General features: G+C 73.3%; 72 protein-coding genes, 1 tRNA gene and 4 pseudogenes (1 of these 77 only partly in view). 28 read left to right on the top strand and 49 right to left on the bottom strand.

Annotation, left to right across the window (positions count from 1 at the left end):
- From IH54_RS45270 to IH54_RS0103725, 9 genes and pseudogenes are all read right to left on the bottom strand, one after another.
- Positions 1-1,144 (bottom strand): annotated as a pseudogene (locus tag IH54_RS45270) (hypothetical protein); the annotation flags it as partial.
- Positions 1,145-3,041: 1,897 nt separating this feature from the next.
- Complete coding sequence (locus IH54_RS46045; protein WP_199923323.1) at positions 3,042-3,200, bottom strand: DUF6760 family protein; 159 nt, start codon at positions 3,198-3,200, stop codon at positions 3,042-3,044.
- Positions 3,197-3,718, bottom strand: a complete 522-nt coding sequence (locus IH54_RS0103755) for a zinc-ribbon domain-containing protein (RefSeq protein ID WP_031512818.1) — start codon at positions 3,716-3,718, stop codon at positions 3,197-3,199. The genes IH54_RS46045 and IH54_RS0103755 overlap by 4 nt, the downstream gene beginning before the upstream one ends.
- Complete coding sequence (locus tag IH54_RS0103750; protein ID WP_031512817.1) at positions 3,715-4,155, bottom strand: phage tail protein; 441 nt, start codon at positions 4,153-4,155, stop codon at positions 3,715-3,717. Before IH54_RS0103750 ends, IH54_RS0103755 begins: the two co-directional genes overlap by 4 nt.
- 41 nt (positions 4,156-4,196) lie before the next feature.
- Positions 4,197-5,741 (bottom strand): phage tail sheath family protein, encoded by a 1,545-nt coding sequence (locus IH54_RS0103745; protein WP_031512816.1) that lies wholly within the window; start codon positions 5,739-5,741, stop codon positions 4,197-4,199.
- A gap of 290 nt (positions 5,742-6,031) precedes the next feature.
- Entirely contained in the window at positions 6,032-8,224 is a 2,193-nt protein-coding gene (locus tag IH54_RS0103740; RefSeq protein ID WP_031512815.1) for an AAA family ATPase, read from the bottom strand.
- A 395-nt stretch (positions 8,225-8,619) separates the two neighbouring features.
- Positions 8,620-9,327 carry a DUF4255 domain-containing protein gene (locus IH54_RS0103735; protein WP_031512814.1) on the bottom strand — a complete coding sequence of 236 codons (708 nt, stop codon included), beginning with the start codon at positions 9,325-9,327 and terminating at the stop codon, positions 8,620-8,622.
- Positions 9,324-12,590 (bottom strand): DUF11 domain-containing protein, encoded by a 3,267-nt coding sequence (locus IH54_RS0103730; RefSeq protein WP_043179626.1) that lies wholly within the window; start codon positions 12,588-12,590, stop codon positions 9,324-9,326. The genes IH54_RS0103735 and IH54_RS0103730 overlap by 4 nt, the downstream gene beginning before the upstream one ends.
- 286 nt (positions 12,591-12,876) lie before the next feature.
- The gene (locus IH54_RS0103725; RefSeq protein ID WP_078861903.1) at positions 12,877-13,578 is read right to left on the bottom strand and encodes a LuxR C-terminal-related transcriptional regulator; all 702 of its coding nucleotides are present in this window, start codon (positions 13,576-13,578) and stop codon (positions 12,877-12,879) included.
- 295 nt (positions 13,579-13,873) lie between these two features.
- Between IH54_RS0103725 and IH54_RS0103720 the strand changes: the two genes are divergently transcribed.
- Positions 13,874-15,217, top strand: coding sequence for a hydrolytic protein (locus IH54_RS0103720; RefSeq protein WP_234343332.1), 1,344 nt, complete (start codon positions 13,874-13,876; stop codon positions 15,215-15,217).
- Positions 15,218-15,316: 99 nt separating this feature from the next.
- Positions 15,317-15,913 carry a hypothetical protein gene (locus IH54_RS0103715; RefSeq protein ID WP_031512810.1) on the top strand — a complete coding sequence of 199 codons (597 nt, stop codon included), beginning with the start codon at positions 15,317-15,319 and terminating at the stop codon, positions 15,911-15,913.
- Positions 15,914-16,686: 773 nt separating this feature from the next.
- Here the strand turns inward: IH54_RS0103715 and IH54_RS45265 are convergent.
- Positions 16,687-17,154 (bottom strand): hypothetical protein, encoded by a 468-nt coding sequence (locus IH54_RS45265; protein WP_031512809.1) that lies wholly within the window; start codon positions 17,152-17,154, stop codon positions 16,687-16,689.
- Positions 17,155-17,416: 262 nt separating this feature from the next.
- Here IH54_RS45265 and IH54_RS41350 point away from each other — a divergent pair.
- The 3 genes and pseudogenes from IH54_RS41350 (at position 17,417) to IH54_RS41345 (ending at position 19,670) form a co-directional block, all read left to right on the top strand.
- A pseudogene (locus IH54_RS41350) lies at positions 17,417-17,880 on the top strand (DUF5753 domain-containing protein).
- Between the two features lie 102 nt (positions 17,881-17,982).
- The gene (locus IH54_RS0103690; protein ID WP_078861902.1) at positions 17,983-19,110 is read left to right on the top strand and encodes a helix-turn-helix domain-containing protein; all 1,128 of its coding nucleotides are present in this window, start codon (positions 17,983-17,985) and stop codon (positions 19,108-19,110) included.
- Complete coding sequence (locus IH54_RS41345; RefSeq protein WP_052397020.1) at positions 19,107-19,670, top strand: hypothetical protein; 564 nt, start codon at positions 19,107-19,109, stop codon at positions 19,668-19,670. Before IH54_RS0103690 ends, IH54_RS41345 begins: the two co-directional genes overlap by 4 nt.
- Positions 19,671-19,815: 145 nt before the next feature.
- On the opposite strand, the gene IH54_RS0103680 is transcribed toward IH54_RS41345, so the two are convergent.
- Both IH54_RS0103680 and IH54_RS0103675 read right to left on the bottom strand, forming a co-directional pair.
- On the bottom strand, positions 19,816-20,796 hold the full coding sequence (locus IH54_RS0103680) for a pirin family protein (protein ID WP_031512806.1): 981 nt from the start codon (positions 20,794-20,796) through the stop codon (positions 19,816-19,818).
- A 226-nt stretch (positions 20,797-21,022) separates the two neighbouring features.
- Complete coding sequence (locus tag IH54_RS0103675) at positions 21,023-21,535, bottom strand: SseB family protein (protein WP_031512805.1); 513 nt, start codon at positions 21,533-21,535, stop codon at positions 21,023-21,025.
- Between the two features lie 202 nt (positions 21,536-21,737).
- Between IH54_RS0103675 and IH54_RS0103670 the strand changes: the two genes are divergently transcribed.
- The 3 genes from IH54_RS0103670 (at position 21,738) to IH54_RS0103660 (ending at position 25,685) form a co-directional block, all read left to right on the top strand.
- Positions 21,738-23,564 carry an acyl-CoA dehydrogenase gene (locus IH54_RS0103670; protein WP_031512804.1) on the top strand — a complete coding sequence of 609 codons (1,827 nt, stop codon included), beginning with the start codon at positions 21,738-21,740 and terminating at the stop codon, positions 23,562-23,564.
- Positions 23,565-23,687: 123 nt separating this feature from the next.
- The gene (locus IH54_RS0103665) at positions 23,688-24,332 is read left to right on the top strand and encodes a Uma2 family endonuclease (protein ID WP_031512803.1); all 645 of its coding nucleotides are present in this window, start codon (positions 23,688-23,690) and stop codon (positions 24,330-24,332) included.
- A gap of 57 nt (positions 24,333-24,389) precedes the next feature.
- A complete protein-coding gene (locus IH54_RS0103660; RefSeq protein ID WP_031512802.1) occupies positions 24,390-25,685 on the top strand; it encodes a M18 family aminopeptidase in 1,296 nt (431 codons plus the stop codon).
- A 78-nt stretch (positions 25,686-25,763) separates the two neighbouring features.
- Here IH54_RS0103660 and IH54_RS0103655 read toward each other — a convergent pair whose 3' ends face one another.
- The gene (locus IH54_RS0103655) at positions 25,764-26,987 is read right to left on the bottom strand and encodes a hypothetical protein (RefSeq protein WP_159011627.1); all 1,224 of its coding nucleotides are present in this window, start codon (positions 26,985-26,987) and stop codon (positions 25,764-25,766) included.
- A 216-nt stretch (positions 26,988-27,203) separates the two neighbouring features.
- Between IH54_RS0103655 and IH54_RS0103650 the strand changes: the two genes are divergently transcribed.
- A complete protein-coding gene (locus IH54_RS0103650) occupies positions 27,204-27,455 on the top strand; it encodes a hypothetical protein (RefSeq protein ID WP_031512800.1) in 252 nt (83 codons plus the stop codon).
- Positions 27,456-27,465: 10 nt separating this feature from the next.
- Here the strand turns inward: IH54_RS0103650 and IH54_RS0103645 are convergent, their stop codons facing one another.
- Both IH54_RS0103645 and IH54_RS0103640 read right to left on the bottom strand, forming a co-directional pair.
- Complete coding sequence (locus IH54_RS0103645) at positions 27,466-29,331, bottom strand: NHL domain-containing thioredoxin family protein (RefSeq protein WP_031512799.1); 1,866 nt, start codon at positions 29,329-29,331, stop codon at positions 27,466-27,468.
- 139 nt (positions 29,332-29,470) lie between these two features.
- Positions 29,471-30,271, bottom strand: a complete 801-nt coding sequence (locus IH54_RS0103640) for a carbon-nitrogen family hydrolase (protein WP_031512798.1) — start codon at positions 30,269-30,271, stop codon at positions 29,471-29,473.
- A 134-nt stretch (positions 30,272-30,405) separates the two neighbouring features.
- On the opposite strand from IH54_RS0103640, the gene IH54_RS0103635 reads away from it, so the two are divergent.
- On the top strand, positions 30,406-31,230 hold the full coding sequence (locus tag IH54_RS0103635; RefSeq protein WP_031512797.1) for a maleylpyruvate isomerase family mycothiol-dependent enzyme: 825 nt from the start codon (positions 30,406-30,408) through the stop codon (positions 31,228-31,230).
- A gap of 95 nt (positions 31,231-31,325) precedes the next feature.
- Here IH54_RS0103635 and IH54_RS0103630 read toward each other — a convergent pair whose 3' ends face one another.
- The 8 genes from IH54_RS0103630 to pdhA (IH54_RS0103595) all read right to left on the bottom strand — a co-directional run bounded on the left by IH54_RS0103630 (position 31,326) and on the right by pdhA (IH54_RS0103595) (position 38,640).
- Entirely contained in the window at positions 31,326-32,666 is a 1,341-nt protein-coding gene (locus IH54_RS0103630; RefSeq protein WP_234343331.1) for an MFS transporter, read from the bottom strand.
- Positions 32,663-33,337: a GntR family transcriptional regulator gene (locus IH54_RS0103625; RefSeq protein ID WP_031512795.1), complete on the bottom strand. Its 675-nt coding sequence runs from the start codon at positions 33,335-33,337 to the stop codon at positions 32,663-32,665. The genes IH54_RS0103630 and IH54_RS0103625 overlap by 4 nt, the downstream gene beginning before the upstream one ends.
- Positions 33,338-33,418: 81 nt before the next feature.
- Positions 33,419-33,955 (bottom strand): hypothetical protein, encoded by a 537-nt coding sequence (locus IH54_RS0103620; protein ID WP_031512794.1) that lies wholly within the window; start codon positions 33,953-33,955, stop codon positions 33,419-33,421.
- Positions 33,956-34,074: 119 nt separating this feature from the next.
- Positions 34,075-34,620 carry a GNAT family N-acetyltransferase gene (locus IH54_RS0103615; protein ID WP_052397019.1) on the bottom strand — a complete coding sequence of 182 codons (546 nt, stop codon included), beginning with the start codon at positions 34,618-34,620 and terminating at the stop codon, positions 34,075-34,077.
- 77 nt (positions 34,621-34,697) lie between these two features.
- A complete protein-coding gene (locus tag IH54_RS0103610; protein ID WP_031512792.1) occupies positions 34,698-34,892 on the bottom strand; it encodes a hypothetical protein in 195 nt (64 codons plus the stop codon).
- A 153-nt stretch (positions 34,893-35,045) separates the two neighbouring features.
- On the bottom strand, positions 35,046-36,476 hold the full coding sequence (locus IH54_RS0103605; RefSeq protein ID WP_031512791.1) for a dihydrolipoamide acetyltransferase family protein: 1,431 nt from the start codon (positions 36,474-36,476) through the stop codon (positions 35,046-35,048).
- 11 nt (positions 36,477-36,487) lie between these two features.
- A complete protein-coding gene (locus IH54_RS0103600) occupies positions 36,488-37,465 on the bottom strand; it encodes an alpha-ketoacid dehydrogenase subunit beta (protein ID WP_031512790.1) in 978 nt (325 codons plus the stop codon).
- 2 nt (positions 37,466-37,467) lie between these two features.
- Entirely contained in the window at positions 37,468-38,640 is a 1,173-nt protein-coding gene (pdhA, locus tag IH54_RS0103595) for a pyruvate dehydrogenase (acetyl-transferring) E1 component subunit alpha (RefSeq protein ID WP_031512789.1), read from the bottom strand.
- Between the two features lie 432 nt (positions 38,641-39,072).
- Between pdhA (IH54_RS0103595) and IH54_RS0103590 the strand changes: the two genes are divergently transcribed.
- Complete coding sequence (locus IH54_RS0103590) at positions 39,073-39,684, top strand: response regulator transcription factor (RefSeq protein ID WP_420711704.1); 612 nt, start codon at positions 39,073-39,075, stop codon at positions 39,682-39,684.
- A 263-nt stretch (positions 39,685-39,947) separates the two neighbouring features.
- Positions 39,948-40,991, top strand: coding sequence for a phosphotransferase (locus IH54_RS0103585; RefSeq protein WP_031512787.1), 1,044 nt, complete (start codon positions 39,948-39,950; stop codon positions 40,989-40,991).
- Positions 40,992-40,997: 6 nt separating this feature from the next.
- Here IH54_RS0103585 and IH54_RS0103580 read toward each other — a convergent pair whose 3' ends face one another.
- A complete protein-coding gene (locus IH54_RS0103580) occupies positions 40,998-42,551 on the bottom strand; it encodes a protein kinase domain-containing protein (RefSeq protein ID WP_031512786.1) in 1,554 nt (517 codons plus the stop codon).
- Between the two features lie 321 nt (positions 42,552-42,872).
- Here IH54_RS0103580 and IH54_RS0103575 point away from each other — a divergent pair, with 321 nt between their 5' ends.
- The gene (locus IH54_RS0103575; RefSeq protein WP_052397018.1) at positions 42,873-44,453 is read left to right on the top strand and encodes a protein kinase domain-containing protein; all 1,581 of its coding nucleotides are present in this window, start codon (positions 42,873-42,875) and stop codon (positions 44,451-44,453) included.
- Between the two features lie 331 nt (positions 44,454-44,784).
- On the opposite strand, the gene IH54_RS0103570 is transcribed toward IH54_RS0103575, so the two are convergent.
- The 10 genes and pseudogenes from IH54_RS0103570 to pdhA (IH54_RS0103525) form a co-directional block, all read right to left on the bottom strand.
- Positions 44,785-45,348 carry a bacterial proteasome activator family protein gene (locus IH54_RS0103570; RefSeq protein ID WP_031512784.1) on the bottom strand — a complete coding sequence of 188 codons (564 nt, stop codon included), beginning with the start codon at positions 45,346-45,348 and terminating at the stop codon, positions 44,785-44,787.
- Between the two features lie 485 nt (positions 45,349-45,833).
- Positions 45,834-46,025, bottom strand: coding sequence for a hypothetical protein (locus IH54_RS45255; RefSeq protein ID WP_031512783.1), 192 nt, complete (start codon positions 46,023-46,025; stop codon positions 45,834-45,836).
- Between the two features lie 814 nt (positions 46,026-46,839).
- Complete coding sequence (locus tag IH54_RS0103560; RefSeq protein ID WP_031512782.1) at positions 46,840-47,805, bottom strand: NAD(P)H-quinone oxidoreductase; 966 nt, start codon at positions 47,803-47,805, stop codon at positions 46,840-46,842.
- Between the two features lie 66 nt (positions 47,806-47,871).
- Positions 47,872-48,966, bottom strand: a complete 1,095-nt coding sequence (locus tag IH54_RS0103555; protein WP_052397017.1) for a potassium channel family protein — start codon at positions 48,964-48,966, stop codon at positions 47,872-47,874.
- Positions 48,963-50,366 (bottom strand): molybdopterin molybdotransferase MoeA, encoded by a 1,404-nt coding sequence (locus IH54_RS0103550; protein ID WP_031512780.1) that lies wholly within the window; start codon positions 50,364-50,366, stop codon positions 48,963-48,965. The genes IH54_RS0103555 and IH54_RS0103550 overlap by 4 nt, the downstream gene beginning before the upstream one ends.
- A gap of 5 nt (positions 50,367-50,371) precedes the next feature.
- Positions 50,372-50,635 (bottom strand): annotated as a pseudogene (locus tag IH54_RS48045) (DUF6457 domain-containing protein); the annotation flags it as partial.
- A gap of 138 nt (positions 50,636-50,773) precedes the next feature.
- Positions 50,774-51,358: pseudogene (mobA, locus tag IH54_RS48040) on the bottom strand (molybdenum cofactor guanylyltransferase); the annotation flags it as partial.
- Between the two features lie 57 nt (positions 51,359-51,415).
- Complete coding sequence (locus tag IH54_RS0103535; protein ID WP_031512777.1) at positions 51,416-52,810, bottom strand: dihydrolipoamide acetyltransferase family protein; 1,395 nt, start codon at positions 52,808-52,810, stop codon at positions 51,416-51,418.
- Positions 52,810-53,841, bottom strand: coding sequence for an alpha-ketoacid dehydrogenase subunit beta (locus IH54_RS0103530; protein WP_031512776.1), 1,032 nt, complete (start codon positions 53,839-53,841; stop codon positions 52,810-52,812). The genes IH54_RS0103535 and IH54_RS0103530 overlap by 1 nt, the downstream gene beginning before the upstream one ends.
- Entirely contained in the window at positions 53,838-54,986 is a 1,149-nt protein-coding gene (gene pdhA, locus IH54_RS0103525; protein WP_052397016.1) for a pyruvate dehydrogenase (acetyl-transferring) E1 component subunit alpha, read from the bottom strand. Before pdhA (IH54_RS0103525) ends, IH54_RS0103530 begins: the two co-directional genes overlap by 4 nt.
- A gap of 182 nt (positions 54,987-55,168) precedes the next feature.
- Here pdhA (IH54_RS0103525) and IH54_RS0103520 point away from each other — a divergent pair, with 182 nt between their 5' ends.
- A complete protein-coding gene (locus IH54_RS0103520) occupies positions 55,169-55,651 on the top strand; it encodes an Lrp/AsnC family transcriptional regulator (RefSeq protein WP_078861900.1) in 483 nt (160 codons plus the stop codon).
- 113 nt (positions 55,652-55,764) lie between these two features.
- On the opposite strand, the gene IH54_RS0103515 is transcribed toward IH54_RS0103520, so the two are convergent.
- Both IH54_RS0103515 and IH54_RS0103510 read right to left on the bottom strand, forming a co-directional pair.
- Complete coding sequence (locus tag IH54_RS0103515) at positions 55,765-56,352, bottom strand: TetR/AcrR family transcriptional regulator (protein ID WP_031512773.1); 588 nt, start codon at positions 56,350-56,352, stop codon at positions 55,765-55,767.
- The gene (locus IH54_RS0103510; protein WP_052397015.1) at positions 56,349-57,911 is read right to left on the bottom strand and encodes a 3-hydroxyacyl-CoA dehydrogenase; all 1,563 of its coding nucleotides are present in this window, start codon (positions 57,909-57,911) and stop codon (positions 56,349-56,351) included. Before IH54_RS0103510 ends, IH54_RS0103515 begins: the two co-directional genes overlap by 4 nt.
- 200 nt (positions 57,912-58,111) lie before the next feature.
- On the opposite strand from IH54_RS0103510, the gene paaN reads away from it, so the two are divergent.
- On the top strand, positions 58,112-59,794 hold the full coding sequence (gene paaN, locus IH54_RS0103505) for a phenylacetic acid degradation protein PaaN (protein WP_031512771.1): 1,683 nt from the start codon (positions 58,112-58,114) through the stop codon (positions 59,792-59,794).
- A gap of 25 nt (positions 59,795-59,819) precedes the next feature.
- Here the strand turns inward: paaN and IH54_RS0103500 are convergent, their stop codons facing one another.
- The 3 genes from IH54_RS0103500 to IH54_RS0103490 form a co-directional block, all read right to left on the bottom strand.
- Positions 59,820-60,620, bottom strand: coding sequence for a TrmH family RNA methyltransferase (locus IH54_RS0103500; protein ID WP_031512770.1), 801 nt, complete (start codon positions 60,618-60,620; stop codon positions 59,820-59,822).
- A 125-nt stretch (positions 60,621-60,745) separates the two neighbouring features.
- Positions 60,746-62,158: an HTTM domain-containing protein gene (locus IH54_RS0103495; protein ID WP_420711703.1), complete on the bottom strand. Its 1,413-nt coding sequence runs from the start codon at positions 62,156-62,158 to the stop codon at positions 60,746-60,748.
- Positions 62,155-62,820: a DUF5819 family protein gene (locus IH54_RS0103490; RefSeq protein WP_031512768.1), complete on the bottom strand. Its 666-nt coding sequence runs from the start codon at positions 62,818-62,820 to the stop codon at positions 62,155-62,157. Before IH54_RS0103490 ends, IH54_RS0103495 begins: the two co-directional genes overlap by 4 nt.
- 215 nt (positions 62,821-63,035) lie before the next feature.
- On the opposite strand from IH54_RS0103490, the gene paaA reads away from it, so the two are divergent.
- Genes paaA through IH54_RS0103465 form a run of 5 tightly spaced genes read left to right on the top strand, consistent with a single transcriptional unit; the run spans position 63,036 to position 66,674 of the window.
- A complete protein-coding gene (gene paaA / locus IH54_RS0103485; RefSeq protein ID WP_031512767.1) occupies positions 63,036-64,082 on the top strand; it encodes a 1,2-phenylacetyl-CoA epoxidase subunit PaaA in 1,047 nt (348 codons plus the stop codon).
- Positions 64,079-64,381, top strand: coding sequence for a 1,2-phenylacetyl-CoA epoxidase subunit PaaB (gene paaB, locus IH54_RS0103480; RefSeq protein ID WP_031512766.1), 303 nt, complete (start codon positions 64,079-64,081; stop codon positions 64,379-64,381). The genes paaA and paaB overlap by 4 nt, the downstream gene beginning before the upstream one ends.
- Positions 64,378-65,100: a 1,2-phenylacetyl-CoA epoxidase subunit PaaC gene (gene paaC / locus IH54_RS0103475; protein ID WP_031512765.1), complete on the top strand. Its 723-nt coding sequence runs from the start codon at positions 64,378-64,380 to the stop codon at positions 65,098-65,100. The genes paaB and paaC overlap by 4 nt, the downstream gene beginning before the upstream one ends.
- Positions 65,094-65,612 carry a 1,2-phenylacetyl-CoA epoxidase subunit PaaD gene (gene paaD, locus IH54_RS0103470; RefSeq protein ID WP_031512764.1) on the top strand — a complete coding sequence of 173 codons (519 nt, stop codon included), beginning with the start codon at positions 65,094-65,096 and terminating at the stop codon, positions 65,610-65,612. The genes paaC and paaD overlap by 7 nt, the downstream gene beginning before the upstream one ends.
- Positions 65,613-66,674: a 2Fe-2S iron-sulfur cluster-binding protein gene (locus tag IH54_RS0103465; protein ID WP_031512763.1), complete on the top strand. Its 1,062-nt coding sequence runs from the start codon at positions 65,613-65,615 to the stop codon at positions 66,672-66,674.
- A 62-nt stretch (positions 66,675-66,736) separates the two neighbouring features.
- Here IH54_RS0103465 and IH54_RS0103460 read toward each other — a convergent pair whose 3' ends face one another.
- The 3 genes from IH54_RS0103460 to IH54_RS0103450 form a co-directional block, all read right to left on the bottom strand.
- Positions 66,737-67,069, bottom strand: coding sequence for a rhodanese-like domain-containing protein (locus IH54_RS0103460; protein WP_031512762.1), 333 nt, complete (start codon positions 67,067-67,069; stop codon positions 66,737-66,739).
- Between the two features lie 67 nt (positions 67,070-67,136).
- Positions 67,137-67,979 (bottom strand): hypothetical protein, encoded by an 843-nt coding sequence (locus tag IH54_RS0103455; protein ID WP_031512761.1) that lies wholly within the window; start codon positions 67,977-67,979, stop codon positions 67,137-67,139.
- 130 nt (positions 67,980-68,109) lie between these two features.
- The gene (locus IH54_RS0103450) at positions 68,110-69,588 is read right to left on the bottom strand and encodes a DUF2252 domain-containing protein (RefSeq protein WP_031512760.1); all 1,479 of its coding nucleotides are present in this window, start codon (positions 69,586-69,588) and stop codon (positions 68,110-68,112) included.
- Positions 69,589-69,970: 382 nt separating this feature from the next.
- On the opposite strand from IH54_RS0103450, the gene IH54_RS0103445 reads away from it, so the two are divergent.
- Positions 69,971-72,649, top strand: a complete 2,679-nt coding sequence (locus IH54_RS0103445; protein WP_052397014.1) for a SpoIIE family protein phosphatase — start codon at positions 69,971-69,973, stop codon at positions 72,647-72,649.
- Between the two features lie 93 nt (positions 72,650-72,742).
- Entirely contained in the window at positions 72,743-73,186 is a 444-nt protein-coding gene (locus IH54_RS0103440; RefSeq protein WP_031512757.1) for a MarR family winged helix-turn-helix transcriptional regulator, read from the top strand.
- Between the two features lie 119 nt (positions 73,187-73,305).
- Here IH54_RS0103440 and IH54_RS0103435 read toward each other — a convergent pair whose 3' ends face one another.
- Together IH54_RS0103435 and IH54_RS0103430 are read right to left on the bottom strand one after the other, a co-directional pair.
- Complete coding sequence (locus tag IH54_RS0103435; protein WP_031512755.1) at positions 73,306-73,881, bottom strand: TerD family protein; 576 nt, start codon at positions 73,879-73,881, stop codon at positions 73,306-73,308.
- A 298-nt stretch (positions 73,882-74,179) separates the two neighbouring features.
- A tRNA-Leu gene (locus IH54_RS0103430) sits at positions 74,180-74,263 on the bottom strand.
- Positions 74,264-74,732: 469 nt separating this feature from the next.
- Here IH54_RS0103430 and IH54_RS0103425 point away from each other — a divergent pair.
- The 6 genes from IH54_RS0103425 (at position 74,733) to pknB (ending at position 82,909) form a co-directional block, all read left to right on the top strand.
- Complete coding sequence (locus tag IH54_RS0103425) at positions 74,733-75,659, top strand: FhaA domain-containing protein (protein WP_031512754.1); 927 nt, start codon at positions 74,733-74,735, stop codon at positions 75,657-75,659.
- 10 nt (positions 75,660-75,669) lie between these two features.
- Positions 75,670-76,182 carry an FHA domain-containing protein FhaB/FipA gene (locus IH54_RS0103420; protein ID WP_031512753.1) on the top strand — a complete coding sequence of 171 codons (513 nt, stop codon included), beginning with the start codon at positions 75,670-75,672 and terminating at the stop codon, positions 76,180-76,182.
- 87 nt (positions 76,183-76,269) lie between these two features.
- Positions 76,270-77,895, top strand: coding sequence for a Stp1/IreP family PP2C-type Ser/Thr phosphatase (locus tag IH54_RS39270; protein WP_234343330.1), 1,626 nt, complete (start codon positions 76,270-76,272; stop codon positions 77,893-77,895).
- 22 nt (positions 77,896-77,917) lie between these two features.
- Positions 77,918-79,303, top strand: coding sequence for an FtsW/RodA/SpoVE family cell cycle protein (locus tag IH54_RS0103410; RefSeq protein ID WP_031512749.1), 1,386 nt, complete (start codon positions 77,918-77,920; stop codon positions 79,301-79,303).
- Positions 79,300-80,754: a peptidoglycan D,D-transpeptidase FtsI family protein gene (locus IH54_RS0103405; RefSeq protein WP_031512748.1), complete on the top strand. Its 1,455-nt coding sequence runs from the start codon at positions 79,300-79,302 to the stop codon at positions 80,752-80,754. The genes IH54_RS0103410 and IH54_RS0103405 overlap by 4 nt, the downstream gene beginning before the upstream one ends.
- Before the next feature lie 175 nt (positions 80,755-80,929).
- Positions 80,930-82,909, top strand: a complete 1,980-nt coding sequence (gene pknB / locus IH54_RS0103400; protein WP_031512747.1) for a Stk1 family PASTA domain-containing Ser/Thr kinase — start codon at positions 80,930-80,932, stop codon at positions 82,907-82,909.
- 60 nt (positions 82,910-82,969) lie between these two features.
- Here the strand turns inward: pknB and IH54_RS0103395 are convergent, their stop codons facing one another.
- The 5 genes from IH54_RS0103395 to IH54_RS0103375 form a co-directional block, all read right to left on the bottom strand.
- On the bottom strand, positions 82,970-83,731 hold the full coding sequence (locus IH54_RS0103395; protein WP_107060082.1) for a class E sortase: 762 nt from the start codon (positions 83,729-83,731) through the stop codon (positions 82,970-82,972).
- Between the two features lie 81 nt (positions 83,732-83,812).
- Positions 83,813-85,303 (bottom strand): class E sortase, encoded by a 1,491-nt coding sequence (locus IH54_RS0103390; RefSeq protein WP_031512743.1) that lies wholly within the window; start codon positions 85,301-85,303, stop codon positions 83,813-83,815.
- Positions 85,300-85,938, bottom strand: a complete 639-nt coding sequence (locus tag IH54_RS0103385; RefSeq protein ID WP_031512742.1) for an aminodeoxychorismate/anthranilate synthase component II — start codon at positions 85,936-85,938, stop codon at positions 85,300-85,302. Before IH54_RS0103385 ends, IH54_RS0103390 begins: the two co-directional genes overlap by 4 nt.
- The gene (locus IH54_RS46040) at positions 85,935-86,111 is read right to left on the bottom strand and encodes a hypothetical protein (RefSeq protein WP_031512741.1); all 177 of its coding nucleotides are present in this window, start codon (positions 86,109-86,111) and stop codon (positions 85,935-85,937) included. Before IH54_RS46040 ends, IH54_RS0103385 begins: the two co-directional genes overlap by 4 nt.
- Positions 86,112-86,243: 132 nt before the next feature.
- Positions 86,244-86,946, bottom strand: partial view of a DUF881 domain-containing protein gene (locus tag IH54_RS0103375; RefSeq protein WP_031512740.1) — the 3' portion only. Its footprint extends 83 nt past the window's final position; the window shows 703 of its 786 coding nt (coding positions 84-786); its start codon lies beyond the right edge, outside the window; its stop codon occupies positions 86,244-86,246.

The raw sequence follows: 86,946 nt of genomic DNA, 5'->3' as shown, positions 1-86,946 counted from the left end.
CGTAAGGGGTCGTCGGCAGCGTCAGATGTGTATAAGAGACAGGCCGCAGGTCGTTCGGGCCGAGCACGGGGGTGGCCGGGGCCCGCTGGACGGTACGGGGCGCGCCGGGGACCTCCGCGCTCGCGGGCATGGCGGGGAGGGGGGCGCCCAGACCACTGCGGTTGCGCGGCGCGGCGGGGGCCGCCGGGGTGGCCTCGGACGTGCCGTCCGCCCGCTGGACGACGGGCATCCCGCCGCCCGGGGTGGAGGTCACCGACCTTGCACTGTCCGGGAGTTGGGTCATGGGAGCGCCGAGCGGGCTGCGCCCGCCGAGCGGCGGCACCGCCCGCTGCACCGCGCCGTCACCGGGCGCGGCCTGGCCACGGCCACCGCTCGCGTCACCGCCGCGCGGCCCCGTCCCGGACGCGCCGGACCCGCCGCCTGCCGGGGCCGTGCCGTCCGCGGCGCCCTCCGCACGCTGCACGACCGGCAGTCCCCCGGGCGCTCCGGCAGAACCCACCGGCCCCGCGCTGTCCGGAAGTTGCGTCATCGGCGCCCCGAGCGGACTCCGCCCGCCGAGCGGCGGCACCGCCCGCTGCACCGCGCCGTCACCGGGCGCGCTCCCTGCCGGACCCCGGCCACCGGGCGAGGCCGTCCCCGGCTGCGCCCCCGAACCGCTCCCGGCCGCCGCCTGGCCACGGCCGCCGGTCGCGTCACCGCTGCGCGGGCCCGTGCCGTCCGCGGCGCCCTCCGCACGCTGCACGACCGGCAGTCCCCCGGCGGTCGCGGGCGCGCCCCCTGACGCGGGCGCCACCGGCGCCCCCACGTCGGGCAGTTCACCCAGCGGGATCCGGCTGCCGAGTGGCGGCACCGCCCGCTGCACAGGCCCGCCGTGGACCGCGTCCGCGCCTGCCGAGGAGGCGGACCGGCCACCCGGGGCGCCCGGGCTGCCCGCACCCGGCGCCTTGCCGGACGCGCCGCCGGCGGGGGACTCGGTACCGGGCCGGCCGCCCGGCGTGCCGCCGCCCGCGGAACCGGACGCCCGGCCGTCCCGCGCGTCACCGCCGGATGCCGTACCGGACCCGCCACCCGCCGGACGCCCGCCGGGCGGCACCGCCGCACTCCCGTCGCCGGGAGCTGCCTCCGCCCGCTGGACGACGGGCATCCCACCGCCGGAGGCGGAGGCCGCCGGCCGTGCCGTGTCGGGGAGTTGGGCCATGGGAGGCCCGAGCGGGGCGCGTCCGCCCAGCGGCGGCACGGCCCGCTGCCCGGCGCCGCCCGACGTCGTACCCCCGGAGGACGCGGCGCCGTACGCGCCACCGCCCGCACCCGGTACCGGACCGGATGCTCCACCGGCCTGCGACCCCGCCCCCGGGGCTCCTTGCCGCCCGCCACCGCTCCCGGCGTGCGGCCCGGAGCCGCCACCCGCGGCGTGCGGGACCGCGCCGGAGGCACCGCCGCCCTGCGCGCCCGCGGCCGTACCGGACCGACCCTCCGCGCGTGAAACTCCGCCGTCCGACGCGCCTTCCGCACGCTGGACGACGGGCAGTCCCCCGGCGGTCGCAAGCCCGGCCCCGGACGCGGGCGCCACCGGCGCCGCCGTGTCCGGCGACCCGGTCAGCGGGTCACGTCCCCCGAGCGGCGGCACCGCCCGCTGCACGGACGCGGCACCGCCCGCACCACCGCCACCGGCGCCGGAGGCGGAACCGGACGAACCGCCCGGCCTCGATCCGCCGCCCGCGCCGCCCTGCGCACCGCCCGCCCCCGGTGCCCCGGCGTGCGGCCCGGAGCCCGAACCGTCGGGAGCCCCCTCCGGCCGCTGCACCACCGGCATCGCACCGGCGGCCGCGGTCGCGGAGCCCGGCGAAGCCGCCCCCTGCTGCGCCCCGCCCGCAGGCGCGCCCAGCGGTTCCCGGCCGCCCAGCGCCGGTACGGACGGGGCTCCGGAAGCCTCTTCCGCGCGCTGCACCGAAGCCGCGGGCGGCGGACGCAGCGCGCTCAGCCGCCGTACCGCCGGACGGGCCGGGCGGCGCGCGACGACCGGTGAGGGTCCCACCGGGCGGGGCCGCACGACCGGGACGTCCCCGGCGGAGTCACGGCCGCCCGCAGCGGGCGGAGCCTCGCCCGTACCCGGCACCACGGCGATCCGCCGCACGAGCGGTATCGGCACCGCGGCAGCGGAAGCGGCGGAGGCACCGGAAGCAGCGGCGGCCCGCTGCACCGCCGGACCCGAACCGGCAAGCACCGCGGGGGAGTCGGCCGCGTGCGCGAGAGGTCGCGAGGCGGCGGCGCCCGCCGAGGGCGAGCCGCCCGCCGTGGATCCTGTGCGCCCGGCCGCCCGCGACGCACCCGAACCGCCGCCCGCAGCGGCCCCCGCAGCGCCGCCCGAGCCCGAGCCGCCCGCGGCGCCCCCGCGAGCCGGCGCACCGCCCTGCGTACGGTCCGGCACCGCGCTGAGCAGCAGCGGACCCCCGCGCCCGGCGGGGGAGGAGGGCGCGGGCCGTCCGGACGGCGGGCGCGCGACACCGCGGGCCACACCCGCGGGCGCGCCCGGCGACACCGCATGGCCGAGGCCGTTGTCGAACATCGGGTTCTGCCACGACGCGAGGCGCCCCCGGAAGACCAGCCCGTCGCTCACGCCCAACGCGGAGCGGGCAACGGTCAGTTCGGGCGGCGACGTCCGCCGCCACCCTCCGTCCCACCCGGCCGGCATGGAACGGCCCGCAGCAGGACCCCCACCGGCGGAGCCGCTTCCGCCCACACCAGGGGATCCGTTTCCGCCCGCACCAGGGGATCCGCCGCCGTCCCGCCCGCCACCGTCCCCGGCGGCAGCCGTACCACGCGCGGAAGCGCCCCGCCCACCGGCAGAGCCCGCACCCGCGGAACGCCCCGCCCGCCCGCCTCGACGCCCGGCGCCGGAGCCGCCCGTACCCCCCGCGGCAGCGGTGCCCGCACCCGGCACGGCAGTGCCACCCGCACCCGCTGACGCGGCGGAGCCGCCCGCGGACCCGGCGGAGCCACTCGCGGGCCGGCGGTGCAGCCTGTCCCGCCATGCCATGTGCTCAACCGCCTTCGTTCATACGGGTGTTGATGCGAGCGATCTCGTTCACCCACTGGCGGCGCTCGTCGTGCGTGAGGTCGAGGATCTCCTCGCGCGCCCAGTGGAAGTGGTAGGCGATGTACGCGATCTCCTCCCGCAGCCGGGGGAGGGCGTACGTCACGATTCCCCCAGGCGCCCGCCCGAGAGGTCGACCTCGAAACCGCCGTCGCAGTGCGGGCAGGTCACGGCCGCGCGGGTGTGGCCCTCGCTGTTGACCCGCCGGTAGAAGTCCTGGAGGAAGGCGACGTCGGTCGCGTACATCCGCTCCACGATCCCGGCGTGCACATCCGTGATCGGGCCGAGCCGGGTGATCACCTGGCTGAGCAGGACCACGCTCAGGTACGCCGGGTTCTCCTTCACCCGCAGGTCGATCTGCGGGCGCAGCTCGTCGCGGGCCGTGGCCAGCCGCATGGAGCCGTGCCGGTGCACGACGCCCTCGTCGTCCACGTAGCCGCGGGGCAGCTCGAACTCGAACTCGTCGCGCAGCGCCTGCTGCCGCGGGGCGGCCGCCGGGGCGGCCGGGGCCGCTGCCCCCGCCGCGCCCGCGGCCTCGGCCGGCTGCTCCGCCGCGCGGGCGAGTGGAGCCGTCGCCTCCAGGATCTCCTCCAGGCTGCCCGCGCTGACCGTACGGCGCCTCATTCGACGACGATCTCCTCGAACACGATGGTCACGGACTCGGTGGCCGCGGACGACTGGCCCGCGTTGAGGGACGGACCCTCCCACTTGGACGCCCAGCCCTGCATCAGCTGGATGCGGCGGACCGTGCTGCCCTCGGAGTCCTTGATCTCGATCGTGAGGTTCTGCCGAGCGGTGTTGACGGCGCCCTTGTTGAGCGTCTCCTTGATCCACTTGGTGAATTCGCTGCTCTTGTCGATGCCGCGGGTGATGGTGATCTCACCGGCCAGCCGGGCACCGGGCTGCTTGCGGATGATCTGCTTGCCGTCCGAGCTGACCTGCCGGACCTCGACGACCTCCTCCTCGACGGTCAGCCCGCTGATCTCCTGGACCGACTCCACCAGGTAGCCGCCGAGCTGCACACCGAAGATGTGGGTGGAAAGCGCGTCGCCCTCTGCCATGACTCTCCGTCACCTTTCCTTACTACGTCGCTGGTTCGCGGTCACTCGTCGATGAGGCTGGTGCTGTCGGAGAACTGCGCCAGCCGGAAGACCACGAACTCGGCGGGCTTGACCGGGCAGACGCCGATCTCGCACACGACCCGGCCCTGGTCGATGGATTCGGGCGGGTTGTTGTCGCGGTCGCACTTGACGTAGAAGGCCTCGTCGGCGGTGCGGCCGAACAGCGCGCCGCGCCGCCACTCCTCGGTGAGGAAGGCCGTGACGTTGCGCCGGATGCTGGACCACAGCCGGTCGTCGTTGGGCTCGAAGACCACCCACTGGGTGCCCAGCAGGATGGACTCCTCCAGGTAGTTGAACAGCCGGCGCACGTTCAGGTAGCGCCAGGCCGGGTCGGAGGAGAGGGTGCGGGCGCCCCACACGCGGATGCCGCGGCCGGGGAAGGCGCGCACGCAGTTGACGCCGATCGGGTTGAGCAGGTCCTGCTCGCCCTTGCTGAGCTTGATCTCCAGGTCCACCGCGCCGCGGATGACCTCGTTCGCGGGCGCCTTGTGCACACCGCGCTCGGTGTCGCTGCGGGCCCAGACGCCGGCGATGTGGCCGCTCGGCGGGACGGTGGTGTTGTGGCCCAGCGCCGGGTCGAAGACCCGCACCCACGGGTAGTAGAGGGTCGCGTAACGGGAGTCGTAGCCCGCCTCGTCGTTGCGCCAGGTGCGCACCTGCTGCGCGGACAGCCCGGGAGGGGCGTCCAGCACGGCGACCCGGTCGCCCATCTGCTCGCAGTGCGCGATGACGGCGAGCTGCACGGTGCGGACGCCCTCGGCGTCGATCGCACCGCGCTGGTAGGCGCTCATCAGGTCCGGGACGGCGACCATGGTGATCTCGTCGATCGTCTCCAGGCCGCCGAAGCCGGTACGGGCGGCGGTGTCGCCGACGTACTCGGACGGGCTGAGCCGCTGCACCTCGCCGGAGCCGCCGCGTCCCGACGGGGCCGGGCCGTCGGCCAGCGCGGTCACGCCGTTGGCGGGGCGGGCCTGCGGGGCGCCGCGCTTCTCGGCGACCTCGACGTAATTCGAGCCGCGCGCCTGGGTCACCAGGTAGGCGCGGACGTTCTTGCGGGTGGAGGCGTCGAAGGTCTCCACGACGTTGTCGCCCTGCTTGACCAGCAGCTTGAAGCGGTCCTCCGCGGGGCTGTCGCCCTCCGCGTCGGCGACCTCGACCGTCAGCCCGCTCGCGCCGGGCTTGGCCACGACCGTGAAGCCGCCCAGCTCGACGGGCGGCGCCGAGCCGACCGCCTTCTGCGCGCTGTCCGCGCCCGTACCCGCCGCCCCGCCGATGCGCACGATGTACGCGGCGCCGCCGCCGTTGGCGAAGTAGCCGTAGACCGCGTGCGCCAGGTAGGTGCCCTCGGTGAAGCCGCCGAAGGACTGGCTGTACTGGTCCCAGCTGGTCACCAGGGTCGGTGCGTGGAACGGGCCGGTCTCGGCGAAGCCGACGAACGCGGCGACGGCGGTGCCGACCCCCTCGATCGGCCGGGCCCCGGACTGCACCTCCTCCATGTACACACCCGGGGTGAGGTACGTCGCCATACTCGCTCCTTCGCGTCCATACAGGCTGGGGATCCGGCTGCGGATCACCTGTCTCCAGGCCGAGTCTGCGGAGCAGACACCCGAGGCGGCCAGAGACGGGCGGACCTGCCGGGGGGCAGGGCCGCTGCCCTTTGCGGACCCGCAGCGTGACCTGGTGAGCGCGCTCCGGCACGCTCCGTCGGGCAGCCTGCGGCGGGGCGTGACGAAGCAGGTCGGCGCGGGTGCGCCCGGGGCGCCCGGGTCCCGGTTCTGGCCCCCGGTCCGGGTCCCGGTTCAGGCCCCGTACCGGTTCAGGTCTCGCTGATCTCCGCGAGCCAGGGGCCGAACTCGCCCGCCAGGACCAGGCGGCCGAGCTTGCGGTACTCCTGGGCGATGGCCGTCACCGTCTGCCGCATGGTGAGCGGGCCGTCCGCCTCCGCCGCGAGGTAGGCGGCGGTCACCGCGCAGGCGCGGATGGAGCCGCCCGCCAGCTCGAAGCGCTCGGCGCAGAAGGCGAGGTCCAGGTCGGCGGCGCGCGGCAGCCGCTCGCCGAGGCAGCGCTCCCACAGGTCCCGGCGGCGCCCCGCGTCGGGCACGGGGAAGTCGGCGACGACGTCGATCCGCCGGGTGAAGGCCGGGTCGAGGTTGGCCCGCAGGTTGGTGGTCAGGACGGCGATGCCGTCGAAGGACTCCATGCGCTGCAGCAGGTACGCCGACTCGATGTTGGCGTGCCGGTCGCTCGCGTCCTTCACCTCCGAGCGCTTGCCGAAGATCGCGTCGGCCTCGTCGAAGAGCAGCACCGCGTTGACGGCGGAGGCCTCGGTGAAGATGCGCTCCAGGTTCTTCTCGGTCTCCCCGACGTACTTGTCGACGACCGTGGAGAGGTCCACGACGTAGAGGTCCATGCCGAGGTCCGCGGCGACGACCTCGGCGGACATCGTCTTGCCGGTGCCGGACTCGCCGGAGAAGAGCGCGATGACGCCGCGCCCGCGGCCGCCCCCCGGCCGCATCCCCCACTGTCCGAGCACCTGGTCGCGGTGCCGGGCGCGCAGCGCGAGCTCGCGCAGCCGGCGGTGGGTCGGCGGCGGGAGGACCAGGTCGTCCCAGCCGACGCCGGGCTCCACGCGGCGGGCCAGCCGCTCCAGGCCCGCGCCGTTCTGCGCGCGCACGGCGGTCCGCAGGTCGTCCGGCGCGACCGGGCGGGCGGCGAGCGCGGCGGTGCGTACGGCCACGTCGGCGGCCCGCCGCAACTGCCGGGCGTCCAGCCGGTGCGCGGCGACGGCGGCGGCCAGCGCCGCGGCGTCCTGCACGCGGGGTTCGCCGGGGCGTACGGCCGCGTCCGCGGCGCCGGACCCCTCGGGCGGTACGGCGGCGGCCCGGCGGTGGGCCCCCGCGTCGAAGGCGCCGGGCCCCTCGGGGCGGACGGCCTGCGCGGCCTCCTCCAGGGCGTGCCGCCAGCGGGCGGCCTGGCGCTCGGGGGAGGGTGCGGGGACGGTCAGGACGACGGGGCTGTCCGCCGCCCACGCCGGGTCCCACGCGGAGGCGCCGTGTGTGAAGAGCGGGATGCCGCGCAGGGCCGCGCACAACTCCCCCACCACGCGGGCTCGTTCGGCGGGCCGGTCGGGCAGCGCCTCCAGCGGGCCGATCACCGCGCCGGCGCCGGTCAGCCGGGCCTCCCGGGCGGCGGCGCGGGCGATGTCCGGCACCTCCGCGGCGCGCGGGGCGAGGGCCGCTGCGTCCAGGACGAGCGGCCGCAGCCCCGACGCACGCAGCGCGGCGACCGCGAGGCCCTCGGCGTCGCCGCCCCGGCTGCGCAGGTGGACCAGGCCCGTACCGGTGGCCGCCGCGGCAGCCGCCGCCCGCACCTGCGCCGTCTCGGCCGCCGGGTCGTGGGCCGCCTCGCCGAGTACGGCGGCGAGCCGGGCGTCGGGCCGGGAGCTGCCCAGCAGATGGGCGGTCACCCGGTCGGGCACCGCCAGCGTCCGGGAGAGCGGGGGCCGTTCGGGTTCGGCGACCTCCAGCAGGCCGCCCTCGACGAGCGGCGCCCCGGGGGCGAGCCGGAAGCGGGCCGCCGACACCCCCGTGCGGCCGCACAGTTCGAGCGCGAGCGCGACGGTGGGGCGGCGGCGCGTCAGGTCGTCGTTGAGGTAGCCGTAGAGCGCCTCGAAGCGGGCGTCCAGGTCGGGCGCGAGGGCGACGAGCAGCAGGTCGAGGTCGAGGGCGGTGAGCCCGAAGCGGGCGGCGAGCCCGTCGAGCACGGTCCCCGGCGCGGGGCGCCAGCTCGCGGCGGCGGGCATTCCGAGCCCGCCGGGCCCGTCGAGGATGCGCTGCGCGGCCTCGGGCGTGAGGTACTGGCCCCGGTAGGGGTCGTCCGGGTCCGGATCGTCGGCACGCCGCCGCCGAACGGCGTCCCGCACCCACTCCTCGACGGCCCCGAGCCGCTCCCAGAGATCGAAGTCCGGCTCGGCAGAGGCGACTTCGCCGCCCGAGGCCCGGCCGCCCAGTTCCTCCCCGGCGGACGTGCCCGCGGTCCGGCGCAGGTCGCCGGCGGACGCGTACACGGCCTCGCCCGGACCCCCCGCGGCAGCCCCGGCGTCACGGGCCCCCGCCGCCCCACGTGCGCCGGACTCGCCGACGCCCCCGGCGTGCGCCTCCGCGGCCTCGCCCGGACCCCCGGCGGCAACCGTCCGGCCCACGGCCCCGGCGGGCCCCACCGCGGTCCCGCCCACAGCCCCGGCGGGCGCACCCGCCGCTTCGCTCGGACCCCCGGCGGCAACCGTCCGGCCCAGGGCCCCGGCGGACCCGTCCGCGGCTGCGCCGACGCCCCCGGCGGACCCGTCCGCCTCCCCGCCCGGTTCACCGGGCTGCGCCTCCTCCGCGACGCTCGCGGCAGCGGTGCTCACGGCTGGCGCTCCCCGCGGCGGCGGCGGGCGGGCGGAGCGCCGCGGTCGCGCGGGCCCGCGAAGCCGTCCCGGCCCGGGTCGCTGACCTCCGTGTAGCGCAGCCGGCGGCCGGGCTCGGGCTCCTCCGCCCCGTGGACGGGGTCGGTCGTGCGCAGCACCAGGCCCTCCGTGACGGGCGGCGCGGTCTGCCGGGTGACGCCCGCGAGCGGGGCGCGGACCCGTACCGACACCGAGGCCTTGAGCTCGCCCCCGAAGGCGGACCAGACGTCGGCGGCGGCGGGCGCGTCCATGGCGGTGCCGGCGGTGTCCAGGCCGATCTGGAGGTTCAGCTCGGCGAGGGAGCCGCCGAGCAGCCGGGCGGGCAGCGTCTCGGTGGAGGTCAGCGTCGTCAGGACCTGCGAGAGCAGCATGTGCTCGTCCTGCGGGCGGGTCGCCCACGCCGTGACGAGGTAGGTGAGGTCGAACCAGCGCGGCGGGGTGCGCCGCCCCACCACGTGCCCCTCCTCGTCGTAGATCTCCCCCGCCCCGTTGCCGCGGCGGCTGACGTCCTCCCGGATGTCGTAGAGGAAGACGCACACCGTGGGGCCGCCGCGGCGCGCGGCCCAGTCCTTCGTCGGTGCGTCGAAGACCACTTCGACGCCCGACGCTTCGAGGCCGGATTCGGTGATGAGCCGGCCGAGGGCCTCGTCGACCTCGTGGATCACCGGCGGGTCACCTCGTCGGGCGGCTGGATGCTGCCGCTGACCACCAGGAAGTCGATGGGCTCGCAGGTGAAGCCGGGGCCGGTGGCGGTGATGGTGCGCGGGCCGGTCTGGTCCTTGGTGAGGATGAGCAGCTGCCCGATGAAGGTGCGGTCCTTGCCGGGGAAGGTCGGCGCGGCCGCGGCGGTGATGCCGGGGTTCCACGTGAAACGTACCGGGGCGCCGGGCGGGAAGTCCTTGCCGCGGACCGAGGTGACGAAGCCGGGCTTGCCGATCGGCGGCACGGCGACGATCACCGGCTGGAGGATCCGCAGCTTCTGCCGGGCGGTGTTGTCGCTCGGGTCCGCGTCCGTGCCGGTCGTGGTGAGGCGGCCGGTCACGGTGCCGGTGAGCGCCTTGTCGGGGCTGAGCACGACCGTGACGACGGCGCTCCTGCCGGGCCTGAGGTCCGGCAGCGCGCACACCCACGAACTGTCGCAGCCGGGCGGCGGGCCGGAGTTGGGCAGGCCCGCGGGCAGCCCGATGTGCAGCTGGAGGCCCGTCGCGAGGGCGTTGCGCCCGTTGCGCACGGTGTACGTCACGACGACCTTGCCGCCGACGTAGCCCGGGTTGGGCTGCGCGGTGACGTGCACCCCGGGCCCGGCCTTGGGCGCGGGCGGGGCGGGCGGCGGCGGAGGCGTGGTCGGCGGGGGCGTCGTGGGCGGCGGAGTGGTGGGCGGCGCCTCCTGCACGGGCACCACGGTGTCGCTGTCGTTGTCGTCGGGCAGCGGGTCGATGACGCTGCCGGTGACGTGCCAGCCGATGGGACCGCTGCCGGGTACGTCGCCGACCACCGTGACGGTCACCGGCACGCTCTCGCCCGGCTCCACGACGCCGAGGGCGCACTGGAGCGTGGCGGCCTCGCAGGTGTGGCCGGGCCAGGTGATGCCGGTGACCCGGACGCCCGCGGGCGGCGCGATCGTCAGGACAGTGCCGGGCGAGGCGGCGGGGCCGTGGTTCACCACGTTGACCGTCACGGTGGCGGGCGTGCCGACGGTGACCGCGGGTACGGTGCCGGGCGCGTCGACCGCGAGGTCCACGGACTGCTGGACGGACGGCTCCTTCTGCCGCCCGGCCAGCTCCGAGGTGAGCGCGGTGACGGTGCCGGTCGCGACGTCCAGCAGCCGCAGGTGCTCGGGACTGTTGGGGGCCTCGGCCTCGCGCGAGGTGAAGACGATGCCCTTGCCGTCCGCCGTCCAGGCCGCGTCGCGCGGCTGGAAGGGGCCGGTCTGCGAGGTGTCGGGCAGCTCCGTCGTGCAGGCGTTGCCGCGGGCGCCCTGCGGGAGCAGCACCTTGCAGCCGCTGCCGTCCGGGGCGACCTGGAGCAGGCCGTCGTACTCACCCTGGCGGCAGTCGCAGTTCTTGCGGTTGAAGACGATGCCGCGGCCGTCCGGGGAGAAGGCGGGGCTGTCGTCGACGACCGCGCAGCCGGCCGGGCAGTTGTCCTTGGTCACGTCGTGCTGGTCGGCGAGGTCCGCGATGTTCGCGGTCCAGATGTGCTTCTGGCCGCCCTCGTTCGTCGTGTCCCGCGTGAAGGCGAGCATCTTGCCGTCCGGCGACCAGGTGGGCTGCGCGTCATGGCCCTGCGTCTCGCCCGCGGGCGGGGTGATCCTCCCGGTGATGGCGCCGGACGTGGCGTCGGCGATCAGCACGGTGCTGGGGCCGGCCGCGTTCAGGACGCCGCCGGGGGAGGTGCGGGTGAAGGCGATGTGCTTGCCGTCCGGGGAGAAGGTCGGGTCGGTGTCCCAGTCGGTGGCGCTGCGCTCGGCCAGCGGCATGGGCGCGCCGTGGGTGCCGTCCGCGTCCACCTGATAGATCCGCTCCATGCGCGCGGACTCGGGGTCGGTGGGGTCGACGTCCTCGAAGCGGGTGACGACGATCCGGCGGCCGTCCGGCGTGTAGTTCTGCCGCTCGCTCCACGGGTCGTAGCCGGCCGCGGGCACGAACAGCGGGTTCTTCGACGGGTCGGTGTTCGTCCAGGCCGCCGGGTCCTCCTCCAGGATCGTCACCCCGAGGTCGCGCGGGTCGGAGCCGTCCATCCGGACGTCCTGGAGGGTCACGATGCAGGGGTTGGCCGCGGTGTCGCGCTCGACGACCGCGCCGCCGCCGTCGACCGGGCCGAGCCAGGTGGGCGAGGCGACCTCGCGGTCCTCGGTGAGCACGAGGGAGGGCTCGCCGTCCGAATGCAGCGTGGTGCGGAAGACGTGGTCGAAGTCGCCCTCGCAGCTGCACGTGACCTCGGGGCTGAGGAAGACCACCTCGGTCCCGTCGGGCAGCCACGATGCCCCGTGGGCCCGCCAGGCGGAGTAGTTGCCCGCCATGAACGGCTGGTCGGTCGTGCCGTCCGTCACCCGCAGCCGCGGGCTGCCGCCCGCGGGGGCCGCCGCCGCTGCCCCGGACGTGGCTGCGGACTTTGCCTGGGACTTCGCCCCGGACGTGGCCTTGGCCGCCGCGACGCGGGGCGGGCCGTCGCCGTAGTACATGGCGGTGTAGGCGACGAGGTTGCGGTGGTCCGTGTCGTCGACCGGATTCCACACCGGCTCGGTGGCCGGGCCGTTGGCCGGGTCGCTGAGCAGGGTGACGGGGCCGCCGCCGAGGTCGCGGACGTAGATCTGGGTGCCGGTCAACGGGTTGGTGTCGCAGCTGAACGCGATCCGCTTCCCGTCCGGGGAGACGGTGGGGCTCTCCTCGTTCTCCGGGGTGTCGGTGAGCCGGGTGAGCCCCTTGCCGTCGGTGTGGACGAGCCACAGGTCGCGCTCGGTGCCGCCGCCCACGGCCGGCTCCGCGGCGTCGAAGACGACCGAGCCGCCGTCCGGGGTGAGCCGCGGGTGGGCGGCGTCCATGCCGTCCGTGAGCTTGCTTACCGAGCCGTCCGCCGCCCGCAGGTAGATCTGCGGCTTCGGTTCGTCGCGGCGGCTGGCGAAGACCAGCCGGTCGCCGAGCGCGGCGGGCTGGGTGTCGTAGTGCGTGGGGCCGTCGCCGAACAGCGGGGTGCTGTTCTTGGTGTCCTCCGCCGTCACCTGGCCGAGGCTGCGGTGCTTGGTGCCCGCGTACGTGATCCGGTCGTCGGCGCCGGCGGCCGCGACCGCCGCGTGCGGCGTGGCGGAGCTGCCGCCGTCGCTTCCGGAGGCGGCCGCGGTGGCCCCGAGCAGCGGGACCAACAGCAGCAGCGACACCCCGAGTCTTCCCAGGCGGAAACGCCTGCGGGGGTCGGCAGGTCCGGTCACGGTCCCCTCCCAGGGTGCTGCGGCAATCAGGTCCGGCGTTCAGGTCCGGCATTCAGGTCCGGCATTCCGTGCGCGTGCGGGTGCGCATACGGGTGCGACCCTGCCAGCCTGCCGCGCGGTGCCCCGGAAGGGCAGGGCGCGGGGGCCGTACCCGGGGGAAGCGCCGATGTGCTTTCGGGTAGTCGCGGCTCCCCCGGCGTACGGTCGGCCGCGGTACGGACGTACCCCCCCGGGGGCCGACCGCGGTACGCACCGGCGTCTCCCCGCTGCCGGTGCGTACCCGCGGTCAGATAAGCCCGTTGCGCAGCGCGTACCCGACCGCGTGGGCCCGGTTGCGCAGTTGCAGCCGCGTGGTGATCTCGTGCAGCACGTTCTTGACGGTGCGTTCGGAGTACGCGGTCTTGCGGGCTATCTCCGCGGTGTCCATGCCCTCCGAGACCAGCCGCAGCATGTCCGCCTCACGCGTCGTCAGGCTGGACAGGGACAGGCCCTGCGGCTCCAGCTCCGAGCGGTGCAGGTTCGCGACATGCGTGAGCAGCTTGCCGAGCATGTCGCCGGGGAGCACGCCCTCGCCGTTGGCGATCGCCTTGACCAGGTGCAGCAGCCGGTCCTGGTCGGCCTCGGCGCGGCGCAGCACGGCCGCCACGCCGCACTCGATGACGCGCTGCAGCGCGCCGGGGCCGAGGCTGCCGGCTATCAGCCCGGTGCGGGTGGCGTTGTTGTGCCGCAGCCGGTGCAGCAGCGCGGCGACCTGGTCGTCGACGGTGTCCACGACCACGAGCGTGACCTGGGCCTGGTCCGTCTCGGGCCCGTCGACCAGCTCGATCTCCGGCCGCTGGCGCAACTGCTGGACGATGCCGACCCGCAGGACGAGGTCGGCGGCATGGACGGCCACGGTCACGCGGGCCGGACGCATGTCGTTTAAAGCCCGGGGCGCTGCGGGGGCCACCCGGGCCGGGGCGGGTTCGTGTGAGGCGACTACGGACATGGTTCAGGCTCTCCTCTGCACATGGCACGAGTGTCATGCGTTCCGCAAGTTCTTCAGGGGGTTCGGTGACGGGTTTCGGGGGCATCGGGAGCACGCAGGGGGCGGTCAGGGCGTCGGAGGAGTACGTCGGGCGAGGGTCGCACGAGCCGCAACCGGGAGCGTGTCAGTCGTATTAATGGAACAACTCTGTTCAACAACAACATAGTTGACATGACTTCCCGGGCATTACGTCTGCCCGTGTATTGCCCTCGTCACACCTCGTGTCGACCCCCTGTACGGATCTACGCTCGCGTGCGTGACGCCTTCTGCAGCCTCTTCCGGTACCGGTGCGCCCGGTCTCGACATTCCGGAAGTGGCGGTCGCCCCCGGCGGCACCGCCACGACCACGCTCACCGTCCGCAACGACAGCGACATCGTCGAGGCGTACAGCCTGGAGGTCGTCGGGGACTGCGCGCCCTGGACGACCGTGGAGCCCGCGCGGGTCTCCCTCTACCCCGGCACCGCCGAGACCGTGACGATCCGCCTGGATCCGCCACGCTCCCCGGAGGTGCGGGCAGGCGCGGTGCCCCTCGCGGTGCGCGTGCTGCCCGCCGAGCACCCCGAAGCCGTACGGGTGCCCGAGACCACCGTGCACATCAGCGAGTTCCACGAGCTGCGCACCGAGCTGCTGCCGCGCCGGCGGCGCGGGTGGCTGCGCGGCCGCTACCGGCTCGCGGTGCGCAACCAGGGCAACACCCCGGTGCGGGCGGGCTTCACGCCGGGCCAGGCGGGCGACGAGCTGAAGTTCGCGTTCGCGCCGTCACGGGTCGCGCTGGAGCCGGGCGAGTCAGCGGAGCTGCGGCTGCTGGTGCGCACGGGCCGGCCGATCTGGTTCGGCAGGGCGGTCACCCGGCCGTTCACGCTGACGGCGACCGAGTACGCGATGGAGCCGGTCACCCCGGAGATCCCGGTCACCGACGAGACCGCGGTCCTGCGGCCGCCGCTGGACGGCGAGTTCGTCCAGATCCCGATCTTCCCGCGGTGGCTGCTCGCGGTGCTGGCGGCGATCATCGCGCTGCTCCTCGCATGGTTCGCGCTGGTCCGCCCGACGGTGCGCAGCACCGCGAAGGCGGCGGCCAACAAGGTCGTCCACCCGCAGCCCAGCACCGGCGCCCAGAACGCCCCCACCCCCGGCGACGCGGGCGCCGCCCCGACCCCGAGCCAGGGCAGCGGCACCCAGGCGAGCACCGGGGGCAGCGGCGGCACGAGCGGCGGCACCGGAGGCACCGGCGTCACGGGCAGCCAGCAGAGCTCGCAGACCATCGACGTCAAGGCGTCCGGGGGCCAGACCAAGACGGGCGTCTACCAGGTCCCCGCGGGCCAGGTCTTCCGCGTCACGGACCTCGTCGTCGCCAACTTCCAGGGCGACGAGGGCGTGCTGACGATCACCTTCGGCGACCGCAAGATCACCACGATCGCCCTGGAGACCTTCCGCAACCAGGACTACCACTGGGTCACCCCGATCGAGGTCAACCAGAACGAGACCGTCTCCGTCGAGGTCACCTGCCAGAAGCCCGGCACCCCGGCCACCGGCAAGCAGTCCGCCGGCTGCCACGAACTCCTCAACGTCAGCGGCCTGGTGGGCACGATCACCAACTGACCCCGCCTGGGTGTGACAATGCCCCCGCCGACGTCGGCGGGGGCATTGTCACACCCAGGCGGCACAGTGCTCCTCAGGGAACGGAAGAACGGGGAGACGATGGGTGACCACTTCCAGCGGATCGTCGATGTCGAGGTGGGCGGCGAGGAGGCCGGACCGCTCGCGGAGCGCATGGTCGACTGGATGACCGCCGAGGGCCTGCTCACACGGGAGAGGTCGAGCGACGGCGTGTACAGCCCGACCGTGGACGAGGGGTACGTGCCGGGTCAGGCCTGGGGGCAGGCCGTCGACGACGCGTGGGGCCAGGACTGGATACCGGGCCCGGTGGCCGTCGTCGTCGGCCGCGACCACCACGTGGGCGGCCAGGGGACGGACGAGGCGGAGTACGCCGACTGCCCGCGGTGCGGGACGCGTACGGTCGTCATCGACTACCCCGAGCAGTTCGAGGCGGACCCCGAGGTCTGGGAGCGGTTCGAGAACGGCATAGCCGCGTGGAAGGCGACGGGCGAGGGCGATGCCCCGTGCACGGCGTGCGGCGCCCTTGTCCCGGTGACCGAGTGGCAGTGGGAGTCCGGCTTCGCGCTCGGCGCCCTCGCCTTCGACTTCTGGGGCTGGCCCCCGCTCTCCCCCGACTTCCTCCAGTCCTTCGCCCGCCGCCTGGGCCACCGCACGGCCGAGCACTCGGGCAAGTTCTGAGAGCCGAGTCCGAGGGCATGGCCGGATCGGTCTCACTCGAAGAGATGGCCGCCATCCTCCGCGGCCACGAAGGCTGACCGGCGGGCTACGCGACCCGCTTCACCCCGCCCCCCAGGGGGACTTGTCGGGGGGGCGCAGAACACGCGGGCCTCGGCCTGCCGGCGGGACCCGGGGTCCCGCCGATTACGCCGCGGCGCTGCGCCGTCTCGCGTAGCCGCAGGTCAGTCACCAAGCACCGCTGGCAGCAGTCCTCACCCGTCCGATTGGGCTACCTTCTGCGGCATGGGCCCTTCCACGAGCGCCTTAGTCGTTGCTGTGGTCGGGGTGACCGGCACGCTCGCGTCCGGACTCATGGCACACCGCAGTGCCCTTCGTTCCAAGTCGGCGGAACTCGACCATGCGGAGCGGCAGAGGCGAGATGAGCAGCTGGTGGTTGAACGGCGCGAAACCCTCAGCGAGCGGAGAGCGTCCTGTGCGGCACTCAACCAACGCCTCCGCCAGTTTCACTCGCTGCTGTCCAGGCACTACCTCGCCCTTGCCTCGGAGCACGCGAGTACGCAACAAGGCCAAGACCGCGAAGAATCCCGACGCATCCTCCGCGGCAGCCGCATCCCATGCGTACAAGTCACCCGTTCGGGCGAGCCCAGGGACCGTCCCAACTGACGCGCCTACGACGGAGGGCCCCGACGACGGCCGGGGCCCTCTGACGTGTCCGGGCCCTCTCCCCCGGCGGAGTCCTCCGCCCCCGCACACTCACTCGTCCGGTCGGAGGCTCAGAAGGTGAACGGCCCCGGGTCCTGGGGCGAGGTGGCCGTGCAGGTGAAGCTGAACGTCCCGAAGGAGCTCGTGAGGGACTTGAACTCCAGCGTTTCACCCGGGGTGACCGAGCCGAGCATCGGGCCGGAGACGAAAGGCTCCCACGGCAGCGTCCACGCGGAGTTGGCCTTGCCGGTGAAGGTGACGTCGTGCCCCTGGGCATCGGTCAGCGTGATCGTCGACTGCATGGAGTTGGCCGGGAAGGAGTGCGACGTCCACACCACGGCCGTGGTGAAGAAAAGGGCGGCGCTCGTGCCGCTGCTCTGGGCGCCGAGTGTTGCCTGGCCTGTGCCCCAGGGGCCGCAATCCACCCCTACGGTAGGCCTGGCGGGGTTGGCGGCGGAGGCGGGCGGGGCCATGACGAGTGCGCTCATGGCCAGGGCGGCCGCGGCTGCTGTACCGGTTCCGAGCGTTTTGAGTTTCATTGCCAGTTGCCTTCCTGCGGGTGGGGGGCTTCCGGCCTGCCACGCCCCGCCGGGGCCGGGCGCCGTGACAGCGGCGGACGCGGGGCCCCGCGCAGGGACGGACGGGTCGTCAGTTCCGACAGTGGTCGTTGACGCTTGAATCATATTTGGGTGCAGCGGGTTTCCATGGGTCGCATTCCCGCCAACCCGCCGTCTGCGAAGCCTGGACGGTGGCGTGGACGGACGGAGGTGACGTTCGAGGGGCCGTCCGCCGTGGCAGACGGTGCACGTGCCGGGCCTGCTGCACACCGAGGACTACGCGCGCTGCGTCTTCGACGCCGCCCTCCCTCCGCTTTCGCGGCTCGAGGTCGAGTTGCGGGTGCAGCACCGCATGGAGCGACAGTGCGTCCTGGACGACGAGCGCGCCCGGCCGTGCGTCGGCTAGTCCACGAGGCGGCGCTGCACATGCGGTTCGGCGGCGGCAAGACCATGCGCGCCCAGTTCGACCACCTCTGCGCGGTCCCGGAGGGCAAGCACGTCGCCGTACGGGTGATCCTCTTCAGGGCGGGCGTCTTCCCCGGAGCCGGGCACGCACTGCTGTACGCAGAGGGACCGGCCGGCCAACTCGACGGCAACGCGTACACAGCCGTCAACGGCCAGGAGGACCACTACCTCACCGACTCCGCGGAAGCCCTGCGCACCCCCATCGCCGACATCAAGGCGGGCAAGGCCGGCCACCTGCTCTGAAGGGAGCGGGGCACGCTCTCTCATCCGTCCCTCGCGGTAGCGGGGTGGGCGTGCTGCGGTGAGTCCGTAGCGACTCCAGTTCCCTTGTGCGATATTGGCACAATGGATGCTGAGTGGTCTTGGAGCGACGTGGGCGCGCGAGTCGCCGAAGCGCGCACTGCTCGCGGCTTGAGCCAGGAAGAGCTGGCGGAACGTGCAGGTATCGAACGGTTCGCCCTGGCCAAGATCGAGACCGGCCGCAGGCAGTTGAACTCACTGGAGCTCGCTTCCCTGGGAACCGTACTGCGTCGACCGCTGTCCTGGTTCGTCACACCGCCTGAACCCGCCGTCGCCAGCAGACGGGCCGACCCAGGTCGGCGCGACGACAAGGCCGGTGAGCACGCCCTGGACGACTGCCTGCGGGACCTTCGGACCCTGACGGACTCCGGAGCTCTCAAGCCCCTTCCTCCGCGTCCTCCCGTCGTGCCGTTCAGCGCCGAGGACGGCATCGCGGTGAACAAGGCGGCAGCCGTAGGACGCCGACTGGCCGGTGTCGACGACCGGCAACCGATCATCGGACTCGCCGATGTCCTCGAAACCGCCGGCTTGTACACATGGTCCCTGGACCTCGGGCCGCAGAGCATAGACGGCGGTTACATCGCACTCGACAGGTTCGGCGTGGCCGTGATCAACAGCGCCCAGGACGCGGGGCGGCGTCGCTCCACACTGGCCCACGAATTCGGGCATCACATTCTCTCCGACGCCTACTCACATGACTGGGGGGCCGATACCGGCGCACACGAGCGGGCTGTCAACGCGTTCGCCGCCGCCTTCTTGTTCCCCCCCGGCGTGAAGGACCGGTTCGCGCACCTACGTGACAAACCGAACGGACTGCGCACCGCCGTCGTCACCTTGGCTGCCGAATACCGCGTGAGCTGGTCCACCGCGGTACATCAACTCCGGTCCTACGAGATCATCAGTCAGGACGAGTGGCGCCGCCTGGACCGGTCCTCGCCCACCCGCGCCGATTACATGGAGGCGGGGATCAGAGTGGTGGAGGAACTGGCCACGGGGCACGTTCCCACCGGTATTCGCGCCGCCGCCGTGCGCGCGTACCGGACACACCGGATCTCTGCCACCCGTGCCCTGGAGATCATCAGGGACGACCGGCTGCACAAGGAGGACCTCGGCCAACCCGACGCCCTTCCCCTGGAGGCACTGCGCGGCGAACTGGGGGAAGACCTGCCGTGACGGCCGGGGACCCGAAATCACCTCTGGTGTTCGACAGTTCACCCCTGAACTACTTCGCGCGCTCCGGCCACCTCGCCCTTCTGGAGAAGCTCGTCGATGGCCGCGCTTGCTTCATGACCACGGTCGTGGCGGACGAACTCCAGCGCGGCGCATCTCGCCACAGCCGCCTGCACATGGTCGGGGCTCAGCCGTGGCTGACCGCGGCCAGCGATGACTCGTTGCAGTTCCTCCGCCTGTTCGCGATGTTCCACTCCCGTCTGGGCGGCAGCAGCAGGGACACCAAAGACCTCGGCGAGGCCACGACTCTCGCGTATGCAGAATTGCACCACTGCACGGCAGTGATCGACGACCGAGCCGGCAGGAACGCGGGCATCGCACTCGGCGTTTCCGTGTCCAGTTCGCTCCACCTCATCTGCCACGGGCTTCGCAACGGGCTCATCGCGGAGGAGTCCGCCTGCACCGTGGTTGATGCACTGCGGGACGCCGAGGCCTTTTTCCCGTGTGACGGAACCACCTTCATGGGTTGGGCCAGGAGTGAGGGGCTTCTGGACCCCGCTTGAGACCTCGTGCACGCCGAGGCCGACCACCTCGTAGCAACGCCGAGCGGGTACATGGCGGATGCCGGCGAGGCCACGCGTGCCAAGGGACGCGAAGGGCCCGCTCCCCCGGCGAAGGGGGAGCGGGCCCATCCGCGCAAAACAGGGGCTACTTCCCCAGCGGGGAGTCCGCCGGGATCGTGCCGAGGCGGCCGGCCTGGAAGTCGTCGAAGGCCTGGGCCAGTTCGGCGTGGGTGTTCATGACGAACGGGCCGTACTGCATCATCGGCTCGCGGATCGGGCGGCCGCCGAGCAGGACGAACTCGAAGTTCGCCGAGCGGGAGTCCTGGGTCTCGGCGGCCCGCAGGGTGAGGGCGTCGCCGGAGCCGGAGGTGTCGCCCTTGCCGAAGACGACGGCCTGGCCCATCCCGAAGGGGCGCGCCTCGGGGCCCGCGAAGCCGGAGCCGGCGAGGCCGTAGGCGAGGGCGTTGAAGTCCGCGCGCCAGGGGATGGTCAGCTCGGCGCCGGGGTTGAGGGAGATGTGCGCCATCGTGATGGGGGTGTGCGTCGCGCCGGGTCCGACGTGGCCGCCGAGGTCGCCGGCGATCAGCCGGATGAGGGCGCCGCCGTCGCCGGAGGTGAGCAGCTTGAGCCCGGAGGCGCGTAGGTCCTGGTACTTCGGCGGCATCATCTTGTCCGCCTTGGGGAGGTTCACCCACAGCTGGAGGCCGTGGAAGAGGCCGCCGCTGAGGACGAGCGACTCCGGCGGGGTCTCGATGTGCAGCAGGCCGGAGCCCGCGGTCATCCACTGGGTGTCGCCGTTGGTGATGGTGCCGCCACCGCCGTGCGAGTCCTGGTGGATGAAGGTGCCGTCCATGATGTACGTGACGGTCTCGAAGCCGCGGTGCGGGTGCCAGGGGGTGCCCTTGGGCTCGCCCGCGGCGTAGTCCACCTCACCCATCTGGTCCATCATGATGAACGGGTCGAGGTGCCGGTAGTCGATCCCGGCGAAGGCGCGGCGGACGGGGAATCCCTCGCCCTCCAGGCCGCTCGGGGCGGTGGAGACGGCAAGGGCGGAACGGGAGTGGGCCTCGGCGGGTGCGGTGACCCGCGGCAGGGCCAGCGGGTTCTCGACGGTCACGGCAGGCATGGGGGGAACCTCCTCGGGGACGGTGCGCTTCCAATGTAGTTGAACACTGAACATCTAGCAACGCGTGACCATTCCCTCACCCGATCGGGCGCGGCAGCCCAAGGGGCGCAAGGGGTGTAACGGACTCAATGAGCGGCGGACCTCAGCCGCGCACCCCGGCGCGTCAGCCGCGCGCCCGGCACATCAGCCGTGCATCGACGCGTCGGCCGCACATCCGGCGCACACATCAGCCGTACATCCGGCGCATCGTGAAATCGACCATCTGTTCGACGGCCTTCGCGTCGAAGACCATCCGGTGCTGCCCGTCGATGTCCAGCACGAAGCCGTAGCCGGTCGGCAGCAGGTCCAGCACCTCGGCGCCGGTGATGACGAAGTACTTCGACTCCTTGCCGGCGTAGCGGCGCAGCTCCTTGAGCGAGCTGAACATCGGGATGACCGGCTGCTGGGTGTCGTGCAGCGCCAGGAAGCCCGGGTTCTCGCCGCGCGGGCAGTAGACCCGGGAGGTGGCGAAGATCGCCTGGAAGTCCTCGGCCGCCATCGAGCCGGTCGTGAAGGCGCGTACGGCGTCGGTGAGCGAGGGCGGCGAGGGCTCGGGGTAGCCGCCGCCCATGGGCGGTGCGGCGTTCGGGTCGGCGTAGCCGTTCATCGGCGCACCGGCGTCCGGGTAGCCCGGCATGGGCGCGGGCCCGCCGGGACCCGGCCCCGGACCCGGATTCGCGCTCTGGTCGTAGCCGTACACGGCCCCTAGCGTAACGGCGCTTCGGCGCGGCCGGGCGCGGATCCCGGCGCAGGCCCCGGCGCGGGCCCGGCGCAGATCCCGGCGCAGATCCCGGCGGATCGATCCCGTCACATCAGGGGAGCGGGGCTTGCGCCTTATTACTGACGGGTAGCATCATGGGTGAGACGTTTTGTGACACCAGCAGCGATACGGAGCCGACGTCATGGGCCACTACAAGTCGAACCTCCGCGACATCGAGTTCAACCTCTTCGAGGTGCTCGGCCGCGACCAGCTGTACGGCACGGGTCCGTTCGCCGACATGGATGCCGACACCGCGCGCGACATCCTCGCCGAGCTGGCGCGCCTTGCCGAGAACGAACTGGCGGAGTCCTTCGCGGACGCCGACCGCAACCCCCCGGTATTCGACCCCGACACGAACACCGCACCCGTGCCGGACACGTTCAAGAAGAGCTACCAGGCCTTCATGGACGCCGAGTACTGGCGCCTCGGCCTGCCCGAGGAGATCGGCGGCACCACCGCGCCGCGCTCCCTGATCTGGTCCTACGCCGAGCTGGTCCTGGGCTCCAACCCGGCGATCTGGATGTACTCCTCCGGCCCCGCCTTCGCGGGCATCCTCTACGAGGAGGGCACGGAGCAGCAGAAGAAGATCGCCGCGCTCGCGGTGGAGAAGCAGTGGGGCTCCACGATGGTGCTCACCGAGCCGGACGCGGGCTCGGACGTCGGCGCGGGGCGTACCAAGGCGATCCCGCAGGACGACGGCAGCTGGCACATCGAGGGCGTCAAGCGCTTCATCACCTCGGGCGAGCACGACATGGCCGAGAACATCATCCACTACGTGCTGGCCCGCCCCGAGGGCGCGGGACCGGGCACCAAGGGCCTGTCGCTGTTCATGGTGCCGAAGTTCGACTTCGACCCCGAGACGGGCGAGCTGGGCGAGCGCAACGGCGTCTACGCCACCAACGTCGAGCACAAGATGGGCCTGAAGGCGTCCAACACGTGCGAGATGACCTTCGGCGACCGGCACCCCGCCAGGGGCTGGCTGATCGGCGAGAAGCACGACGGCATCCGGCAGATGTTCCGGATCATCGAGTTCGCCCGCATGATGGTCGGCACCAAGGCGATCGCGACGCTGTCCACCGGCTACCTGAACGCGCTGGAGTACGCCAAGGAGCGCGTCCAGGGCCCCGACCTCGCGCAGTTCACCGACAAGGCCGCGCCCAAGGTCACCATCACCCACCACCCCGACGTGCGCCGCTCGCTCATGACGCAGAAGGCCTACGCCGAGGGCATGCGCGCGCTCGTCCTCTACACCGCCTCCGTCCAGGACGCGATCCAGGCCGCCGAGGCGACCGGTGAGGACGCCCGCCGCCTGCACGGCCTCAACGACCTGCTGCTGCCCATCGTCAAGGGCTACGGCTCGGAGAAGTCCTACGAGCAGCTCGCGCAGTCGCTGCAGACCTTCGGCGGCTCCGGCTACCTCCAGGAGTACCCGGTGGAGCAGTACATCCGGGACGCCAAGATCGACACCCTCTACGAGGGCACCACCGCGATCCAGGGCCAGGACTACTTCTTCCGCAAGATCGTCCGCGACCAGGGGCAGGCGCTCACCGCCCTCAGCGAGGAGATCAAGAAGTTCCTGGCGGACGCGGCCGGCGGCGAGGAGCTGGCCGACGCCCGCGACCAGCTCGCCAAGGCCGCGGCCGACCTGGAGGGCATCGTCGGCACGATGCTGACCGACCTCGCGGCGACCGAGCAGGACGTCCGCAACATCTACAAGGTCGGCCTCAACACCACCCGGCTGCTGCTCGCCTCCGGCGACGTGGTCGTGGCCTACCTGCTGCTGCGCGGCGCGGGCGTCGCCCTCGACAAGCTCCCGTCCGCCTCCGCCAAGGACGTGCCCTTCTACCAGGGCAAGGTCGCGGCGGCGAAGTTCTTCGCGGCGAACGTCCTCCCGGCGGTGGCCGTCCAGCGCGCGATGGCCGACACCGTCACCCTCGACGTGATGGACCTCCCGGAGGAGGCGTTCTGACGCCCGTCTGACGGAAGCCTTCCGATCTTCTGACCTGCTGAAACGTCCCGCCTTCGCCCTTTCGGGTGAGGGTGGGACGTTTGCGTGCGGGGGCGCCGGGCGGCACCGCCACAATCCGGAGGCGTGACCAGGAGTACGACCCCCCGCCCCCGGGCCGCCGCCGAAGGCCCGGCGCAGCCGGACGGTTCGCCGTGGCCCGTGCCCCCGCCGGGCGGCTACCGCCTCGACGACCTCCTCCGGCTGGACCTGCCCGCCCGCGCCGAGCTGATGGACGGCAGCCTCGTGCTGCCCGTCCCGCAGCAGGAATTCCACTCGGTGACCGCCGATCTGCTGCGGCACGCGCTGCACGAGGCGGCCCCCGCCGGCCTGCGGGTGCGCCGGCAGACGGCCGTGGTGCTCAGCGAGCACACCGCGCCCGTACCCGATCTGATCGTCGTCAGGACCGACGGCACCGGCGACCCGGACGCGGACCTGGACCCGGACCGGCGGAGCTGCCCGCCGGACGACGTCGTGCTCGCGGTCGAGGTGGTCTCCCCCGACTCCCGGGAGCGCGACCGCGAGACCAAGCCGTTCAAGTACGCCCGCGCCCGCATCCCGCACTACTGGCGCGTCGAGATGTCCGGCCCCGACAACCTGCCGGCGGTCCACACGTACGCGCTCGACGTGCTGACGTTCTGCTACGTCCCCACCGGCGTCCACCAGGAGCGGCTCAGGGTCGGCGTCCCCTTCCCGCTCACCGTCGACCTCACCGAGATCGAGCGCATGTGACCTCGCCGCCCGTCACCGGCCGGGTGACTGTCCGCCGGGTTTTCTAGACTGGCCGGTATGAGTTCCGCACCGCGTGTCTTCGACCGCTCGCACACCGACGACCTGGCCGCCTTCGTCAAGAGGGCGCCCACGCCCTACCACGCCGTCGCCACCGTGGCGGAAAGGCTGGACCGCGCGGGCTTCCGGCAGGTCGCGGAGACGGACGCGTGGGACGGCGAGGCGGGCGGGAAGTACGTGGCCCGCGGCGGCGCGATCGTCGCGTGGTACGTGCCCGCGGGGGCGCGGCCCGAGACGCCGTACCGGATCGTCGGGGCGCACACCGACTCGCCGAACCTGCGGGTCAAGCCGCGGCCCGACATGGGCGCGGCGGGCTGGCGGCAGGTCTCCGTCGAGCTGTACGGCGGGCCGCTGCTCAACAGCTGGCTGGACCGCGACCTGGGCCTGGCCGGGCGGCTCGCGCTGCGCGACGGGTCGGCGGTGCTGGTGGACGTCGACCGGCCGCTGCTGCGGGTCGCGCAGCTCGCCGTGCACCTCGACCGCGGGGTCAACGACAACGGGCTGACCCTCGACAAGCAGCGCCACCTCCAGCCGGTGTGGGGCCTGGGCGAGGCGCACGACGGCGACCTCGTCGCCTTCCTCGCCGCCGAGGCGGGCCTGGACGCCGACGACGTCACCGGCTGGGACCTGATGGCCTACGACGTGCAGCCGCCCGCGTACCTCGGCCGGGACCGCGAGCTGCTCGCCTCCGGGCGGCTGGACAACCTGCTGTCCACGCACGCCTGCACCGCCGCGCTGCTGGCCGCCGTCGAGGCGGGCGACCTCACCCGCATCCCCGTCCTCGCCGCCTTCGACCACGAGGAGAACGGCAGCCAGGCCGACACCGGCGCCATGGGCCCGCTGCTCGGCAACGTCCTGGAGCGGTCCGTGCACGCGCGCGGCGGCGGCTACGAGGACCGGGCGCGGGCGCTGGCCGGTTCGGTGTGCGTGTCCTCCGACGTCGGCCACGCCGTCCACCCCAACTACCCCGAGCGGCACGACCCGACGCACCACCCGCGGGCCAACGGCGGGCCGATCCTGAAGTCCAACGTCAACCAGCGCTACGCCACCGACGGCGTCGGCCGCGCCCTCTTCGCCGCCGCGTGCGAGACCGCGGGCGTGCCCTTCCAGCACTTCGTGTCCAACAACGCCATGCCGTGCGGTACGACGATCGGCCCGATCACCGCCGCCCGGCACGGCATCACCACCGTCGACGTCGGCGTGCCCATGCTCTCGATGCACTCCGCGCGCGAGCTGTGCGGCGCCGACGACCCGGCGTACCTGGCCGGCGCGCTCACGGCCTTCCTGCGCGCCTGAGGCCGGGCAGGCGGAAGGAGCGGGCCCGCACCCGGGGGGAGGGGCGCGGGCCCGCGGTCCGTTTCGGCCTGGCGGCGGTCAGCGGTCGCTGAGCACCAGCAGGGTGGGGTTGAGCGGGTCGGCGGTCGGCTCGACGTCACCGACGAGGGTCAGGCCCTGCCCGGGGCTGTAGGAGGCGCCGCTGAGCAGGATCGTCCCGTCCTCCTTCGGCAGCGCCAGCTTGCGCCAGCCCTTCCCGTCGTACGCCATCGCGTAGGCGTCGGGGGCACCGACCTGGTTGCCGGTCACGGTGACGCCCTGCGGGGTGAAGGCAAGGGCCTGGATCTGTCCGGCGGAGGCCGGCACCTGCACCTTGCGCCACACACCGCCGGTCTTGCGCAGCACCAGCGCGTGCCCGGTGTCGGTCTCGGTCAGCACCGTGCGGCCCATGGCCCACGGGGTGCCGGACGCGTCCACGCCGATCGCGTAGATCTCACCGGCGAGCCCGGTGGCGGGCAGCGTCTCGGCCTTCCACGCCTGCCCGTTCCAGTGCTGGACGACCGGCACGTCGTTCTGCCCGTCGTAGCCGGCCGCCCACAGGTCGCCGTCGGGGCCGACGGCCATCCGGTTGGGCACGAAGTTGTCGGCGTCCGGCATCGCGACCCGGGTCCAGGTGTGGCCGTCCCAGTGCTCGGCCAGCGCCTCGAAGTGGTCCTCGATGATGTACCCGCCGGGCTTGTCGGGGTTGGGCGTCGCGCTGTCCAGGACCTGCGCCCAGCCGACCGCCCACACGTCGTCCGCCGCGACCGCGCCGACCTGCGTGAAACCGCCGAACTCGGAATCGGCCGGGAGCGGCGCGGGCAGCGACTGCCACGAGGTGCCGTCCCAGTGCATCGCGAGTATCGGGCCGGGGTTGCCGCGGCCGGGCAGGCCGTCGCCCTGCGAGCTGTCGGCCAGGCCCACCACCCACGTGTCCCGACCGCCCGAACCGGGCACGGTGGCTATCGAGTTGACCTCGTTGTCGCCGCCGTACGCGGGCAGCGGCACCTCCTGCCAGCCGCTGCCGTTGCGGTCGTCCCTGCTGAGCAGCAACGGCGTGGTCTCCTGCGCCTTGCCGACCATCTGCGACCGCAGGCCACCGGCCCAGGTGACGTGCGCGTCGATCTGGGTGGTGGTGAACAGCCGCCCGGGGCCGGCCGGCACGCTCTGGGGGGTGAGTGTCGCCTGGACGCCGCCTCCTGCGGCGGAGGCTGTGCCCGTGAGACTGCCGGTGGCGATCAGGGCGGCGGCGGCCACCACGGCGGCGGCGGCTGAAGTCCGCATGCGCATACGCGAGTTCTCCGATCCGAGCTGCGACGGAGTGTTCCGTCCGCTCTTCTCACGCGCAGCCCCGCCCCGAGGTGACACGCCAATTCGCCGCTGCCGCGGAGGGATCGGCGAAAACGCTACGGAGCGCATGCAACTCCGCGGGCAGGGAAGGCGATCCAACAGGACAGCACGTAGGAACCCGGACGAATTCCACCTCTGGAGGCGGACACCGTGGGTATCGGAGGCTGCATCATCCTGATCGCCGCGGGTGGCATTCTCACCTTCGCGACGAACTGGCACGCCAAGGGCGTCAACCTGGATCTGGTCGGGCTGATCATGATGGCGGTGGGCGTGATCGGACTCGCCGCGTACGTGAGCATCTTCAAGCGCCGCGCCATCCCGCCGACGCGGGACGGCGACGTGCCGCCCGTCGTCGAGGAGCGCTACTACTCCGACGAGCGGTACCCGGGGCCGCGCTACTGAACCTGTGGCGTCAGCCCTCGTCCATGCCCGCCAGCACCAGGGCCAGGCGTGAGTCGCCGGTGTCGGCGAGCCGCACGGGGACGCCCCAGTCCTGCTGGTGCACATGGCACGCGGGGTATTCGTTGGCCGGATCGTCGTCGCAGGACGCCGCCATCGCCGAGACGTGCAGCACGCCCTCCGGCACGGAGGGGTCGAGCACCAGGTCGCGGAAGAGGTCGGTGCCCTTGCCCGCTCCCTCCGTGAGCAGCTCCGGCGGGGTCGCGCTGACCAGCAGCCGCGTCGAGGGGCCGTACCGCTCGTCGAGCTTCTGCCCGGTGGGCGCCGAGAAGACGACGTCCAGCCGGAAGGCCCCGGGGGCCACGTCGGTCGCGGTCCGCTGCGTGCGGTGGGCGACGCCCTCGACGCGCACCGCCTCCTCCGGCAGCCGGAGCCGGGTCAGCCGGTGCCGGGCGGACTCCACGACGACGATGTCCCCGGCCACGACCGCCGCGTCGGACGGCTCCCGCAGGTCGGTCGCGAGCGTGCTGACCTCGCCGGTGACGGGGTCGTAGCGGCGCAGCGCGTTGTTGTACGTGTCGCTCACCGCGACCGAGCCGTCCGGCAGCCCGGTCACGCCCAGCGGGTGCTGGAGCAGCGCCTGGCCTGCGGGGCCGTCGCGGTGGCCGAAGTCGAACAGTCCGGTGCCCACCGCCGTACGGATGACGTAGCCCTCGCCGTCGGCCGCGCGCTCGGCCCAGCGCAGGGCGGAGGTCTCGGAGTCGGCGATCCACAGCCTCCCCCAGCCTCCGGCCGGGGGTGCACCCCTCTCGCTTCGCTCGCCCGAGACCGTGAGCCCGGAGGGCTGGGCGAACCACGCCTCGTGCGCCGGGCCGTCGACCAGGCCCTCGTTGGTGGTGCCCGCGGCGACCTCGACGCGGCCGGTCGCCGGGTCGTACGTCCACAGCTGGTGCACGCCCGCCATCGCGATCCACACCCGGTCCTCGAACCACGCGACGTCCCACGGCGACGACAGGTCCACCTGCAGCGCCTGGCCCGCGGTCGGCGAGCCCTGCCACCACTGGCGGCCCGTCCCGGCGACCGTCGTCACGACGCCGCTCTCCAGGTCCAGCCGGCGCAGCGCGTGGTTGACGGTGTCCGCCACGATCACGCTGCCGTCCGGCAGCATCGCGAGCCCCTGCGGTTCGCTGAAGCGGGCGGTCGCTGCGTCCCCGTCCGCGAGGCCGCGCACACCGCTGCCGATCCGCCGCACGACGCTCTCGCCGTCCGCGGCCAGCTCCACCAGGGCGTGCCGCGTCGAGTCCGACACCAGGTAGTGGCCCGAGCCCGGCAGCGCCAGCATCTTGCCGGGGAAGCGCAGGTCCGTCGCCACCGGCTCCGGCGGCACGTACGGGCCGTCGCCGCGGCGCAGCGTGCCCTTCGCGGCGTGCTCGGCCTCCAGCTCCGTGACGAGCCGCTCCAGCGCGTGCGCGTGGCCCTCGCCGGCGTGCTGCGCGACGACGTAGCCCTCCGGGTCGATCACCACGAGCGTCGGCCACGCCCGTACGGCGTACTGCTTCCAGGTGGCCAGGTCCGGGTCGTCCAGCACGGGGTGGTGCACCTCGTACCGCTCCACCGCGTCCACCACGGCGTCGTGCTCGGCCTCGTGCACGAACTTCGGCGAGTGCACACCGACGATCACCACGGTGTCCCGGTGCCGCTCCTCCAGCTCCCGCAGCTCGTCCAGGACGTGCAGGCAGTTCACACAGCAGAAGGTCCAGAAGTCCAGGATCACGATCGACCCGCGGAGGTCGGCGAGGGAGGGGGTGGCCCCGCCGGTGTTCAGCCAGCCGCCCCTGCCGGTCAGCTCGGGCGCCCGGACGCGTGCACGTGCAGTCATGTCCCCATCCAACAACATTTCCCGGGGGAGGCATTCCCGCCCGAAATACGTGGCGCGGGAGAAACTGCTCGTCATCGGCGCGGAGCCGGAGACCGGCCACGACGGCGGGAAGACCGCGACGCCCGCCGCAAGGGCCGGGTCAGAGCGTGCCGGGCGGCGGAACGGGGAGCACGCGGTCGCGCAGGACCGGGAAGTCCCGCCGCGTGGCCGCCACCCGCGAAGGGTCGAGCTCGCAGGTGAGGACCTGCTCGCCGGGGCCGGCCTCGGCGAGGATCGAGCCCCAGGGGTCGACGACCATGCTGTGCCCGGCCTGCTCCACACCGGCGTGGGTCCCGGCGGTGCCGCACGCGAGGACGTACGCCTGCGACTCCACCGCCCGCGCGGTGACGAGGACGCGCCAGTGGTCCAGACGCCGCGCCGGCCACCCCGCGCACAGGACCAGCAGCTCGGCCCCGCCGTCCACGAGCAGCCGGAACTGCTCGGGGAAACGCAGGTCGTAGCAGGTCGCCAGCCCGACGACGCCGAACGGCAGACGCTCCGTCACCACGGTCCGCCCCGCGTCGAGCACCGCGGCCTCGCCGCTGTCGAAGCCGAAGCGGTGGATCTTGCGGTAGGCGGAGACCAGCTCGCCGTCCGGCGAGAAGAGCAGCGCCGTGTTGTAGAGCGGCCCCTCGGGGTCGCGCTCGACGATCGACCCGGCGTGCAGCCACACCCCGGCGTCCCGCGCGGCAGCGCTCATCGCCTCGGCGGTGGGCCCGCCGTCGACCGGCTCCGCCTCCGCCGCGAAGTCGTCGGAGGCGAACGCTCCGACGGGCCACAATTCGGGCAGGACGACAAGATCCGCACCCGCCTGGGCGCGGACGAGCGCGGCCGCTCGCTCCCGTCGCCGCGCGGGCGTCTGCGACGGGTCGACATCGATCTGGACTAGCGTTGCGCGCACCTGGACACCGCCCATACGTTGGGTCGTCAAGCCGGGCCTACCATCGTCACTCGAAAGCACTGCGTGGGCGCCCGCGCGCAGCGTAACTTAGGCGCCAACCGCCACGACCGCGCACCGATCCGTCGAGGGGTCCCGTGACCGTCCACAGCAAGCTCCAGCCGTACATAGACGCCTGGACCCACTCCATCGAATCCGTCAACGAGCTGGTGTCGCCCCTTGCCGAGGGGGAATGGAACCGCCCCACGGAGTGCCCGTACTGGTCGGTGCGCGACGTCGTGTCCCACCTCATCGGCTTCGAGTGCGAACTGCTCGGCGATCCGCGCCCGATCCACACCCTTCCCAGCGACCTGCGGCACATCACCTCCGAGGCGGCCCGCTACACCGAGGTGCCGGTGGACATCCGGCGGCACCACACCGCCCCGGAGATGACGTCGGAGCTGGAGTACACGATCATCCGCAGGTCGCGGCAGCTGCGCAACGAGTCGCGGCAGCCGGACGCGCAGGTGCGGGCGATCAGCGGCGGCGAGACGACGCTGGAGGAGCAGCTGTGGGGCCGCGTCTTCGACGTCTGGGTGCACGAGCAGGACCTGCGGCGGGCGCTCGACAAGCCGGGCAACCTGGCGTCGGCGGGCGCGGTGCTGGCGCGCGACTACGTGCTGCGGTCGCTGCCGAAGCTGGTCGCGCACGACGCGGGCGCCGAGCCGGGCTCCGCGGTGGTCTTCGACGTGCACGGCCCGCTGGAGTTCATGCGCACCGTACGGGTGAACGCCGAGGGCCGCGGTTCGATCGACTCCGCGGTGTCGCTGGGCCCCGCGGTGACCTTCGTCCTGGACTGGGAGACCTTCCTGCGGCTGCTGACCGGCCGGGTCCGCCCGGCCGCGGTGACCGGCCAGGTCAAGATCGAGGGCGACGCCGACCTCGCCGACGCGATCCTGCGCCACATCGCCGTGACGCGCTGAGCCGTGGCCGCGCGAGCGGTCACGTACCGCGCTGCGTACGCCGAACGGGTGCGGGTCCTTCGTGGACCCGCACCCGTTCGGCGTACGTACGGGGGCTACTCGCCGCCGACGGCCGCGGGCGTGCGGTGGACGCTCTCGACGCGGCTCACCGCGATCCGCTCGCGCTCCAGCCGCTCGCTGGCCCGGCGCAGCCGGAGGATCTGCGTGAGGCCGACCGCCTCCATGACGAAGATGCTGCACCAGGCGACGCGGTAGTTGTCGCCGGTGGAGTCCAGGAGCACCCCGATCGCGAGCAGGGTGAGCATGGAGGCGACGAAGCCGCCGATGTTGACGATGCCGGAGGCGGTGCCGAAGCGTTCCGGCGGGTTGGCCGGGCGGGCGAAGTCGAAGCCGATCATCGACGCGGGGCCGCTCGCGCCGAGCACCACGCACAGCACCACCAGCAGCCACATCGGGTCGTGCCCGCCGGGCCAGGCCAGCACCCCGGCCCAGGTCACCGCGGTCACCGCGATCACGCCGAGCGTCAGCGGCAGCCGCGCCCGGTGCTGACGGGAGATCAGCTGGCCGAAGACCACGCCGAACCCCATGTTGGCCAGCACCACCAGGGTGAGCAGCCCGCCCGCGGCGCCGCGCGAGAGGTCCTGCGCCTCGACGAGGAAGGGCATGCCCCACAGCAGCAGGAAGACCATGCCGGGGAACTGCGTCGTGAAGTGCGTCCACATGCCGAGCCGGGTGCCGGGCTCGGCCCAGGCCGCCGCGATCTGCCGCTTCACGTACGCGGCTCCGGCGTGCTCGGCGGGCGCGGGCTCGTATCCCTCGGGGTGGTCCTTGAGGAAGACCGCCATGAGCAGCAGCACGAACGCGCCCGCGACCGCCGAGCCGAGGAAGGTCGGGGTCCAGCCCGCGGAGTGCAGCAGCCGGGCCAGCAGGACGGTCGAGACGAGGTTGCCCGCCACCCCGAAGAGTGCCGCGGTCTGCGCGATGATCGGACCGCGGCGGGCCGGGAACCAGCGCGAGCCGAGCCGCAGCACGCTCACGAAGGTCATCGCGTCGCCGCAGCCCAGCACCGCGCGGGCGGCGAGCGCCGTGCCGTAGGAGTGCGACAGGCCGAAGGCGAGCTGGCCCGCGGTGTAGAGCAGCGCGCCGAGGGTGAGCACCTTCTTCGTCCCGAGCCGGTCCACCATCAGGCCGACGGGTATCTGCATCCCCGCGTAGACGAGCACCTGGAGGATCGAGAAGGAGGAGAGGGCGGAGGCGCCGATGTGGAAGCGGTCGGCGGCGTCGATGCCCGCGACGCCGAGGCTCGTGCGGTGCACCACCGCGACGAGGTAGACCAGGGTGCCGACGCTCCACACCAGCACCGCCCGCCGGCCGCCCGGCGGATCACCGGGCAGCGCGCGTATGCCACCCCTGGAGGGTTCACCGCCGGCCGTCACGACTCCCCCCGCGCCAGCGTGTTGACGCGGACCAGGTGCCGGGAGACCGCGGCCTTCGCCTCGCCGACGCCCGCGCCGCGCAGCGCGTCCAGGATCTCGGCGTGCTCCTCGATGTTCTTGGCGACCCGGCTCGGCTCGGCGTGCATCGTGGCCACCCCCATCCGCAGCTGCCGGTCCCGGAGCTGGTCGTAGAGCTGGGCGAGGATGCGGTTGCCGGCCGCGCGGACGATCTCGGCGTGGAAGCAGCGGTCGGCGACCGCGAAGGCCGCGAGGTCCCCGGCGGCGGCGTGCAGCCGCTGCTCGGCCAGCAGCTCCTCCAGCCGCGCCGCGAGCGGTTCGGGCAGCGCGCCCGCGAGCTTGGCCACCGCGTGCTGCTCCACCAGCAGCCGGGTCTCGACGACGTCGGCGATCTCCTGCGCGGAGACCGGCAGCACGAGCGCGCCCTTCTTCGGGTAGAGCTTGAGCAGCCCCTCCGCCTCCAGCCGCAGCAGCGCCTCGCGCACGGGCGTGCGCGACACCCCGACGGCCTCGGCGAGATCCCCTTCCGTGAGCAGCGTCCCGCCCTCGTAGCTGCGGTCCAGCACCCCGGCCTTGACGTGCAGGTAGACCCGCTCGGCGGCGGGCGGCGACTTGACGGCGGTACTGCCGGGGGGCGCGGTGACGGTATCCATGATGCGCACATCATAGATACAACAGCGGTCAGGAGGGCGCGCCGGTCCGCCATGCGGACGGTACGCCCCCGGCGGAGGCGGTCACTCGAAGACGGGCACGGCCCCGCTGTAATGACGCACCGCCGCGACGACCTCGGCGCGCCGCACCCCGTACAGGCGCGTGGGCACCACCAGCGGCGAACCGAACCGCTTCATCAGCCGCCTGCGGCGGCGCCACTCCACCATGGCCAGGCCCTTCAGCCCGACCGGCAGCAACGGCAGCTCTGTCGCCGAGGACCACGGGAAGAACACCACCGCCCCGCGCCGCGCCTCGGCCTTGCGAAGCTCCCGCCACGGCACGGTCGGCTCCCCGGCCACGGTCAGCCCGGCCGCGTCGATCCGCAGCAGGCAGCCCCGCCGGTGCAGCGCGTGCTGCTGGCCGACGAAGAACGCCCCCCACGCCATGAAGTAGCACCCCAACGTCACGGAGCCTGGTGTCACCTGCCAGTCCACCGGATTGAGCATGGTCACGGTGACGATCCCGGCGACGACCGCGGTGCGCGCGACCGTCCCCCATCCCCAGCTCGACCACACCTCGTAGCCGCCCTCCGGCTCACTTGCTTCTGCGTCGTCCCCCATCGCGCCCGTCCCCCCGGACAAGTCCCGCCCCGCAGGCGGGAACACGCTCACATCGTCCCACCGCGCGCCCCGCCCGGCCAGATCGGGGTGCCGTGACGCGCCGGGGACTCAGCCGGCGGTCACGGAGCGGGCGGGAGGTCGTCGCGGAGGATGGCGTAGAGGACGTTGTCGTGCCAGCGGCCCTCGCGGAAGGTGGACGCGCGCATCACGCCCTCGCGCGTGAATCCGGCCTTCTCCAGGGCGCGCTGCTCGGCGATGTTCTCGATGTCGGTGTCCGCCTCGACCCGGACGGCGAGGGTGTTGTCGAAGAGGTAGCGGACGAGGATGCGCTGGGCCTCCGTGCCGGCGCCGCGGCCGCGGGCGTGCGGCCAGAGCATGACGCCCATGCTCCAGTGGAAGGAGATGCCGCGGGGGATCTTCCGCCAGGAGACGAAGCCGAGCGATTCGGTGCCGCGCACGACGAGGAGACGGCCGCCGTCCGGGCCGAGGATGCCGTTCTGCTCCCAGTCGCGCTTCCAGCGGTGCGGGTCGGGCCAGCCGAACCACTGGAAGGGGCCGGAGGTGGCGGGGTCGGCGAGGTGGCCGTTGATCACGGGGAGGTCGTCCTCGGTGATCGGGCGCAGGGACACGGCGTCGGGGGCGTGGTTGCCCTGGGTGTCGATCATCCGTTCATCGTATGACCGCGATGATCCCAAGTGGCCGTCGTTCAAGGGCTCGTGCGGGGCCTCGTCCAGAGCCTCGTTCAGGGGCGGATGGTGCTGACCAGGTCCGCGGTGGAGGCGACGGTCGACTGGATCGTGGGCGCGATGCTGGAGCTCGCCAGGCAGAAGCCGAGCAGACCGGCCACGATCGCATGGCTGACCTTGAGGCTCTTGTTGTGCATGAGCAGCCCGACGATGACGAAGAGCAGCACGATGACGGAGACGTGGACGACCATGGGGCGATAGCAGCACAATTCGCCTGCGGAGCGGCGGAAACACGCAGAAGGGGCGGGTCCGGACGTCAGTACGTCCGCACCCGCCCCACTCTTTCGCAGGACGCCGCCCCGGGGTTCACGCCCGGAGCGCGCCGGCCGGTTCACGCCCGGATTTCACGCCCAGGTGATGAGCCGCTTGGGCTGCTCCAGGATCGCCGCCACGTCCGCGAGCACCTTCGAGCCCAGCTCGCCGTCGACCAGCCGGTGGTCGAAGGACAGCGCGAGCGTGGTGACGTGCCGCGGCTTGACCTTGCCCTTGTGCACCCACGGCTGGAGCTTCACCGCGCCGAAGGCGAGGATCGCGGACTCGCCGGGGTTGAGGATCGGCGTGCCGGTGTCGACGCCGAAGACGCCGACGTTGGTGATCGTGACCGTTCCGCCCTGCATGTCGGCGGGCGCGGTCTTCCCCTCGCGGGCCGTCGCCACCAGCTCGCCGAGCGCGGCGGCCAGCTCCGGCAGCGTCCTGTCCTGCGCGTCCTTGATGTTGGGGACGATCAGGCCGCGCGGGGTGGCCGCGGCGATGCCGAGGTTGACGTAGGACTTCTGGACGATCTCCTGCGCGTCCTCGTCCCAGGTCGCGTTGACCGCGGGATTGCGCCGGATCGCGACCAGCAGCGCCCGCGCCACCAGCAGCAGCGGGCTGACCTTGAGGCCCACGAAGGCCCGGTCCTCCTTCAGCTCCTGGACCAGCTTCATGGTCCGGGTGATGTCGAAGGTCACGAACTCGGTGACGTGCGGGGCCGTGAACGCGCTCGCCACCATGGCCTGCGCGGTGGCCCTGCGCACGCCCTTGATCGGCGTACGGGTCTCGCGCGCGCCCGCCGCCGCCGGTGCCGTCAGCGGTGCGGCGGGGAGCGGCGCGGGCGGCGCGGCCGCGGCGCGGATGTCCTCGCGCGTGACGACGCCGTTCGGGCCGGTGGGGACGACGGTGGCCAGGTCGATGCCCAGCTCCTTGGCGAGCTTGCGCACCGGGGGCTTGGCCAGCGGGCGTTCGGCCGGGGCGGCCGGGGCGGCGGGGACCGCCTGGCTCTCGGGGGCCGCCGGAGCGGCGGGGGAGGCGGGGGGAGCCGGGGAGGCCGCCTCGTGCCCGTTGAGCGGGGCGGACACGGGCGCGGCCGGGGGCTGCTTGCGCGGGCGGCGGGTCGTGGAGGACGGCGCGACGCCGTACCCCACCAGTACCGCCTCGCGCTTGGCCGCAGGCTCCGCGGCGGGCGCGGGCTCGGCGGCGGCCGGCTCCGGCGCGGGCTGCGCCGGTACGGTCTCGGGCCCGGCCTCGTCCCCCCCGGCGTCCACCACGATGATCGGCGTGCCGACGTCGACCGTCGTGCCCTCGTCGAAGCGGATCTCGCGTACCACCCCGTCGTAGGGGATGGGCAGTTCGACGGCCGCCTTCGCCGTCTCCACCTCGCAGATCACCATGCCGTCGTGCACGGTGTCGCCCACCGCCACGTACCACTTGAGGATCTCGGCCTCGGTCAGGCCCTCGCCGACGTCCGGCATCCGGAACTCACGGAAGCGCTGCGCCTGTGCGGTCACGGTAGTCACAACCCTCTCCCTCAGTACGCCAGCGACCGGTCGACGGCGTCCAGCACCCGGTCCAGACCGGGGAGGTACTCGTCCTCCAGGCGGGCCGGCGGGTAAGGCGCGTGGAAGCCGCCGACCCGGAGCACCGGCGCCTCCAGGTGGTAGAAGCAGCGCTCGGTGATACGTGCCGCGATCTCCGCGCCCGAGCCGTAGAAGACGGGTGCCTCGTGCACCACGACCAGCCGCCGGGTCTTCTCCACCGACGCCTGCACGGTGTCGAAGTCGATCGGGGAGAGCGAGCGGAGGTCCACGACCTCCAGGCTACGGCCCTCGTTCGCCGCCGCTGCCGCCGCCTCCAGGCACACCTTCACCATCGGCCCGTAGGCGACGAGCGTGACGTCCGTGCCCTGCTGCGCGACGACCGCCGAGTGCAGCCCGATCGGGACCGCCTCGGTGTTCACCTCGCCCTTGTCCCAGTAGCGCCGCTTGGGCTCGAAGAAGATCACCGGGTCGTCGCACTCGATGGCCTGCTGGAGCATCCAGTACGCGTCCGAGGGGTTCGACGGCGAGACCACCTTCAGGCCCGCCACGTGCGCGAAGAGCGTCTCGGGCGACTCGCTGTGGTGCTCGACCGCGCCGATGCCGCCGCCGTACGGGATGCGGATGACGACCGGCAGCTTGATCTTGCCGAGCGCGCGGGCGTGCATCTTGGCCAGCTGGGTGACGATCTGGTCGTAGGCGGGGAAGACGAAGCCGTCGAACTGGATCTCCACGACCGGCCGGTAGCCGCGCAGCGCCAGGCCGATCGCGGTGCCGACGATGCCCGACTCGGCGAGCGGGGTGTCGATGATCCGGCCCTCGCCGAAGTCCTTGTACAGGCCGTCGGTGATGCGGAAGACGCCGCCGAGGCGGCCGACGTCCTCGCCCATGACGAGGACCTTGGGGTCGTTGTCCAGCGCCTTGCGCAGGGACTCGTTCAGGGCCTTGGCCACTGCCATTGTCTGCGTCATGATCAGTGCCCCTGTCCTGCGGTCGCGCCGTCCTCTTCGAAGGACGCGAGGTACTCCGCGAACTGCGCGCGCTCCTCGTCGACGAGCGAGCTGCCGTCCGCGTAGACGTTGTCGAAGATGGCCATCGGGCCCGGGTTCGGCATGTTCCGCACGCCCTCGCGGACGCGCTTGGCCAGCGCGTCGCTCTCCGTGTCGATCCCGGTGTAGAAGTCCTCGTCGGCCAGGCCCTCGCGGTCGAGGTAGGCGCGCAGCCGGGCGATGGGGTCCTTCGACGCCCACTCCTCGCGCTCCTCCTCGCTGCGGTAGCGGGTCGGGTCGTCGGTCGTGGTGTGCGCGCCCATCCGGTAGGTGAACGCCTCCACCAGCATCGGGCCCTGCCCGCTGCGCGCGTGCTCCAGGGCCGCCCGGGTGACCGCGAGCACCGCCAGCACGTCGTTGCCGTCCACCCGCACGCCGGGGAAGCCGTAGCCCGCGGCGCGCTGGTAGATCGGCACGCGGGACTGCTTCTCGGTCGGCTCGGAGATCGCCCACTGGTTGTTCTGGCAGAAGAAGACCACGGGCGCGTTGTAGACCGCCGCGAAGGTGAAGGCCTCCGCCACGTCGCCCTGGCTGGAGGCGCCGTCGCCGAAGTACGCCAGCACCGCGGAGTCCGCGCCGTCCTTGGCCACGCCCATGGCGTAGCCCGCGGCGTGCAGCGTCTGCGAGCCGATCACGATCGTGTAGAGGTGGAAGTTGTTCTCGTTGGGGTCCCAGCCGCCGTTGTTCACGCCGCGGAACATGCCCAGCAGGTTGAGCGGGTCGACGTCGCGCGTCCAGGCCACGCCGTGCTCGCGGTAGGTCGGGAAGACGTAGTCGTCGGGGCGGGTGGCCCGGCCGGAGCCGATCTGCGCGGCCTCCTGGCCCAGCAGCGACGCCCACAGGCCCAGCTCGCCCTGCCGCTGCAGGGTGATCGCCTCGCCGTCGAAACGGCGGGTCAGGACCATGTCCCGGTACAGGCCGCGCAGCTCTTCCGCCGTCAGGTCGATCGCGTAGTCGTCGTGCTCGACGCGCTCACCCTGCGGGGTCAGCAGCTGGACGAGCCCGGGCTCACCACTACGGCGCTTCGCGGCGGCTGCGCGGGTCGTCCGCCCCCTTTTCGCGGGGGCACCGCCGTCGGCAGTGCTCTTCACGCTCACGTTCGCTCCTCCGTCTGTCCGGCCCCCGGGATCTGCCGGGGAGCAGGATGGAGCCGCTTTCCCGCGTCCACGGGAGGCGGCACACCTGGTCCGGCGGGACGCACGGGGTGTGTGCGGCATGACCGAGCCCAGGGCTGACAGCGTCCCGGCGAATGGCCTGCAACTACAGACGTTACCCACAAGTCCAGCATTCGCGCTAAGCCGTCCGACCTGCGGTTTTGCTTGGATTTCCTAGTAACTGCGCGAGCCTCGCGCATTCGGGCCGGGCAATCGTTTATTGCCGCAGGCCACCGGGACAATCGCACCGTATCTCGAATGGCGGACAACCGTAAGGGGCGGCAGGGAGCGCGCCTGCGGGAGGCGGTGGCCGCCGAGGGGTGCGACGCTGGGGGCGTGAGCGAAAAAGGGCATGACGGTCATATACGGGTATTCGTGGTGGACGATCACGATGTCGTCCGGCGCGGGGTGAACCGGCTGCTGTCCGGTGACCCGTCGATCGAGATCGTCGGCGAGGCCTCCGACACCGCCGAGGCCGTCGACCGGGTGCCGGACGCCCATCCGGACGTCGCCGTCCTGGACGTACGGCTGCCGGACGGCAGCGGCGTCGAGGCCTGCCGGGAGATCCGCTCGCACGACGAGTCCGTGAAGTGCCTGATGCTCACGTCCTTCGCCGACGACGAGGCCCTCTTCGACGCCGTCATGGGCGGCGCGGCCGGCTACGTCCCCAAGGTCATCACGGGCGACGACCTGATCAGCGCGGTGCGCGAGGTCGCCGCAGGCCACTCCCTCATCGACCCGGCCGCCACCGCGGAGGTGCTGGAGCGCCTCCGGGAGGGCGGCGCGCGCAGCGGCGAGCCCGAGGAGCGGCCGGGGCGGCTGTCGACGCGCGAGCGGGAGTTCCTGGACCTCATCGGGGAGGGCCTCACCAACCGCGAGATCGCCGAGCACGCCGGGCTCGACGAGCGGACGGTACGGCGGCAGGTCTCGCAGCTGCTGCACAAGCTGGGGATGGCGCGCGGGGCGCAGGGGGCGGGGGCGACGTGAGGGCCGCGGGTCGCGGGCGGGCTCAGGCCGCGGCAGGGGCTCGGGTCGCGGGCGGGCTCAGGCCACGCGAGGGGCGCGGTAGGGGCTCGGGTCGTACGGGCGGCGCGGGTCGTACGAGGGGCGCGGGCCGTACGAGGGGCGCGGGCCGTACGAGGGGCGCGGGCGCGGGGGTGTAAGGCGGCGCAAAAGGCGTAAGGCTGCCATTAGCAGGTCGAGACGGGGTGGCGCCACCTCGCCCGAACGGCCGCGCCCGTTGATCTACGCTGACACTCGTGACGGGCACGGCAACGGAGCCGCACACGCGGGCTGCGCTGTCCGCGCTGCTGCACCGGTACGAGGACGCGGGCGAACCGCTGACCTGCGAAGCCGTCCCCCGGGGACTGCTCAACCGCGGCTGGCGGGTGACCACCACCAGAGGCCGCTACTTCCTCAAGCAGTACATCTCCGCGGACACCGCCGCCCCCGCGACCATCGTGCGCCAGCACCGCGCCACCCGGCGCCTGGCGCGCCTCGGCCTCCCCGCCGCCGCGCCCCTGCGCGCCACCGACGGCCGCACGGTCACCCTGCACGGCGGCGTCGGCTACGCCCTCTTCCCGTGGATCGACGGCACCCACCGCGAGGGCACCGACCTGGACGCCGACCAGTCCCGGCGGCTCGGCATCCTGCTCGGGCTCGTCCACACCGGGCTGGCCCGCGTCCAGCCGCCGCCCGCCGCGGGCCCGCGCCCCAGCGCCGACCCCGACGCCACCTACGCCGACATCGAGCGGCTGCTCGCCCTCGCCCGCGCGCACCGCCCGCACGACACCTTCGACCGGCTCGCCGAGCACCGTCTGGTGGAGCGGCGCGAACTCCTCCGGCGGCACGCCCACCGCCGCCCGCCCGCCCCCGCGCCCGAGGGCGGGGTGCAGGGCTGGGTGCACGGCGACTTCCACCCGCTCAACCTGCTCTACCGGGGTGACGAGCCCGCCGCGATCGTCGACTGGGACCGGCTCGGCGTCCAGCCGCGCGCCGAGGAGGCGGTCCGGGCCGCCGCGATCTTCTTCGTCCACCCCGTCGACGGCCGCCTCGACCTGCGCAAGGTGCGCGCGTACGCCCGTGCGTACCGGCTCGCCTCCGGCGCCGGCGAGGACGAGGTCGCGGCCGCCGTCCACCGGGTGTGGTGGGAGCGGCTCAACGACTTCTGGATGCTCCAGTGGCGCTACGAGCAGCGCGACCTGCGCTCCGACCCGCTCTTCCCCGCGGCCTCGGCGCTGGCCGTGTGGTGGACGGGGGAGTACGAAGCGGTGCTGGACGCGTTCGCGGGGTAGCGGGGGTCAGGGTGTGGTGCCCTCGTCCGGGGGAGTGGCCGTGCCGGAGGGCGTGCCGGTGGGGGTGTCCGTCTGCGTGGGCTTGGTCGGCGACGGCGTGCTCTTCGTCGGCGACGACGTCGGCGTGTCCTTGGTCGGCGGCGTCGTCGCCGGGGTCGAGGGCGGCGTGCTCGGCGACGGGGTCCAGCTCGGCTTCGTCGGGTCGTCCGTCGGCGCGCCGGTGTCGCTCGGCTCGTCGGTCTGCTGGTCCGTGGGCTGGTTGTCGCTCGGCTGGTCGGCGGGCGCGCTCGTGGACGACGACGGCTGGTGGTTGTCGGCCGGGTTGTCGCCGTTCCCGTTGCCGTGCGTGGCGAGGACGACGCCGATGACCACGGCCAGCACCGCGGCCACCGTGAAGAGCACCGGCTTGAGCCAGCGGTTGCCGCTGCCCCCGCCGCGCTCGTCGTCGTAGCCGCTCCCGTTGCCGCTGCCGCCGGGGCCCGCGCCCGTACCCGTACCGCCGACGACGCCGGGGACGAGGGGGGCGTTCAGCTCGGCGGTGCTGCCGCTGCGGCCGTCCGGGCGGTAGCCGCCGGGGGCGTGGCCCTGGCCCTCGGGGAGGACCGCGGTGATCGCGCCGGTGTCCCACATGCCGCCGGTCCAGCCGCCCTGCTGGGTGAGGGCCTGGTGGGCGTAGCCGACGACGCCGCGCATCTCCTCCGCGCTCTGGAAGCGCTCCTCCGGCTGCTTGGCCAGCGAGCGCAGCACCAGTCCGTCCAGCTCGGGCGGCACGCGGTCGCTGATCTGCGACGGGAGCCGCGGCTCGTCCTGGACGTGCTGGTAGACCACGGACAGCGGGGTCTCGCCGACGAAGGGCGGGCGCAGCGCGAGCAGCTCGTAGAGCAGGCAGCCGGTGGCGTAGAGGTCGCTGCGGTGGTCGACGGACTTGCCGAGCGCCTGCTCCGGGGAGAGGTACTGCGGGGTGCCCATGACCATGCCGGTCTGCGTCATGGTGCTCGCGGCGCCGTGCAGGGCGCGGGCGATGCCGAAGTCCATGACCTTGACGGCGCCGCCCGTGGTGATGATCACGTTGGCGGGTTTGATGTCCCGGTGCACGATGCCGTGCTGGTGGCTGTACGCGAGGGCGTCCAGCACGCCGGAGACGATCAGCAGCGCCTGGTCGACGGGCGGCGGGGTGGCGCTGGTGAGCAGGTCCTTGATCGTGTGGCCCTCGACGAGTTCCATCACGATGTAAGGGGCCGTGCCGCTGGGTGTGCGGTCCTCACCGGAGTCGTAGACGGCCACGACGGCGTGGTGGTTCAGGCCTGCGACGGCCTGCGCCTCGCGCGTGAAGCGGGCCTTGGCGACGGGGTCCTCGGCGAGGTCGCCGCGCAGCAGCTTGACGGCGACGATCCGGCCCAGCCGTACGTCCTCGGCCGCGAAGACCTCGGCCATGCCACCGCGGCCGAGCCGCCGGGTCAGCCGGTAGCGGCCCTCGCCGACAACGGAGCCCGTGCCCCACTGCTGGAGGGAGGTCTCCGACGCTCCGGTGCCCGCGGCCGTCTCGTTCGGGTCGACCATCAGTCCTCGCCGTCGTTCGCCTTCGCTTGGTCTGGTGCGCCACCGTACCGCTTTTCCGCCGGCGGCCACGGCCCGTGTCCGAGGGACGGGCGCACCCGTGCACCCCTGCAGCCCGGTGCCGCAGGCCCTCCTACGACGCCTACCCCGCGGCCGTGGACCGACCCCGTACCCGGGAAAGTTCCGCGTTCTGTATGCGACCGATGCGTATCAGGTGACGAGATGGTCAACGAACTTGACGTGCCCGTGCGATCGGCCAGACTGAGCGGGCAAGCTCGGGGACGTGTGTCATCCCGTCGGACCTTCATGGGGGTAGCGGTACTGATGAGCGGGGACGCCACGCAGGGCGGCGGTTACACGGGGCGCTCGGTGGGCGGTGGGCGCTACGTGCTGCGCAACCTGCTCGGCCAGGGCGGCATGGCCTCCGTGCATCTGGCGCACGACACCGTGCTCGACCGGCCGGTGGCGGTCAAGACCCTCCACACCAACCTCGGGCACGAGCAGTCCTTCCGCGAGCGCTTCCGCCGCGAGGCGCAGTCCGTCGCGAAGCTCAACCACACCAACATCGTCTCGGTCTTCGACTCCGGCGAGGACACGATCGACGGTCAGGTCGTCCCCTATATCGTCATGGAGTACATCGAGGGCCGGCCGCTCGGCGACGTCCTCGCCGCGGACGTCGCGCAGTACGGCGCGATGCCCGCCGACAAGGCGCTGAAGATCGTCGGCGACGTGCTCGCCGCCCTCGCCGTGAGCCACGAAATGGGCCTGGTCCACCGGGACATCAAGCCCGGCAACGTGATGATCACGCGGCGCGGCGTCGTCAAGGTCATGGACTTCGGCATCGCGCGGGCCATGCAGTCCGGCGTCACTTCGATGACGCAGACCGGCATGGTCGTCGGCACCCCGCAGTACCTCTCCCCGGAGCAGGCCCTCGGGCGCGGCGTCGACGAGCGCTCCGACCTCTACTCGGTCGGCTGCATGCTCTTCGAACTCCTCACCGGGCGGCTCCCCTTCGACGCCGACTCGCCGCTCGCGATGGCGTACCAGCACGTCCAGGAGACGCCCCCGGCGCCGTCCGGCTTCAACCGCGCGCTGAGCCCGGCCGTCGACGCGCTCGTGGCCCGCGCGCTGCGCAAGAACCCGGCGGAGCGCTTCCCGACCGCCGACGCCATGCACGACGAGACCGACCGCGTCCTCGCCGCCACCGCGCAGAACGCGATGCCGCAGCTCTCCGGCGACGCCGTGACCGGCAGCCGCGGGGAGGGCGTCGCCAACTCCGTCTTCCCGTCCGCGCAGGGGGCGGTGCAGACCCCGCCGCCGCAGCTCCAGACGCCGTACGCGCCGACGACGCCCGCCCCGCAGTCCGGTTACGCGCCGCACACCCCGCCGCCCTCCGCCTACGGCTACCCGCAGCAGGGCGCCGCCCAGACCCCGCCGCCGAGCACCGCGTACGGCATGGGCGCGCCGCCCTCGATGCAGGGCATACCGCAGCAGCACATGGGCGGCGGCCACATGGGCGGCGGCATGGGCCCGGGGGCGGGCGGACCGGGCGGCGGCCGCAAGCGCAACACCCCGCTGATCGTGGGCGCCGCGGTGGTGGGCGTCGTGATCGTCGTCATCATCGCCGTCGTCCTCGCGACGCAGGGCGGCGGCAAGCCGGACCCCGGCCCCACGGCCGCCCCGAACCCCACCGCGACCACCGGGACCGCGGAGCCCACCGCCAGCGGCGACGGCGTCATCATGGGCGACCAGACCCGCACCATCGAGCTCAGCGAGTGCACCGAGGCGCACAACGAGCTGATCAACCCCGGCAAGCCCGACGTCATGACGATGCCCGACTTCACCTCGATCTACGTCGACTCCGCCGTCGCCTGCATGAAGGCCGCCAACGGATCGGCCTCGTAGTGGGCCTACTCGGTCGATGCGGCAACGCAGCGAGGTGCCGTGCCGGGCGTCGCAAGCCGGTGAACCCTCCCGGTCACAGCACTGGCCACCGCCGGGCGCCTGTCGCCGCCCCCTCCGCTCACCGCGCGGGCCCGTCCTCTCGGAAGAGGGGCCGGGCCCGCGGTGCTTCTTCCCGGGCGAGGGGCCCGCGCGGTACCGGTACGGGCATACGGGCGTAACGACTGGCCCGTACGTACGGGCGTACCGGCCGACCCGTACGTAGGGCGTACCCGCCGACCCGTACCGCGGCCGTTGCCGCCGGTACGGGCCCGGGGCGGCGTCCAGACGTCTTTCAGAGGTACGGGCCCGAGCGCGAGCCCGGGTGGCCGACGTCCAGCTCCTCCTCGTGGCCGAGCGCCCCCGGCGGCAGCGCCCGGCGCATCTGCTCCAGCTGCGCGCGCGCCGCCATCTGCTGGGCGAACAGCGCGGTCTGGATGCCGTGGAAGAGGCCCTCCAGCCAGCCGACCAGCTGCGCCTGGGCGATCCGCAGCTCGGCCTCGCTCGGCACGCTGTCGTCGGTGAAGGGCAGCGACAGCCGCTCCAGCTCCTCCACCAGCTCCGGCGCGAGCCCGGCCTCCAGCTCCTTGACCGAACTGGCGTGGATCTCCTTCAGCCGCACCCGGCTCGCCTCGTCCAGCGGAGCCGCCCGCACCTCCTCGAGGAGCTGCTTGATCATGCTGCCGATCCGCATCACCTTCGCAGGCTGCTCGACCATCTCCGTGACCGGGATCTCCCGCCCCTCCTCGCCGTCGGCGCTCCCGGCACCGCCGCCCAGGGCCATGCCGTCCGGCCCGACGACCAGGACCTGCGGATTGTGCGAGCTCTCCGGCGAGCGTTCGTTCATCGGCATCTCCATGCCGCCATTGTCCCGCACCTCCGTCCGCGCGGGCCGTGTGACCCCCTCCTGCTCCCACACGGCCCGCGCGCCACCGGACACGGCCCGGCGCTTCCCAGCACCTCCCCGGCGCCTGCCTGCCACGTGCCTGCCACGTGCCTGCCCTTGCCCTCAGCCGTCGGCCCGCTCAGCTCCTCAGCCGTCGGCCCCCTCAGCCGTCGGCCCGCTTGCCGAGCTCGGGACGCGACCGGGTCGAGCGCCTGCCGCTCCTTCCCACTCGGCGAAGGCCGATCGGCGCATCGGAGCCCATCTTCACTCGAACGAATGAACGAGCGGTGTTCGATGTTCGACGGGACGCACTGCGGGCAATCATGATCGGGAACGGTCACCCTCAGTCAGGGGAGGCCGGGACGGAAGGTCTCGTGCGCGGGCACGCGCGCGCCCGCGGGTTACGCGCGCGGGCGCAGGCGTGCGGTGAGAGAAGAGGGTGGGGCGGTGCCGGGCGGTCAACCCCGGCGCAGACGAAGACCGAGGAAGCCGAGACCGAGTCCGACCAGCACCATCCCCACGCCGAGCGGCAGCACCCGGAACACCCGGGGCTCGCGGGCGGCGTCGGAAGCGGAGCCGCCGCGCGCCGCGGCCGGCGCGGGGAGCGTGGTCGCGGTCGGCGCCGGGCCGGTGGAGCCCGCGTCGGGCACGAGCGAGGGCGACTGCTCACGGTAGCCGTGGCCGTAGTGGTGCTGCCGGGGCCGGTCCTCGTAGGCGCGGTACCGCGGGGGCCCGTCGCGGCCGGATCCGCCGGCGGGGAGCCGGGCGGGCGGCCGCAGGGGCGCGCCGCCGGAGGCGGAGGGTCCGGGCGGCCGCCCGGAATCGGAGCGGGCGGGCCTACCGGCAGGGCGGGAAGGACCGGACGGGCCGGCGGAAGTCGGCGGAAGGGAACGAGGAGGTGACGGCATGGCAGGCGTACCAGAGGTGGCGGGCGGACGCGGCGGGCCGGAATGCGGGCCGCTCGCGGGCAGTTCGGGCGGCCCGGGCCGTTCGGGCGGCGCGGGGGGCGAGGGCCGCGCGGATTTCGCCGGCGGTGCGGGCCGCGCGGGGTGGCCGGGTCCTGCGGGTCCGGGCGGTCCGGCGGGCCCGGGCGGCTGGACGTCCGCGGTCCCGCCGGGCTGCGGACCGCCGGGCCGGGGGTCGCGCCCCGGAAGGGGCGGGCGGGCCGCGCCGAAAGCAGCGGCCCGCGGCGATTCACGCTGCGCGGAGACGGAGGCGGGCACCGCCGGTGCTGCGGTACGCCCGGCTGCGGCCGGTGCGAGAAGGGCCGCGACAGCCAGAGCCGGCGCCACCGCACGGAAGGCCGCGGCAGCCGGGCGGACAGGGTGCGCGCCATCGGGCAGTGACCCGCGCCCGCCGGATGCCCACCGCACATCCCTCGCCTCTCCGCCGGACTCTCGGTGGAATCAGCGTCACATGAAGCGACAATTCCGGCATCCCGGGCATCTGGCGGGGTGTTCGCGGTCAGACGGTGAGCAGGATCTTGCCGACGTGCTCGCTGCTCTCCATCAGCCTGTGCGCGGCGGCGGCGTCGGCCAGCGGGAAGGCGCGGTCGACGACCGGGCGGACGGTGCCCGCCTCGACCAGCGGCCAGACGTGCTCGCGGACGGCCGCGACGATCGCCGCCTTCTCCGCCTCGGGCCGGGCCCGCAGGCTCGTCGCGATCACGGCCGCACGCTTGGCGAGCAGCTTCGCGAGGTTCAGTTCCGCCTTGATGCCGCCCTGCATACCGATCACGACGAGGCGCCCGTTCAGGGCCAGGGCGTCGAGGTTGCGGTCCAGGTACTTCGCCCCGACCACGTCCAGGACGACGTCGGCCCCCCGGTCGCCCAACTGCTCGACGAAGTCCTGCTCGCGGTAGTTGACCAGGATGTCGGCGCCCAACTCCGCGCAGAAGGCCAGCTTCTCCGCGGTGCCCGCGGTGGTCGCGACCGTCGCGCCGACCGCCTTGCCGAGCTGGATCGCCATGGTGCCGATGCCGCTGGAGCCGCCGTGCACGAGCAGCGTCTCGCCCGGTCGCAGGTGCGCGATCTGGAAGACGTTGGACCAGACCGTCGCGGTGACCTCGGGCAGCCCCGCCGCCGTGACCGGGTCGACGCCCTTGGGAAGCGGCAGCAACTGGCCGGCCGGCACCGCGACGAGTTCGGCGTAGCCGCCACCGGACAGCAGAGCGCACACCTCGTCCCCGACCGTCCAGCCGGCCACCCCCGCACCGAGCCCCACGATCCGCCCGGAGCATTCGAGGCCGGGGTAGCGGGAAGCGCCGGGCGGCGGGTCGTAGAAGCCCTGCCGCTGCAGGACGTCGGCGCGGTTCACGGCCGAGGCCACGACCTCGACCAGCACTTCGTCCGGCCCCGGCTCGGGATCAGGGACCTCGGCAAGGACCAGCGCATCGGGCCCGCCGGGCTCGGCAATGGTGATCGCACGCATGCCACGACCTTACGGGAAGCGGTCGCGGCGGTCCGGCGCGCCGTGCTGCGGAGCGGGACCGCGGAGTCAGCCCAGCGGCGCGGTCTCCGTGCCGTCGGTCGCCCGGTGGATGGTGATCAGCCGGTCGGTCGGGCGCAGTGGCGACGCGTCCGGGTCGTCGTGGCCGAGCAGGCGCGAGCCGCGCTTGACCGACACCACCAGATCCGCGCATTCGCGCGGCGCCTTGCCCGCCTCGGACGCCGCCACCGGCCGCTCGATGAGGTCGAGCCCGCTGCCGTAGGTGATCAGGTCGTCCATCACCCGCCCGACGCTGGGGCTGAGCACGCCGAGCCCCAGCAGCCGCCCCGCGTAGCCGGAGCTGGTGATGACCGAGTCGGCACCGGACTGCCGCAGCAGCGGCCCGTTCTCGTCCTCTCGGACCGACGCGACGATGTGTGCGGTCGGATTGAGCTGGCGCGCGGTCAGCGTGACCAGGACGGCGGTGTCGTCGCGTTGCGCGGCGACGACGATCTGCCGCGCCCGCTGCGCCTCGGCCCGGCGCAGGACCTCGCTGTGGGTCGCGTCCCCGGCGACCGCGACCAGCCCCTCCTCGGTCGCGCCGTGCACGGCCTTGTGGTCCGGGTCGACGACCACGATCTGCTCCTTCGGCACCCCGCGCCCCAGCAGCGTCCGCGCCGCCGACCGGCCCTTGGTGCCGTACCCCACGATGACGACGTGATCGCGCACCGTTCTCCTCCAACGCGTGAGCCGGAATTGCTCCCTGGTCCGCTCGGTCAGCACCTCCAGCGTCGTGCCGACCAGGATGATCAGGAAGAGCACACGCAGCGGCGTCACGAGAAAGGTGGTCGTCAGGCGCGCGCTGGTGCTGTACGGGACGATGTCGCCGTAGCCGGTCGTCGACAGGGTGACCGTCGAGTAGTAGAGCGCGTCGAGGAAGCCCACCGAGGTGTCGGCGACGTCGTGGTAGCCGCGGCGGTCGGTGTAGACGAGGGCGACGGTGACGGCGAGCACCAGCAGCGCGAGCAGCAGCCGCCTGCTCACCTGCACCAGCGGCCCCGCGGGCTGGTGCGGAAAGGCAACCGCGTGGCCGCCGGGCGTGGCGTCGGGCGGCGGGGGCCGGTCCGCGCCGCCCGACCCCTCGGGCCCCTCGGGCGGGGTCATGTACCGCTCCCCCACGCGGGCGCGAGCACCCCGGTGTCCAGGACCGCCGTCTCCTCCCCGGCCCTCCCGCCGCCCGGCGGGATCACCGCCATACCGTCCGCGGCGGCCAGCCCGCGCAGCATCGCGGGACCGGTGAAGTGCAGCGGCCGCGCGGCCGATTCGTCGTCGAAGACGACGGGCACGAGCCGGGTGTCCACCGGGTGGCCGGGCACGTCCGAGGTCAGCGGCGCCGCGTACGGCGCCGGCAGCGGCCGCCCGGCGAGGGTGCGCAGCACGGGGGCGACCAGAGTGAGCACACCGGAGACAGCCGCGAGCGGATTGCCGGGCAGCCCCGCCAGCAGGCCCCCGGCGGGCAGCCGGCCGAGCAGCATGGGGTGCCCCGGCCGTACCGCCACCCCGTCGACCAGCAGCGCGGCGCCGAGCCGGGCCAGCACGGGATGCACATGGTCGACCGGGCCGCCCGCAGTCCCTCCGGTGGTCACCACCAGATCGGCGGTGCTCGCGCCCAGCGCGGCGTGCAGCATGTCGGCGTCGTCCGGGAGCCGCCGCACCCCGGTCACGTCCGCGCCGAGCCCGCGCAGCCAGGACGGCAGCATCGGGCCGAGCGCGTCGCGCACTCGCCCGCCCCGCGGCGGGCCCTGGTCCAGCAGTTCGTCGCCGAGCACCAGGATCTCGACCCTGGGGCGCATGACGACGGCCAGCTCGTCGTATCCGGCGGCCGCGGCCAGTCCGAGCACCGCGGGGGTGACCAGCGCCCCCGCGGGCAGCAGTTCGTCGCCGCTTCGGCATTCCTGGCCCCTGCGCCGTATCTCCTGGCCGGGCCCGGGTGGGGAGTGCGGCGCCAGCACGTGCAGCCACTCGCCGTCGGTCCGCTGCCGCACACCGCCGTGCTCGCTGCGCAGCACCGCGGTGGTGCCGGGCGGCAGCACCGCGCCGGTGGCGATACGCGCCGCGTGGCCGCCCAGCAGGGGTTCGGACGGCCGCCGCTGCCCGGCGAGCACCTGCCCCTTCAGCCGCCACGGGCCCGGGCCCGCGACCGCCCAGCCGTCCATCGCGGAGGAGTCGAAGGAGGGCAGATCCGTCAGCGCGGCGAGCGGCCGCGCCAGCGCCATGCCGAGGACGTCCTCGCCGAGCGGCAGCGCGCGCACGTCGAGTCGGCGCCCCGCCCGGCGGGCGATACGCCGCGCCTCCGGCCAGGAGACGGCACTCGCCGGGGGCGGGGCGGGGTCCGGCGCGCACACCGGCTCGTGGCCGAGCGCGACCGCGAGCGGGTCGTTGGCGGGCGTCCGGGCGCCGCGGCCGGCCCTGCCCCGGGGGCCGTTGGCCAGCGCGAGGGCGTCGTCCAGGGCGCGGTCGGCGGCGTCCTCGCCGCTCCGGCCGCGGTCACGGGGGCCGTTCATCCGCCTTATGCCTCCGGTTCCGGCCAGTGCACGGCCAGGTCCGCGGCCTTGCGCGCCGCCTCGCGCACGGCCTGCGGCCCGCCGCCGGCCTGCGCGGCCGCGTAGCCCACCAGGAAGGTGGTCAGCGGCGCCGCCGGGCGCGCGACACCGTGCGCGGCGTCACGCGCCAGGTCGAGCAGGACACCGGTGTCCACGTCGAGGTCGATACCCAGTTCGGTCTTGACTGCTGCGATCCATTCGTCCACCACACGCCCATGGTCCCCGATCCGCCCCCGCAAGCCACCCAGGCTCACCCCGTGGACACCCCGCCCGGCCCACCGGGAGGGCCCGCGGCTCCAGCGGCGGGCGGTGGCAGCGGGTCTGGCGGGGAGTCAGGCGCCGGGCGGGCCGCCCTGCCGGTCCAGCCGGGCGCGCGCGACGGCGACGTCCTCCCACGTGTCGCAGTCGAAGCTCGCCCGGCCGGTGGGGTCGGGGATCCGGCGGAGCCGCAGTCCCGCGGTGAGCAGGCGCAGCGGCAGACCGGACAGGGTGCCGTACTCCGCCCGGAGCAGCGCGGCCTCGCGGCGCAGCGGCTCCGCCCGGTAGGCCGCCGCGAGCGGCTGGTCGCGGCCGCTCGCGTCGGTGAGCAGGACGCCCTCCCACTCGCCGCTGAGGCCCCCGGTGAGCGCGGCGACCGTGTCCGCCGTGAGGAAGGGCAGGTCGGCAGCGAGCACGAGCACGACCGGCGGGCGGTCCGGGCCGCCGAGCGCGGCGAGCCCGGCGGCCAGCGCGGGCAGCGGACCGCCGCCCGCGGGCTCCTCCCGGGTCCAGCGCACCGGCCGGGCGGTGGGCCTGCGGGGGCCGACGACGACGGTGCGGTCCGCGTCCGCGCAGACCGCGAGGACCCGGTCGAGCAGCGTCCGGCCGCCGAGCGCGAGTGCGGGCTTGTCGGTGCCGCCCAGCCGCCGGGCCGCCCCGCCGGCCGGCACCACCGCGTCGTAGCTCGTCGTCATGCCGCCGAGTATCCCCCGGCCGGCGCGCGGTGCGGCGGAGGGAGCGGGCCGGGCCGGTCAGACGGCGGCCAGCAGCAGGGCGGGCTGCTCCACGCAGTCGGCCACCATCCGCAGGAAGCCGCCCGCGACCCCGCCGTCGCACACCCGGTGGTCGAAGGTGAAGGAGAGCTGCACCACCTGGCGCACCGCCAACTCGCCCTCGTGCACCCACGGTTTCGCGGCGATCCGTCCCACGCCGAGCATCCCGGCCTCGGGGTGGTTGATGATCGGCGTGGAGCCGTCGACGCCGAAGACGCCGTAGTTGTTCAGCGTGAACGTGCCCCCCGTCAGCTCGGCCGGGGACAGCGTGCCGGCGCGGGCGGAGTCGGTGAGCCGGGCGATCGCGTCCGACAGCGCCGCGGTGGTCATCGTGTGCGCGTCGCGCAGCACGGGCACCACCAGGCCGCGGTCGGTCTGCGCGGCGAAGCCGAGGTGCACGCCGGGCAGCCGCACGATCTCCGAACGCTCGGTGTCCATCGTGGCGTTGAGCTCCGGGTAGCGGGCCAACGCAGCCGTGACCACCCTGGCCAGCAGCGCGAGCACGGAGATCCGCCGCTGCCCCGAGGCGTTCATCGCGGCGCGGGCCGCGAGCAGTTCGGTGGCGTCGGCGTCCACCCAGCAGGTGGCGTCCGGCACTTCACGGCGGCTGCGGGCCAGTTTCTCCGCGGCGGCTCGCCGTATCCCGCGCAGCGGCACCCGCTCCGCGCCCTCGGGAACGGCCGCGGGGGCAGGGGCGGTGGGCGCGGCAGCGGCGGCAGGGGCCGTGATCGCCCGCTCGACGTCGGAGCGCAGGATCAGCCCCTCGGGTCCGCTTCCGGCCAGGGTCCGCAGGTCCAGCCCGTGCTCGCGCGCTATCCGCCGCACCAGCGGTGAGATGACGGCCACCGGCCCGGCGCCCGCCCCGGCCGGCACGGACACCGGCGGGGGAGCGGGGACCGGAGGCGGCGGGGAGGCCGTCGGCGCGGGGCCCGGCGTCGTCGGAGCAGCGGCCGGCACGGGTCGGCGACCGCCCGCCCGCACCCGCCCCCGCCGGCGCCCCGCGGCCCCGCCGGTGCCGTAGCCGACCAGTACGTTGCCCGAGCCCTGGCCGCCGTCCCCCGAGTCCCCCGCGGCGGCGCCTCCGCCGTCACCGGCGGCGCCCGGCGGCTGCATCCCCGCCGCGTCGCCGGACCCCACCGCGACGGTCACCAGCGGCCTTCCCACGGCCAGCGACTCGCCCTCCTCGCCGAACCGCGCGGTGACCACCCCGCCGTAGGGGCAGGGCACCTCGACCACGGCCTTGGCCGTCTCCAGCTCGACGACCGGCTGGTCGACCGCGACGACGTCGCCGACCTGCACCAGCCAGCGGACGATCTCCGCCTCCGTCAGGCCCTCCCCGAGGTCGGGAAGGGTGAACTCGCGCACCACGGCCATCAGTCGTCCTCCCACTGGAGCCGGCCGACCGCGTCGAGGATGCGGTCCACACCCGGAAGGTGGTGCCGTTCGAGCATCGGCGGCGGGTAGGGGATGTCGAAGCCGGTGACCCGCAGCACGGGCGCCTCCAGGTGGTGGAAGCAGCGCTCGGTGATGCGCGCGGCGATCTCCGCGCCCGCCCCGGCGAAGCCCGCCGCCTCGTGGACCACGACGGCCCGCCCGGTGGCCCGCACGGCAGCGGCGACGGTCTCCTCGTCGAAGGGCACCAGGCTGCGCAGATCCACCACGCCCAGATCCCAGCCCTCCTCCTTCGCCGCCTCCGCCGCCTCCAGGCACACCGGCAGCGACGGTCCGTACGTCACGAGCGTCGCCGTGCGCCCTGCCCGGCGCACCACGGCCCGCCCGGGCGGCGGCACCACGGCCGGCTCCCTCGCCGACCAGTCGGCCTTCGACCAGTACAGCCGCTTCGGCTCCAGGAAGACGACCGGGTCGTCGGAGGCGATCGCCGCCCGCAGCATCCCGTACGCGTCCTCCACCGTGGCCGGGGTGAAGACGTGCAGGCCCGGCGTGTGGACGTAGTAGGCCTCCGAGGAGTCGCTGTGGTGCTCCACCCCGCCGATGCCGCCGCCGTACGGGATCCGCACGGTGATGGGCATCGGCAGCGCGCCCCGCGTCCGGTTGCGCATCCGGGCGACATGGCTGACGAGCTGCTCGAAGGCCGGGTAGGCGAAGGCGTCGAACTGCATCTCGACGACCGGCCGCAGCCCGTACATCGCCATGCCGACTGCCGCGCCGAGGATGCCGGCCTCGGCGAGCGGCGTGTCGGTGCAGCGGTCCTCGCCGAAATCCCTGGTCAGGCCGTCGGTGATGCGGAAGACCCCGCCCAGCGTGCCGACGTCCTCCCCCATGACGTGCACGGCCGGATCCGCCGCGAGGGCGTCCCGCAGCGCCTGGTTGAGCGCCTGCGCCATGGTGGTCTGCTTGCGTACGGGCGGCGCCTCGCGGCCCGTGTCGGTCGTGGCAGTGGTCATGGCCGGCGCTCCGCCGCCGGCTCCTCCGCGGAGGCGGCCGCGGCTGATTCCTCGGCCTCCGCCGCCGTCTCCGCCCGCAGCAGGGCGGCCTGCTCGCGCAGTTGCGGCGTGGGCTCGGCGTAGACGTGCGCGAAGAGCTCCGTCAGGTCGAGCGAGGGCTCGGTGTGCATCCGCTCGCGCAGGTCGGCGGCGAGCGTCTCTGCCTCGTCCGCCACCTGCTGCCGCCCCGCCTCGTCGAGCAGCCCGCGCCCGGTCAGTTCCCTTTCCAGCAGCTCCACCGGGTCGTACGCGCGCCAGGCGGCGACCTCGGCCTCCTCGCGGTAGCGGCCCGCGTCGTCGGCGTTGGTGTGCGCGTCGATCCGGTAGGTGACCGCCTCGACGAGGGTCGGGCCGCCACCGTCCCGCGCGCGGTTCAGCGCCTCGGTGAGGACCTGGTGGACGGCCGGTGCGTCGTTTCCGTCCACCAGCCTTCCCGGCATCCCGTAGCCGACCGCCTTGTGCGCGAAGGTCGGCGCCGCGGTCTGCTTGGCCAGGGGCACGGAGATGGCGAAGCCGTTGTTCTGCACCAGGAAGACCACCGGCGCGTGCCAGACGGCGGCGAAGTTGAGTGCTTCGTGGAAATCGCCCTCGCTCGTGCCGCCGTCGCCGACCATGGCGAGCGCGGCGACCGGGTCGCCGCTGAGCCGGGCGGCGTGCGCGAGCCCGACGGCGTGCGGCAACTGAGTGGCGAGCGGTGTGCTGAGCGGGGCGACGCGATGGACGCGCGGGTCGTACCCGGTGTGCCAGTCGCCGCGCAGCAGCGTCAGCGCCTCGACCGGGTCGACCCCGCGGGCCACCACGGCGAGGGTGTCGCGGTAGCTGGGGAAGAGCCAGTCGGCGGGCGCGAGCGCGAGAGCGGCGGCGATCTCGCAGGCCTCCTGACCGGTGCTGGACGGGTAGACGGCGAGCCGGCCCTGCTTGGTCAGGGCGGTGGCCTGCCGGTTGTAGCGGCGACCGCGGACGAGTTGCGCGTACAGCGCGCGCAGGAGCGCGGGATCCAGCCGCGCGGCGGCCGGGGTGCCGAGCATCCGGTAGGGCTCCGGGTCGGGCAGCAGCGGCGCGGCGTCGGTGCGAGGCCGCCAGGCGGGGATGTCCAGCACGGTCATCGCGAGCACCTCCTTGTGGTCGGTGACCGTCAGCAGTCGGTAGCGCGAGCGGGTTCCGCTCTCCCTACCGATTGTTCGGTCGCCGGAGGCATTTTGGCTACGGGGTGGTTCCGCCTGTGGACAAACGGTTCTGCACAGCCTGAGATGGAGCCAGTACGTCCATGGTAGGGAGCTTGCGGGGGATGGCGAGAGAACAGATGGCCGACCACGAGCCGGCGGCGCGGCCGCTTGACCCGATAGACCGCATGATCCTCCGGCTGCTCCAGGAGGACGGCAGGGCCTCGGTACGGTCGGTGGCCGAGCGGGTGCACGTGTCCCGGGCGAACGCGTACGCCCGGATCAACCGGCTCATCGAGGACGGGGTGATACGCGGCTTCACGGCTCGGGTGGACCACGATCGGGCGGGGCACGCCGCCTCCGCCTACATCACCCTCAAGATCGTCCAGAATTCCTGGCGGACGGTGCGCGAAAAGCTCGTGACCCTTCCGGGCGTCGCCCACGTCGCCCTGGTCAGCGGCGATTTCGACGTCCTGCTGCTGGTGCACACTGTCGACAACCGCAGCCTGCGGGAGCTGGTGCTCACCCGGCTGCAGTCGATCGAGGAGGTGCTCAGCAGCAGGACACTGCTGGTATTCGAGGAGACGGACCTGGTGGTCGGGGACTGACCCGGTCTCCCGCCGCGAGGACCGGACGGTGAGGCCGTTCCCGACGCCGCGCGGCCCGCCTTCGCCCGTCCGGGTGACAGGCGCTCGGGAGCCTCCGCCCCGGCGGCCGCCCGCTACGCGCGCAGCCCGTCGAAGGCCAGCCGCACCACGGCGTCGGCGACCTGCTCCCGGTCCATCGCGCCCTTCGCTGTCGGCCGGTACCACTCGGCTATGGAGTTGATCATTCCGAACAGCAGCCTGGTCGCCAGCCGGGCCTCCACGTCGGTCCGCAGGTCCCCCTCGGCCACCGCCGCCTTGAGCAGCTCCGCGACCCGCTGGTCGAACTCCCTGCGGCGCTTCATGGCCCAGCGCTCGGTCGTGGTGTTGCCCCTCACCCGCAGCAGCAGCGTCACATAGGGGAGTTCGTCCATCAGGACCACGGCCGTCCGCCGGATGACGTACTCCAGCCGGCGCACCGCGGAACCCTCCGCCGCCGCGGGCTCCTCCAGGATGCCGAAGAGCGCGTCGAGAGCGCGCCCCACCGCCCGGTTGAGCAGCTCCTCCTTGCCGCGCACGTGGTGGTAGATGGAGGACTTGGAGATCCCGGCCACACGGGAGAGATCCTCCATGGACGTGCCGTCGTAACCGCGCTCGTTGAAGACCTCCACGGCCACGGCGAGCAGCGAGTCCGGCGTATAGGTGTCGCGCTTCGGCATGGTCATGAGGAGATCACACCTTTCTCCGCCCGCGCGCGCCGCCTCAGTCCCTGGCTGGGGGCGTAGCGTCCGGTGGGATACGTCTCGTGCATCTCCTCCAGCAGCTCCACCGCGTACTCCGCCGAGATGCGGTCGCACCACTCCAGTGGACCCAGCGGGTAGTTGACCCCCAGCCGCATCGCGGTGTCGACGTCCTCGGCGGAGGCCACCTGCCGCGCGACCGCGTCGGCCGCGAGGTCGGCGAGCATGGCGACGGTCCGCGCCACGATCAGGCCGGGGGCGCTGTTGACGACGCTGACCTCCTTGCCGAGCGCCTGGAAGAGGCCGACGGCGTGCGCCACCGCCTCGGGGTGCGCCTCCCGGCCGGGCGCGAGCGCGATCCGGGTGGCGGCCCGGTAGTCGGCCGCGAGGTCGAAGCAGATCTCCGTCGTGTCGCTCTCCCGGCCCATGGTCAGGGAGAGCAGCGCCCCGTCGGGCAGCACGAGCCCGTCGTCACCGCGCCCGGTGTCCTCGGCGACCTCGACACCGGCCTCCCGCAGCATCGGCACCACTTCCCACGCCGGGCCCAGGCTGCCGCGCACCAGCACCCTGGTCGGCGCCAGGGCCGGTTCGGCGGTGTGCGGCTGGTGCCCGGGGTCCGCGGTTCCGCCGGGGCGGCCGTCCGCCGGGTACGGATACCAGCCGCGACCGGACTTCCTGCCGAGCCGGCCCGACTCCACCAGGCGGCGCTGGGCCAGCGAGGGGGTGAACTTCGGGTCGTGGAAGAACGCCTCCCAGACCGTGCGCGTCACCGCCTCGTTGACGTCCTGGCCGATCAGGTCCATCAGCTCGAAGGGCCCCATGGCGAAGCCGCCGCACTCGCGCAGGACCGCGTCGATGGTCGCGGGGTCGGCGACCCGCTCCTCGTACAGCCGCAGGGCCTCGGCGTAGAAGGGGCGCGCGATGCGGTTGACGACGAAACCGGGGGTGTCCGTGCAGCGCACCGGCGTCTTGCCCCACGCGGTCGCCGTGTCCGCAGCACGGGAGAGGGCCGCCGGATCGCTCTCCGCGCCCGCCACCACCTCGACCAGCGGCAGTAGCGGGGCGGGGTTGAAGAAGTGCATCCCGACCAGCCGGCCCGGCAGCCGCAGCGCGCCGCCGATGGCGGTCACCGGCAGCGAGGAGGTGTTGGTCGCCAGCAGGCAGCCGTCCGCGACGACGTCTTCGAGGCCCGCGAAGAGCGCCTGTTTGGCGGCAAGGTCCTCGACTGCGGCCTCCACGACGAGCGCGGCGTCCGCCAGCTCGGCGGCACTCTCCACGGGCACGAGCCGCGCCAGCGCCTCCTTGTACCCGGTCGCGCCGAGCCTTCCCTTCTCGACCAGCCGGTCGAGGCGGCCCGCCACGCCGTCGGCGGCGGCCCGGGCCCGGCCCGGAAGGGCGTCGTGCAGCAGCACCCGGTGGCCGGCGAGCAGCGCGACCTGCGCGATGCCCTGGCCCATGGTGCCGGTGCCGACGACGGCCACGGTGCTGGTGCTCTCGATCCCGGTCACGCTGTCCCCTGTTCCCGCTCGCGGTGTCCCTTGCATCCCCTGCCCGCCTGTCCCTGCCCGCCTGTCCCGGCCCCGGCCCGTCTGTCCCGGCCCGGCCGGTCGTCCGCCGGTCCGGGCAGGGATCGGCCCTGCGAGTTTTCCACAGGCCGGGTCGGCCGCCCTTGTCCCGACCGACCATTCGGTTAATCTAGCTGTGTCGCCCTCACTCCGCGCAGCTCGACGAGGAGTTGGTCCCATTGTCCGCCGGTCTCTCCCCCCAGTCCCTGGCAGAACGCCACCGCGCCACCCTCGACACAGCGCTGGACACGATCAGGACGCGCGGCTTCTGGTCGCCCTACCCCGAGCATCCGAAGGCGTACGGGGATGCCGAGGAGGGCAAGGCCGCCTTCGACGCGCTGCTCGGCCGGCGCTTCCCGTTCGCCGCCGAGCAGCCGGGCACGGACGGGTGGACGGGCGGCGAGCGCTCGCCGTACGGCGTGGATCTGGGCGTGCAGTACCCGCACCCCGACCCGGACGTCCTGCTGCCCGCGATGCGCGCGGCGATGCCCGGGTGGCGGGAGGCCGGGCCCGAGACCCGGGCACTGGTGTGCCTGGAGATCCTGGCCAGGGTCAACGCGCGGACGCACGAGATGGCCCACGCGGTCATGCACACCTCGGGCCAGGCGTTCACCATGGCCTTCCAGGCCGGCGGCCCGCACGCCCAGGACCGCGGGCTGGAGGCGGTGGCGTACGCCTACGCCGAGCAGGTCCGCGTGCCCGGCACCGCCGAGTGGGTGAAACCGCAGGGCAAGCGGGATCCGCTGGAGCTGCGGAAGTCCTTCACCGCGGTGCCGCGGGGCATCGGCCTGGTGATCGGCTGCAACACCTTCCCGACCTGGAACGGCTACCCGGGCCTCTTCGCCTCGCTGGCCACCGGCAACGCGGTGCTGGTCAAACCCCATCCGCAGGCCGTGCTGCCGCTGGCGCTGACCGTGTCCGCCGCCCGTGACGTGCTGGCCGAGGCCGGCTTCTCCCCCGACCTGGTGTGCTTGGCCGTGGAGCGCCCCGGCGAGGGCCTGGCCAAGACACTGGCGGTACGCCCCGAGGTCCGCATCGTCGACTACACCGGCTCGACCGCCTTCGGCGACTGGCTGGAGGCCAACGCCCGCCAGGCACTGGTCTTCACCGAGAAGGCGGGCGTCAACACGGTGGTCGTCGACTCCACCGACGACTACCGCGGCATGCTCGCCAACCTGGCCTTCTCGCTGTCCCTCTACAGCGGCCAGATGTGCACGACCCCGCAGAATCTGCTGATCCCGAGGCAGGGCATCGGCACCGAGGCCGGCCCACGGACGTACGACGAGGTGGTTGCCGACCTCGCCGCCGCCGTGGAGAAGCTCCTCGGTGACGACGCGCGGGCCAACGCGCTGCTCGGCGCCCTGGTCAACCCGGAGGTGAAGGCCCGGCTGGAGGCCGCCCCCGGCATGGGCGAGGTGGCGCTCGCCTCCCGGGAGGTCGTCCACCCCGACCACCCCGGTGCGGTGGTCCGCACCCCGGCGCTGGTCCGGCTGGACGCGGCGAAGCCGGACAGCGAGGCGCTCTTCACCACCGAGTGCTTCGGTCCTGTCGCGTTCGCCGTCGCCGTCGACTCCACGGACGAGGCGCTGCGACTGCTGCGCCGTACCGTCCGCGACCACGGCGCCATGACGGTCGGCGGCTACACGACCTCGCCCGAGGTCGAACGGCAGCTGGAGGAGGTGTGCTTCGAGGAGTGCGCCCAGCTGTCGCTCAACCTGACCGGCGGGGTGTACGTGAACCAGACGGCCGCCTTCTCCGACCTGCACGGTTCCGGCGGCAACCCCGCGGCCAACGCGGCGCTGTGCGACGCGGCCTTCGTCGCCGGCCGCTTCCGGACGGTGGAGGTGCGCAGGCCCGCCTGAGCCGCGCCCGCCACGGGCCGGTGTGTCAGGGGCGGCCCGGCACCAGCGGGGAGCGCGAGGTGGCGGCCCAGTGGTAAAGGGCCATGCCGACGCTGGTGGCGAGGTTGTAGCTGGACACCTGCGGGCGCATCGGCAGCGCCACCAGGGCGGTGGCACGCGCCCGCAGCTCGTCGGACACCCCGTGCCGCTCCGAGCCGAAGACGACCAGCGCGTCGTCCGGCAGCGCGGCGGCGCGGATGTCCTCGCCTTCCGGGTCGAGTACGTGCAGCGGGCCCGGCGGCAGCTCGTCCGGGCCGGTACGGGCCACCGCGGTCGCGTAGTGCAGCCCGGCGCCGGCGCGTACGGCGTTGGGGTGCCAGGGGTCCAGGTCCCCGGTGGTGACCACGCCGGTCACGCCGAAACCGGCGGCGAGCCGGACGACGGCGCCGACGTTGCCGAGGTTGCGGGGGCGGTCGAGGACGACCACGGGGGCGCGCCGGGGCAGCGCGGTGAGCGCCGCCGTGCGGCGCGCGGGGTCGGGAGCGGCGGCGAGGGCGGCCACCGCGGTGGGATGGACCCTGGCGACCAGGCCGCGCAGCTCGGCGGCCGGGATCTCGGTCACGCACGCCGCGAGGGCGGCCGTCAGATCGGGCGCGAGGTCGGCGGCGAGCCGGAGCACGGCCTCCTTGTCGCTGCTGACGGCGACATGGACGGCAGCGCCGAAGCGCAGCGCGTGCTTGAGGGCGTGGAAGCCGTCGAGCAGCACCGCGTCCGCGGCGTGCTCGTGCCAGCGGATCACGGCGGACCGCACCCCGGGCAGCCGGAATGCGGCCTGCTCGTCGCTCATGGCGCCAGCCTACGGCCGGACGCGGAAACGTCCGGCCGTCCCCGGGGCCGCGGACCGGGCACAGCCCTGCCGGACGGCCCCGGCCCCGGCCCCGGTCAGATCAGGTCTGAGCAGGTCTGAGCAGGTCAGGTCAGATCGGTCACCGGCTCGGCGGCCGGAGTGCCGTCCGCGGGGACACCGTCGTCGGCCTGCCTGCGGCCCGGGATCGCGACCGCCTCGCGCGGCGCGGGGGAAAGGCGCAGCAGCCGGGCCACGTGCTGGCCGAGCCAGCGCAGGAAGTTGGTGGGCAGGAAGACGGAGTCGGCGGCGATCATCGCGAGCGAGAAGATGGGCAGCCCGAGCACGATCGCGATCGACGCGTGCTCCAGCATCATCGCCCCCAGCAGCGCGTTCTTCACCTTGCGGTTGAAGAGGGTGAAGGGGAAGGCGACCTGCACGATGACGGTGCCGTAGGTGATCAGCATGACCATCAGCGAATTGCCCGCCAGGGCGTGCGAGAGCGAGGGCCACGGGGTGAAGTCGTCCAGGTGGAGCGGGTAGTAGAGCGCGGTGCCGTCCTCCCACCGGCTGCCCTGGATCTTGTACCAGCCGGCCGTGGAGTAGATCAGGCAGACCTCCACGACGATCACCAGCATGGCGCCGTTGTGGATGACGTTGGCCATGATGTCGAGCACCGAGCGCGGCTCGCCGGGCGCGTAGCGGCGTACCGCCCACCACAGCGCCTGGGCCAGCAGCCCCGCCCACAGGGCCACCTTCCACTCGGTGGAGAGCTTGCCCATCGACGTGGCGAGGACCAGGCCGGCGGCCAGCAGCACCCACAGGCCGACGCCCACCGGGTCGCTCCCGGTGCGCGCCGGCACCAGGTCGGCGGCCGTCTCCGGCTCCGTCCCGGCCTGCACCCCGGCCTTGGCCGCGGCCCGGTCGGCGAGCCTGCGGTCGACCGACCAGACCTGGCCGCAGCGGGTGAAGACCAGGTAGATGGCCATGAGGTGGACGACGTTGTCCCCACCGTCGCCCATGAAGACGCTGCGGTTCTGCAGCGACAGCACGCCGATCATGAAGAGCACCGACGCGGTCCTGGTGCGCCAGCCGACCAGCAGCATGGCGCTGCTGACGATTGCCACCGCGTAGACCAGCTCGAACCAGCCGCGGCTGTCGCTCCACATCAGCGCGGTGAAGGCGTGGTTGCCGGCGATCAGCCGCTTGGCGAGGTCGAAGCTCCACGGGCTGTCTGGTCCGTAGAGCTCCGCGCGGTGCGGGAATTCGCGCAGCAGGAAGAGCAGCCAGGTCAGCGCGAAGCCGATCCGGACGATCGCGACCTGGTAGGGGCCGAGGGCGGAACCGGTGACCTTGGCCAGGCCCTGTGCGATACCGCGGTCGACGGCGGCACCGAGCCCGGCGAAGGGCGAGGGCACCGGGCCGTCGTCCTTGGCGGGGCCGTCGGCCGCGGCGTGGCTGCCGCCGGCCGCGGCGTGGCTGCCGCCGGCGCCGGAGGCGTCGTCGGCCACGGGTCCGGCGGGGGTGCGGGGGTCGCTCACGAGGCCTTCTCCTGCCCGGCAGGGGCCGCGGGGAGGACCCACCACGGCAGCTCACGGTAAGTGGTCGTGCTCTGGGGAGCCTGGCCGGTCCAGCCCGGCTTGGCGACCGGGGTCACCGCCGCCCGGGCCTGGATGCGGACGACGGTCCCGCCGTTGAGATGCGGGCCGAGGCGCTCGGCGATGATGTTGCGCAGGTAGGTGTCGCTCAGATCGCTGCCGTTGCCCGAGGTCGGCTGGTTCTGGTCGTTGTGGGTGTCGGTGTAGTAGCCCCACGCGCGGCGCAGCTCGTTCTGGTCCGAGTGGCTGGGGATCGGGTTGTGCCGCATGGCCGCCACGTCCTGAGCCGTCAGGTCCACCCATCCGGTGGTTTCGGTGCTGCCGTCCGGCTTGCGGACCTCCGCCCTGGCCTGCACATGATTGTTCTGCTGGACCGGGTCGGGCGCGAAGAGCTTCCAGTTCTGCTCGAACTCGGGATAGATGTAGTCGCTCACCGCCGCGGCGTGCTGGGTGTTGAGCGTGTTCGACGGCGAGACGTGCAGGAACACCATGCCGAGGTGGAAGAGCGCTCCCACGGCGACGACGCCGACGGTCACCGCCACCGTTATTCGTGCGGGCAGCGACAACGTCGCCACCTGGGGCGTCGACCCCTCCGCTGACTGCATCGTCTCTCCGCTCTCGTGTCGTCGCACCAGGCGCGCTCATTTTGCCGGGCAGCACGCTACCCATCCCGGGGTCCGGCGGTGACCTTACCGAGTTATCCACAGGTGACGGAATGCCTTGACACCCCCACTACCGGCCACCGACCATGGAATGGACCGAACGAACGGTCGGTCGACGGGCAGACAGGGCAGGGCATCCGCGCGAAGGAGGCGTCCGTATGACGACCACGGCAACGGCGACGGGCACGGCGGCCACCGCGCAGGCGGCCACCGCGGAGGACATCGGCACGCTCACGGCTGCCTTCGACGCGGCGGTGGCCGACGAGGTCAGGATCGAGCCGCGGGACTGGATGCCGGACGCCTACCGGGAGACCCTGGTCCGCCAGATGGCGCAGCACGCCCATTCGGAAATCATCGGCATGCAGCCCGAGGCCAACTGGATCACCCGCGCGCCCTCGCTCCGGCGCAAGGCGATACTGATGGCCAAGGTCCAGGACGAGGCGGGCCACGGCCTCTATCTCTACAGCGCCACCGAGACCCTGGGCGTCAGCCGCGACGACCTGCTGGACAAGCTGCACGCCGGCCGCCAGCGCTATTCCTCGATCTTCAACTACCCCACGCTCACCTGGGCGGACGTCGGGGCCATCGGCTGGCTGGTGGACGGCGCCGCGATCACCAACCAGGTGCCGCTGTGCCGCTGCTCCTACGGCCCGTACGCCCGGGCGATGGTGCGCATCTGCAAGGAGGAGTCCTTCCACCAGCGGCAGGGGTACGAGCTGCTCCTCGCCCTCAGCCGCGGCACCCCCGAGCAACACGCCATGGCGCAGGACGCGGTGGACCGCTGGTGGTGGCCCTCGCTGATGATGTTCGGCCCGCCCGACGACGAGTCGGCGCACTCCGCCCAGTCGACGGCCTGGCGGATCAAGCGCCATTCCAACGACGAGCTGCGGCGCCGCTTCGTGGACATATGCGTCCCGCAGGCGGAGATCCTCGGCCTGACGCTCCCCGACCCCGACTTGCGGTGGAACGAGGAGCGCGGCGGCTACGACCACGGGCCGATCGACTGGACGGAGTTCCGCGAGGTGCTCCGGGGCAACGGGCCGTGCAACCGCGAGCGGCTGGAGCGCCGCCGGTCGGCCCACGAGAAGGGCGCCTGGGTCAGGGAGGCGGCGGCCGCTTACGCCGCCAAACACAGCCCTCGGCGGGAGAAGCACCGGCCGGAGCGGCCGGAAGAGCGGCACGAACGGCAGGAGGAGAGCGCATGAGCGGGCAGCAGCAGCCGGGCAGCGAGTGGCCGCTGTGGGAGGTCTTCGTCCGCAGTCGCCGCGGGCTCAGCCACACCCACGCGGGCAGCCTGCACGCCCCGGACGCCGAGATGGCCCTGCGAAACGCGCGGGATCTCTACACCCGGCGGGCGGAGGGAGTGTCGATCTGGGTGGTGCCGTCCACCGCGGTCACCGCCTCCTCCCCCGACGAGAAGGACGCGTTCTTCGAACCGGCCGCCGACAAGCCGTACCGCCATCCGACGTTCTACGCGATCCCCGAGGGGGTGAAGCACCTGTGACCGCGCCCGCCGCCACCGCGACCGCCGCCCTCGCGCTGGGCGACGACGCCCTCGTCCTGGCCCAGCGGCTGGGGGAGTGGGCCGGGAACGCCCCGGTGCTGGAGGAGGACGTCGCCCTCACCAACATCGCCCTCGACCTCCTCGGCCAGGCCCGCACCCTGCTCTCCCTGGTCGGGGACGAGGACGAGCTGGCCTTCCGCCGCGAGGCCCACCAGTTCCGCAACGTCCAGCTGGTGGAGCGGCCCAACGGCGACTTCGCCGACACGATCGCCCGCCAGCTCTGCTTCTCGGTCTACCAGGAACTGCTGTACGGGGCGCTCGCCGGCGGCGGCAGCGAGCTGGCGCCGCTGGCCGCCAAGGCGGTCAGGGAGGTCGCCTACCACCGCGACCACGCCGAGCAGTGGACGCTGCGGCTCGGCGACGGGACGGAGGAGAGCCACCGCAGGATGCAGCGCGCCCTGGAGGAGCTGTGGCCCTGCACCGGGGAGCTGTTCGACCCGCTGGAGGGCCTCGCGGTGGAGCTGCCCGCGCTGCGCGGGGCCTGGCTGGAGCGGATCGGAGCGGTCCTCGCCCGGGCCACCCTCGCCCTGCCGCAGGGCAGCGACCGTACGGCGTGGTCGGCCGGCGGCGGCCGCCAGGGCGTGCACACCGAGGCCTTCGGGCGGCTGCTGGCCGAGATGCAGTATCTGCACCGCGCCCACCCGGGGGCGACATGGTGAGCGACAGCCCGCTGGAGCGGGAGTTGCTGCGGCTGGTCGGCGAGGTCCCGGACCCGGAGCTGCCGGTGGTGTCGCTGGCCGACCTGGGAGTGCTGCGCGGCGTGGAGGTCACCGGCCCGGGCCGGGTGGAGGTCGAGCTGACCCCGACATGGACCGGCTGCCCGGCGCTGGACACGATGGCGGCCGACATCACCCGGGTGCTCACCGAGCACGGCATGTCCGACGTGGAGGTCCGCACGGTGCTGGCGCCGGCCTGGACGACCGACGCGATCAGCGCCGAGGGCCGCCGCAAGCTCGCCGAGCACGGTGTCGCGCCGCCGCGGCCGGGAGCCGCTCCGGGCGCCGCGGCGGGCGATCGGGGCGCGCCGGTCGCCGTGGACCTGGCCGTGCGCTGCCCGCACTGCGGCTCCACCGAGACGGTCCTGCTGAGCCGCTTCTCGTCCACGGCGTGCAAGGCGCTGCGCCGCTGCGAGTCGTGCGGCGAGCCGTTCGACCACTTCAAGGAGGTGTGAATGTTCCATCCGCTGCGGGTGGCCGACGTCAGCCCGCTCACCGACGACTCGGTGACCCTCACGTTCGAGGTCCCCGAGGAACTGCGCGGGGCGTACCGCTACGCGCCCGGCCAGCACATCGCGATCCGCCGCAGGGTGGGCGGCGCGGAGATCCGCCGCACGTACTCGCTGTGCGACCCGGTGGCCGCGGCCGTCGGCCCGGGACCACGGCGGCTGCGGGTGGGGGTGCGGCTGGTGGAGACGGGCGAGTTCTCGACGTACGCCCTCAAGGAGCTGGCGCCCGGCGACGTGCTGGACGTCATGACGCCCGCGGGCAGGTTCGTGCTGGAGCCGCGGCCCGGCCGCTTCGCCGCGGTCGTCGGCGGCAGCGGCATCACCCCGGTGCTGTCGCAGGCCGCGACGCTTCTGTCACGGGAGCCGCAGGCGCGGTTCTGCCTGGTCCGCAGCGACCGTTCGGCGGCCTCGACGATGTTCCTGGACGAGGTGGCCGAGCTGAAGGACCGCTGGCCCGACCGCTTCCAGCTGGTCTCCGCGCTCTCCCGGGAGGAGCAGCAGACGGGGCTGCCGTCCGGGCGGCTGGACGCCGGGCGGCTGGAGGCGCTGCTACCCGCGCTGCTGCCGGTCGCGGCGGTGGACGGCTGGTATCTGTGCGGTCCGCTGGGCCTCGTCGGCGCGGCCGAGCGGGCGCTGCGGAAGCTCGGCGTGCCGCGGTCGCGGGTCCACCAGGAGATCTTCCATGTGGACGAGCCGCCCGCGCCCGGCCCCGCCGCGGCAGCGATACCCGGCGGCAGTACGGTCCGGGCGACGCTCGACGGCCGGGCGGGCAGCTGGCGCTCGCAGGCCGGCGAGACGGTGCTGGAGACGGTGCTGCGCAACCGGCCGGACGCACCCTTCGCCTGCAAGGGCGGGGTGTGCGGGACGTGCCGGAGCCGGCTGGTGTCGGGCGAGGTGCGGATGGACCGCAACTTCGCCCTGGAGCCCGAGGAGACCGAGGCCGGTTACGTGCTGGCCTGCCAGTCGCACCCGCTCACACCCGAGGTCGAGGTCGACTTCGACGCCTGACCGTCCGGCGGACCTTGGCAGGGCCCGTCGGCGGACCGGCAGAGCTGGAGACCGTCGGAGCGTCAGACCACGAAGCCCGCGGCGCCGTCGCCGGAGACGACCGGGCGGCCCGCGGCCTCCCAGTCGAGCATGCCGCCGCTGACGTTCACCGCGTCCCGGCCCTGGGCGATCAGGTACTGCGTGACCTGCGCGGAGCGGCCGCCGACCCGGCAGACCACATGGAGCGGGGCGCCGACCGGCACCTCGTCGATCCGGGCGACGACCTCGCCCATGGGGATGTGGACGGCGCCTTCGGCATGGCCGGCCGCCCACTCGTCGTCCTCACGGACGTCGAGCAGGACGGCGTCGGCCGGTACGGCGGCGGCGTCCACCGAGGGCAGCTGGGAACGGAACATCGGGCTCGGCCTCCTGGGGCGCGGGAGAGCGCGGTGACGCGTGGGCAAGGACTCCCGCAAAGCTACCTCAGCCGTCGGCCGGGTCCCGGACGAGTTCGGCAAGCCTGGCCTCGCGCTGGGCGACCTGGCCGAGGAGCTGCTCGGCGATCTCGTTGAGCAGCGCGTCCGGGTCGTCGGGGGCGAGCCGCATCATCTGGCCGATGGCACTCTCGTCCAGCTCGGCGGCCATCGCCGACAGCATCTCCTTGCGCTCGGCCAGCCACTCCAGCCGGGCGTAGAGCACCTCCGCCTCGCCGGGCAGGTCCGCGAGCGGTACGGGCCCGGCCTCCCACTCGGCGGCCAGGGCCTGGAGCGCGTCCTCGTCGGCATAGGCGTAGGCCTCGTTGACGCGGGCGATGAAGGCGCTGCGCCGCTCCTTCTCCTCCTCGTCGTCCTGCGCGAGGTCGGGGTGGGCCTTGCGGACCAGCTCGCGGTAGAGCCGCTGGGCCTCCTTGCCGGGCCGGACCCGGCGCGGCGGGTTGGGGTCCTCCACCGGGCGCACCCCGTCCGACCCGAGCAGCCCGCCGAACAGCTCCTCCACGCCGGGCATGGGCATGACGAGGGCACGGGCCTCCCACGCCCGCTCGATGTCCGCGCGGTCCCCGCTGTGGGCCGCGACCGCCTCCGCGATCAGCGCGTCCAGCTCGTCGAGGCGCGCGTACATCGGGCCGAGCCGCTGGTGGTGCAGCCGCGAGAAGTTCTCCACCTCGACCCGGAAGGTCTCCACGGCGATCTCGAACTCGATCAGTGCCTGCTCGGCCGCGCGCACCGCCTTCGCCAGCCGCTCCTGCCCTGCTGACGCGGGCGCGGCACCGGGCACGGCGGCAGGGCCGGCCGCGGCGGCGGACTCGGTTCCGAAGGTGTTCGTCACCCGGACAGCCTAGGCCCTGTCCCGGTGGACGCGCCGAACGCGCCGGGCGGGCGCGGGGCGGCGGCGCTGCGCCGGCGCGGGGCGGCGGCGCTGCGCCCCCGCTCCGGTGCCTGTGCCGGGCGGAGCGGGCTCAGCCCTCCGTCTCCGCCGCCAGCCGCCCGCTGCGGACCGCCGCCAGCAGGTCGGCGTGGTCGGCCTCGGTCCGGTCGGCGTAGGCCACCGCGAAGGCCGCCACGGCGTCGTCCAGCTCCTCGCTCTTGCCGCAGTAGCCGGCCACCGCGCGCGGGTCCGCGCTGTGCGCGTGCGCCCTGGCCAGCAGCGCGCCGGTCACCCGCGCGTAGTCGTCCAGCAGGCCCGGCGGCAGGGTCGCGGGGTCCACGCTGCCCTTCCGGTTCCTGAACTGCCGCACCTGGTACGGCACACCGGCCACGTCGGTCCAGCCGAGCAGGAGGTCGCTGACGACCTGCATCCGCTTCTGGCCGAGCACGATCCGGCGCCCCTCGTGCCCCACGGGCTCCGGGGCGAAGCCGGCCTTCGCGAGGTGCGGCAGCAGCGCCGAGGCGCGGGCCTCCTTGACCTGGAGCACCAGCGGCTCCCCCAGGTGGTCCAGCAGCAGCACCACGTACGACCTGGTCCCCACGCTGCCGGTGCCGACCACCCGGAAGGCGACGTCGTGCACGGCGTAGCGCGCGAGCAGCGGCAGCCGTTCCTCGCCGACCGTGCGCAGGTAGCCGTCCAGCGCGCCCGCGACAGCCGCGGCCTCGGCGTCCGGTATCCGCCGCAGCACCGGCGGGGCGTCGGTGAAGCGCCGCGCGCCCCCTTCCAGCGCCTCGGTGGAGCGCGCCGCGAACTTCGCGCTGGTGTTGCGCCGGGCCTTGGCGGAGACCTGCTCCAGCGTCCCGGCCAGGTCGTGGGCTCCGGCGTGCGCGACCAGCCGCTCGTCGGCGATGGCGTTCCACGCCTCGTGCACCGGGAGCTTGGCCAGCAGCCGCATCGTCCGGCGGTAGGCGCCCACCGCGTCGTACGCCGCCGCCCGGCAGACGTCCTCGGCCGCGCCCGCCTCCCGCCCGGCCAGCACCAGCGATACCGCCAGCCGCAGCACGTCCCACTCCCAGGGGCCGCGCGCGGTCTCGTCGAAGTCGTTGATGTCCATCACCAGGCCGCCGCGGGCGTCGCCGTAGAGGCCGAAGTTCGCCGCGTGCGCGTCGCCGCAGATCTGGGCGGCGAGACCGGTCACCGGGCGGTCGGCGAGATCGGCGGCCATGAGCCCCGCGGAGCCGCGCAGGAAAGCGAACGGGCTCGCGGCCATGCGCCCGACGCGCAGCGGCACCAGGTCGGGTATCCGCCCGGCGTTGGACTCCTCGACGGCGGCGACGGCCGCGCTCACCGCGCCGCCCGCGCCCCGTACCGCGCCCGCGCCGCCCTCGGCACCGCGCTCCCGCCACGTCCACACCTCCGGCCGCCCGAAGACGGCCCGCGGTACGTCCTCGCGCAGCGCCTTGCCCTGCTGTCTCGCCGACCGCTCGTGCGGCCAGCGCTCGAACCCCGCCACGTGCGGCACCCGTGCGTGCATCGACAACTCCCCCCAGCCGTCCGCGTCAGCGGACATCACGTGATGTAACCCACTGCGGGGGGCAATCCGGCTATTCGGTCGCCCCCGTCGCCCGATCCGTGCTTGCCTTGAGTCCAGAGGACCCTACTCAGCGGCGAACCGCAGGTGCACGACGTTGGAAGACATCAACCGGCATCCCGCAGCCACCGATGCAGATGATCACACGGAACGTCCCACACCCCAAGACCAGCACGACGGTCAGGCACGCCCCGCCCCGCCGGCGCCGGAGGTCCCGCGGCCCGCCGGTCAACGGTTAGCCGGAGCGCGCCCCGCGGCGAACGGCACGCCGCCGCTCCCGGCTGCCGGCGCCGCGCCGGGACGGAGCGCCGCCGAGCCGTTCGGCAGCGGTCCCGAGGACGCGCCGGGCGGCCTGCCGGGCATGACCGCGCTGCTCCGCCTCGCCGTGCTGTGCGTCGACCCGGACGGCCGGATCTCGTACTGGAACCGCGGCGCGGAGGAGCTGTTCGGCCACCGCTGGGAGCACGTCTTCGGCCATCACGCCTCGGGCCTGCTCACCCCCACCCGCACCGCCGCAGGAGCGCTGCACACCACGTCGGGCACCACGCGCCAGGACACCCTCGACGTCCTCGACGACCTCACCACCTCCGCCTGGTCCGGCGCGCTGGCCGCCGCCGACCGGGACGGCACCGTCAAGGACGTGCTGTGGTGGACGTACCGCATCACCGAACCCGGCGGACGCAGCCTGCTCGCCATCGCCACGCACGGCAGGCCGCTGCGGACGGGCTCGCTGCGGATCGCGGTGGGCGGCCGGCTGCTGCCCTACGTCGCGGAAGGCCCGCAGCGTCAGGACATCGCCGTCGCCGCCGTCCTGTCCCCCGCGCCCGACCCCGCGCAGGGCCATGCGCTGACGGCCCGGCTCGCGACCGTACTGCCCGGCGTCGGCCCCGGCCGGCTGGACCGCATCGTCCGGCAGATCGCCCCGCTCGGGCACCCCGCGATCGAGATCGAGGGCAGCGTCCGGCTGCCGGTCACCCCGCAGGACTACGCCCAGGTCGCCGCGGCCGCCCGCGCCGACCGCTCGGCCCGCCGCGAGCTGCTGCCCGGCCCCCGCCCGGACCGGACCGCCACTCCCGGCTCCACCACTCCCCGACACTTTTCGACTACCCACAGTGGTGACCGTTCAAGCGCGTCAGCCCTCACCGCCGTCCCTCCGCCCGCCTCCGGCCATCCCCTTCCGTACTCCCCCGGCTTCCCCGCCCCGGGAACCCCGGGAGACACGGGAGACACGGCGCCGCACCCGGCCGCCGCCCCGCCCTCGCCCGCTGGCCCGGACCGGCCCGCGCGTTCCGGGCGCCCCGCGGGACCTGTCGCGCCACCGCCCGGGGACGGCCCCGCCGGCCGGGCGGCACGGCGCGGCAATTCGCCCGGCAGCGCGCTCGACGAACAGCTGTCGCTGCTGCGCGAGACCGGCTCCGTCGTCGGCTCCACCCTGGACCTCCAGCTGACCGCGCGCGAGCTGTGCTCGGTCACCGTCCCCCGCTTCGCGGACCTGGCCAGCGTGCTCGTCGTCGACCAGCTCTTCTCCGACACCGAACCGCTCAAGGACGACCGCGCGGCCGACAGCGTCGTGGTCCGCCGGATCGCCCTGGCCCACCAGCCCGAGCCCGCCGTGACCTGGCCCGCCTGGGAGTCGGCGCTTCCGGAGGGCGAGCTGCTGACGCTGCCCGCGCAGGACGCGATGCCGCGGCTCGGCGACCCGGTCCTCGTACCCGTCGTCGACCCCTCGCTCGCCGCGGACATCGCCGCCGACCTGGGCGTCGCGGCGCTCGGCGGTCTGCTGGCGGGCCACTCGCTGATCCTCGCGCCGCTCACCGCCCGCGGTACGGTCCTGGGCCGGATGTGCTTCGTCCGCGGCCCGGGACGCCGCCCCTTCGACGCTCGGGATGCCGCCACCGCCGCCGAGGTCGCCGCCCGTGGGGCCGTGCATCTCGACAACGCCCGGCTCCACCGGCTGGAGTCGCGCGCGGCCGCGACGCTCCAGCGCTCGATGATGCCGACCAGGCCGCCCCGGATCCCCGGCGTGCGCATCGCGCACCACTACATGCCCGGCGACCGGCAGGCCCAGGTCGGCGGCGACTGGTTCGACGCGATCCAGCTGCCGGGCGGCCGGGTCGCGCTGATCGTCGGCGACGTGATGGGCCACGGGCTCCAGGCGGCGGCCGTGATGGGCCAGTTCCGTACCGCGGTGATCACCATGGCCGCCCTCGACCTGCCGCCCGCCCAGCTGCTGCGGCATCTGGACAACCTGGCCCACCGCCTGGGCACCGACCACCTCGCGACCTGCGTCTACGCCGTCTACGACCCGATCAACCGCACCCTCACGCTCGCCAACGCCGGGCACATCCCACCGGTTCTGGCCGGTCACGACGGGCGCAGCGAGCTGCTGACGATCCCTGGCGGCGCGCCGATCGGGGTGGGCGGGGTTCCGTTCGAGACGGTGGAGATCCCGGTGCCGGACGGCAGCTGGCTGGTGCTGTGCACCGACGGCCTGGTGGAAGTGCGCGGCCAGGGCATAGACGCCGGACTCGCCGCGCTGTGCGCGCATGTGATCGAGCCCCAGCAGACGCCCGAGGACGTCTGCGCGCAGATCCTGCAGCGGGTGCACTCCGAGGACCGGCGCGACGACGTGGCGCTGCTGGTCGCCAGGTTCGAGGGCATCCCGCCGCGCGACGTGGTGCAGTGGCGGCTGCGGGTGGACGAGTCCGACGTCGCGCGGGCCCGCGACCTGACCCGGCGGCAGCTCGACTGCTGGGGCCTGCAGCGGCTGAGTGAGACGACCGAACTGCTGGTCAGCGAGCTGGTCACCAACGCGATCCGGGCGGCGTCCTACGAGGTGGAGCTGCGGCTGATGCGGGTCGGCAAGCTGCTGGTGGAGGTCAGTGACGACAACCACAACCTGCCGCAGCTGCAGCGCGCCGAGGCGGACGACGTCGAGGGGCGCGGGCTGGCGCTGGTGTCGCACATGTCGACGCGCTGGGGGACGAGCCGCAAGGCGGTCGGCAAGGTCGTGTGGTTCGAACTTCCACTACCCAGCTGATATTGTTGCACTCTACAACGCTTCGCGCCGGCAGGCGGTCACCTGACCCCGGCGGGACGGCCGGCGCGAGTGCCGGTGTGAGGAGTCGCAGCCATGAACGCCCGGGAGTCGTCGTCGTCCCTGGACATCGTCCAGCGCGAGCTGACCGCGTTCGCCCGCCGCGCGCGGGCCACCGCGGCGCGCATGCACCCCGAGCTCTCGCTCGTGTCGTACACGATCCTGGCGCATCTGGAGGAGCAGCAGGGCTGCCGGGCCACCGACCTGGCCACCCACTACATGCTGGACAAGTCCACGGTCAGCCGGCAGGTCGCCGCGCTGGAGAAGCTGGGCTTCATCGAGCGCCGGGTGGACGAGAAGGACCACCGGGTTCAGGTGCTGCACCTGGCGCCCGGCGGGAAGGAGATCCTCGCCTCCGCCCGCCGCAGCCGCCAGGAGTCCATCCAGGCGCGGCTGGCCGCATGGGACCCGGAGGACCTGGAGCGCTTCGCCCGCTACCTCGTCCGCTACAACGCGGACGCCGCGGCGGCACAGCCGTGAGCCCCGTCCGCCACCCGTGGGGGGGCGGCGGACGGGGCTGTCACGCCTGCGACCGGCGTACGCCGGGGATTCGCGCGTACGCCAGAGGCGACCGCGAACGTCAGAGGCGACCGCGTACGTCAGAGGTTGACGCCGAAGTCCTGCGCGATGCCGCGCAGGCCGGAGGCGTACCCCTGGCCGACGGCGCGGAACTTCCACTCCGGCCCGTTGCGGTACAGCTCGCCGAAGACCATCGCCGTCTCGGTCGAGGCGTCCTCGGTCAGGTCGTAGCGGGCGATCTCGGCGCCTCCGGCCTGGTTGACGACCCGGATGAACGCGTTGCGCACCTGGCCGAAGCTCTGCTGCCGGGTCTCACCGTCGTAGATCGAGACCGGGAAGACGATCTTGTCGACCTCGGCGGGCACGCCGGCCAGGTTGACGTTGATGGTCTCGTCGTCGCCCTCGCCCTCACCGGTGAGGTTGTCACCGGTGTGCTCGACCGAGCCGTCGGGGCTCTTGAGGTTGTTGAAGAAGACGAAGTGCTTGTCCGAGACGACCTTGCCCGCGGCGTCGAGCAGCAGTGCGCTCGCGTCGAGGTCGAAGTCCGTGCCGGTGGTCGTGCGGACGTCCCAGCCCAGGCCGACGGCGACCGCCGTGAGTCCGGGGGCCTCCTTCGTCAGTGAGACATTGCCGCCCTTGGAAAGGCTGACACCCATGGTGGATCTCCCTGCTCAATCCGGCGCGGGCCGCGCCACTTGACGATTTCTTTGCCCAATGGCTCCAACGCACACCACCCTGCCCCGGTTCCCGGCGGGCTGCCACCGTAGGCGCCCGGCCGCTCCGGCTCGGCGTGCCCGGCGGCGGCGCGGGCCGCTCCACCCGCCGCCCCGAGCGCGTCCGGGGCCACCTCCGCCCGATCCTGACGGCAGCACGAAAAACCCCCGCTCCGGAAGGAATCCGGAGCGGGGGTCATGAGATCCCGGTCACACTTGCACACCGAGTGCTCACATATTGTGCGCGAGGGGGGAGTTGAACCCCCACGCCCTTTCGGGCACTGGAACCTGAATCCAGCGCGTCTGCCTATTCCGCCACCCGCGCATGGGTGCTGTCGTTCGATTCTCACACATCCGGTGGACTGTTCGGTCCGGTGGCGGTGAGCGCCTTCCGACATGCAGAAGATTAGCACGGGGGCAGGGGTGGAATCACATCCGTTTGGCCTGGGCCGGACGGGGTGGGGGCGGTGGCCGAAGCGGTGGCGGAAAGGGTGGCGGGAACGGAGCGACGGGTTGCGGGAGTCGGCACGGGGGTACCCGGTCGTGCGGGAGACTGGGGACACTTGGCACGGAGCCGGATCTACCATCGCTGTGGAGCGGGTGCGTGCAGGTGGAAGGCGACCGGAGGCAGCTGAAGGGGGACAAGGGGAACGGCGGGGAAGCGTGGGCGTGTGAGGGTTGACACTGCCCTGTGCAGGGCGTTCGGGGAACCGCAGGTTTTTCCCGCGCGTGGATACGATCAGTAAGCAGTATCGGATTCGACTCGGAGGAAGGCCCGAGGAGGGAGGTGCCCCGTGGGAGTGCTGAAGCGCTTTGAGCAGCGCCTGGAAGGACTGGTGAACGGCACCTTCGCCAAGGTGTTCAAGAGCGAGGTGCAGCCCGTCGAGATCGCGGGTGCGCTCCAGCGCGAGTGCGACAACAACGCCACGATCTGGAACCGCGACCGCACGGTCGTGCCCAACGACTTCATCGTGGAGCTGAGCGGCACCGACTTCGAGCGGCTGAGCCCGTACGCGATCCAGCTGGGCGACGAGCTGGCCGGCATGGTCCGCGACTACGCCAAGCAGCAGCGCTACACGTTCATGGGACCCATCAAGGTCCACCTGGAGCGGGCAGCCGATCTGGACACCGGGCTCTACCGGGTGCGCAGCCGCACCCTGGCCTCCAGCGAATCCCAGCACCCCCAGCACCCTCAGCAGCTCCCGCCGGAGCGGCAGCAGCCGCGGCCGGCTGCGTACCAGGCAGCACCGCAGGCGCCGCAGGGGTATCCGCCGCAGCACGCGCCCTACCCGCCCGCCGGCGGACCGCCGGCCCTCCCCGCCGCCGGACCGCGCCCCGCGGCACCGCCCCCCATGCCCGCCGCGCCGCCGCCCGGTGGCGGCGCCCGGCCGGTCACCCGGCTCCCGGGCACGGGTGTCCCGGCCGGCGCCCCCGGCGCGTCCATGCGGCGCTGGATCGAGATCAACGGAACGCGGCACCAGATCACCAGGCAGTCGCTGGTGCTGGGCCGTTCCACCGAGGCCGACGTGCGGGTGGACGACCCGGGCGTATCACGCAAACACTGCGAGATCAGGGTCGGCATGCCGTCACTCGTGCAGGACCTCGGGTCGACAAACGGCATTGTGGTGGACGGGCAGCACACCCAGCGCGCTACGCTCCGCGACGGCTCCCGCATCGTCGTGGGGAGCACGACCATCGTCTACCGGCAAGCCGAAGGGTGAAGCGGGGCCAATGTCAGAGCTGACCCTGACGGTCATGCGGCTGGGTTTCCTCGCCGTGCTGTGGCTGTTCGTGATCGTCGCGGTGCAGGTCATCCGCAGTGACCTCTTCGGGACCCGGGTGACCCAGCGCGCGGGGCGCCGTGACGCCGGGACGCGCCCGCCGCAGCAGCGCCAGCAGGCCGCGCCGCAGGCGCAGCAGCCGCCGCAGAGCCCGCGCCAGCGGCGCGGCGCCCCCACCAAGCTGGTGGTGTCCGAGGGGTCGCTCGCCGGAACGACGGTGGCGCTGCAGGGCCAGACGATCACGCTCGGCCGGGCGCACGATTCGACGATCGTCCTCGACGACGACTACGCGTCCAGCCGGCATGCCAGGATCTACCCGGATCGCGACGGCCAGTGGATCGTGGAGGACCTCGGGTCCACGAACGGCACCTATCTCGACCGGAATCGGCTCACCACGCCGACCCCGGTCCCGCTGGGTGCACCGATCCGCATCGGCAAGACCGTCATCGAGCTGCGGAAGTAGTCGCACAATGAGCGAGCGGAGCCACGACGCGCGAGCGAGAGGGTGGGCAGCGTGCGGATGTACCCGGAGCCGACGGGGGAGGTACGCATGTCTCTGAGCCTGCGTTTCGCCGCCGGTTCGCACAAGGGCATGATCCGCGAGGGGAACGAGGACTCCGGCTATGCCGGTCCCCGTCTGCTCGCGATCGCCGACGGCATGGGCGGACAGGCCGCCGGGGAGGTCGCCTCCTCCGAGGTGATCTCCACCATTGTCTCGCTCGACGACGACATTCCCGGTTCCGACATCCTGACGTCGCTCGGTTCCGCGGTGCAGCGCGCCAACGACCAGCTGCTGCAGATGGTCCAGGAGGACCCGCAGCTGGAGGGCATGGGCACCACGCTCACCGCCCTGCTGTGGACCGGCCAGCGGCTCGGCCTGGTCCACGTCGGCGACTCCCGCGCGTATCTGCTGCGCGACGGCGTCCTGACCCAGATCACCCAGGACCACACCTGGGTGCAGCGGCTGGTGGACGAGGGACGGATCACCGAGGAGGAGGCCACCACCCATCCGCAGCGCTCGCTGCTGATGCGTGCGCTGGGCAGCGGCGAGCGGGTCGAACCCGACCTGTCCATCCGCGAGGTGCGGGTCGGCGACCGCTATCTGATCTGCTCCGACGGCCTGTCCGGCGTCGTGAGCCACCAGACCCTCGAGGACACCCTGGCCGGCTACCAGGCACCGCACGAGACGGTCCAGGAGCTGATCCAGCTCGCGCTGCGCGGCGGCGGCCCCGACAACATCACCTGCATCGTCGCCGACGTCCTGGACACCGACGACGGCGACACCCTGTCCGGCCAGCTCAACGACACCCCCGTGGTGGTCGGCGCGGTCGCCGACACCCAGCTGCCGCTCAGCGACGCCCGCCACCTGCAGACCCCGGCCGGCCGCGCCGCGGAGCTGGGCCGCGCCCCGCAGCAGGCGGGCCCGGCCGGCGCGTTCGGCCCGCCCGGCAGCGGCGGGCCGGTCCCCGGCGCCCCGCTCGGCACGTTCGGCGAGCACGAGGACGCCGAGCCGGACAAGCCCCGCAAGAGGTCGTGGGTCAAGCGCACGGTGATCGGCACGGCCGTCCTCGCCGTGGTCGCCGGCGGCGGCCTCTACGGCTTCTACACCTGGGCGCAGACGCAGTACTACGTCGGTACCAAGGGCGACCACGTCGCCGTCTACCAGGGCATCGACCAGAAGCTGGTCTGGGTCAGCATGTCGAAGCTCCACAAGGAGCACCCCGAGATCAAGCTCGCCTACCTGCCGGACTACCTGCGCAGCCAGGTCACCGACACCATCGCGATGAGCAGCCTGAGCCAGGCCGAGAGCAAGGCGAAGGAGCTCGGCGACCAGGCGAAGGTCTGCGAGAAGGCCGAGCGGATCAAGGCGCAGAACACCGCCGGGACGCCGGGAGCGGACACCGGAACCGGGGACAAGGCGTCGGACAAGGACGACCAGGCCGCGAGCCCGCTCGACAAGGCGAAGACCGCCCTGCCCACCAGCACCGGTGCCGCCGGCGCGGCCGGCCCCGAGGTGGGCAAGCCGACGAGCACCCCGACCCCCGGCAAGAACAGCCCCGACGCGTCGGGTCCCGACAAGGCCGACACCGGCAAGGCCACGACCCCGCCCACGACCGAGACCCTGTCGCCGGAAGAGCAGGCGAAGGCCCGGAACTGCCCGTCGGGGCAGTCGTAAGTCCAGGAGGGCTCGGCTCGTCATGAGCGCCAGCAACACCACCACCATCACGTCGATCGGCGCTCCCAACCGCCGCAACACCGAGCTGGCCCTGCTCCTGTTCGCCGTCCTCATCCCGGTCTTCGCCTACGCGAACGTCGGGCTGGCCATGAACGGTTCGGTCCCGGCGGGCCTGCTCGGCTACGGCGTGGGCCTCGGTCTGCTCGCCGGGGTGGCCCATCTGCTGGTGCGCAAGTTCGCGCCGTACTCCGACCCGCTGATGCTGCCGATCGCGACGCTGCTCAACGGCCTCGGCCTGGTGCTGATCTGGCGGCTCGACCAGGAGCCCAGCCTCGGCGCCCCGATGGCGTCCAAGCAGCTGATGTGGTCGACGTTCGGCGTGGCGCTCTTCATCGCGGTGCTGGTCTTCCTCAAGGACCACCGCATCCTGCAGCGCTACACCTACATCTCCATGGCGCTGGCGCTGTTCCTGCTGGTCCTGCCGGTGTTCTTCCCGCCCGTCTACGGCGCCCGGATCTGGGTGACGCTGCCCGGCATCGGCTCGCTGCAGCCCGGCGAGTTCGCCAAGATCGTCATCACCATCTTCTTCGCCGGCTACCTCATGGTGAAGCGCGACGCGCTGGCGCTGGCCAGCCGCCGGGTGATGGGCCTGTACCTGCCGCGCGGGCGCGACCTCGGCCCGATCCTGGTGATCTGGGCCGTGAGCCTGCTCATCCTGATCTTCGAGACCGACCTCGGCACCTCGCTGCTCTTCTTCGGCCTCTTCGTGATCATGCTGTACGTGGCCACCGAGCGCACCAGCTGGATCGTCTTCGGCCTGCTGCTCAGCTCGGCCGGCGCGGTCGCGGTCGCCTCGACCGAGCCGCACGTGAAGATCCGCGTCCAGGACTGGCTGCACCCGCTCGCGCTGGCCCCCAACGGCGGCGTGACCGAGACCGCCCAGGCCCGCTACGCCTTCGGCGCCGGCGGGCTGTTCGGCTCCGGGCTCGGCCAGGGCTACTCCCGGCTGATCCACGGCATCGCGCCCAAGAGCGACTACATCCTCGCCACCGTCGGCGAGGAGATGGGCCTCGCCGGTGTGATGGCCGTGCTGCTGCTCTACGGGCTGCTGATCGAGCGCGGCGTCCGCACCGCGCTGGCCGCCCGCGACCCGTTCGGCAAGCTGCTGGCCATCGGCCTGTCCGGCGCATTCGCGCTGCAGGTCTTCGTGGTGGCGGGCGGTGTGACCGGGCTCATCCCGCTCACCGGTATGACGATGCCCTTCATGGCGCAGGGAGGTTCCTCGGTGATCGCCAACTGGGCCCTGGTGGCGATCCTGCTGCGGATCAGCGACACCGCACGCCGGCCCGCCCCGACCCCCGCCGGATCCCCCGACGCCGAAGCGACCCAGGTGGTGAAGAGCCAGTGAACAAGCCACTGCGACGGGTTGCGATCTTCTGCGGCCTGCTCGTCCTCGCCCTGCTGCTGCGGGTGAACTACGTGCAGTTCGTCCAGGCCGACCAGCTCAACAACGACAAGAACAACCGGCGGGTGGCGATCAACCAGTTCGCCCAGCCGCGCGGCGACATCATCGTCGACGGCAAGGCGGTCACCGGCCACGCCGAGACCACCGGCAGCGACTTCAAGTACAAGCGCACCTACACCAACGGCAAGATGTGGGCGCCGGTGACCGGCTACGCCTCGCAGGTCTACGGGACGACCATGCTGGAGGGCGTCGAGGACAGCTTCCTCACCGGCGACGACGACCGGCTGTTCTTCAACCGCACCATCGACCTGCTCACCGGCAAGCAGCGGCAGGGCGGCAACGTGGTGACGACGCTCAACGCCAAGGCGCAGAAGGCCGCGTACAACGGGCTCGGCGACAAGAAGGGCGCGGTCGTCGCGCTCGACCCGCGCACCGGCGCGATCCTGGCGATGGCGAGCACCCCGTCGTACGACCCCTCGACGATCGCCGGCAGCAACGACGGCGACGCATGGGCGGCGCTCGACAAGAAGAACAACCCCGACGACCCCACGCAGAACCGCGCGCTGCGCATCACCTACCCGCCGGGCTCGACGTTCAAGCTGGTCACCGCCGCCGCCGCGCTGGAGAACGGCCAGGTCACCGACATCGACGCCAAGACCGACTCGCCCGACCCGTACACGCCCGAGGGCACCACCACGCAGTTGAAGAACGAGGGCGGCATCAAGTGCAAGGACGCCACCCTGCGCGACGCGCTGCGGCAGTCCTGCAACACGGTCTTCGGCAAGCTCGGCACCAAGGTCGGCCTGAAGGACATGGTGGCGGAGGCCGAGAAGTTCGGCTTCAACAAGGAGCAGTTCGTCCCGGTGCGCGCCAACGCGAGCAACTTCGACACCAAGATGAGCACCGACCACGTCGCCCAGTCCTCCATCGGCCAGTTCGACACGGCCGCGACGCCGCTCCAGATGGCCATGGTCGCCTCGGCCATCGCCAACAACGGCGTCCTGATGCAGCCGTACGAGGTGGACAAGCTGGAGGCGCCCAACACCAGCACCGTCTCGCAGACCACCCCGAAGCAGCTGAGCACCCCGCTCTCGCCGAAGAACGCCCAGGCGCTCCAGTCGATGATGGAGACCGTCGTCACCTCCGGCACCGGCAAGAACGCGAAGATCCCCGGGGTGCGGGTCGGCGGCAAGACCGGCACCGCGCAGCACGGCGTCAACAACGACAAGGCCCCCTATGCGTGGTTCGTCTCCTACGCCATGACCGACCACGGCTCGCCGGTGGCGGTCGCGGTCGTCGTCGAGGACGGCGCCGCCAACCGCGACGACATCACGGGCGGCGGCCTCGCGGCACCCATCGCCAAGAGCGTCATGGAGGCGGTGCTGGGCAAGTGAGACCAACGTCACGCACGGTGTCGCCGCTGTTCACATACCGGTCAGGTATCGGCGGAGGGCGAGGGCGCGGATCCGCGGGAAATGCCCGGTACCGTAGCTCCGTGCAGCGCAGGGCAGGGATTAACGGATTCAGGTCGTGAACGTCAAGATACGGGTTTGAGGAGAGGGCAGAGCTATGGAAGAGCCGCGTCGCCTCGGCGGCCGGTACGAGCTGGGCTCGGTGCTCGGCCGCGGTGGCATGGCGGAGGTGTACCTCGCGCATGACACCCGTCTCGGCCGTACCGTGGCGGTGAAGACGCTGCGGGCGGACCTCGCCCGCGACCCGTCGTTCCAGGCCCGGTTCCGCCGGGAGGCCCAGTCGGCCGCCTCGCTCAACCACCCCTCGATCGTCGCCGTGTACGACACCGGCGAGGACTACGTCGACGGCGTCTCGATCCCGTACATCGTGATGGAGTACGTCGACGGCTCGACCCTGCGCGAGCTGCTCCACTCAGGGCGCAAGCTGCTGCCGGAGCGGGCGCTGGAGATGACCGTCGGCATCCTCCAGGCACTGGAGTACAGCCACCGCGCGGGCATCGTCCACCGGGACATCAAGCCGGCCAACGTGATGCTGACCCGTACGGGCCAGGTCAAGGTCATGGACTTCGGCATCGCCCGTGCGATGGGCGACTCCGGCATGACCATGACGCAGACCGCGGCGGTCATCGGCACCGCGCAGTACCTGTCGCCGGAGCAGGCCAAGGGCGAGCAGGTCGACGCCCGCTCGGACCTCTACTCGACCGGCTGCCTGCTCTACGAGCTGCTGACCGTGCGGCCGCCCTTCGTGGGCGACTCCCCGGTGGCGGTGGCCTACCAGCACGTCCGCGAGGACCCGCAGCCGCCGTCGGTCTTCGACCCCGAGGTCACCCCGGCGATGGACGCGATCGTCCTCAAGGCGCTGACCAAGGACCCCGACTACCGCTACCAGAGCGCCGACGAGATGCGCGCCGACGTCGAGAGCGCGCTCGACGGCCAGCCGGTCGCCGCGGCCGTCGCGATGGGCGCGGCCGGCTACGGCTACCCGCCGTCGTACGCGGACGGCGCCGCCACCACCGCCCTGCCGCAGCAGGCCGACCCGCGCACCTCGATGCTGCCGCCGTCCCGTGACGACGACGGCGGCTACGGCTACGACGAGCGCCCCGACCGGCGCCGGCAGAAGAAGAGCGGCGGCAGCGCGTCCACCGTCCTGCTGGTGCTGGCCGGTGTCCTGGTGCTGGTCGGTGCGATCTTCCTGGGCAAGGCGCTCTTCGGCGGCGGCGGCGCGGGCAGCGACGCGAAGGTGCCCAACTTCGTCGGCAAGACCCTGGACGAGGCGACGACGACAGGCAGCAACGTCGAGCTGAAGGTCGTCGCGGGCACTCCGGCCTTCTGCGACGCCGTCGACAAGGACCTGATCTGCTCGCAGACCCCGGCGGCCGACAGCCCGGTCCCGTCCGACAAGACGGTCACCGTCGTCCTGTCGAAGGGCGTGGCGCCCAAGGAGGTGCCGGATGTCGTCAACGACAAGTTCGAGGACGCGCAGACCCAGCTGACGAGCCAGGGGTTCCAGGTCAAGCGGGTGGACCAGGAGTCCACCACGGTTGACGAGGACACCGTCATCAGCCAGGACCCCAAGGCGGGCAGCAAGCAGCCCAAGGACACGATCATCACGCTGAAGGTCGCGGTCAAGCCGGCGGAGAAGGACATCCCGGATCTCGCCGGCTACACCGAGACCGGCGCGAAGAAGCAGCTCCAGAACATGGGCTTCACCAACATCCACAGCCAGAGCCAGCCCTCGAACGACCCGCAGTATCCGAGCGGCACGGTCATGGGCACCAACCCGCAGGCGGGCTCCTCGGCGAAGCTGGACGACTCGATCACCCTGCTCGTCTCCTCCGGCGCGCCGCAGCAGACGCAGGACCCGACGCAGCCGGCAGTCATGCCGGACGTCACCAACCACCGGCTGGGTGAGGTCAAGCAGCAGCTGCAGGCGATGGGTGTGAACGTCCAGGTCATCGGCGGCGGTCCGCAGGGCGACAACGCCCGGGTGGTCAACAGCACCACGCCGCAGGGCACACCGCTCCAGCCGGGCCAGACGGTCCAGGTCATGACGATGGGCGGCGGCGGAGGCGGCTGATCCCGCGGGGCCCGGGGCGGACCCGGGCCCCCCGCGCAACCAGGGGCGCCGCCGTCCGGACTACCTCAGTTCGGGCGGCGGCGTCCTTTGCGCGTCGACCTTCTGGGTGCGGACCAGCTCGCCCCACACGATGTAGCGGTAGCGCGAGGTGTAGACCGGGGTGCAGGTCGTGAGGGTGATGTAGCGGCCCGGCTTGGTGCGGCCGGATTCCTTCGGGACCTGGGCGGTCACCGCGACGTTGTACTTCGACGTCTGGTCGAGGATCTTGTAGACCTTGTAGACGTACCAGGTGTCCTTGGTCTCGAAGACGATCGCGTCGCCCTTGTCGATCTTGTTGATGTTGTGGAACTTCGCGCCGTGGCCGTCGCGGTGTGCGGCGAGCGTGAAGTTGCCGGTCTTGTCCCAGGGCATGGCCGCCGGGGTCGGCTTGGTGTAGTAGCCGGCGACGCCCTCGTTGAGCACCTTGGTCGAGGTGCCCTTCTTGACGAGCACCTCGTAGTTCTTGCCCATCGCGGGGACGTGCAGGAAACCTATGCCGTCGCCGGTGTCCAGGCCGCGCGGAGGCGCTCCGGGCGGCGCCTGGGACCACTGCCGGCGGACCTTGTCGGCCTCCTTGGCCTCGTGCCGGTCGGCCAGCACGTTCGTCCACCACAGGGAGTAGACGACGAAGAGGGCCAGGACCAGCCCCGTCGTAATGAGCAGCTCGCCGACGACGCTCACGACGGAGGCGAGGAGACTCCTGCCGCCCGGGGTGCCGCCCTGGCCGCCGTCGCTCTCCGGAGCGCCGGGGTCGCCCGTCTCGCTGGTCGTGGTGGTCGTCACGCTGTTCAGCTCTCCGTCCGATGGCACTGCGGCACTGCGGCACTGCGGCGCTGCCGGCGAGGGGCGGGCCCCGCGGAACCGTCAGTCGCCGGCGACAAGCGCGTCCGGCTTGCCCTTGCTGCGCGGACGCTCCTCGATCAGTTTGCCCCACACGATCAGCCGGTTGGTGCTGGTGAATTCCGGGGTGCAGGTGGTGAGGGTGAGGTAGCGGCCGGGCGCGGTGAAGCCCGATCCGTCCGGGATCGGCTTGAGCACGCTGATGTTGGACGGCGGGGTGCTGGCCAGCGAGCTGGTGATCACATAGGTGTAGTACTCGTTCTCCGTCTCGACCACCACCTTGTCGCCGGCCGTGAGGTGGTTGATGTAGCGGAAGGGCTCGCCGTGGGTGTTGCGGTGCGCGGCGACGGCGAAGTTGCCGGTCTTGTCCCAGGGCATCGCGGTGTTCAGGGAGCCGTCGTAGTGGCCGATCATGCCCTTGTCGAGCACGTTGTGCTTGGAGACGCCCTGGGCGATGGGCGCCTTGACGTCCAGCTTGGGGATGTACATGATCGCGAAGCCCTGGCCGGGCGAGAAGGTGCCGGGCAGCCGGTTGGGATCCGCGGACTCGTTGTCCCACTTCTGCTGGAGGTTGTTCGCGGCGCCGGCGGCCTCGCGATGGGCGCGGACGTTGGTCCACCACAACTGGTAGGTGACGAAGAGCAGCATCAGCACGCCGGCGGTGATGAACAGCTCGCCCACGACCCGGCTGGCGATGACCGCGGGGCTGTCCTTGGCGGCCTTCGCCGCCCGCCTGGCCTCCACCCGGCTCAGCGGTGCGGTGGGGGCCGCGCTCTGCGCCTGTGCGGCCTGCCCGGCGCCGTTCTGGCCGCCGCCGCCGCGGGCCCGGTGCCCGCCGCCGCCCTGCCGTGCGGCCTTGCGCCGCGCCGCCCGCCCGCCGTCCGCCGGGGACGGTGCGGCGACGGAGGCCGCCGCCGTGGCCGCCGCGGCGGCTTCCGGCACCGAGACGGGCAGCACCGCCGTGTGCCCGCCGCCGTCCGCGGGCCCGCCGTCCGGCACATCCGCGGCCGGCTCGTCGTACGGTACGGGCCCGGCCGGCTCGTCGTACGGCGCCGGGGCGGCAGGCACCGGGTACGGTACGGCGGCGGGCGCCGGAGCCTCCTCGTACGGTACGGGCCCGGGGGGCGGCGGCTCGTACGGGAGGGCGGCGGGGGCTGGAGCGGCCTCCACGGGCTGCGCGGGGCTGGCCCACGGGGCGGCGGGGGCTGGAGCTGCCTCCACGGGCTGTCCGGGGCTGACCCATGGGGAGGCGGACGCGGGCCCGGCGAAGGCCTGCGGCGCGGGGGCGTACAGCTGCTCCGGCCCGGGACCCTGCTCCGCGTAGACCTCCGGGACGTCCCGCGGGCGCCGGCCGCCCGGGGCCTCCTGCTGCTCCTCCGGGACCGCCGCGGGGCGGCCGGGCAGCGGGTCGTTCAGCGGATCGTCGAGCTGCTCCACGACAGCTCTGAACTGCCCGGTGCTCTCGTACGACATCGGGCCGTCGTCGGCGGGGCGCTCCGGGCGGAGCGTGGTCACGCCCCCGCCCTCCCGACAACGGGCGCGAGCCCCTCCGAGCGGTCCCTCGCGCCCTCGTCACCGCATTCGGCGAGCCAGTTCGCGAGCATCCGGTGCCCCCATTCGGTGAGCACCGACTCGGGGTGGAACTGCACGCCCTCCACGGCGGCCTCCCGGTGTCTGAGCCCCATGATGATCCCGCTGTCCGTCCACGCGGTGACCTGCAGCTGGTCCGGGAGGGTCGGGCCCTCGACCGCGAGCGAGTGGTAGCGCGTGGCGGTGAAGGGCGACGGCAGTCCGGCGAACACGCCGGCCCCCTCGTGCGTCACCAGCGACGTCTTGCCGTGCAGGAGCTCGGGGGCCCGGTTGACGACGCCGCCGTAGGCGACCGCGATGGACTGCACACCGAGGCAGACGCCGAAGACCGGCACCCCGGTCTCCGCGCAGTGCCGCACCATGTCGACGCACACCCCGGCCTCCTCGGGGGTGCCGGGGCCGGGGGAGAGCAGCACTCCGTCGAAGCCGTCCTGCGCGTGGTCGGGCCGCACCTCGTCGTTGCGCAGCACCTCGCACTCGGCGCCGAGCTGGTAGAGGTACTGGACCAGGTTGAAGACGAAGCTGTCGTAGTTGTCGACCACGAGGATGCGTGTGCTCATCGGACGGCGGCCATCCCGTTGTCGACGGTGACGTCATTGAAGGGCAGCAGCGGCTCCGCCCAGGGGAAGACGTACTGGAAGAGGAGGTAGACGACCGCCAGCACCAGCACCAGGCAGGTCAGCGCCCTTATCCACACGTTGCCCGGCAGATTCCGCCAGATCCAGCCGTACATGCGGTCCCTTCCTTCCGGCTCCCCGGAACAGAGTAAGGGGAGATCGCCCGGAGTGGGTTGGTAGCCGGACAAAGCTTCGTCCCGGCTTCACCTGCGCGTCCGGCGGCCAACAGCCCGTTGGCCGGGGGTTTTTCAGGGCCGGCCCACAGGCTGCGCATAGTGAAGGGACGTCGAGCCGGTGTAGCCCGGCAGGGTGGTGCTGCGGGCGGTGCCGACCTTCCAGCCGAGGCCGTACGCGGCCACGTACTGGAGGTAGTTCTGGATCGCCGGGCTCCGGTCGAGAGCCTGGCGGAGTTTCGCCTGGTCACCGACCGCGGTGATGCGGTAAGGCGGGGAGTAGACGCGGCCCTGGAGGATCAGGGTGTTGCCGACGCAGCGGACGGCGCTGGTGGAGATCAGCCGCTGGTCCATGACGCGGATGCCGCGGGCGCCGCCCTCCCAGAGCGCGTTGACCACGGCCTGGAGGTCCTGCTGGTGGATGACCAGGTCGTTGGGCTGCGGGTCGGGGACGCCGGGGATGAGCGGGGTCGCGCCCTGCGGGGCGTCGTTCAGGGTGACCTCGACGGAGGGGCCGGTGAGCGGGGCGGTGCCGGCGTCCTTGCGGAGGGCGTCGATCCTGGCCTGCTCGGCGGCACCGAGCCCGCTGCCCTGCCGGGTGAGCGCGTCCACGTCGTCGCGCACGCCGGTGAGCTGGTCCTCCAACTGCTCGTTGCGGGCGTTCTTGGTGCGGATGGTGTCGGAGAGCTTCGGCAGCGGGTCGTCGCTGCGGATGTCGACGCCCTTGGCGGTGTCGAAGCTCATCCAGAAGATCAGCCCCGCGAGCGCGAAGACTCCC

The sequence above is a fragment of the Streptomyces sp. NRRL F-5123 genome (assembly GCF_000721495.1).
Lineage (GTDB): Bacteria > Actinomycetota > Actinomycetes > Streptomycetales > Streptomycetaceae > Actinacidiphila.
This window is presented reverse-complemented; position numbering and strand designations above follow the sequence as displayed.

Coding starts and splice junctions, on each gene's coding strand:
- IH54_RS0103680 (WP_031512806.1), bottom strand. CDS start 20,796: ATGCCTGCCGTGACCGTCGAGAACCCGCTGGCCCTGCCGCGGGTCACC.
- IH54_RS0103580 (WP_031512786.1), bottom strand. CDS start 42,551: ATGGTCGACCCGAACGAGACGGCCGCGGGCACCGGAGCGTCGGAGACC.
- IH54_RS0103520 (WP_078861900.1), top strand. CDS start 55,169: ATGGCGAGAGAACAGATGGCCGACCACGAGCCGGCGGCGCGGCCGCTT.
- pdhA (WP_052397016.1), bottom strand. CDS start 54,986: ATGACCGTGCTGGACATCCCCGCCTGGCGGCCTCGCACCGACGCCGCG.
- IH54_RS0103615 (WP_052397019.1), bottom strand. CDS start 34,620: ATGATCGACACCCAGGGCAACCACGCCCCCGACGCCGTGTCCCTGCGC.
- IH54_RS0103600 (WP_031512790.1), bottom strand. CDS start 37,465: ATGACGCAGACAATGGCAGTGGCCAAGGCCCTGAACGAGTCCCTGCGC.
- IH54_RS0103410 (WP_031512749.1), top strand. CDS start 77,918: ATGAGCGCCAGCAACACCACCACCATCACGTCGATCGGCGCTCCCAAC.
- IH54_RS0103625 (WP_031512795.1), bottom strand. CDS start 33,337: ATGGATACCGTCACCGCGCCCCCCGGCAGTACCGCCGTCAAGTCGCCG.
- IH54_RS0103385 (WP_031512742.1), bottom strand. CDS start 85,938: ATGAGCACACGCATCCTCGTGGTCGACAACTACGACAGCTTCGTCTTC.
- IH54_RS0103755 (WP_031512818.1), bottom strand. CDS start 3,718: ATGAGGCGCCGTACGGTCAGCGCGGGCAGCCTGGAGGAGATCCTGGAG.
- IH54_RS0103440 (WP_031512757.1), top strand. CDS start 72,743: ATGAACGCCCGGGAGTCGTCGTCGTCCCTGGACATCGTCCAGCGCGAG.
- IH54_RS0103745 (WP_031512816.1), bottom strand. CDS start 5,741: ATGGCGACGTACCTCACCCCGGGTGTGTACATGGAGGAGGTGCAGTCC.
- IH54_RS0103750 (WP_031512817.1), bottom strand. CDS start 4,155: ATGGCAGAGGGCGACGCGCTTTCCACCCACATCTTCGGTGTGCAGCTC.
- IH54_RS0103460 (WP_031512762.1), bottom strand. CDS start 67,069: ATGTTCCGTTCCCAGCTGCCCTCGGTGGACGCCGCCGCCGTACCGGCC.
- IH54_RS0103555 (WP_052397017.1), bottom strand. CDS start 48,966: ATGACCCCGCCCGAGGGGCCCGAGGGGTCGGGCGGCGCGGACCGGCCC.
- IH54_RS0103530 (WP_031512776.1), bottom strand. CDS start 53,841: ATGACCACTGCCACGACCGACACGGGCCGCGAGGCGCCGCCCGTACGC.
- IH54_RS0103715 (WP_031512810.1), top strand. CDS start 15,317: ATGGGTGACCACTTCCAGCGGATCGTCGATGTCGAGGTGGGCGGCGAG.
- IH54_RS0103450 (WP_031512760.1), bottom strand. CDS start 69,588: ATGTCCGCTGACGCGGACGGCTGGGGGGAGTTGTCGATGCACGCACGG.
- IH54_RS0103435 (WP_031512755.1), bottom strand. CDS start 73,881: ATGGGTGTCAGCCTTTCCAAGGGCGGCAATGTCTCACTGACGAAGGAG.
- paaD (WP_031512764.1), top strand. CDS start 65,094: ATGGTGAGCGACAGCCCGCTGGAGCGGGAGTTGCTGCGGCTGGTCGGC.
- IH54_RS0103500 (WP_031512770.1), bottom strand. CDS start 60,620: ATGAGCGACGAGCAGGCCGCATTCCGGCTGCCCGGGGTGCGGTCCGCC.
- pknB (WP_031512747.1), top strand. CDS start 80,930: ATGGAAGAGCCGCGTCGCCTCGGCGGCCGGTACGAGCTGGGCTCGGTG.
- IH54_RS0103670 (WP_031512804.1), top strand. CDS start 21,738: ATGGGCCACTACAAGTCGAACCTCCGCGACATCGAGTTCAACCTCTTC.
- IH54_RS0103465 (WP_031512763.1), top strand. CDS start 65,613: ATGTTCCATCCGCTGCGGGTGGCCGACGTCAGCCCGCTCACCGACGAC.
- IH54_RS39270 (WP_234343330.1), top strand. CDS start 76,270: ATGTCTCTGAGCCTGCGTTTCGCCGCCGGTTCGCACAAGGGCATGATC.
- IH54_RS0103420 (WP_031512753.1), top strand. CDS start 75,670: ATGTCAGAGCTGACCCTGACGGTCATGCGGCTGGGTTTCCTCGCCGTG.
- IH54_RS0103620 (WP_031512794.1), bottom strand. CDS start 33,955: ATGGGGGACGACGCAGAAGCAAGTGAGCCGGAGGGCGGCTACGAGGTG.
- IH54_RS0103725 (WP_078861903.1), bottom strand. CDS start 13,578: ATGTCCGTAGTCGCCTCACACGAACCCGCCCCGGCCCGGGTGGCCCCC.
- IH54_RS0103515 (WP_031512773.1), bottom strand. CDS start 56,352: ATGACCATGCCGAAGCGCGACACCTATACGCCGGACTCGCTGCTCGCC.
- IH54_RS0103490 (WP_031512768.1), bottom strand. CDS start 62,820: ATGCAGTCAGCGGAGGGGTCGACGCCCCAGGTGGCGACGTTGTCGCTG.
- IH54_RS45265 (WP_031512809.1), bottom strand. CDS start 17,154: ATGAAACTCAAAACGCTCGGAACCGGTACAGCAGCCGCGGCCGCCCTG.
- IH54_RS0103660 (WP_031512802.1), top strand. CDS start 24,390: ATGAGTTCCGCACCGCGTGTCTTCGACCGCTCGCACACCGACGACCTG.
- IH54_RS0103535 (WP_031512777.1), bottom strand. CDS start 52,810: ATGGCCGTGGTGCGCGAGTTCACCCTTCCCGACCTCGGGGAGGGCCTG.
- IH54_RS0103560 (WP_031512782.1), bottom strand. CDS start 47,805: ATGCGTGCGATCACCATTGCCGAGCCCGGCGGGCCCGATGCGCTGGTC.
- paaA (WP_031512767.1), top strand. CDS start 63,036: ATGACGACCACGGCAACGGCGACGGGCACGGCGGCCACCGCGCAGGCG.
- IH54_RS0103690 (WP_078861902.1), top strand. CDS start 17,983: ATGGATGCTGAGTGGTCTTGGAGCGACGTGGGCGCGCGAGTCGCCGAA.
- IH54_RS0103575 (WP_052397018.1), top strand. CDS start 42,873: ATGAGCGGGGACGCCACGCAGGGCGGCGGTTACACGGGGCGCTCGGTG.
- paaB (WP_031512766.1), top strand. CDS start 64,079: ATGAGCGGGCAGCAGCAGCCGGGCAGCGAGTGGCCGCTGTGGGAGGTC.
- IH54_RS0103570 (WP_031512784.1), bottom strand. CDS start 45,348: ATGGAGATGCCGATGAACGAACGCTCGCCGGAGAGCTCGCACAATCCG.
- IH54_RS46040 (WP_031512741.1), bottom strand. CDS start 86,111: ATGTACGGCTGGATCTGGCGGAATCTGCCGGGCAACGTGTGGATAAGG.
- IH54_RS0103645 (WP_031512799.1), bottom strand. CDS start 29,331: ATGACTGCACGTGCACGCGTCCGGGCGCCCGAGCTGACCGGCAGGGGC.
- IH54_RS0103610 (WP_031512792.1), bottom strand. CDS start 34,892: ATGGTCGTCCACGTCTCCGTCATCGTGCTGCTCTTCGTCATCGTCGGG.
- IH54_RS0103550 (WP_031512780.1), bottom strand. CDS start 50,366: ATGAACGGCCCCCGTGACCGCGGCCGGAGCGGCGAGGACGCCGCCGAC.
- IH54_RS0103445 (WP_052397014.1), top strand. CDS start 69,971: ATGACCGCGCTGCTCCGCCTCGCCGTGCTGTGCGTCGACCCGGACGGC.
- IH54_RS0103655 (WP_159011627.1), bottom strand. CDS start 26,987: ATGCGGACTTCAGCCGCCGCCGCCGTGGTGGCCGCCGCCGCCCTGATC.
- IH54_RS0103510 (WP_052397015.1), bottom strand. CDS start 57,911: ATGCAAGGGACACCGCGAGCGGGAACAGGGGACAGCGTGACCGGGATC.